The organism is Pseudoduganella sp. jia 9 (assembly GCF_055502615.1).
Window position 1 is genome coordinate 1 of the sequence record NZ_JBUPWE010000013.1, and the last position, 113876, is coordinate 113876.

99 protein-coding genes, 2 tRNA genes and 2 riboswitches (1 of these 103 running past the window's edge) are annotated in these 113876 nt (G+C 65.4%); of the genes, 34 read left to right on the forward strand and 67 right to left on the reverse strand.

The features are described from left to right. Nucleotides 1-3 precede the first annotated feature (3 nt). From ACY34H_RS17890 to guaB, 3 genes are all read right to left on the reverse strand, one after another. Complete coding sequence (locus ACY34H_RS17890) at nt 4-1215, reverse strand: ISL3 family transposase (RefSeq protein ID WP_464975433.1); 1212 nt, start codon at nt 1213-1215, stop codon at nt 4-6. A gap of 193 nt (nt 1216-1408) precedes the next feature. Continuing rightward, nucleotides 1409-3019 (reverse strand): glutamine-hydrolyzing GMP synthase, encoded by a 1611-nt coding sequence (gene guaA / locus ACY34H_RS17895; RefSeq protein WP_464978826.1) that lies wholly within the window; start codon nt 3017-3019, stop codon nt 1409-1411. A gap of 121 nt (nt 3020-3140) precedes the next feature. Further along, on the reverse strand, nt 3141-4601 hold the full coding sequence (gene guaB, locus ACY34H_RS17900; protein ID WP_131145311.1) for an IMP dehydrogenase: 1461 nt from the start codon (nt 4599-4601) through the stop codon (nt 3141-3143). A gap of 143 nt (nt 4602-4744) precedes the next feature. Between guaB and ACY34H_RS17905 the strand changes: the two genes are divergently transcribed. The 3 genes from ACY34H_RS17905 (at nt 4745) to ACY34H_RS17915 (ending at nt 6674) form a co-directional block, all read left to right on the forward strand. Then, nucleotides 4745-5260 (forward strand): DUF4124 domain-containing protein, encoded by a 516-nt coding sequence (locus ACY34H_RS17905; RefSeq protein ID WP_464978827.1) that lies wholly within the window; start codon nt 4745-4747, stop codon nt 5258-5260. Between the two features lie 103 nt (nt 5261-5363). Then, the gene (locus tag ACY34H_RS17910) at nt 5364-5696 is read left to right on the forward strand and encodes a helix-turn-helix domain-containing protein (protein ID WP_464978828.1); all 333 of its coding nucleotides are present in this window, start codon (nt 5364-5366) and stop codon (nt 5694-5696) included. A 96-nt stretch (nt 5697-5792) separates the two neighbouring features. Continuing rightward, nucleotides 5793-6674, forward strand: a complete 882-nt coding sequence (locus ACY34H_RS17915; protein WP_464978829.1) for a hypothetical protein — start codon at nt 5793-5795, stop codon at nt 6672-6674. On the opposite strand, the gene ACY34H_RS17920 is transcribed toward ACY34H_RS17915, so the two are convergent. Both ACY34H_RS17920 and ACY34H_RS17925 read right to left on the reverse strand, forming a co-directional pair. Continuing rightward, on the reverse strand, nt 6605-6907 hold the full coding sequence (locus ACY34H_RS17920; RefSeq protein ID WP_464979048.1) for an RnfH family protein: 303 nt from the start codon (nt 6905-6907) through the stop codon (nt 6605-6607). The genes ACY34H_RS17915 and ACY34H_RS17920 overlap by 70 nt on opposite strands. A 16-nt stretch (nt 6908-6923) precedes the next feature. Beyond that, entirely contained in the window at nt 6924-7355 is a 432-nt protein-coding gene (locus ACY34H_RS17925; RefSeq protein ID WP_137313368.1) for a type II toxin-antitoxin system RatA family toxin, read from the reverse strand. Nucleotides 7356-7467: 112 nt separating this feature from the next. Between ACY34H_RS17925 and smpB the strand changes: the two genes are divergently transcribed. The 4 genes from smpB (at nt 7468) to ACY34H_RS17945 (ending at nt 10011) form a co-directional block, all read left to right on the forward strand. Next, nucleotides 7468-7917 carry an SsrA-binding protein SmpB gene (gene smpB, locus ACY34H_RS17930; protein WP_130188867.1) on the forward strand — a complete coding sequence of 150 codons (450 nt, stop codon included), beginning with the start codon at nt 7468-7470 and terminating at the stop codon, nt 7915-7917. 247 nt (nt 7918-8164) lie between these two features. After that, nucleotides 8165-8842, forward strand: a complete 678-nt coding sequence (locus tag ACY34H_RS17935) for a hypothetical protein (RefSeq protein ID WP_464978830.1) — start codon at nt 8165-8167, stop codon at nt 8840-8842. Beyond that, on the forward strand, nt 8842-9387 hold the full coding sequence (locus ACY34H_RS17940; protein WP_464978831.1) for a FlgO family outer membrane protein: 546 nt from the start codon (nt 8842-8844) through the stop codon (nt 9385-9387). Before ACY34H_RS17935 ends, ACY34H_RS17940 begins: the two co-directional genes overlap by 1 nt. Nucleotides 9388-9435: 48 nt before the next feature. Then, entirely contained in the window at nt 9436-10011 is a 576-nt protein-coding gene (locus ACY34H_RS17945) for a DUF1349 domain-containing protein (RefSeq protein ID WP_464978832.1), read from the forward strand. Here ACY34H_RS17945 and ACY34H_RS17950 read toward each other — a convergent pair. The 6 genes from ACY34H_RS17950 to ppsA all read right to left on the reverse strand — a co-directional run bounded on the left by ACY34H_RS17950 (nt 10004) and on the right by ppsA (nt 16578). Then, nucleotides 10004-10834 carry an NAD-dependent protein deacetylase gene (locus tag ACY34H_RS17950; RefSeq protein ID WP_464978833.1) on the reverse strand — a complete coding sequence of 277 codons (831 nt, stop codon included), beginning with the start codon at nt 10832-10834 and terminating at the stop codon, nt 10004-10006. The genes ACY34H_RS17945 and ACY34H_RS17950 overlap by 8 nt on opposite strands. A 195-nt stretch (nt 10835-11029) precedes the next feature. Beyond that, on the reverse strand, nt 11030-12163 hold the full coding sequence (locus ACY34H_RS17955; RefSeq protein WP_464978834.1) for a hypothetical protein: 1134 nt from the start codon (nt 12161-12163) through the stop codon (nt 11030-11032). Nucleotides 12164-12171: 8 nt separating this feature from the next. Further along, the gene (locus tag ACY34H_RS17960) at nt 12172-12594 is read right to left on the reverse strand and encodes a DUF4259 domain-containing protein (RefSeq protein WP_464978835.1); all 423 of its coding nucleotides are present in this window, start codon (nt 12592-12594) and stop codon (nt 12172-12174) included. Nucleotides 12595-12622: 28 nt separating this feature from the next. After that, nucleotides 12623-13570, reverse strand: coding sequence for an SPFH domain-containing protein (locus ACY34H_RS17965; protein ID WP_464978836.1), 948 nt, complete (start codon nt 13568-13570; stop codon nt 12623-12625). 19 nt (nt 13571-13589) lie between these two features. Next, nucleotides 13590-14012: an NfeD family protein gene (locus ACY34H_RS17970; RefSeq protein WP_464978837.1), complete on the reverse strand. Its 423-nt coding sequence runs from the start codon at nt 14010-14012 to the stop codon at nt 13590-13592. Between the two features lie 112 nt (nt 14013-14124). After that, nucleotides 14125-16578, reverse strand: a complete 2454-nt coding sequence (ppsA, locus tag ACY34H_RS17975; protein WP_464978838.1) for a phosphoenolpyruvate synthase — start codon at nt 16576-16578, stop codon at nt 14125-14127. Between the two features lie 167 nt (nt 16579-16745). Here ppsA and ppsR point away from each other — a divergent pair, with 167 nt between their 5' ends. The 3 genes from ppsR to ACY34H_RS17990 all read left to right on the forward strand — a co-directional run bounded on the left by ppsR (nt 16746) and on the right by ACY34H_RS17990 (nt 19989). Beyond that, a complete protein-coding gene (ppsR, locus tag ACY34H_RS17980; RefSeq protein ID WP_464978839.1) occupies nt 16746-17585 on the forward strand; it encodes a posphoenolpyruvate synthetase regulatory kinase/phosphorylase PpsR in 840 nt (279 codons plus the stop codon). Between the two features lie 60 nt (nt 17586-17645). After that, nucleotides 17646-18296 carry a hypothetical protein gene (locus tag ACY34H_RS17985; RefSeq protein WP_464978840.1) on the forward strand — a complete coding sequence of 217 codons (651 nt, stop codon included), beginning with the start codon at nt 17646-17648 and terminating at the stop codon, nt 18294-18296. A gap of 97 nt (nt 18297-18393) precedes the next feature. Beyond that, nucleotides 18394-19989 (forward strand): hypothetical protein, encoded by a 1596-nt coding sequence (locus ACY34H_RS17990; protein WP_464978841.1) that lies wholly within the window; start codon nt 18394-18396, stop codon nt 19987-19989. Nucleotides 19990-20001: 12 nt separating this feature from the next. Here ACY34H_RS17990 and ACY34H_RS17995 read toward each other — a convergent pair whose 3' ends face one another. Next, nucleotides 20002-21069, reverse strand: a complete 1068-nt coding sequence (locus ACY34H_RS17995) for an SDR family oxidoreductase (protein ID WP_464978842.1) — start codon at nt 21067-21069, stop codon at nt 20002-20004. Between the two features lie 158 nt (nt 21070-21227). On the opposite strand from ACY34H_RS17995, the gene ACY34H_RS18000 reads away from it, so the two are divergent. The 4 genes from ACY34H_RS18000 (at nt 21228) to ACY34H_RS18015 (ending at nt 27118) form a co-directional block, all read left to right on the forward strand. Next, on the forward strand, nt 21228-22103 hold the full coding sequence (locus ACY34H_RS18000) for an RNA polymerase sigma-70 factor (RefSeq protein ID WP_464978843.1): 876 nt from the start codon (nt 21228-21230) through the stop codon (nt 22101-22103). 204 nt (nt 22104-22307) lie between these two features. After that, nucleotides 22308-23438: a mechanosensitive ion channel family protein gene (locus ACY34H_RS18005; protein ID WP_464978844.1), complete on the forward strand. Its 1131-nt coding sequence runs from the start codon at nt 22308-22310 to the stop codon at nt 23436-23438. 265 nt (nt 23439-23703) lie between these two features. Further along, on the forward strand, nt 23704-26034 hold the full coding sequence (ggpS, locus tag ACY34H_RS18010; RefSeq protein WP_464978845.1) for a glucosylglycerol-phosphate synthase: 2331 nt from the start codon (nt 23704-23706) through the stop codon (nt 26032-26034). A gap of 10 nt (nt 26035-26044) precedes the next feature. Beyond that, on the forward strand, nt 26045-27118 hold the full coding sequence (locus ACY34H_RS18015) for a mechanosensitive ion channel family protein (protein ID WP_464978846.1): 1074 nt from the start codon (nt 26045-26047) through the stop codon (nt 27116-27118). Between the two features lie 124 nt (nt 27119-27242). On the opposite strand, the gene ACY34H_RS18020 is transcribed toward ACY34H_RS18015, so the two are convergent. From ACY34H_RS18020 to rpsB, 17 genes are all read right to left on the reverse strand, one after another. After that, the gene (locus tag ACY34H_RS18020) at nt 27243-28436 is read right to left on the reverse strand and encodes an EAL domain-containing response regulator (RefSeq protein ID WP_464978847.1); all 1194 of its coding nucleotides are present in this window, start codon (nt 28434-28436) and stop codon (nt 27243-27245) included. Between the two features lie 10 nt (nt 28437-28446). Beyond that, a complete protein-coding gene (locus ACY34H_RS18025) occupies nt 28447-29241 on the reverse strand; it encodes a TrmH family RNA methyltransferase (protein ID WP_464978848.1) in 795 nt (264 codons plus the stop codon). Next, on the reverse strand, nt 29238-29849 hold the full coding sequence (gene rnhB / locus ACY34H_RS18030) for a ribonuclease HII (RefSeq protein WP_464979049.1): 612 nt from the start codon (nt 29847-29849) through the stop codon (nt 29238-29240). Before rnhB ends, ACY34H_RS18025 begins: the two co-directional genes overlap by 4 nt. Nucleotides 29850-29866: 17 nt before the next feature. Beyond that, nucleotides 29867-31039, reverse strand: coding sequence for a lipid-A-disaccharide synthase (gene lpxB, locus ACY34H_RS18035; protein ID WP_464978849.1), 1173 nt, complete (start codon nt 31037-31039; stop codon nt 29867-29869). Next, nucleotides 31023-31811, reverse strand: a complete 789-nt coding sequence (gene lpxA / locus ACY34H_RS18040) for an acyl-ACP--UDP-N-acetylglucosamine O-acyltransferase (RefSeq protein WP_464978850.1) — start codon at nt 31809-31811, stop codon at nt 31023-31025. Before lpxA ends, lpxB begins: the two co-directional genes overlap by 17 nt. A 27-nt stretch (nt 31812-31838) precedes the next feature. After that, complete coding sequence (fabZ, locus tag ACY34H_RS18045) at nt 31839-32309, reverse strand: 3-hydroxyacyl-ACP dehydratase FabZ (protein ID WP_464978851.1); 471 nt, start codon at nt 32307-32309, stop codon at nt 31839-31841. After that, nucleotides 32306-33376, reverse strand: coding sequence for a UDP-3-O-(3-hydroxymyristoyl)glucosamine N-acyltransferase (gene lpxD / locus ACY34H_RS18050; protein WP_464978852.1), 1071 nt, complete (start codon nt 33374-33376; stop codon nt 32306-32308). Before lpxD ends, fabZ begins: the two co-directional genes overlap by 4 nt. Before the next feature lie 75 nt (nt 33377-33451). After that, complete coding sequence (locus tag ACY34H_RS18055) at nt 33452-33985, reverse strand: OmpH/Skp family outer membrane protein (protein ID WP_464979050.1); 534 nt, start codon at nt 33983-33985, stop codon at nt 33452-33454. Between the two features lie 46 nt (nt 33986-34031). Beyond that, entirely contained in the window at nt 34032-36365 is a 2334-nt protein-coding gene (bamA, locus tag ACY34H_RS18060) for an outer membrane protein assembly factor BamA (protein WP_464978853.1), read from the reverse strand. A gap of 118 nt (nt 36366-36483) precedes the next feature. Continuing rightward, nucleotides 36484-37842 carry an RIP metalloprotease RseP gene (rseP, locus tag ACY34H_RS18065; protein ID WP_464978854.1) on the reverse strand — a complete coding sequence of 453 codons (1359 nt, stop codon included), beginning with the start codon at nt 37840-37842 and terminating at the stop codon, nt 36484-36486. 135 nt (nt 37843-37977) lie between these two features. Next, nucleotides 37978-39180: a 1-deoxy-D-xylulose-5-phosphate reductoisomerase gene (gene ispC / locus ACY34H_RS18070; protein ID WP_464978855.1), complete on the reverse strand. Its 1203-nt coding sequence runs from the start codon at nt 39178-39180 to the stop codon at nt 37978-37980. 53 nt (nt 39181-39233) lie between these two features. Continuing rightward, nucleotides 39234-40067, reverse strand: coding sequence for a phosphatidate cytidylyltransferase (locus ACY34H_RS18075; protein ID WP_464978856.1), 834 nt, complete (start codon nt 40065-40067; stop codon nt 39234-39236). 7 nt (nt 40068-40074) lie between these two features. Continuing rightward, entirely contained in the window at nt 40075-40818 is a 744-nt protein-coding gene (gene uppS / locus ACY34H_RS18080) for a polyprenyl diphosphate synthase (RefSeq protein WP_464978857.1), read from the reverse strand. A gap of 241 nt (nt 40819-41059) precedes the next feature. Then, entirely contained in the window at nt 41060-41620 is a 561-nt protein-coding gene (frr, locus tag ACY34H_RS18085; RefSeq protein WP_464978858.1) for a ribosome recycling factor, read from the reverse strand. A 185-nt stretch (nt 41621-41805) separates the two neighbouring features. Then, a complete protein-coding gene (gene pyrH / locus ACY34H_RS18090; RefSeq protein WP_464978859.1) occupies nt 41806-42522 on the reverse strand; it encodes a UMP kinase in 717 nt (238 codons plus the stop codon). Between the two features lie 184 nt (nt 42523-42706). Then, nucleotides 42707-43621, reverse strand: coding sequence for a translation elongation factor Ts (gene tsf, locus ACY34H_RS18095; RefSeq protein WP_464978860.1), 915 nt, complete (start codon nt 43619-43621; stop codon nt 42707-42709). Between the two features lie 179 nt (nt 43622-43800). Then, entirely contained in the window at nt 43801-44553 is a 753-nt protein-coding gene (gene rpsB / locus ACY34H_RS18100; RefSeq protein WP_130188838.1) for a 30S ribosomal protein S2, read from the reverse strand. A gap of 349 nt (nt 44554-44902) precedes the next feature. Between rpsB and ACY34H_RS18105 the strand changes: the two genes are divergently transcribed. The 8 genes from ACY34H_RS18105 to ACY34H_RS18140 all read left to right on the forward strand — a co-directional run bounded on the left by ACY34H_RS18105 (nt 44903) and on the right by ACY34H_RS18140 (nt 53518). Beyond that, the gene (locus tag ACY34H_RS18105; protein WP_464978861.1) at nt 44903-45226 is read left to right on the forward strand and encodes a hypothetical protein; all 324 of its coding nucleotides are present in this window, start codon (nt 44903-44905) and stop codon (nt 45224-45226) included. A gap of 182 nt (nt 45227-45408) precedes the next feature. Beyond that, complete coding sequence (locus tag ACY34H_RS18110; protein ID WP_464978862.1) at nt 45409-46131, forward strand: hypothetical protein; 723 nt, start codon at nt 45409-45411, stop codon at nt 46129-46131. A gap of 113 nt (nt 46132-46244) precedes the next feature. Beyond that, on the forward strand, nt 46245-46652 hold the full coding sequence (locus ACY34H_RS18115) for a CopG family transcriptional regulator (protein ID WP_464978863.1): 408 nt from the start codon (nt 46245-46247) through the stop codon (nt 46650-46652). Nucleotides 46653-46719: 67 nt separating this feature from the next. Next, nucleotides 46720-48114: an extracellular catalytic domain type 1 short-chain-length polyhydroxyalkanoate depolymerase gene (locus ACY34H_RS18120; RefSeq protein ID WP_464978864.1), complete on the forward strand. Its 1395-nt coding sequence runs from the start codon at nt 46720-46722 to the stop codon at nt 48112-48114. Nucleotides 48115-48347: 233 nt separating this feature from the next. Then, nucleotides 48348-49169, forward strand: coding sequence for a type I methionyl aminopeptidase (gene map, locus ACY34H_RS18125; RefSeq protein WP_464978865.1), 822 nt, complete (start codon nt 48348-48350; stop codon nt 49167-49169). A gap of 4 nt (nt 49170-49173) precedes the next feature. Further along, nucleotides 49174-51768, forward strand: coding sequence for a [protein-PII] uridylyltransferase (locus ACY34H_RS18130; protein ID WP_464978866.1), 2595 nt, complete (start codon nt 49174-49176; stop codon nt 51766-51768). Between the two features lie 6 nt (nt 51769-51774). Continuing rightward, entirely contained in the window at nt 51775-52524 is a 750-nt protein-coding gene (locus ACY34H_RS18135; RefSeq protein ID WP_174800397.1) for a pseudouridine synthase, read from the forward strand. Between the two features lie 85 nt (nt 52525-52609). Beyond that, a complete protein-coding gene (locus ACY34H_RS18140; protein ID WP_464978867.1) occupies nt 52610-53518 on the forward strand; it encodes a PilZ domain-containing protein in 909 nt (302 codons plus the stop codon). 74 nt (nt 53519-53592) lie between these two features. Here the strand turns inward: ACY34H_RS18140 and ACY34H_RS18145 are convergent, their stop codons facing one another. Both ACY34H_RS18145 and ACY34H_RS18150 read right to left on the reverse strand, forming a co-directional pair. Next, on the reverse strand, nt 53593-55026 hold the full coding sequence (locus tag ACY34H_RS18145) for a sensor histidine kinase (RefSeq protein ID WP_464978868.1): 1434 nt from the start codon (nt 55024-55026) through the stop codon (nt 53593-53595). Continuing rightward, nucleotides 55023-55703, reverse strand: coding sequence for a response regulator (locus ACY34H_RS18150; RefSeq protein WP_464978869.1), 681 nt, complete (start codon nt 55701-55703; stop codon nt 55023-55025). Before ACY34H_RS18150 ends, ACY34H_RS18145 begins: the two co-directional genes overlap by 4 nt. 111 nt (nt 55704-55814) lie before the next feature. Between ACY34H_RS18150 and ACY34H_RS18155 the strand changes: the two genes are divergently transcribed. Further along, nucleotides 55815-55949 carry a MipA/OmpV family protein gene (locus ACY34H_RS18155; RefSeq protein ID WP_464979051.1) on the forward strand — a complete coding sequence of 45 codons (135 nt, stop codon included), beginning with the start codon at nt 55815-55817 and terminating at the stop codon, nt 55947-55949. Between the two features lie 76 nt (nt 55950-56025). Here the strand turns inward: ACY34H_RS18155 and ACY34H_RS18160 are convergent, their stop codons facing one another. The 10 genes from ACY34H_RS18160 to ACY34H_RS18205 form a co-directional block, all read right to left on the reverse strand. Continuing rightward, nucleotides 56026-56856 carry an aldo/keto reductase gene (locus ACY34H_RS18160; RefSeq protein ID WP_464978870.1) on the reverse strand — a complete coding sequence of 277 codons (831 nt, stop codon included), beginning with the start codon at nt 56854-56856 and terminating at the stop codon, nt 56026-56028. Further along, entirely contained in the window at nt 56853-57560 is a 708-nt protein-coding gene (locus ACY34H_RS18165; RefSeq protein WP_464978871.1) for a hypothetical protein, read from the reverse strand. Before ACY34H_RS18165 ends, ACY34H_RS18160 begins: the two co-directional genes overlap by 4 nt. A 7-nt stretch (nt 57561-57567) precedes the next feature. Beyond that, a complete protein-coding gene (locus ACY34H_RS18170; protein ID WP_464978872.1) occupies nt 57568-59559 on the reverse strand; it encodes an OPT family oligopeptide transporter in 1992 nt (663 codons plus the stop codon). 171 nt (nt 59560-59730) lie between these two features. Further along, on the reverse strand, nt 59731-60267 hold the full coding sequence (gene def / locus ACY34H_RS18175) for a peptide deformylase (protein WP_464978873.1): 537 nt from the start codon (nt 60265-60267) through the stop codon (nt 59731-59733). Beyond that, nucleotides 60264-61148, reverse strand: a complete 885-nt coding sequence (gene galU, locus ACY34H_RS18180; RefSeq protein WP_464978874.1) for a UTP--glucose-1-phosphate uridylyltransferase GalU — start codon at nt 61146-61148, stop codon at nt 60264-60266. The genes def and galU overlap by 4 nt, the downstream gene beginning before the upstream one ends. 168 nt (nt 61149-61316) lie before the next feature. Beyond that, nucleotides 61317-63662 (reverse strand): NAD-dependent DNA ligase LigA, encoded by a 2346-nt coding sequence (gene ligA, locus ACY34H_RS18185; RefSeq protein WP_464978875.1) that lies wholly within the window; start codon nt 63660-63662, stop codon nt 61317-61319. A 19-nt stretch (nt 63663-63681) separates the two neighbouring features. Then, nucleotides 63682-65073: a cell division protein ZipA C-terminal FtsZ-binding domain-containing protein gene (locus tag ACY34H_RS18190; protein ID WP_464978876.1), complete on the reverse strand. Its 1392-nt coding sequence runs from the start codon at nt 65071-65073 to the stop codon at nt 63682-63684. After that, nucleotides 65070-68594, reverse strand: coding sequence for a chromosome segregation protein SMC (smc, locus tag ACY34H_RS18195; protein ID WP_464978877.1), 3525 nt, complete (start codon nt 68592-68594; stop codon nt 65070-65072). The genes ACY34H_RS18190 and smc overlap by 4 nt, the downstream gene beginning before the upstream one ends. A gap of 99 nt (nt 68595-68693) precedes the next feature. Further along, complete coding sequence (locus ACY34H_RS18200; RefSeq protein ID WP_464978878.1) at nt 68694-69341, reverse strand: phosphatase PAP2 family protein; 648 nt, start codon at nt 69339-69341, stop codon at nt 68694-68696. Between the two features lie 159 nt (nt 69342-69500). Beyond that, the gene (locus tag ACY34H_RS18205) at nt 69501-71591 is read right to left on the reverse strand and encodes a DUF1631 family protein (protein ID WP_464978879.1); all 2091 of its coding nucleotides are present in this window, start codon (nt 71589-71591) and stop codon (nt 69501-69503) included. A gap of 320 nt (nt 71592-71911) precedes the next feature. Between ACY34H_RS18205 and ACY34H_RS18210 the strand changes: the two genes are divergently transcribed. Beyond that, nucleotides 71912-72097, forward strand: a complete 186-nt coding sequence (locus ACY34H_RS18210; protein WP_464978880.1) for a hypothetical protein — start codon at nt 71912-71914, stop codon at nt 72095-72097. A 240-nt stretch (nt 72098-72337) separates the two neighbouring features. Here ACY34H_RS18210 and ACY34H_RS18215 read toward each other — a convergent pair whose 3' ends face one another. Next, nucleotides 72338-72898, reverse strand: a complete 561-nt coding sequence (locus tag ACY34H_RS18215; RefSeq protein ID WP_464978881.1) for an ATP-dependent Clp protease proteolytic subunit — start codon at nt 72896-72898, stop codon at nt 72338-72340. Between the two features lie 298 nt (nt 72899-73196). On the opposite strand from ACY34H_RS18215, the gene ACY34H_RS18220 reads away from it, so the two are divergent. From ACY34H_RS18220 to gcvP, 4 genes are all read left to right on the forward strand, one after another. Continuing rightward, entirely contained in the window at nt 73197-74378 is a 1182-nt protein-coding gene (locus ACY34H_RS18220) for an acyltransferase family protein (RefSeq protein ID WP_464978882.1), read from the forward strand. Nucleotides 74379-74630: 252 nt separating this feature from the next. Further along, nucleotides 74631-74717, forward strand: a riboswitch (glycine riboswitch). Between the two features lie 23 nt (nt 74718-74740). Continuing rightward, nucleotides 74741-74861: riboswitch (glycine riboswitch) on the forward strand. Between the two features lie 105 nt (nt 74862-74966). Next, nucleotides 74967-76088, forward strand: a complete 1122-nt coding sequence (gene gcvT / locus ACY34H_RS18225; protein WP_464978883.1) for a glycine cleavage system aminomethyltransferase GcvT — start codon at nt 74967-74969, stop codon at nt 76086-76088. 33 nt (nt 76089-76121) lie between these two features. Beyond that, nucleotides 76122-76505, forward strand: coding sequence for a glycine cleavage system protein GcvH (gene gcvH, locus ACY34H_RS18230; protein WP_464978884.1), 384 nt, complete (start codon nt 76122-76124; stop codon nt 76503-76505). 121 nt (nt 76506-76626) lie between these two features. Next, nucleotides 76627-79533: an aminomethyl-transferring glycine dehydrogenase gene (gcvP, locus tag ACY34H_RS18235; protein ID WP_464978885.1), complete on the forward strand. Its 2907-nt coding sequence runs from the start codon at nt 76627-76629 to the stop codon at nt 79531-79533. 83 nt (nt 79534-79616) lie between these two features. On the opposite strand, the gene ACY34H_RS18240 is transcribed toward gcvP, so the two are convergent. Both ACY34H_RS18240 and ACY34H_RS18245 read right to left on the reverse strand, forming a co-directional pair. Continuing rightward, complete coding sequence (locus tag ACY34H_RS18240) at nt 79617-80672, reverse strand: hypothetical protein (RefSeq protein WP_464978886.1); 1056 nt, start codon at nt 80670-80672, stop codon at nt 79617-79619. Between the two features lie 5 nt (nt 80673-80677). Further along, on the reverse strand, nt 80678-81355 hold the full coding sequence (locus ACY34H_RS18245) for a hypothetical protein (protein ID WP_464978887.1): 678 nt from the start codon (nt 81353-81355) through the stop codon (nt 80678-80680). 209 nt (nt 81356-81564) lie between these two features. Here ACY34H_RS18245 and ACY34H_RS18250 point away from each other — a divergent pair, with 209 nt between their 5' ends. The 3 genes from ACY34H_RS18250 (at nt 81565) to ACY34H_RS18260 (ending at nt 85506) form a co-directional block, all read left to right on the forward strand. Further along, nucleotides 81565-84438, forward strand: coding sequence for an nSTAND1 domain-containing NTPase (locus ACY34H_RS18250; RefSeq protein WP_464978888.1), 2874 nt, complete (start codon nt 81565-81567; stop codon nt 84436-84438). 27 nt (nt 84439-84465) lie between these two features. Then, nucleotides 84466-84840 (forward strand): hypothetical protein, encoded by a 375-nt coding sequence (locus ACY34H_RS18255; RefSeq protein ID WP_464978889.1) that lies wholly within the window; start codon nt 84466-84468, stop codon nt 84838-84840. 258 nt (nt 84841-85098) lie between these two features. Next, nucleotides 85099-85506, forward strand: a complete 408-nt coding sequence (locus ACY34H_RS18260; RefSeq protein WP_464978890.1) for a cupin domain-containing protein — start codon at nt 85099-85101, stop codon at nt 85504-85506. Between the two features lies 1 nt (nt 85507). Here ACY34H_RS18260 and ACY34H_RS18265 read toward each other — a convergent pair whose 3' ends face one another. Genes ACY34H_RS18265 through ACY34H_RS18275 form a run of 3 tightly spaced genes read right to left on the reverse strand, consistent with a single transcriptional unit; the run spans nt 85508 to nt 88151 of the window. Beyond that, on the reverse strand, nt 85508-86887 hold the full coding sequence (locus tag ACY34H_RS18265) for a hypothetical protein (RefSeq protein WP_464978891.1): 1380 nt from the start codon (nt 86885-86887) through the stop codon (nt 85508-85510). Beyond that, complete coding sequence (locus tag ACY34H_RS18270) at nt 86884-87759, reverse strand: ABC transporter ATP-binding protein (protein WP_464978892.1); 876 nt, start codon at nt 87757-87759, stop codon at nt 86884-86886. Before ACY34H_RS18270 ends, ACY34H_RS18265 begins: the two co-directional genes overlap by 4 nt. Continuing rightward, the gene (locus tag ACY34H_RS18275; RefSeq protein WP_464978893.1) at nt 87756-88151 is read right to left on the reverse strand and encodes a GntR family transcriptional regulator; all 396 of its coding nucleotides are present in this window, start codon (nt 88149-88151) and stop codon (nt 87756-87758) included. The genes ACY34H_RS18270 and ACY34H_RS18275 overlap by 4 nt, the downstream gene beginning before the upstream one ends. Nucleotides 88152-88290: 139 nt before the next feature. Between ACY34H_RS18275 and ACY34H_RS18280 the strand changes: the two genes are divergently transcribed. Further along, the gene (locus ACY34H_RS18280) at nt 88291-89577 is read left to right on the forward strand and encodes a glycosyltransferase (protein ID WP_464978894.1); all 1287 of its coding nucleotides are present in this window, start codon (nt 88291-88293) and stop codon (nt 89575-89577) included. Between the two features lie 24 nt (nt 89578-89601). Here the strand turns inward: ACY34H_RS18280 and ACY34H_RS18285 are convergent, their stop codons facing one another. The 7 genes from ACY34H_RS18285 to ACY34H_RS18315 all read right to left on the reverse strand — a co-directional run bounded on the left by ACY34H_RS18285 (nt 89602) and on the right by ACY34H_RS18315 (nt 99387). Further along, nucleotides 89602-91272 carry a peptide chain release factor 3 gene (locus tag ACY34H_RS18285; RefSeq protein ID WP_464978895.1) on the reverse strand — a complete coding sequence of 557 codons (1671 nt, stop codon included), beginning with the start codon at nt 91270-91272 and terminating at the stop codon, nt 89602-89604. Between the two features lie 182 nt (nt 91273-91454). Continuing rightward, nucleotides 91455-96095, reverse strand: a complete 4641-nt coding sequence (locus ACY34H_RS18290) for a PilC/PilY family type IV pilus protein (protein WP_464978896.1) — start codon at nt 96093-96095, stop codon at nt 91455-91457. Between the two features lie 2 nt (nt 96096-96097). Beyond that, entirely contained in the window at nt 96098-96697 is a 600-nt protein-coding gene (locus ACY34H_RS18295; RefSeq protein WP_464978897.1) for a pilus assembly PilX family protein, read from the reverse strand. Beyond that, nucleotides 96694-97848 (reverse strand): PilW family protein, encoded by a 1155-nt coding sequence (locus ACY34H_RS18300; protein WP_464978898.1) that lies wholly within the window; start codon nt 97846-97848, stop codon nt 96694-96696. The genes ACY34H_RS18295 and ACY34H_RS18300 overlap by 4 nt, the downstream gene beginning before the upstream one ends. Nucleotides 97849-97853: 5 nt before the next feature. Further along, complete coding sequence (locus tag ACY34H_RS18305; protein ID WP_464978899.1) at nt 97854-98312, reverse strand: type IV pilus modification PilV family protein; 459 nt, start codon at nt 98310-98312, stop codon at nt 97854-97856. 8 nt (nt 98313-98320) lie between these two features. Beyond that, nucleotides 98321-98977: a pilus assembly FimT family protein gene (locus tag ACY34H_RS18310; RefSeq protein ID WP_464978900.1), complete on the reverse strand. Its 657-nt coding sequence runs from the start codon at nt 98975-98977 to the stop codon at nt 98321-98323. Beyond that, the gene (locus ACY34H_RS18315; RefSeq protein ID WP_464978901.1) at nt 98965-99387 is read right to left on the reverse strand and encodes a type IV pilin protein; all 423 of its coding nucleotides are present in this window, start codon (nt 99385-99387) and stop codon (nt 98965-98967) included. The genes ACY34H_RS18310 and ACY34H_RS18315 overlap by 13 nt, the downstream gene beginning before the upstream one ends. A gap of 584 nt (nt 99388-99971) precedes the next feature. Here ACY34H_RS18315 and ACY34H_RS18320 point away from each other — a divergent pair. After that, complete coding sequence (locus ACY34H_RS18320) at nt 99972-100763, forward strand: Crp/Fnr family transcriptional regulator (protein WP_464978902.1); 792 nt, start codon at nt 99972-99974, stop codon at nt 100761-100763. Here ACY34H_RS18320 and ACY34H_RS18325 read toward each other — a convergent pair. The 12 genes from ACY34H_RS18325 to ACY34H_RS18380 all read right to left on the reverse strand — a co-directional run bounded on the left by ACY34H_RS18325 (nt 100660) and on the right by ACY34H_RS18380 (nt 111803). Further along, a complete protein-coding gene (locus tag ACY34H_RS18325) occupies nt 100660-102192 on the reverse strand; it encodes a sensor histidine kinase (RefSeq protein WP_464978903.1) in 1533 nt (510 codons plus the stop codon). The two genes, ACY34H_RS18320 and ACY34H_RS18325, sit on opposite strands and share 104 nt — an antisense overlap. Nucleotides 102193-102393: 201 nt before the next feature. Next, nucleotides 102394-103026, reverse strand: a complete 633-nt coding sequence (locus tag ACY34H_RS18330) for a response regulator (RefSeq protein WP_131145232.1) — start codon at nt 103024-103026, stop codon at nt 102394-102396. Nucleotides 103027-103222: 196 nt separating this feature from the next. Continuing rightward, nucleotides 103223-103609, reverse strand: a complete 387-nt coding sequence (locus ACY34H_RS18335; RefSeq protein WP_137313433.1) for a MerR family transcriptional regulator — start codon at nt 103607-103609, stop codon at nt 103223-103225. A gap of 12 nt (nt 103610-103621) precedes the next feature. Further along, on the reverse strand, nt 103622-103969 hold the full coding sequence (locus ACY34H_RS18340) for an integration host factor subunit alpha (protein ID WP_131149008.1): 348 nt from the start codon (nt 103967-103969) through the stop codon (nt 103622-103624). Between the two features lie 345 nt (nt 103970-104314). Continuing rightward, nucleotides 104315-106741 carry a phenylalanine--tRNA ligase subunit beta gene (gene pheT, locus ACY34H_RS18345; protein ID WP_464978904.1) on the reverse strand — a complete coding sequence of 809 codons (2427 nt, stop codon included), beginning with the start codon at nt 106739-106741 and terminating at the stop codon, nt 104315-104317. A gap of 13 nt (nt 106742-106754) precedes the next feature. Beyond that, the gene (gene pheS / locus ACY34H_RS18350) at nt 106755-107771 is read right to left on the reverse strand and encodes a phenylalanine--tRNA ligase subunit alpha (RefSeq protein ID WP_464978905.1); all 1017 of its coding nucleotides are present in this window, start codon (nt 107769-107771) and stop codon (nt 106755-106757) included. 112 nt (nt 107772-107883) lie between these two features. Continuing rightward, complete coding sequence (gene rplT, locus ACY34H_RS18355) at nt 107884-108246, reverse strand: 50S ribosomal protein L20 (protein ID WP_130188793.1); 363 nt, start codon at nt 108244-108246, stop codon at nt 107884-107886. A gap of 24 nt (nt 108247-108270) precedes the next feature. Continuing rightward, nucleotides 108271-108468 carry a 50S ribosomal protein L35 gene (rpmI, locus tag ACY34H_RS18360; protein ID WP_057262756.1) on the reverse strand — a complete coding sequence of 66 codons (198 nt, stop codon included), beginning with the start codon at nt 108466-108468 and terminating at the stop codon, nt 108271-108273. Between the two features lie 338 nt (nt 108469-108806). Next, nucleotides 108807-109286, reverse strand: coding sequence for a translation initiation factor IF-3 (gene infC / locus ACY34H_RS18365; RefSeq protein ID WP_221403833.1), 480 nt, complete (start codon nt 109284-109286; stop codon nt 108807-108809). Between the two features lie 115 nt (nt 109287-109401). Continuing rightward, nucleotides 109402-111309, reverse strand: coding sequence for a threonine--tRNA ligase (gene thrS / locus ACY34H_RS18370; RefSeq protein ID WP_464979052.1), 1908 nt, complete (start codon nt 111307-111309; stop codon nt 109402-109404). Nucleotides 111310-111549: 240 nt separating this feature from the next. Continuing rightward, nucleotides 111550-111626: transfer RNA gene (locus tag ACY34H_RS18375), tRNA-Val, on the reverse strand. A gap of 100 nt (nt 111627-111726) precedes the next feature. Then, a tRNA-Val gene (locus ACY34H_RS18380) sits at nt 111727-111803 on the reverse strand. Nucleotides 111804-111927: 124 nt separating this feature from the next. Between ACY34H_RS18380 and ACY34H_RS18385 the strand changes: the two genes are divergently transcribed. Then, nucleotides 111928-112881 carry a cation diffusion facilitator family transporter gene (locus ACY34H_RS18385; RefSeq protein WP_464978906.1) on the forward strand — a complete coding sequence of 318 codons (954 nt, stop codon included), beginning with the start codon at nt 111928-111930 and terminating at the stop codon, nt 112879-112881. Between the two features lie 18 nt (nt 112882-112899). Here the strand turns inward: ACY34H_RS18385 and ACY34H_RS18390 are convergent, their stop codons facing one another. Beyond that, nucleotides 112900-113876: the 3' portion of a RelA/SpoT family protein gene (locus ACY34H_RS18390; RefSeq protein WP_464978907.1), read on the reverse strand. 1267 nt of this gene lie beyond the right edge of the window; only the last 977 of its 2244 coding nucleotides appear in the window; its start codon lies off the right edge, out of view; the stop codon is at nt 112900-112902.

Below are 113876 nucleotides of genomic sequence, written 5' to 3' on the forward strand. Positions count from 1 at the left end.
GGTTCATCGCACTTTGCCGGGGAACGCATTCTTGATTTTCAAGAAGAAGTAGGATGCGTCCCGGAATCCGTAAGCCATGCGTTTGATCACTTTGATGCGATTGTTGACGCCTTCCAGGATGGATGAGTTCATCGGATAGATGGCCGAAGCCAAGATACCGCGCCGGTATTTGGCCAAGCGTTTAGCGAACTGGATCAGCGGTGCGATCTGGCTTTCCAGGGCGAGCTTGAGCCAGGTTTTCCATCGACGAGCACCTTCCCAGGCCGATGGCGCATACCAGATCTCTTTCAGTTCGGTCTTGAGCAGGTAGACCGTTGCCAAGGGCTGGTTGGCGGCGAGCAGTTCGTCAAGTTTGATCGCCTGGTCGGTTTTGAGATTGTCGCGATTACGCAGCAAAAGCCATCGGCTGCGCTTGATGACCTGACGGGCTTTTGGCTCTGCACGTAGTGCATTGGCTTGATCGACCCGTACCCGGTCAACGACTTCGCGGCCAAAACGGGCCACGACATGAAATAGGTCGTAGACCACCTCGGCATTGGGGCATTGCTGGCGCACTTCGAGATCCATAGCCGTGTTCATGTCCATCGCCACGGCTTCAATCCGCTGGCAGCCTTCCGGTCCCAGCATCTCGAAAAATGGCCGGATCGCTTCCCGGCTATTGCCTTCTCCAACCCACAATACGCGCATCCGTTCAGCATCGAGCGCGACAGTGGCATAGCGGTGTCCCTTGTGCAGGGCGAATTCGTCCATCACCAGGCGCCGTACACCCTCTGCTGAGAAGTCAGCATGCAAGTGCTTCAAGCGCCGATGATCGATCTCTTTGACGGTATGCCAGTGTAGGCCGGTCAGCCGGGCCACATGTGCTATCGGAAGCAGTTGCGCCAGCGCCTCGACCCACAGGCGCACACGATGCGTAATGCGTGAACGCCGGTCAAGCCAGACAATGTGCTCGGCAACCCGTGCATTACAGTGATGGCAGTCCAGTCGCCGCACTGGCACATCAAGCCAGACGCGTTTGTCCAGAATATCGCGGTCGCGCACCTTGCGTCTTCGGCGCTCATGCACCAAGGCGCAAGGCTGGCGGCACGACCCACACAAAGCATCACTTGTCGGACAGGGTTCGAGAACGATCAGCAGGGAACCGTCTTTCTGTTCTTGGACGGAGTCGAGAATATGGCCTTCCCAAAACGGGAGAGACGACATAGCATTGAGCATGGCGGTGGTTTGAAAGATTGACTTGTTTGGCGACTATCAATCTACCAACTTCAGACCCCCGCCACCACTTCCTGCTCAGATCGTCAATCCCGTCTTCCCCCATTCCCCGCGAAGAACCTAAAAAAAGCCCCTGAAATCAGGGGCTTAGTCTTGTTGAGTTGCCTGTCAATGCCTGAGCATTCAGGCTAGCTCATCATTCCCACTCAATCGTCGCCGGCGGCTTCCCGGAAATGTCATACACGACACGATTGAGACCCCGCACCTCATTGATGATGCGATTGGACACGCGGCCGAGCAGCTCGTGCGGCAGATGCGCCCAATGCGCCGTCATGAAGTCCTGCGTCTGCACGGCACGCAGCGCCACCACGTAGTCGTACGTCCGGCCATCGCCCATCACGCCCACCGACTTCACCGGCAGGAACACGGCAAACGCCTGCGACGTGGCTTCGTACCAGTTGCGCGGTGCGCCATCCTGGTCGAAGCCCGGCACCACGACCGCTTCGTACGGCGTGTTGCGCAGTTCCTCGATGAAGATCGCGTCGGCGCGGCGCAGCAGGTCGGCGTATTCCTTCTTCACTTCGCCGAGGATGCGCACGCCCAGGCCCGGGCCGGGGAACGGGTGGCGATAAACCATCTCGTACGGCAGGCCGAGCGCGACGCCCAGCTTGCGCACTTCGTCCTTGAACAGTTCGCGCAGCGGTTCCAGCAGCTGCAGCTTCATGTGTTCGGGCAGGCCCCCCACGTTGTGGTGGCTCTTGATCGTCTGGCCCTTCTTGCCCTTGCCGGCCGATTCGATGACGTCCGGGTAGATGGTGCCCTGCGCCAGCCATTTCGCGTTGGTCAGCTTGGCCGATTCGGCATTGAATACTTCGACGAATTCACGGCCGATGATCTTGCGCTTCTGTTCCGGGTCGGTCACGCCGGCCAAGTGGCCCATGAACTGGTCGACCGCGTCGATGCGGATGACTTTCACGCCCAGGTTCTTGGCGAACATGTCCATCACCATTTCGCCTTCGTTCAGGCGCAGCAGGCCATGGTCGACGAACACGCAGGTCAGCTGGTCGCCGATGGCGCGGTGGATCAGCGCGGCGGCCACCGACGAATCGACGCCGCCGGACAGGCCCAGGATCACTTCATCGGTGCCCACCTGGGCGCGGATCTTCTCGACGGCTTCGGAGATGTAGTCCGGCATGTTCCAGTCGGACTTGCAGCCGCAGATCTCGTGCACGAAGCGGCCCAGCATGGCCTTGCCCTGCACGGTGTGCGTCACTTCCGGGTGCCATTGCACGGCGAAGAACTTGCGCTCCTCATCGGCCATGCCGGCGATCGGGCAGCTCTCGGTCGAGGCCATCAGCTTGAAGCCCGGCGGCATGTCCAGCACCTTGTCGCCGTGGCTCATCCACACCTTCAGCATGCCGTGGCCTTCGTGCGTGACGAAGTCGTTGATGCCGTTCAGGAGCGACGTGTGGTTGCGGGCGCGCACCTCGGCGTAGCCGAATTCACGCACCAGGCCGTTTTCCACCTTGCCGCCCAGCTGCGCGGCCATCGTCTGCATGCCGTAGCAGATGCCCAGCACCGGCACGCCCAGTTCGAACACGGCCTGCGGCGCGCGCGGCGAATCGCCTTCCAGCGTGGAGTTGTGGCTGCCGGAGAGGATCACGCCGGAAGCGCCGTAGTTGCGGACGAATTCTTCCGACACGTCGTACGGATAGACCTCGGAGAACACGCCGGCGTCGCGCACGCGGCGCGCGATCAGCTGGGTCACCTGGGAACCGAAGTCGATGATGAGGATCTTGGAGTGCATGTTTTGGCTTTACTGAACTAGGGGGAACCGGGACTGAAAGGAGAGACGCTGAACGAAGCAGAAAGAAGCGGAAAGAAGCGAGACGCCGGCGCTGTCGAGCGCCGGCGTTTCAGGGAGACGCTTATTCCGAACGGTAGTTCGGCGCTTCCTTGGTGATCTGCACGTCGTGCACGTGCGATTCGCGCATGCCGGCGGACGTGATCTCGACGAATTCCGCTTTCTCGCGCAGTTCGTCGATGGTGGCGCAGCCGCAGTAGCCCATCGACTGGCGCACGCCGCCCACCAGCTGGAAGATGATCGCCAGTACCGAGCCTTTGTAGGCCACGCGGCCTTCGATGCCTTCGGGGACGAACTTGTCGGCCTTGGCGGAGGCTTCCTGGAAGTAGCGGTCTGCCGAGCCTTCGGCCATCGCACCCAGCGAACCCATGCCGCGGTAGGACTTGTACGAGCGGCCCTGGTACAGGATCACTTCGCCCGGCGCTTCCTCGGTGCCGGCGAACATGGAGCCCATCATCACGGTCGACGCGCCGGCGGCCAGCGCCTTGCTGATGTCGCCCGAGAAGCGGATACCGCCGTCGGCGATGCAGGGCACGCCCGTGCCTTCCAGCGCCTGCGCCACGTTCGAGATCGCGGTGATCTGCGGCACGCCCACGCCGGCCACGATACGGGTGGTGCAGATCGAGCCGGGGCCGATGCCGACTTTCACCGCATCCGCGCCGTATTCGACCAGCGCCTTGGCGGCGGCCGCGGTGGCGATGTTGCCGCCGATGACGTCCACATGCGGATACTTCGTCTTGATGTACTTCACGCGGTCGAGGATGCCCTGGGAGTGGCCATGCGCCGTATCCACCACCAGCACGTCGACGCCGGCTGCCACCAGCAGGTCGATGCGTTCCTCGTCCTTCGCGCCCACGCCCACCGCCGCGCCGACCAGCAGCTTGCCGTGCTGGTCCTTGGAGGCGTTCGGGTGTTCGGTGGACTTTTGAATGTCTTTTACCGTGATCAGGCCGCGCAGCTCGAACGCTTCGTTGACGACGATCACGCGCTCCAGGCGGTGCTTGTTCATCAGGCGCTTGGCCTCGGCCGTGTCAGCCGTTTCGCTGACGGTCACCAGCTTTTCGCGCGGCGTCATCTTGGCGCGCACTTCGGCGTCCAGCTCTTCCTCGAACCGCAGGTCGCGGTTGGTGATGATGCCCACCACCTGGGCGCCTTCGACCACCGGGAAGCCGCTGATGCCGTGCTGTTCGGTCAGCTTGATCACGTCGCGGATCTTCATGTCCGGCGGAATGGTGATCGGGTCGCGCAGCACGCCGGCTTCAAAACGTTTGACTTTCGCCACCTCGCGGGCCTGGTCGGCCGGGCGCAGGTTCTTGTGGATGATGCCGATGCCGCCCTCCTGCGCCATCGCGATCGCCAGGCGGCCTTCGGTGACGGTATCCATCGCGGCCGACAGCAGCGGGATATTCAGCGAAATGTTGCGGGTCAGCTTGGTGCGGAGGGACGTATTGGCAGGCAGAACGTTCGAGTACGCGGGAACGAGGAGCACGTCATCGAACGTGAGTGCTTTTTGAAGAAGACGCATGGTAGATTTCCTATCGGCGCAAAAGTGAATTATACAGAAGTTGGCGCAATAAGTCCTTGCATTATGGAAAAGGTTGGCGCTTTCCCGATTGACACACGCGGGCGATCGCGGTCCAATCGCATAAATTCTGCACGGAAACAATCATGACAAAACAAAGGCAATGGATTCTGGGTGCCCTGCTGGTGGCATGCTGCACAGGGGCGCAGGCGCAATGGGAGTGGAAGGACGCCAACAATGTGCGGCACCTGTCCGACCAGCCGCCGCCGCCGTCGGTGCCGCCGTCGCGCATCCTGAAAGCCCCACGCGGGCAGATGCCCGACCTCCGCAAGGAACTGGCCGGGCAGCCGCCGGGTGCGGCCGCCCCCGCGCCGGCAGCGCAGCAGACAGCCGCGCCGTCCGCCGCCGAGCGCAATGCCGAGTTCAACCGGCGCCGCGGCGAGGCGGCCCGGCAGGCCGAGCAAGCTGCCGTGCAGGCGAAGAACAAGGCGGCCAGCGCGGCGGCCTGCGACGACGCCCGGTCGAACCTGCGCCTGCTGGAATCGGGCATCCGCATCGCCACCGCCGACGGGAGTGGCGGGCAGGCGTTCCTGGACGACGCGCAGAAGGCCGAGCAGGTGCGGCGCAATCGCGACACGCTGGCCACACATTGCCCGCAATAAAGTTTGACCACGCACAAGATTGCCCATCAAAGCCGCGGCCGCCTCGACGATATAAGCCAGACTACGCGAAGCCTTATCCGTTGAACCGACCAGCGAGCAAACCATGAATGCTTTCACGAACGTGCAGATCATTAACGGCCCCAACGGGGAACCCGTGTATGTCGTCATTCCCTACTCCACCTACATGCAGACCCAGTCGCGCCACAAGGATTCCGACGTGCCCCACCAGGTGGTGGGCATGATCGCCGAAAACGCCTGGACGCCGGCGCGCGCGTGGCGCGAATACCTGGGCCTGACGCAACTGGAAGTAGCGACCCGCATGGGCATCAGCCAGCCCGCCTACGCGCAGCAGGAAGCGGGACTGCGGCCACGCCGCTCCACCCGCGAACGCATCGCGGTGGCGCTAAGCATCGCGCCGCGCATGCTGGATTTATAAGGTTGGCGTTTTTGTACAACGGGCGTCGAAGAGTCCGTGTGGGCCCGGGCGCACGTGCTAAGCTGGATGGATCCACCAGCCAGCAGCGAGGCCCCCATGAAGCGCCCGTCATTGCTATACGCCGCGTTGTCCGCCGCGGCGTTTCTTTCCGCCATCCCTGCCACCGCGCCCGCCGCTGAAGCCGGCGCGTCGCTCGGCCCGATCACCTTCATCCTCGTCGATCTCGACCCTGCCGATGGCATCGACCCGTCGATGACGTTTACCGGCACGTCGGGCAGCGCTGTCGCCCCCGCCGCAGCCAGCTACCTGGCGCTCGGCGACGATGTCACGGAAACGGCGGTGCCGACCTGGACGGATCCCGCCCCCATCGAGCATGCCGTCGAACGCAGTACCGCGCAGCGGAGTGCCATGGCGCAATTCAGCCTCACGGGCCGCGCATCGCCCACCGGCGCGATGCTGACGGCCGCGGCGCAAACGCAGGTGCTGGTGGCCGACCCCGGGCTGCGCGCCTTCAGCCGGATCGCGGGCGATACCGGCGAGACGGCGTTCACGCTGCCGGCCAATACGGCTGTCCTGTTCAGCGTGCCATACGATGTCAGCCTGTCGACCGAGCCGCCGCCTGGCGCCGGCGAGCGGCTGGAGGCGGGCGCAGCGGAGGTATGGCTGCGCGTGACCGGCCTTGGCGATGCTTATGACGAGATACGCTGGCTGAATCACGTGCCGGACGGCACGGGCTTCCTGGAGGTGGCGGTGGAAAACCGCGGCGGCTTCGAACAGGGCGGCACGTTCGCCTATGGCGCCGGCCTCCAGCTTGAATCCATCACGCCGGTGCCGGAGCCCGGCATGCTGCCGATGCTCGGCGCCGGGCTGGCATTGCTGGCGGCGGCCGCTGGCCGCCGGGCAGGTGCTCAGGTGGTCTGGTCGCGTTTGGCACGCCGCCGCCGCGCATCCTTCGGGTCGGCGATCAGCGGCCGGTAGATTTCAATACGGTCGCGCGGCTGCAGCACGGTATCGAGCGTTTTCTTCTTGCCGTAGATTCCCACCGGCATCGTGACGAGATTGATTTCCGGCGCTTCCTCGAGGATGCCGGAAAGCTCGATGGCCTGGCCGATCGTCGTGCCGGCCTCGACGTCGAGCGCACGCAGGATCGGCACGGCGTCCCGATCAGCCGCCGGGGCGTAGCTCAGCGACACCTTGATGCGCTCGGCCATGGTCTCAGCCCGAGTCTCAGCCATAGACCGTTTCGGCGCGCTTGCAGAAGGAATCAACCATGCTGTTGGCGATCATGCCGAACACGGGGCCGATCACCTGCTCGAGCAGGCGGCTCGAGAATTCATATTGCAGGTCCAGTTCCACCTTGCAGGCATCGTCGCGCAGCGGCTTGAAGGTCCAGGTGCCGTGCAGCGTCTTGAACGGGCCGTCGACCAGGTTCATCTTGATCGCGGTGGGCGGCGTGTTCACGTTCGACGTGGTGAAGCTTTGCTTGACACCATGGAAATTGATGCCCACCGACGCGACCACCGAGTTCTCGCCCCGCTCCCGCACTTCCACGCCGCCACACCAGGGCAGGAATTTGGGATAATCCTCCACCCGGTCCACCAGGTCGAACATTTGCCGTGCGCTGTATCCAAGGAATACCGATTTGTGTACTACCGCCATTTTTTAACCGTTTTTAATCGATTGATATCGTTTGATATCATGTTGGACAAATCGCGCCCCGGCGCGAATGAAGTCCGTAGTTTAACCGACCCGCGCAACCCACACATTTCACATGACCATTGCAGATAACCGCAAAGCCTTTCACGACTACTTCATCGAAGACCGCTACGAGGCGGGCATCGCGCTCGAAGGCTGGGAAGTGAAGGCGATCCGCGATGCGCGCGTCCAGATCAAGGAAGCTTACGTTACGATCCGCGATAACGAACTGTACCTGTTTGGCGCGCATATCAGCGCACTGCCCACCGCTTCCACCCATATCCACCCGCAAGCGGTGCGTACCCGCAAATTGTTGCTGCACCGCCAGGAAATCGACAAGCTGATCGGCAAAGTCGAGCGTTCCGGCTACACGCTGGTACCGCTGAACCTGCACTTCAAGGGCGGGCGCATCAAGTGCGAGATCGGCCTTGCCAAAGGCAAGAAGCAGCACGACAAGCGCGCCTCCGAGAAGGATCACGACGCCAAGCGCGAAGTGCAGGCGGCGATGAAGCAGAACCGGCGCTGACCCGGCGCCAGGCCCGTGCCGGCAGAACCGCCGACCTGTTGCGGCGGCCGGCCGCCGATGTCCCGCGCTGTTGCGAAGAAACCAGTGACAGGCTCCGATTTCCGGGAAACATTGCAAAATAACCGGAGCCTGTCACCGGTTTTCACCACGCTCCAGCGTCGCAATGCTGCCACGGCACGGTGCGCGCAATTTCCGTACAGCAATGGCGCGTGATACACTTTCCCGGCTAATCACTCCGGGTCGTTCCATGCTTGCCAAACTCGCCACCGCCACCGCCCTCGCCGCCGCCCTGGCCGGCTGCGCCGTTCCGTATTCCCCTGCTCCGCTGGCCACCAATTTCCCGACCGCGCGGCAGGAAAAACTGCAGGCAGCATCGCACTGGAACGCGGTGGCCGATCACATCGAGCAGCGCGTCGTGACGGAGATGCGGAAGCATCCGCAGCGCCCGTTCCATATCGCCGAGGACAAGGACGCCTCGCCGTTCAAGCGTGCCGTCACCAACCAGGTCATCACGTCGCTGGTCAAGGATGGCTTTGTCGTGGCGCGTGCGCCGGCCGGCGCGTGGAAGGTGGAGCTGGACATCCAGGCCGTCACCTTCACGCCGAACCGGCCGCAATACCGGTATTCCGGCGCGCACACCGCGATTGCCAATGGCGCCTGGGTACTCTCCGATATCGATCCCACCGTGGGGCTCATCGCGCTGGCCGGCGCCGGCGATGCCTACCACTGGTTCCATAGCCAGTTCGCCAAGGGGGCCGCGCCGAAGACGGAAATCATCGTCACGCTGTCGGTCGGCGACCAGTTCCGCTACCATGCCCGTTCCACGTCCGCCTACTACGTGGCCGATACCGACCGCGCGCTGTATGGCATCAAGGAAGAGGACACGCAATTGACCAAGGTATTCCAAGTGCAGGGAGGCCGCTGATGCGCGCCGCGGCCCTGGCCCTGTCGGCTGCCGTCGCCCTGCTGGCGGGCTGCGCCGCCACGCCGCCGAAGGAAGAAGCGAATTACGCCACGCTGTCGTCGAACCAGTTCGTCAGCGCCAACTACCAGGCGGCCGATGCGCTGCTGGCCCAGCTGAGCGGCAAGCTGGCGGCGGACAAGCCGCTGATCATGGCGACCATCGTCAACATCGATGCGCTGGACCAGACGTCCACGCTGGGCCGGCTGATCTCGGAACAGGTGTCCACCCGCATGGCGCAGGGCGGCATGAAGATGCTGGAAATGAAGCTGCGCAACTCGGTCTACCTGAAGCGCAACCAGGGCGAGCTGATGCTGACGCGCGAGATCGGCGAAGTAGCGCAGAACCATAATGCCCAGGCGGTCGTGGTCGGCTCGTATGCGGAAACCAGCGACATGGTGTTCATCAACGTCAAGGTTGTCCAGCCGCAAAGCAACTTCGTGCTGGCCGGGCACGACTACGTGCTGCAGAAGGAAGGCATCGTGCGGTCGATGCTGCTGCAGCGCTGACAGGCCATTGGCAGCTATAGTGGCGCTTTCGACAACGGGAGCCCACCCATGTTTGACCGCTGCACCTGGCTGAACGAGCCACCCGCTTACCGTATCGACGGCCGCACGCTGCATGCCGAGACCGGCGACCGGACTGATTTCTGGCGCATCACCAGCTATGGTTTCATTCGCGACAACGGCCACTTCTTCGGCCAGCCGGTGGCGGCGCCGTTCACCGCCCAGGTACGCGTGCACGCCGACTTTACCGAATTGTATGACCAGGCCGGCCTGATGGTGCGTATCGGCGAACGGCGGTGGCTGAAAGCGGGTGTCGAGTTCTCCGACGGGCAACCGATGTTGAGCACGGTGCTGACGAACGAATTGTCGGACTGGGCCACCATGCCGGCGCCGCCGCTGCCGGACGGCTTCTGGCTGCGCATCACCGTGGACGGTGGCGCCATCCGCGTGCAGTACTCGGCCGATGGCCTGGCATGGCCGTTGCTGCGGCTGGCGCCGTTTCCCGTCGCGCAGCAGTACCTCGTCGGGCCGATGTGCTGCACGCCGCAGCGCGCCGGGCTGGCCGTGCGCTTCAGCGGCTTCACGGTCGGCCCCGCGCTGGGCAAGGACCTGCACGACCTCACGTAACGGCGAACAGCCCCGCCACCGCCGGCAACACTTCCTGCGCCGGCAGTGCCAGCTTCAGCGAAATCAGCTCGTCGGCACGGGTCTTCCCCGCATTGACGGCGGCGATCGGCTTGCCGGCCGCGGCGGCCAGCTTGCAGAAGCGATACCCCGAGAACACCATCAGCGACGAGCCGACGACCAGCAAGGCGTCGGCCTCGTCCATCCATTGCAGCGCGTGGCGGGTGCGCTCGGCGGGAATGTTATCGCCGAAGAAAACCACGTCCGGCTGCAGCGTGCCGCCGCACGCCTCGCAATGCGGCACGACGAAGGTCTCGAGCGATTCCGGCTCGACCTGCGCATCGCCATCCGGCAACGGCTGGGCAAGCACGCTGCCCAGCGCGGGATTGTCGCGCAGCAGGCGCTGCTGCAGCTCGGCGCGCTGCTGGCGGCGCTCGCAGGCCAGGCAGCGCACCGTGTGGATATTGCCGTGCAACTCGATCAGGCGCGCGGTGCCGGCGCGCTGGTGCAGGCCGTCCACGTTCTGCGTGATCACCTGGCCAACCCGGCCCGCCGCCTCCAGCGACGCCAGTGCGCGATGCCCGGCATTCGGCTCGGCGCGTGCCAGCGTCGGCCAGCCCACCATGCTGCGCGCCCAGTAGCGGCGGCGCAGCGCATCACTGCCGCGAAACTCCGGCCCCTGCACCGGCGGCTTGCCGCGCCGCACGCCTTCCTCGTCGCGATAACCGGGAATGCCCGACGCGGTGGACAGCCCCGCCCCCGTCAGCACGAGCACGTTGCGGTGGCGGTCGAGAAACTCGGCCAGCTGGTCGATCGATTCGTTCATGGCGTTCCACACTCCGAAAGTCCCCATGTGAGGCCGATCCGCGCAACTCCAAGGCAACAAAGTGTTTCCAGAAACCGGGGTCAGACCCCGATTCCTGGAAATATTTCCTGGGATTGGGGTCAGACCCCGGTTTTCGGAAATGTTTCCTGAGATTGGGGTCTGACCCCGGTTTTTGGAAACTCGGTTTTCGGTAACTTATTGGTTCTCGCGGAAGCGCAGGGTGTTGATCAGCGTGTTGGTGGTGTCGATGTCGGCCAGCGCTTCGCCGGAGATGCGCAGCAGGCTGCGTTCGCGCAGGCGCAGCAGTTCGTCGATCAGCTGCGTGGCGGGCATGGCGGCGAGTGCGAGTTCGATCGGCTGGACGCCTTCGTAGCTGCCATGGGTGGCGGATAGCGATGCCAGCAGCTGCCGGGCGGCGGCTTCGTCGAGCCGGCGCGGCGGCGGGGCTTTTTCGGACGGTGGCGAATCCGACAACTGCTGCACCAGCGTGTCGAAGCGCATGGCCGCCAGTTGCGGCCGCGTCTGCGCGTAGAACTGGCGCGCCTTGCCCTGCAGGCCGCGCGGGTCGAACGCCAGCAGCGCATCCCTGCCCTGCGGCCCGCCGGCGCGCAGCATGAACGTGGCGGCGCGCGCGAAGGTGTCGGCATCCGGGCTGTCCAGCAGCGCGGCCACGGCCGGCACGCTGTCCGGCGAGCCCACCCACATCAGCACTTCCAGCACGCGGTTGACGACGGCCGGATCGTCCAGCAGCCCGCGCAGGTGCTGCTCGGCGCGCGCGCTGTACTGGCCGTACAGGTAGATGCAGACGGACGTGGCATCGACGGTGTAGCCGTGCTGCGGCACCAGCACGGTGACGTCGCCGCGCAGGAATACCTTGTCGATCAGCGGGAACAGCCGGGGATCGCGGTCGGCGGCGCTGGCGTGGAGGAAGCGGAACAGTTGCTCGCCCTGCGTGCGGGGAACGATGCCGGCCGGGTCGATCGCCAGCAGCGCCCGCATCGACAGCGCACGGTCCGCGGGGTCGCCGAGCGCGCGCAGGAAGTAGCCGACATCGAGCAGCACCAGCTGGCTCGGTTGCGGCTTCTTCAGTTCCGCCGCCAGTTCGCGCCGCAGCACCGGCAGCGCGGCCGTCCGGTGGTTGCCGAACCAGCGCCAGGCGGCATCGAGATCGCGCCGCTGCTGCTGTGCTTCCTGCCCGGCGTTCGCCGCCGGCATCGCGCGCATGCGCGCCAGGCGGTCCAGGGTTTCCTGTTCCGGCGTCGCCGCCGCCGATGACACTGCCGCCAGGGCCAGCATCGCTGCCGCCATGACTTTCTTCAATACCGCCATGAAACTCCCTATCTGCCCTGCAGCCGCGCCTTCTGGTCTTCCACGGCGGCACGCCATGCGTCGAAATGCTCGCTATCCTGCCACAACTCGCGCAACGCCGAGCGCTCGGAAAGCACCAGGTCGAGTGCGCGCCCGGCCTTTTCCAGCAGATCGGCGCGCGGCTTGTACTTGGCCTTGACGACGTCGACCCACTCGTCGATCGCGGCCGAATCGTCGTCCTGCGCGCCGCCGCGGCCTTCCAGGCGCAGCAGCGTTTCCACGGCAGCCAGCCCTTCCTCGCCGTACGGCGCTTCCAGGTAGTCGCCATTCTCGGGGGACAGCACGTTGTCCAGCGTGTCGCCGATGAAGTACAGGTCGTTCGACTCGTGCAGGTCTTCCGCCCAGTCCTGTGCAACGTCGTTGCCGAATGGTCCAATTGCCCAAGTGCCCATGGTTGCTCCTCCTTGTTACAGCAAATGTCTACGACGGCGTGCGCACCACGCGCGCCGTCGTCTGCGTCTTCACGACCTGCATCGCGGTGGCGATCAGGCTGCTCATATCGCCCAGGTTGGCCGGCACGATCAGCGTATTGTTGGTCTTCGCCAGTTCGCGGAACGCATCCACGTACTGCTCGGCCACCTTCAGGTTGACCGCCTCTTCGCCACCCGGCAGTTCGATCGCCGAGCCCACCTGCCGCAGCGCCGACGCGGTGGCTTCGGCGATCGCGACGATGGCGGAAGCCTCGCCCTGGGCGCGGTTGATGGCCGCCTGCTTCTCGCCTTCGGAGCGGGCAATCGCCGCCTCGCGCTCGCCGGTGGCGATATTGATCTGTTCCTGCTTGCGCCCTTCCGAGGCGGCGATCAGCGCCCGCTTGCCCCGCTCGGCCGTGATCTGCGCCTGCATCGCGTGCAGGATGTCGGCCGGCGGCGTCAGGTCCTTGATTTCGTAGCGCAGCACTTTCACACCCCAGTTGGCGGCCGATTCGTCGATCGCATTGACGACCGTGGTGTTGATGTGATCGCGCTCCTCGAATGTCTTGTCGAGTTCCATGCGGCCGATCACGGAGCGCAGCGTGGTCTGCGCCAGCTGGGTGATGGCGGCAACGTAGTTCGACGCGCCGTACGAGGCGCGCATCGGGTCGGTCACCTGGAAGTACAGGATGCCGTCCACCTGCAGCTGCGTATTGTCCTTCGTGATGCATACCTGCGAGGGCACGTCGAGCGGGATCTCCTTCAGGATATGCTTGTAGGCGATGCGGTCGACGAACGGCACCACGATGTTCAGGCCGGGCGCCAGCGTCGCATGGTACTTGCCGAGCCGCTCGACCACCCACGCGTGCTGCTGCGGCACCACGTTGATGGTCTTGAAGACGAATACCAGCGCGACGATCAGGACGACCAGCGCCACGCCGCCGAAAGTGATTTCCATGAGTTCTCCGTTGTTATAGTTATCGGGCCGCGACGATGAGCCGGCTGCCGCGTACTTCGACGATGCGGAACGTGCCCGCCTGCGCCGCCGTGCCGGGCGACAGTTCCACATCCCACAACGCCCCGCGGTACATCACGCGCGCCGTGTTGCCGTCCCACTGCGGCACCTGCACCGGCTGGCCGATGTCCTGGTTCACGCTGGGGTCGCGCGACGCATGGACCTTCGCCGGCTCGTTGCGCCGGCGGCGGCGCAGCAGCACCGTTGCGATCACGGCGACCAGCGCGGCAGCCAGCATCTGGCCCGGCAGGTCGATGCGCAGCGAGGCCACCAGCGCCCCGGCCAGCGCGCCCAGCGCGACCATCAGCAGGTAGAAGGTGCCGCTGAACAGTTCCAGCGCCACCAGCACGCCGGCCGCGATGAGCCACATGATCCAGTCAGCCATCTGTCGTCTCCTGTGAAAGTAAAAACCCCCGCGGCCCTGGGAAGGACGGCGAGGGTTGGCGTAACGATAGAGCAATTTCGGGCTGTTGGGTAGGCTTACCTACCCGCGGCGCTTACTTCCGCAGCTCAGCCAGCTTCTGCCACGTATCGATCACCGAGTCCGGGTTCAGCGACATCGATTCGATGCCCTGCTCCATCAGCCATTCGGCCAGGTCCGGGTGGTCGGAAGGACCCTGGCCGCAGATGCCGATGTACTTGCCCTGCTTGCGGCAAGCCGAGATGGCCATCGACAGCAGCGCCTTCACGGCCGGGTCGCGTTCGTCGAAATCGGCGGCCAGCAGTTCCATGCCGGAGTCGCGGTCCAGGCCCAGCGTCAGCTGGGTCAGATCGTTCGAACCGATGGAGAAGCCATCGAAATATTCGAGGAACTGGTCGGCCAGCACCGCGTTCGACGGCACTTCGCACATCATGATCAGGCGCAGGCCGTTCTCGCCGCGCTTCAAGCCGTTCTTGGCCAGCAGCTCGACGACCTTCTGCGCCTGGCCCAGCGTGCGCACGAACGGCACCATCAGTTCGACGTTGGTCAGGCCCATGTCCTCGCGCACGCGCTTCATGGCCAGGCATTCCATGGTGAACGACTCGGCGAAGTCGGCGGAAATGTAGCGGGATGCGCCGCGGAAGCCCAGCATCGGGTTTTCCTCGTCCGGCTCGTAGCGCGAGCCGCCGATCAGCTTCTTGTACTCGTTCGACTTGAAGTCGGACAGGCGCACGATGACCGGCTTCGGCCAGAACGCCGCGGCGATCGTCGCCACGCCTTCGGCCAGCTTGTCGACATAGAACGCCTTCGGCGAAGCGTGGCCGCGCGCCACCGATTCCACGGCCTTCTTCAGGTCCGGGTCGATGTTCGGGTATTCCAGGATCGCCTTCGGGTGCACGCCGATGTTGTTGTTGATGATGAACTCCAGGCGGGCCAGGCCCACGCCGGCGTTCGGCACCTGCTGGAAGTCGAAGGCCAGCTGCGGGTTACCCACGTTCAGCATGATTTTCACCGGCAGCTTCGGCAGCTCGCCGCGCGCGACTTCGGAGATTTCCGTTTCCAGCAGGCCGTCGTAGATCTTGCCTTCGTCGCCTTCGGCGCACGACACGGTGACGAACGTGCCATCCTTCAGCAGCTCGGTTGCATCGCCGCAGCCGACCACCGCCGGCACGCCCAGTTCGCGGGCGATGATCGCCGCGTGGCAGGTACGCCCACCCCGGTTCGTCACGATCGCCGAAGCGCGCTTCATGACGGGTTCCCAGTTCGGGTCGGTCATGTCCGCCACCAGCACGTCGCCGGGCTGCACGCGTTCCATCTCCGAGGGGTCGCTGATGACGCGCACCGGGCCCGCGCCGATCTTCTGGCCGATCGCGCGGCCCGAGGTCAGCACGGTGCCGGTCGACTTCAGCTTGAAGCGCTGCTGCGCATCGGTGGCCTTCTGCTGCGACTTCACCGTTTCCGGGCGCGCCTGCAGGATGTAAAGCTTGCCGTCGCGGCCGTCCTTGCCCCACTCGATGTCCATCGGGCGGCCGTAGTGGCGCTCGATGATCACCGCGTACTTCGCCAGTTCGACCACTTCGGCGTCCGTCAGCGAATAGCGGTTGCGCAGCTCGATCGGCACGTCCACCGTCTTGACGGAACGGCCGGCCCGGGCTTCGCTGGTGAATTCCATCTTGATCAGCTTCGAGCCGATGTTGCGGCGGATGACGGGCGACTTGCCCAGCTCCAGCATCGGCTTGTGCACGTAGAATTCATCGGGATTCACGGCGCCCTGCACCACGGTTTCGCCCAGGCCGTAGCTGGAGGTGATGAAGACCACGTCCTTGAAACCGGACTCGGTATCGATCGTGAACATCACGCCGGCGGCGCCGGTATCCGAGCGCACCATGCGCTGCACGCCCGCTGACAGCGCTACCTCGGCATGCGTGAAACCCTTGTGGACACGGTAGGAAATGGCGCGGTCGTTGTACAGCGATGCAAACACGTGCTTCATTGCGTCGAGCACGTTGTCGATGCCGACCACGTTCAGGAAGGACTCCTGCTGGCCCGCGAACGACGCATCCGGCAGGTCTTCCGCGGTGGCCGAGGAACGCACGGCGAACGACACTTCGGTTTCCGAACCGGCCACCAGGTTGTCGTAGAACGTGCGGATTTCCTGCTCCAGCCGCGGCTGGAACGGCGTGTCGACGATCCACTGGCGGATTTCCGCGCCGGCCTGCGCCAGCGAACGCACGTCGTCCACGTTCAGGTCGGACAGGCGGCTGGCGATGCGGTCGGCCAGCGGCGCGCCGCCATCGACGGAATGGGAAAGGAAGTCGCGGAAAGCCTGGGCCGTGGTGGCGAAGCCGCCGGGAACCCGCACGCCGGCGCCGGCCAGCTGGCTGATCATTTCGCCGAGCGAGGCGTTCTTGCCGCCGACGGATTCCACGTCGGTCATGCGCAGGTGCTCGAACGAGGCCACGTACGTGCCGGCTTCGTTAACCTGCTCCTGGTCGGGAATGACAAGTGCTGCGTTGGACAAGTTGGTCATGATGATACCTTACTGATGATGGGAATCTGTTGGTCTCTCCGCAGGCTTGCCGCGCGGCTGCCGACATCTGGTTGTTATTCTTTGCGTCGTACAGCACAATCTGACCGTTGCCGGCCATTTTACAGCCTGTGGCAAAAATATACAGTTCACAATCAAAAGCTATTTTCATGACATCCGAACAACGCCCGACCTCCGCCCGCACCGTGTTCTTTGTTTCCGACGGCACCGGCATCACCGCAGAAACCTTCGGCCACTCCGTGCTGACGCAGTTCGAAATGCGTTTTCGGCAGATCCGCCTGCCGTTCATCGACACGATCGACAAGGCCCACGCCGCGGCCCGCAAGATCAACGAGGCCGCCATTTCGGACGGCCAGCGCCCGATCATTTTCAGCACGCTCGTGCAGGCCGAACTGTCGTCGGTGATCCGGCAATGCAGCGGCCTGCACATGGACCTGTTCCAGAGCTTCGTCGCGCCGCTGGAAGAAGAACTGGGCATGAAATCCACGCACACCATCGGCCGATCGCACAACATCGTCGACAGCGAGGAATACCGCAACCGCATCGAGGCGATCAATTTCTCGCTGGCGCACGACGACGGCCAGTCGCACAAGAACCTGGCCGAGGCGGACGTGATCCTGGTCGGCGTTTCCCGTTCGGGCAAGACGCCGACGTCGCTGTACCTGGCGATGCAGTACGGGATCAAGGCCGCCAACTACCCGCTGATCCCGGACGATTTCGAGCGCGGCAAGCTGCCCTCGGCGCTGTACGCATACAAGCCGAAGATCTTCGGCCTGACGATCACGCCGGAGCGGCTGACGGAAATCCGCAACGAGCGGCGCGCCGGCAGCAAGTACGCATCGATCGAGAACTGCCGCTACGAAGTCAACGAGGCGGAAAGCATGATGAAGCGCGAAGGCATCCGCTGGCTGTCGTCGACTACCAAGTCGATCGAGGAAATCTCCACCACCATCCTCCAGGAGATCAAGCCGAATCGCCGGGAGTATTGAGCCGGCAGCTCGGCAATACGGGGCGTGTATGATGAATCATCTCCTCCTGGAGGTGTCATCATGTACCTGCCCAACCAGCTGCTCTCCGCGGCACTAAAGGAAGCCGGCCTCGACCCGGCCGTAATCGACGACGTGCTCGACCGCATGGACGATGCCCAGTTCGAGGCCGCCACCGGCCTGCTGCTCACCGTCCTCGACAGCGAGGAAGCCGCGGGCCACGTGACCGCGTTCGATCCCGCCACCCACGAACCGCGCCGCCTGCACAGCGTGCTGTACGGCGGCGCCGGCAACGAGGAAGGCCGGCTGGTCGCCTTCAACTTCACCGAAACGTTCAAGGAAAGTTTTTTCCCGATCGCCGGCCTGGTCGCCACCTTCCTGGTGACCGGCCACCTGCAGCTGGGTAACGTGCCGCAGGCGGCCACGGCGCTGAAGGCGTTCTGGACCAACCTGGTGGTGCTGAAGCCGCCGCAGGACGACGATGCGATCGCCGTCGCCCGCGCCGTGGGCACGCTGGCGATGCGCGCCACGCACGCCTACAGCGAGCTGGCGCCTTCCTCGGCCGACATCGCCGCCGAGACCGGCCGTTCCGGCGGCGAGCTGGCGGCCGCGCTGCGGCGCCTGTGCGACGTGAAGGTATTGGCCAACGCGGAGTGGGCGGGCCAGCATGGCGACTACGCGCATCCGGACAACCGCTGGCAGCTCACGACATAGCCCGCTTCTAAGCCCGCTTCCTAGCCCACTTCCTAGCCCACTTTCTAGCCCACTTTTTAGCCCGCTTTTCATCACGCAACCGCACAGGGAGGCCGCCATGGCGGAACGCCTGTTCTTCTCCGCCGATGCGTCGCACCGCATCGGGTCGTTCGACCACGGACTCGGCCTCATCGACGTGTCGATGACGGACGAAGCCATCGAACTGCTGCGCAAACCGGCCACGGTGAGCGCCTACCGCAACGAACCGCTGCGCCTGAAGCGGCGCCTGCTGGAACTGACCAACTACGCACACGAGCACCGCCACTACCTCGACACGTTCGGCACGCTGTCCGGTATCGGCGTCTACGCGGCGCGCCTCGGCTGCATCGGCCGCTTCACGGACGTGGCGCTGCAGTTGCTGGTCGACGGTGTCGCCTGGCGCCTGCCGCTGTCGGCCTGGGCACGCGAGCCGGATTGTCCGCCACCGGTGCGGCGCCTGCTGCGCTTCGTCCGCTCGCACCGCATCGGCGCCGATTTCTTCTTCGGCGCGTATCCCCGCTTCACCGTTGCCGGGCACCGCAAGGAGGCCTGGCTGGATCTGCCGGTGCATCACGGCACGCCGGCACAGGCCCCGCAGGAACAGCATCCGCAGGATCAGGGCTACCACGTGCCGGCATTTCCGTTCTCGATGGCGATCGCGCGCCAGGGAGCCGGCGGCGAGCCGTCGGTCCGGCCGTTCACGGTGGTGTACCCGATCGGCTACGAGGCGCTGCTGGAAGGTACCGCGCAGGCGATGGCGCGCGAACTGGTCGAGACCATGTTCCCATCGGTGCCGTATGACTTCCTGGTGGAGCACCGCCAGGTCGGCCAGCACGACGAGAACGAAGACGACGAACACCGCTTCCAGCGCATCGCCGATGCGCTGCCGCCGTACAACGTGACGGACCTGCTGGTATCGAAGTACCTGCGCGGCCACGGCATCGACAAGTTCCCGCGCGAGCTGCTGCTGAAGCTGACCGACGCGGGGCTGGCCAGCGGCGGCCTGCAGCTGCGCGACGTCGACGACACCACCACCATGGCCCATATCCTGTGCCCGGCTCGCGCCTTCGTCGACCAGCTCGCGGAAACGCCGGCGCAGCGGCTGGGCCGCGGCGAGACCGATTTCCCGCAGGCTTGCCAGGACGCCTACGCGGGCCTGCTGGCCGCGATGCGCAAGGGCGGCGACTGGCAGACCGTGGCCAGGCCGGATGCGATCTACAGTGCCGTGAGAGTATGGGAAAGTTTTCTCGCGCAGAACGTGACGGTGCCGCTGCTGCAGAAGCGCATCGATACCGGCCACGCCTCGTTCCAGGTGCAGGACCAGGCGGTGCAGGAAATCTTCGACATGGGCCGGCCCTGCGTGCAGGTCTTCAACGGGAAGATCGAATTTCGCCACGTGCCGCCACCCGTGCAGACGGCGTGGGCGCGGCAGATGATGCTGGGCGAAATCACCCAGCAACTGTTCAACGATGCGACCACCTTCCTGTGTCCGCGCGCGAACCGGCTGCTGCCGGGCATGGACAGCGTCGACTTCGCGCATGGGCACTGCAACCGCAACGAGCGCCGCGGCTGCGGCAGCTGGGCACCGGGGCGCGATGCCGAGGTGCCGGACTGCATGTTCCGCGAATGCCTGGCGGCCTACGGTTTCATCGCAGGGCCGGGCAACGGCGCCTGAAGGATCAAAGCGTCACGGCTGGCCGCTGCCGCCGGCCACGCCGTACACATGGCCGGTGGTGTAGCTGGAATCGTCGGATGCCAGCGTGACGTAGGCCAGCGCCAGCTCGGCCGGCTGGCCGGGGCGCTTCATCGGCGTGTCGCCGCCGAAGTTGACCAGCGCGTCCGGTTCCTGGCCGCCGCACACCTGCAACGGCGTCCAGATCGGACCGGGCGCCACGGCGTTGACGCGAATATTCTTTTCGGCCAGCTGCTTGGCCAGCGATTTCACGAACGCCACCTGCGCCGCCTTGGTTTGCGCATAGTCGAGCAGGTTCGGCGACGGGTCGTAGGCCTGCACCGACGCGGTGACGATGATCGCGCCGCCATTCGTCATGTGCGGCACGGCCGCCTTGCAGATCCAGAAGTTGGCGTACAGATTGGTTTTCAACGTCCAGTCGAACTGCTCGGTGGTCAGGTCGAGGATCGAATCGATGGATTGCTGCCGGGCCGCGTTGCTGACCAGGATATCGAGCCCGCCCAGCTGCTCGGCGGCCTTGTCGACCAGCGTCTTGCAGAACGCCTCGTCGCGGATGTCGCCCGGCAGCAGCACGGCCTTGCGGCCCGCCTTTTCGATCAGCACCTTGACTTCCTGGGCGTCCGGCTCCTCGAACGGCAGGTAGCTGATCGCCACATCGGCGCCTTCGCGCGCATACGCGATCGCGGCGGCGCGGCCCATGCCGGAATCGCCGCCCGTGATCAGCGCCTTGCGCCCCGCCAGGCGACCGCTGCCCCGGTAGGTGTCTTCGCCATGGTCGGGCCGCGGCGTCATCTTGCCGGCCAGCGCAGGCCACTCCTGCTGCTGGCGCTTGAACGGCGGCTTCGGGTATTTACGGTTGCGCAGGGCACCGCTGCCCTGCCCGCGCGCTCCGGTGTCGCTTCCCTGCTGGGCCATGGCGCCGCCCGCGGCGGCGGCGGTACCGGCTGCCGCAATGGTGGTGGCCACCGCGCCGACGAAGCGGCGCCGCGATGCCTTGATGTCCTGCTCCGTGCTGCCGTGTTGCAAATTGCCGTGCTCCATGCGCTGGTCGTTCGGATCCATCGAAAGACTCCTCGTCGTGTCGTGTGAGTTGGGTAAACTGCCGGAGTGACAATGTAGACAACAAAAAAAATCGCTGCCACACCTTTGCCGGCGGCAAGCTGTCACAGCCGGAGCCGTCGAAACGTCTGGTTGGAGCCGATCCCTCACACGAAGAAACCATGACCAATGACACCGTTGCCCAGTTCGACGCCCTGCGCCCCCGCCTGTTCGCGATCGCCTACCGCATGCTCGGCATCCGCGCCGATGCCGAGGACGTGGTGCAGGATGCCTGGCTGCGCTGGGCCGCCAGCGACCAGGGGGCGCTGCAGTCGGCCGAAGCCTGGCTGGTGACGGTCGCTACCCGGCTGTCGATCGACCGGCTGCGCAGCCGCAAGGCTGAACGCGAGGCCTACGTGGGCTGGTGGCTGCCGGAACCGCTGGTGGAGCTGGACGAGCACACGCCGGAGACGGCCGCCGAGCTGGCGAGCGAGGTGTCGGTGGCCATGCTGTGGGTGCTGGAACGGCTGGCGCCCGAGGAACGCGCCGCATTCCTGATGCGGCAGGTGTTCGACCAGGATTACAGCGACATCGCCGCCACGCTGGGCAAGAGCGAGGCGGCGTGCCGGCAGCTGGTGTCCCGCGCGCAGGCCCGCGTGCAGCAGGAAAAGCCGCGCTTCGCGGTACCGAAGGATGTGCACCGCGACCTGCTGGCGCGCTTCATGCAGGCCGCCGCCGGCGCCGACCGCGAAGCGATGAAGACTTTCCTTGCCGGCGACGTGCGGCTGGTGTCCGACGGCGGCGGCAAGGTGCCGTCGTTCGGCAAGATCCTGGTGGGCGCGGCGCGCATCGCCGGCGTCTACTGGTCCGTCGAACATGCACACCCCGGCAAGGTCGCGTACCGGATGGCGCGCGTCAACGGCGAACCCGGCATCGTCCGCTATGTCGACGGCGTGGTCGAGTCGGCGCAGGCCTTCATTGTCGACGGCGGCAGGATCGTGGCGATCTACGTGATCCGCAATCCGGACAAGCTGGCCGCGATCGCGCCGCTGGGTTGAAGGGGGAAAACCGCTGCCGGCCGCCGAATGTGCGCAGGCGAACCGACCGCGCGGGCAGGCAACGGTAGCATCGACTCATCAAAAGGGCGGGCGCCCGTTTGCCATCGCGCGCCCGTCTTCTCCTCGTACCGGCCGCCCGCGCGGCGCGGTGCTTTCCGGCGCAGGCCCTGCCCTGCCATTCATTCCGTCCGACAAGGAGAAGACATGGACTATGTAGTGCTGGGTAACGACCTCAATACCTGGATGATCGCCTTCGGCATCGCCGCCGCCGTCAGCATGGCACTGTACGCCGTCAACCGCTTCCTGGTGCGCCGCATCGGCGCCTTCGCCGAACATACCGCCACGCACCTGGACGACATGGCCGTGCGCGTGCTGAAGACCACCAGTACCGCGTTCATCGTGGCGATGGGTATCTATGCCGGCACCCAGTGGCTGCTGCTGTCGCCGAAGGCCGAAACGCTGCTGCGCAACCTGGCCGTGGCCATCCTGCTGCTGCAGATTGCCCGCTGGCTCGACGTGGGCGTGCGCGGCTGGATCGATTTCTACCGCAAGAAGCGCGGCGCGACCGACGTGGCCGCGACCACGTCCACCGCGGCGCTGACCTTCGTGGTGCGTGCCGCGCTGTGGGCCATCATCGTGCTGATGATCCTCGATAATTTCGGCGTCAACATCACCACGCTGGTCGCCAGCCTGGGGATCGGCGGCATCGCCGTGGCGCTGGCCGTGCAGAACATCCTCGGCGACCTGTTCTCGTCGCTGTCGATCCTGCTCGACAAGCCTTTCGTGGTGGGCGACTTCATCACCGTCGACGACCTGGCCGGCACCGTGCAGTACGTGGGCCTGAAGACCACGCGCATCCGCAGCCTGAACGGCGAGGAAATCGTGTTCTCGAACAGCGACCTGCTGAAGAGCCGCATCCACAACGTGCGCCGCATGGAAACGCGGCGCGTGGTGTTCTCCGTCGGCGTGACGTATGACGTGACCGAGGAGCAGCTGGAAAGCATCCCCGGCACGCTGAAGGAGATCGTGTCGGCTCAGCCGCAGGCGAAGTTCGACCGGGCCCACTTCAAGGGGTTCGGCGCCTCGTCGCTGGACTTCGAGGTGGTGTACGTGATGCAGACCCCGGACTACGGCGTGTTCATGGATACCCAGCAGGCCATCAACTTCGAGCTGTTCAAGCGCTTCAACCGGGCCGGCATCGAGTTCGCCTACCCGACGCAGACCGTCAAGCTGTCGAACCCCGAGGTGCTGCGCGGCGAGGCGGCCAACGAGACCTACGACGGCACCGAAGAGCGGCGCCGCCCGGCACCGGCGCCACTGCCGAAGTCGCATTGATCCGGCGCTTAATCCAGCGCGCTAATCCATTTCTACAAATGTATTGCTAGAAATATAGTACAATAACGCCGCATTCTCCGGGATGCGGCGTTTTTCATTGCAGCACCATCCCTGCCGCTTCCCTCCCTCTGGCAATGGCCGGCACACAGCCGCTGTTGCGTCCGTACGCGTGAGCGGTCCACCGAGACCGTGGCTAGCACACGTTAAATCCAGTTTGGCGCACCTGCTAAGCGCCCGACGCATCGCTAATTAAGGATGAATCGCCATGGCAATTCTGCATTCCTGCACTACCTCGTCCAGTACTTCGTCTGCCGCATCCTCGATCACCCCCGGTAACTTCCTGCTCGCCACCGACCTGGACGGCACCCTGCTGGCCGGCACGGCCGAGGGCCGCCGCCGCGTACGCGAACTGTTCACCGCCGCGCCGCGCAATGCCAGGCTGGCGTTCGTGACCGGCCGCGGCCTCGAATCGATCCTGCCGCTGCTGTCCGACCCGACGATCCCCGTGCCCGACTACATCATCGCCGACGTTGGCGCCACCGTCGTGCATGGCGCCGACCTGCAGCCGGTGGGCAACATCCAGCAGGAAATCGCCGCGCGCTGGCCCGGTTCGCAGGCCGTGCTGAAGGCGCTGGCCGGCTTCCCGCGCCTTCGCCGCCAGGGCGTGCCACAGGAGCGCCGCTGCTCGTTCGTGGCCAGCGAGGCCGACGTGACGCCGGCCCTGCGGGCCGCCGTCGAGGCGCTCGACTGCGACCTGCTGATGTCCGCCGGCGCCTACCTGGACGTGCTGCCGCGCGGCGTGGGCAAGGGCCCGGCGCTGCTGGCCCTTGCCGAAGCGACCGGCATCGCACCGTCGTCGATCGTGGTAGCCGGCGATACGCTGAACGACCTGTCGATGTTCGAGACCGGCCTGGCCGGCATCGTCGTCGGCGCCGCCGAACCGGCACTGGTGCAAAAGCTGCGCCGCCGTCCCAGCGCCTATATCGCTACAGGAGAAGGCTGCGACGGCATCCTGGAAGGCCTGGTGCACCACGGCGCCCTGCCCCGGCCTCGCGCGGGCCAGCCGTCGCAGGTGATCGGCGCGCATGGCGACGCCGACCTGGTGATGGTTTACCACCGCCTGCCGTTCGACGAGGTGACAGTGGACGGCGTGACCGAGCGGCGCCGCCCGAAAAGCCCGAACGGCATCATCCCGACGCTGCTGCGCTTCTTTGCCGGCAGCCGCAAGGGTTCCTGGGTGGCGTGGTCGCAGCAGGACAGCCGCGCGCCCGCCGGTTTCGAGACCCACGTGACGGTCGACGAAGCGGCCTACCCGCGCCTGCGCGCTGCGCGCATCGCGCTGACGGCGGAAGACGTCGACCTGTTCTACAAGAAGTTCTCGAAAGAGGCGTTCTGGCCGATCATCTTCTCGTTCCCCGACAAGGCCGAGTTCAACGCCGATCACTGGGAGCGCTTCCTGGAAGTAAACCGCCTGTTCGCCGAGCAGACCGCGCGCGAGGCCGCCGAGGGCGCCGTGGTCTGGGTGCACGACTACAACCTGTGGATGGTGCCGGCCTTCCTGCGCCCGCTGCGGCCGGACCTGCGCATCGCGTTCTTCCACCACACGGCCTTCCCGTCGAGCGACGTGTTCAACATCCTGCCATGGCGGCGCGACATCATTGGCAGCCTGCTGCAGTGCGATTACGTGGGCTTCCATATTCCCCGCTACGTCGAGAACTTCGTCGATGCGGTGCGCTCGTTCGCGCCGGTGGAGATGGGCCCGACGGTGCCGTGCGCGCCGCGCTTCCTCACCTACGGCTGCGCCCTGGGCGTGGACACGATGACGACGTCGATCGAAGCGGGCGGGCGAACCGTCACGCTGGGCGCGCACCCCGTCGGCACCGACGTGGCGCTGATCGAAGGCCTGGTCGCGCAGGCGCCCGTGGCGGAAAAGACCGCCGCCATCGAGGACTACCTGGGCGGCACGACGGGCATCGTGTCGATCGAGCGGCTCGACTACGTGAAAGGCTCGCTGGAAAAGCTGCAGGCCTTCGAACGGCTGCTGGAACGGCACCCGGAACACATCGGCAAGGTCACGCTGCTGAACATCATCACGCCCGCCGCGCCGGGCATGGAGATCTACGACAGCCTGCGCGTGGAAGTGGACCGCGTGGTCGGCCGCATCAACGGCCGCTTCTCGACGCTGAACTGGGTGCCGGTGCGCTACTTCTACCGCTCCCTGCCGTTCGATGAAGTGATCGCCCATTACGCCGCCTGCGGCGTGGCGTGGATCACCCCGCTGCGCGACGGCCTGAACCTGGTCGCCAAGGAGTACGTGGCGGCGCGCAAGGCGGCCGGCAAATCCGGCGTGCTGATCCTCTCCGAGTTCGCCGGCGCCGCCGTCGAACTGCACGGCGCCCTGCTGACCAATCCCTACGATGCCAACGCGATGACGGCCACCTTGCACCAGGCGCTGACGATGGGAGAAGAGGAACGCACGTACCGCACCGCGCGCATGGCGATGATCGCCACCGAGCATGACGTGACACGCTGGGGCGACGATTTCCTCAGCGCGGTGATGGACAGCGGCCCGGACGACGAACTGGCGGCGGCGTGAGGGGCGGGCGATGAATACCATCCTGCTCGGTAACGACCTCGCGGCATGGCTGGTGGCGGTCGGCATCGCCGCCACCGTGGCGGCCGTGCTATATGGCGTCAACGCGGTGGTGCTGCACCGCCTGCGCCGCATCGCGGTGCGCACCGAAACCTTCCTCGACGACGTGGCCGTGGCGGTGCTGGCCGCCAGCACCAAGACGTTCATGGTGGTGATGGGGCTGTACGCCGGCTCGCAATGGCTGGCGCTGACGCCCAAGCTGACCATGCTGCTGGCGCACGCGGCCATCGTCGTGCTGCTGCTGCAGGTGGCGCGCTGGGGCGACGTGGGCATCCGCAGCTGGCTGGCGCACTACCGCGCGCGGCGCAGCGCGCAGGACGCGGCCAGCACCACGTCCACCGCGGCGCTGGGCTTCGTGATGCGCACCGCGCTGTGGCTGATCATCCTGCTGATGATCCTCGATAACTTCGGCGTCAACATCACCACGCTGATCGCCAGTCTGGGCATCGGCGGTATCGCCGTGGCGCTGGCCATGCAGAACATCCTCGGCGACCTGTTCGCATCGCTGTCGATCGTGCTGGACAAGCCGTTCGTGGTCGGCGACTTCATCATCGTCAACGACATGCTGGGCACCGTCGAATACGTGGGTCTGAAGACCACGCGCGTGCGCAGCCTGGGCGGCGAGATGATCGTGTTCTCGAACACCGACCTGCTCAAATCGCGCATCCGCAATTACCAGCACATGCAGCAGCGGCGCGTGGTGTTCGGCTTCGGCGTCAGCTACGACACCAGCGCGGAACAGACGCTGGCGATCCCCGCCATCGTGCGCGACATCGTCGAATCGCTGCCCGACGTGACGTTCGACCGCGCCCACTTCAAGGGCTACAGCCCGTCGTCGCTGGACTTCGAGGTGGTGTTCTACGTGACGACGCCGGACTACAACCTCTACATGGACCGCCAGCAGGCCGTCAACGTGGCGCTGCTGCAGCGGCTGCGCGATGCCGGCATCGCGTTCGGGCATCCGCTGCAGATGGTGCGGGTGGCTGGCGGCGACATGTTCGCCGCGCTGGAGAAGCGCGCCGCCTGAAAAACAGGGACGAAAAAATAGGGCCGGCCCGGACTGCCGGACCGCATGTTTTACAGGAAACTTCCTGGAAAACAGGCGATCCGGCGATCCGGCCTGTCCCTGGTTTTGTGTCCTTGAGTTTCAGCTAGAAGAACTGGCGCCACTCGACGAGCCACCTGGGGAACTCGTCGACCGGCATCGGGCTGGCGATGTAGTAGCCCTGGGCGTAGGTGCAGCCGAGGCCTTGCAGGAAGTCCCAGTCCTGCTTGGTTTCGACGCCGACGGCGCAGGACATCCGGTCCAGGCTGCGCGCCAGGCCGAGGCAGGATTTCAGCACGGTGCCGATGGCGCGCTTGCGCGAGGCGCCGTCGACGAAGCTGCGGTCGATCTTCAGTTCCGAGAACGGAATCGAGGCCAGCAGCTGCAGGTTCGAGCGCCCGGTGCCGTAGTCGTCGATGGCCAGGCCGAAGCCCATCATGCGCAGCCGCAGCAGGCGTTCCAGGAAGTGCGGGTCCGTTTGCAGCACCGACGATTCGGTGATTTCAAAAGTGATGTAGCCGGGCAGGATGCGGTGCCGCTCCAGGCAGGCGCCGATCTGCGCGATGAACTGCTGGTGCGACAGGGTGCCGGGATCGACGTTGATGGAAAACGAGACCGGCATGCCCTGGTCGTGCAGCGTGCGGCACGCGGCCACCGATTTCTCGATCATGCTCCAGTCGAGGAAATCGATGCGGCCTGCTTCTTCCAGCGCCGGCATGAAGGCCGCGGGGCCCAGCACGCCATGCTGCGGGTGGCGCCAGCGGGCGAACATTTCCAGGCCCTTGACCTGGCCGGTTTCCAGTTCGATCTTGGGCTGGAAGAAGGGATCGAACTCGCGCGCCTGCAGGCCCTTTCCCACTTCGGCGAACGTGAACGACGCGTCCACCGGCGGCGCGGCGGCATCGGCGGGCCGCGTGTAGTTGGCGACCAGCGCCTCCAGCCGCGGCGCGGAGACCGGCTTGGCGACGGCGCCCAGCAGGTCGACGCCATACGCCAGCGCCATCGTCTCGACCGAGAACAGGATGTCGCTGCTTTGCGCGCCGACCACGATCAGCCCGGCGCGGCACCGGTCCTCGGCCAGGCGGCGGATCAGTTCCAGCCCGTCCATGCCGGCCAGGCCCAGGTCGATGACGACGATGTCGACGGCCGGCGCGGCGCCGCGCAACGCCAGCAGCGCCGCGTGCCCGTCGGGCGCGAACTGGATGTGCCGTGCGCCGGCGCTGCGCAACAGGCCGGCCAGCAGCTCGCGCTGTACCGGTTCGCTTTCCGCCACCAGGAACTGCAATGCAGCGATATCCATGCTCCCTCCGTCAGCCGGCTCGCGCCTGGCTTTGCCTGACCTGCTCGAAGAAACACACGGCCGCGCAGGCGGCCACGTTCAGCGATTCCACCTGGCCCAGGTGCGGGATCACGACCTGGTGCCGGGCCAGCCCCAGCAGCTCGTCGGACACGCCCTGCCCTTCGTGGCCGAATACCCAGGCCACCGGCCGCTTCAGGTCCACGTCATACAGCGTCTGCTTCGCGTAGCCGCTGGTGGCCAGCGTGGCGATCTTCGCCCCGGACAGCAGCGGCGCCAGCGCCACGTTCTCGTGAATCTCCAGCACGAAGTGCGCGCCCATCGCGGCGCGCAGCACCTTGGGCGACCAGCAGAACGCCGTGCCCGGGCTGCAATACACTTCACGGATGCCGGCCGCTGCAGCGCTGCGCAGGATCGACCCCACGTTGCCCGGATCCTGCACATTGTCCAGCAGGACGGCGTTGACGGCCAGCGCGGGCGGCACGGCCGGTCGCGGCATCTCGACCAGGAACAGGATGCCCACGCCATGCTCGACCTGCGACAGCGGCTCGTACAGCGCATCGGGCAAATGCAGCACGCGGCCGTGATGGGCCTCCAGCTTCGCCACCAGCGCCACGACTTCCGGATGACGCAGGCCGCTGTCGCTGACGATGCACTGTTCCGGCTGGCCGCGCAGCTGCAGCCAGGTTTCGCACAGGTGCACGCCATCGAGCAGCGTACGGCCGGCCTTGCGCAGCGCGTGCGCGCTGGTGGCCAGGTGCTTCAGTTCCTTGTATTGCGCGTTGTCGCGCGAACTAATCGTTTTCAAAACGTCAGCTCCAGCATTTCGCGCACGGGGGCGAACGAGCGCCGGTGCACCGGCGTCACGCCGTGCAGTTTCAGCGCTTCGAGGTGCTGGGCGGTGCCGTAGCCCTTGTGCTGGTCGAAGCCGTATTGCGGATATTTCCTGTGCAGCTTGCGCAGTGCATCGTCGCGCGCGGTCTTCGCCAGGATCGAGGCGGCGGAGATCGATTCGATCTTGTCGTCGCCGTCGATGATGGCAATGGTCTGGATCTTCATCACCGGGCACTTGTTGCCGTCGATGAGGGCCAGCGTGGGAATCGTCTCGAGCGCATGCACGGCCCGCTTCATCGCCAGCAGCGACGCCTGCAGGATGTTCAGCCGGTCGATCTCCGCTTCGGATGCCTTGGCGATCGCCCAGGCGATGCAGTCGCGCTTGATCAGCGGCGCCAGCTCTTCGCGCCTGGCTTCGGTCAGCTTCTTCGAGTCTCGCAGGCCGGAGATGGGCCGCTCGCGGTGCAGGATCACGGCCGCCGCGTAAACGGGGCCGGCCAGCGGGCCGCGGCCGGCCTCGTCGACGCCGCAGATGATCTCGTCGAGGGAATATGGCAGGTCGTCGAACAGGCCGCCCTGCATCGCGTTGTCCTTCTTCGTCACGTCGATCTTCCTATGACTTTCAATACGGCCGCCGCGCTCTCCTCGGCGGAGTTGCGCAGCAGGCTGTGGTGCATGTCAGTGAAGCGCCGGATCAGGTTCGCACGGTGCGCCTCGTCCGTCAATTGCTTCCATAGATTGTCGGCCAGCGCCTGGGCGCTGGCATGGTGCTGCAGCAGTTCAGGCACGAGGAACTCGCGCGCCAGGATGTTCGGCAGGCCGATCCATGGCTGGTAGCCCATGTGGCGCATGATCTCCCATGACGCCCGCATCATCCGGTAGGCGATGACCATCGGCTTCTTGTACAGCGCCACTTCCAGCGACGCGGTGCCGGAGGCAACCAGCACGGCATCGGCTGCGCAGATCGCCGCGTGGCTTTCGCCATCGAGCAGTTGCAGGGGCACGTCCTGCAGGCCGGCCTGCGCGACCAGCTGCGTGAAGTACGCCTTCTGCTTGTCGCCGGCCATCGGTACCACGAAATGCAGCGCCGGCTCGCGTTGCAGCAGCAGTTTCGCCGCGCCGATGAAGGCCGCGGTGTTGTACTTCAGTTCCCCAATCCGGCTGCCCGGCATGATGGCGACGACCCTGGCATCGTCGGCCAGGCCGAGGTGGCGGCGCGCCGCCGTCACGTCCGGCACCAGGGGGATCAGCTCGGCCAGCGGATGACCCACGTACGTGACGGGCACGCCGGCCTTCCGGTAGATCTCTTCCTCGAACGGGAAGATCACCAGCATGTGGGAGACGTTTTTGACGATCTTCTTGATCCGGCCGCCGCGCCAGGCCCAGATCTGCGGTCCGATGTAGTGCATGGTCGGAATGCCGGCCGCCTTCAGTTCGCCTTCGATGCCGAGGTTGAAGCCCGGGTAGTCGGCGCCGATGAACACGGCCGGGCGCTCGGCCAGCAACTGGTCGCGCAGGCGCGACTGGATGCGTTTCAGCTCGCGGTAGCGCGGGATGATCTCGAACAGCCCGCGCACCGTCATGGTTTCCAGCGGCACCTGCGATTCGAAACCCTGGGCGATCATCGCCGGGCCGCCGATGCCGTGGAAACGGGCCCCGGGCAGCTGCGGGCGCAGGCCCGCCAGCAGGCGCGCGGCCAGCATGTCGCCGGACGGCTCGCCGGCCACGATGGCGACCGACAGGCCGTGGTTCACGTCAGCGGACGATGCCACGGTTCGCGGTATCGAGGAAGGTGCGGAAGGCGCGGATATGCTCCGCCGCATCCGGCGTATTGCCTTCCTGCTCCAGCAGCGCCGCCTTGGCTTCCTCCAGCGTATGGCCCGAGCGGTACAGGATCTTGTACGACGTGCGCAGCGCATTGATCTGCTCGCGCGTGAAGCCGCGGCGCTTCAGGCCTTCGATGTTGATGCCGTGCGCCTGGGCCGGATTGCCGTTCAGCAGCACGAACGGCGGCACATCCTGCGTCAGGCTGGTGCTCATGCCGACAAAGGCATGCGCACCGATCTTGCAGAACTGGTGCACGTTGGCATAGCCGCTCATGATGACCCAGTCGCCGATCTCCACGTGGCCCGCCATCTGGGCGTTGTTCGAGAAGATCGTGTTGCTGCCGACCACGCAGTCGTGTGCCAGGTGCACGTAGGCCGAGATCCAGTTGTCGTTGCCCAGCTTCGTCACGCCCTTGTCCTGCACGGTACCGAGGTTGAACGTGCAGAATTCGCGGATCGTGTTACGGTCGCCCACTTCCAGCCGGGTCGGCTCGCCGTTCCATTTCTTGTCCTGCGGCGGCGCGCCGATCGACGAGAACTGGAAGAACTTGTTGTCGCTGCCGATCGTCGTGTGGCCTTCGATGACCACGTGCGGGCCGACCCAGGTGCGGTCGCCGATGACGACGTCGGGCCCGACAATCGAGTAGGCGCCGATCTCGACGCCCTCGCCCAGCTGGGCCTTCGGGTCGACCAGCGCGGTAGGATGAATGGTCGTCATGCTGCCTCCTTCTGTTTCCCCACCGTGTTACGCTGCGTCGGCGGTGTTACGGATGGTGCACATCAGGTCCGCCTCGACCGCGGTCTGGCCGTCGACGCTGCCCACCGCCTTGTATTTCCAGATGCCGCGCGACACGCGCACGATCTCGACATCCATCTTCAGCTGGTCGCCGGGGCCCACCGGGCGCTTGAAGCGCGCGTTGTCGATGCCCACGAAGTAGACCACCGAGTTCTCGTCGGGCTTGATGCCCATCGTCAGGAACGACAGGATGGCCGCGGTCTGCGCCATCGCTTCGATCATCAGTACGCCGGGCATGACCGGCTTGTGCGGGAAGTGGCCGTTGAAGAATTCTTCGTTGACGGTCACGTTCTTGATGGCGGTGATCGTCTTGTTCGCTTCCCAGTCCAGCACGCGGTCCACCAGCAGCAGCGGGTAGCGGTGCGGCAGCAGTTCCTTGATCTGGTTGATGCAGAGGGTCTTCTTTTCAGCAGTGGTCATGATTCGTCTTCTTGCTCAGTGGCTTGATTATTTATATTTTTGATCGATTTCTCGAGCGCGCGGATCTTCTCGCGCATGGCACCCAGGTTCCGCACGATGGCCGCGGATTTCTCCCATTCGCTGTTCTTCGCCAGCGGGTAGAAGCCGGTGTACTGCCCCGGCTCCATGATCGAGCGCGACACCATGCTGGCCGACGAGACGTGCACGTGATCGACGATCGTCAGGTGTCCCAGCACCATCGCCGCGCCGCCGAACGTGCAGTACTTGCCGATCTTCGCGCTGCCGGCCACGCCGACGCAGCCGGCCATGGCCGTGTGCGCGCCGATGTGGCAGTTGTGGCCGATCTGGATCTGGTTGTCGAGTTTTACGCCATCCTCGATGATCGTGTCGGCCAGGGCGCCGCGGTCCACCGTGGTGTTGGCGCCGATGTCGACGTCGTCGCCGATCACCACGCGGCCCACCTGCGGGATCTTGATGTAGACGCCGCCTTCGTTGGCGAAGCCGAAGCCATCGGTGCCGATCACGGCGCCCGAGTGCAGGATGCCACGGGCGCCGATCACGCAGCGCGCGTGAAACGTCACGTTGGCAAAGAGCTGCGTGCCTTCGCCGATGACGGCTTCGCGGCCGATGAAGCAGCCGGCACCGATCACGGCGCCGGCCTTGATCACGGCCCCGGCCTCGACGGTAACCTGCGGCCCGATGTGGGCACTGGCGTCGACCTGGGCGGTCGGGTCCACGTACGCGGTCGGGTGGATGCCAGGTGCCGGCACGTGCGCCGTCAGTGCGTCGAAGTACTGCGCGGCCCGCGCGAAGTACGCGTACGGGTTTTTCGTGACGATGCGCGCGCCGGCGTAGGTCTGCGCGACGAGCTCGTCATCGTTGGGGGACAGGATCAGCGCGGCGGCACGGCTCTGGCCGGCCTGGGCGCGGAATTTGCTGTTGGAGAGGAAACTGATGTGTGAAACGCCGGCATCCGTCAACGGCGCGATGCCCACCACCTGCAGGTTGGGGTCGCCGATCAACTCTCCGCCGAAGCGCTCGACCAGGTCTCCCAGTCGAATGCCCATGAACTATCCAATCAAAAGTGGAAAAGCCGGCCAGCCTGCCGCGAAACGGCAGAGACTGGCCGGCGATCCGGTGTTTTACTTGTCCAGCGCTGCCAGCACCTTGTCGGTGATGTCGATGCGCGGGTTGGCCCAGACGGCATCCTGCAGCACGATGTCGAAGCCTTCGGTCAGGGCGAGCTGCTTGATGATCCGCGTGGCCTTCTCGGCGATCGCCGCGCGCTCCTCGTTGGTGCGCTGGGACAGGTCCTCGCGGAACTCGCGCTGGCGGCGCTGGAAGTCCTTGTCCAGCTCCACCACTTCGCGCTGGCGCTTGATCCGGTCCTGCTCGCCCAGCGTGGGCTCGTCCTTCGTGTATTTCTCGGTGGCCGTCTTCAGCCGCGCGCCCAGCTCGTTGAGCGCCTTTTCGCGCGGCGAGAATTCTTCCTTCAGCTTGTCGCCAGCGAGCCTGGCGAGCTTGGACTCGTTATAGATGCGCTCGGGGCTGAGCCAGGCAATCCGGGAAGGCTGCGGCGCCTGCGCATGCGCGGTCCCCAGCGCCGTTCCCAGCACCAGCGAGCCCAGCGCCATGATGGCAAACAGCTTGCCAAACGTGGCCGATGCGGTCTTCAACATGTTTCTCCTCTACTCATTGCCCCACCGGCCGCCAGTGCCGGCATCAGAACCCTGTACCCATCTGGAACTGGAAGCGTTCCAGGCGGTCACCGTATATCGGATTAATAGGCTTAGCATAACTCAACTTCAGCGGCCCCACCGGGGAAATCCAGCTGACCCCCAGGCCGGTCGAGAAGCGCAGCTCGGACAGGCGCATCTTCGCCCCCTCGCGGTAGACCTGGCCGCCGTCGACGAAGGCGAACCAGCGCAGGCTGCGGTCCTTGCCCTGACCGGGGAACGGGAACTGCAGCTCGGCATTGCCGATCAGCCGCGAAGCGCCGCCCAGCGCATCGCCGTTGGTGTCGAGGTAACCCAGCGACGAGCTGTAGTAGCCGCGCACCGAGCCGATACCGCCGGCATAGAAGTTCTTGAACACCGGATACGGCCGGTCGCCGATGCCGTGGCCATAGTCGAACTCGCCCTTCAGCGCCAGCGTGGCCCACGACGTGATCGGGCGGTACCACTGCTGCTCGTACACTGCGCGGACGTATTTCGAATCGCCGATCAGGTCGATCTCCAGGTTGGCGCGCTGGTAGCGGCCGATGGTCGGCGTGACGGCGCTGTCGCGGCTGTCGCGGCCCCAGGCCACCGTCAGCGGCACCGAGTTCGACGACACTTCGCCCTGGCCGTTGGCCGGGCCGCCCAGGTCGCGCACGTATTGCTGGAAGTACGTCGGGCTGGTGGCGTCGGTCTTCACGGTGGCGCGCTCCAGGCCGATGCCGAAGAACACGGTATCGACTTCGGAGAACGGCACGCCCCAGCTGACGCGGCCGCCGGTCTGCTTGATCGAGTACATACCGGTGTTGACGGCCGGCGGATCGAAGGTACGCAGGTACAGCTCGTAGCTCTGCGACACGCCGTCGTCCGTGTAGTACGGGTTGGTCTGCGAGAAGGCGATCGTGCGGCTGTACTTGCTGGTGTTCAGCTCCAGGCCCACGGTATTGCCGGAGCCGGCGAAGTTAGCCTGCTGGATCGATGCCGACAGGCTGAATTTCTCGGCCTGCGAGAACGCGCCGCCGATCTGGAAGTTGCCGGTCGGCTTTTCCACCACCGTCAGGTTCACGTCGACCTGGTCGGAGGTCCCCTGCGCTTCGGGCGTGTCCACCGTCACGTCCTTGAAATAGCCCAGGCGGTCGACGCGGTCGCGCGACAGCTTGACCTTGTTGGCGTCGTACCAGCTCGATTCGAACTGGCGGAACTCGCGGCGGATCACTTCATCGCGCGTGGTGGTGTTGCCCTGGATGTTCATGTGGCGCACATAGGCGCGCTTGCCCGGATCGATGAAGAAGGTGAACGCGACTTCGCGCTTTTCACGGTCGACTTCCGGGTTGGCGTTCACGTTGGCGAAGGCAAAGCCGAAGTTGCCCAGGCGGTCGGTGATCAGCTTGTTGGTGGCGGTCAGGCGCGCACCGGAATAGGTCTCGCCCTTCCTCAGCAGCACCAGCGAGCGCAGCTCTTCCTCGCGGCCATACATCTCGCCTTCGAACTTGATGTCGGAGACGGTGTACTTCTCGCCTTCCGTGATGTTGATGGTGAGGTAGATGTCCTTCTTGTCCGGTGTTATCGAGACCTGGGTGGAATCGACGTTCATTTCCACGTAGCCGCGGTCCAGGTAGAACGACTTCAATGCTTCCAGGTCGCCGGTCAGCTTGGTCTTGGAATACTGGTCGGCCTTGGTGTACCAGCTGAACCAGCCGGACGTGTTCAGCTCGAGCTCCTTGCGCAGCTCCTTGTCGGAGAACACATTGTTGCCGACGATATTGATCTGCTTGATGCGGGCGATCTCGCCTTCGTCGACATTGAACATGATCGACACGCGGTTGCGCTCCATCGGCGTGACCGTGGTGGTGACTTTCACGCCATACAGGCCGCGCGACAGGTACTGGCGCTTCAGTTCCTGCTCGGCGCGGTCGGTGGTCGCCTTGTCGAAGGTCTTGGCTTCGCCCACGCCGATGTCCTTCAGCGCGTTGACCAGCATGTCCTTCTCGAATTCCTGGGTGCCGGTGAAGTCGACCTTGGCGATCGCCGGGCGTTCCTCGACGATGACCACCAGCACGTCGCCATCCTTTTCCAGCCGCACATCCTTGAAGATGCCGGTCGCGTACAGTGCCTTGATGGTGGTGACGGATTTGTCGTCGCTGAACGTTTCGCCCACGCGCACCGGCAGGTAGCTGAAGACGGTGCCGGCTTCGGTACGCTGGATGCCTTCGACGCGGATATCCTTGACGACGAAGGGTTGGACGGCGAAGGCGCTGCCGGAGCAGAAGGCCAGTACTGCGGCGCCGATCAGGGTGCGGCGAAAAGAAGGCAAGGCAAAGCGGTCAGAAATGAATTTCATTGGCATCATGTGAGGATCGGAAGCCGCTTCGCGATAATCCGGACAGCACCTTTCGACACCTCGCCCGCAATCATTCCGAACCAGCTTCCCAAATACGAGACTGCACGCGGCAGGCGGATCATAACAACCGCGCGACATCGTTGAATACAGCGAGCGCCATCAAGGTCACCAACAACCCGACACCCAGACGCTGTGCAATCTCCCCAAAACGCTCCGGCACCGGGCGCCCAGTCAAAACTTCCAGCGAATAATACAGCAAATGGCCGCCATCCAGAACCGGTATCGGGAGCAAATTCATCACTCCCAGGCTGATGCTGACGACCGCCACGAACGACAAATAGCTCGCCAGGCCGATGCGCGAACTCTGGCCGGCGTAATCGGCGATCGTGATGGGACCGGTCACGTTCTTCCACGAGACCTCGCCGATGATCATGCGGCCGATCATCCGGATCGTCAGCACGCTGGTGTCCCAGACCTTTCTCGCCGCCTTGGCCAGCGCGCCGAACGGGCCGTCCGCCACGACGATCATATCCGGCCGCCCCAGCAGCTCGACCTTGATCTTACCGACTGTTACACCGTCTTTACCCGCCACCGCTTCCGGCACCACCGGCAGCCGCAGCAGTTCGCCGGCGCGCCGCACGTCGAGCTGCACGGTGCGCGCCGCGGCCTGGCGGATCGCGGCGCTGAAGGCGCCGATATCGACCACCGGCCGGCCATCCATCGCCACCACCTGGTCGCCGCTGCGCAGGCCGGCGCGGGCACCGGCGCCGGCCGGATCGACCTTGCCCAGCAGGGGCGCGGGCAGCCAGATGTTGAAGCCGAGCGTACCGGTCACGTCGCCGTCGAGGTCGACGGCGCGCAGCGTGGCGGCCGGCAGCGTGAACGTGAAGCGGCCGCGGCCCGGCCGCTCCGCCTCGATGCGGGCACCCTCGCCATCCTTCGATTCGACCACCGCCTCGATCAGCTGCCAGCGTAGCTCGGACCAGCCCTGGACGGCCTTGCCGTTGACGGCGCGGATCACGTCATCGCGGTCCAGCCCCGCCTGGGCGGCGGGCGACTGCGCGGCCGGCGCGGCAATGCGCGTGGCCGGCTCTTCGATGCCGTGCATGTACAGGCCGGCGAACAGCACGATCGCCAGCAGGAAATTGGCGATCGGCCCGGCGGCCACGATGGCGATGCGTTTCCACACGTTCTGGCGCGTGAACTCGCGCGGCAGGTCTTCCGGCGCGATGTCCTTCACATCCTGGTCGCGCGCGTCGAGCATTTTCACATAGCCGCCCAGCGGCAGCGCGGAAACGGCCCACTCGGTCTGGTCCGGCCCGACACGGCGCGACCAGACCACGCGGCCCATGCCGACCGAGAAGCGCAGCACCTTCACGCCGCACCAGCGCGCCACCAGGTAGTGGCCCAGTTCGTGGATGACCACGAGCGTGCCCAGCGCAACGATGAAGGCGACGACCGTCTGCAGCAGGTTCATGGCGGTACTCTCGGGTGGCGTCCGGTTGAAAACGGGGTTGAAATGGTGACTGGAAGCGTGACTGTAAGCTTGAGTGAAAGCTTCATTTAAAGCGCGCGCCTGGCGACGTGGTCAAATTCCGGCGCGGGAAACGCGTCAGGCGTTGGCCGCCTTCAGCGGGCGGCCCAGCGCGGCAATCGCGCGTCCGGCCGCGGCACGCGCCGCCGCATCCTGCGCCATCACCGCTTCGATGGACGACGCCGGGCCGTGCGGCAGGGAATCCATCACGCCGGCGATCACGCGGTCGATCTGGCGGAAGCCGATGCGCTCGTCGAGGAAAGCCTGCACGGCCACTTCGTTGGCGGCGTTCAGCAGCGCCGGCGCGGTACCGCCCGCGTTCAGCGCATCGTAGGCCAGCGCCAGGCAAGGGAAACGCTGGAAGTCGGGCTTCTCGAACTGCAGCGTGCCCACCTGCGTGAGATCGAGCTGGGCAACGCCTGAGTCGATCCGTTCCGGATACGCCAGCGCATTGGCGATCGGCGTGCGCATGTCCGGATTGCCCAGTTCGGCGATCACCGAACCGTCGGCGTACGACACCATCGAATGGATCACCGACTGCGGGTGGATGACGACCTCGATCTGCGCCGCGGGCGCGCCGAACAGCCAGTGCGCTTCGATCACTTCCAGGCCCTTGTTCATCATCGTCGCGGAATCGACCGAGATCTTGCGGCCCATGACCCACTTCGGATGCTTGCATGCCTCGGCCGGCGTGACGCCATCGAGCGTTTCCACGGCGCGCTTCAGGAACGGCCCGCCGGACGCGGTCAGCAGGATCTTCGTGACGCCGGCGGCCGCCGGCACGCGGCGGTAATCGGCCGGCAGGCACTGGAAGATGGCGTTGTGTTCGGAGTCGATCGGCAGCAGCGTGGCGCCGGAGGCCGCCACGGCATCCATGAACAGCTGGCCGGACATGACCAGCGCTTCCTTGTTGGCCAGCATGACCTTCTTGCCGGCGCGCGCCGCGGCCAGCGTGGGCGCCAGGCCGGCGGCGCCGACGATCGCGGCCATCACGCCATCGACTTCGCCGACGCTGGCGATGTCGCACAGCGCCTGCTCCCCCCAGGCCACCTGCGTGTCCAGGTTCATCGCACGCAGCAGCGCGGCCAGCTGGTCCGCCGCCTCGGCGGTGCCGACGACGGCCACTTTCGGCTGGAACTGCCGGCATTGCGCGGCCAGCTCCTCCACCCGGCTGTGCGCGGACAGCCCGTAGACCGAGTAACGGCCGGGATGGCGTGCGATGACGTCGAGCGTGGAGACGCCGATGGAACCGGTGGCGCCGAGGATGGTGATGCTTTGCATAGTCGTTTCCTTTGAAACCCGCCGGCCCGGGGCCTGGCGGGTCTCGATTTCTTTTACAGCCAGCCGCCGATCAGCGCGGCGATCGGCAGCACCGGCACCAGCGCGTCGATACGGTCGAGCACGCCACCGTGGCCGGGCAGCAGGTTGCTGCTGTCCTTGAAGCCGGCGCGGCGCTTCAGCTGGGATTCAAACAGGTCGCCGACGATCGATGCGCCGACGATGACGGAGAGCGCGACCAGCGCAATGCCCCAGCCCAGTGCCGCCTGCACGCGCACGGCAAAGGTATCCTGCAGCCAGGGCTGGTAAGGCGCGGCCAGGATGGTCAGGATCGACAGTACCAGCACGGCGATCCAGCCGCCGACGGCGCCTTCGACCGATTTGCCGGGCGAAATCGAGGGCGCCAGCTTGCGCCGGCCGAACTTCTTGCCGGAGAAATAAGCGCCGATGTCGGCGATGAACACCAGCGCCATCACCGAGATCAGGTACAGCGGCGAGCGCTGGAACAGCACCAGGATCGCCACGAAGCACGATACCAGCGTGGCGCCGTACACCATGGCGAGCAGGGTATTGCCGAACCCTTCCATCGGCGGCAGGCCGACTTTCAGCGACGGGAAGAAGCGCAGCAGCCAGATGGCCGCGCCCAGCGCCAGCCAGAAGCGCGCCTGCTCCAGGCCAGCGTTGTAGTAGAACGTATAGATGAATGCCACCGCCCAGCAGAAGGCGACGAGGATCGGCATGCGCAGCTTGAACAGCCGGAATGCTTCCCACGCGGTGGCGACAAAGGCGACGGCAACCAGTGCCTGCACGGCCGGCAGCGAACCGGAGAACAGCACGGCCACCAGCACGACGAACAGGATGACGGCGGTAATGATCCGGGTCTTCAGCATGTGTCTGTTATTTTTTCAGTTGCTCACCGGTGCGGCCGAAGCGGCGCTCGCGGTGCTGGTAGGACGCAATGGCTTCGTCCAGCTTCTCGGCGGTGAAGTCGGGCCAGTAGGTATCCGTGAAATACAGCTCGGTGTAAGCCAGCTGCCACAGCAGGAAGTTCGAGATGCGCTCTTCGCCGCCGGTACGGATGAACAGGTCCGGCTCGGGCGCATAGGCCATCGCCAGGTGCGGCGCCAGCTGCGCTTCGGAGAAATCCGTGGCGCCCGGATGGGCCGCCACCATCTTGCCGATTGCCTGCATGATATCCCAGCGGCCGCCATAGTTGGCGCACACGGTCACGGTGAGGCGGGTGTTGTTGGCAGTCTTGCGCTCGGCGGCGGCGATCATGTCGCGCAGCTTGGCGTCGAAACGGGACAGGTCGCCGACGACTTTCAGGCGAATGTCATTGGCATGCATCTTCGCCACTTCGCGCTCGAGCGCCGTGACGAACAGGCGCATCAGCAGGGACACTTCCTCTTCCGGGCGGCGCCAGTTCTCGGAACTGAACGCGAACACCGTCAGGTATTCGACACCCCGGTTGACGCAGGCTTCCACGACGGTCCGAACCGCCTCCACGCCCTTGACGTGGCCTGCCACGCGGGGCAGGAAGCGCTTGGTGGCCCAACGGCCGTTGCCGTCCATGATGATCGCCACATGGCGCGGCACATTCGGCACTTCGGGCACCGCGGTCGTCGAACTCGTATATCTCATTAGTAACGCTTTAATGCCAAAAGATGAACTGTACAAAAAAAACCGGGGACAGGCACCTATTTTCAGGAAATATTTTCCTGATAACGGGCGCTTGCTCCCGGCTCATTCACTGCTCGGTCAGAAACAGGGGACAGGAAGGAGTGATCCCATGCATGGGATCACCGCTGTGCAGGCGAGGGGCGTGCCCCTCGAAACCCCTGCTCCGCCCCCGGCTGCTCACGAGTTCCCGGCGGCTTCAGGCTTACACCGTCAGCACTTCCTTCTCTTTCTCGGCAACGATCTTGTCGATGTCGGCAATCGCCTTGTCGGTCAGCTTCTGCACGTCGTCGGAGGCGCGGCGCTCTTCGTCTTCCGAGATGGCCTTGTCCTTCGTGAGCTTCTTCAGCTGTTCGTTGGCGTCGCGGCGGATGTTGCGGACGGCGATCTTCGCGTCCTCGGCTTCGCCCTTGCACAGCTTGACCATTTCCTTGCGGCGCTCTTCGGTCAGCGCCGGGGTCGGCACGCGGATCGTGTCGCCCTGGGCGGACGGGTTCAGGCCCAGGTCCGCATCGCGGATGGCCTTCTCGATCGCGGCACCCATTTTCTTTTCGAACGGCGTCACGCCGATCGTGCGGGCGTCGATCAGCGTCAGGTTGGCCACCTGGTTGATCGCCGTCGGGTTGCCGTAGTAATCGACCGTTACGTGGTCGAGGATACCCGTGTGGGCACGGCCGGTACGCACCTTGGCCAGATCGCTTTTCAGCGTTTCCAGCGATTTCGCCATCTTGTCCTGGGCGTTCTTCTTGATGTCAGCGGTAGACATGCTGCTCTCCTGTTACGGGTTTGATCTTATCAATTATGTGGCAAAGTCGTGGGTCAGTGCAAAACCGTCGCGAGCGGCAGCAGTTGCGGTCGAGGAGCGGAATCGTACTTTAGTACGATCGGTCCGCCGCTGCGGAGCACCGGAGACCGCAAATGCAACGCGCAGCAGGTTTGGCACGCCCCCCCTCATACGTGGACGAGGGTGCCTTCTTGCTCACCCATGATCACGCGCATCATCGCGCCTGGCTTGGTGATGGAGAAGACCTTGATCGGCAGTTTCTGGTCGCGGCACAGTGCGAACGCGGTGGCGTCCATCACCTGCAGCTGCTTGGCGATCGCTTCGTCGAAGCTGATGGTGTCGTACAGCGTGGCTTCCGGGTCCTTCTTCGGGTCGGCACTGTACACGCCGTCGACCTTGGTGGCCTTCAGCACGATCTCGGCCGACATTTCCGAACCGCGCAGCGCGGCGGCGGTATCGGTGGTGAAGAACGGGTTGCCGGTGCCGGCCGCGAAGATGACGACCTTGCCCTCTTCCAGGTACTGCAGCGCTTTCGGGCGCACATACGGCTCGACGACCTGCTCGATGCCGATCGCCGACATCACGCGGGCGACGACGCCCACGTGGCGCATCGCGTCGGCCAGGGCCAGCGCGTTCATCACGGTGGCCAGCATGCCCATGTAGTCGGCAGTGGCACGGTCCATGCCTTGGGCGCCGGGCGCGACGCCGCGGAAGATATTGCCGCCGCCGATCACGACTGCCAGTTCCACGCCCAGTTTCGCGACCTCGGCCACGTCGGCGACCATGCGCTCGATCGTGCCGCGATTGATGCCATACGGGTCATCGCCCATCAGGGCTTCACCGGACAATTTGAGGAGGACGCGCTTGTAGGCTGGTTTTGACATGAGCTGGGGCTCCTAAGTAAATGTATTCGGTGTCATTCCGGCGGCAATGATAGCTGTAAAGCTCCACGCGCCGGGGTGATACGCCAACCGTGCAGCCCATGCGGGGACGGCTGGAGGTGCGTTTTATCGGGCGCCTCCCGAGAGCCTAGGCTCTAAAAAAACGGGCCTTGCGGCCCGTTTTTGATTACGCTCCCTTGGAAGCAGCCATCTGGGCTGCAACTTCAGCGGCGAAATCGTCCACTTTCTTCTCGATGCCTTCGCCCACCACGTACATGGTGAAGCCTTTCACGGTCGCGTTGGCGGCCTTCAGCATCTGCTCGACGGACTGCTTGTCGTTCTTCACGAATGCCTGGTTCAGCAGCGACACTTCCTTCAGGTACTTCTGCACCGAACCTTCGAGGCGCTTGGCCACGATTTCCGGCGACTGGGCCGGCTTGCCGTCGGCGGCAGCCTTGGCTGCATCTTCGTCGGCCTTGGCCTGGGCAACCGAGCGCTCTTTCTCGATCATTTCAGCAGGCACCTGGTCGGCGGACAGCGACACCGGCTTCATTGCAGCGATGTGCATTGCCACGTCCTTGCCCACCTGGTCGTCGGCGCCTTCGAAGTCGACGATCACGCCGATCTTGGTGCCATGCAGGTACGAAGCCAGCTTGCCGGTCGTTTCAAAGCGCTGGAAGCGGCGGATCGACATGTTTTCGCCGATCTTGCCAACCAGGGCGGAGCGCACTTCTTCCAGCGTCTGGCCGGATTCGGTCGGCAGCGCCAGCAGGGCAGCCACGTCGGCCGGGTTCTTCTCGGCAGCCAGGCGTGCGGCGGTGTTCGCCAGTGCCAGGAAATCGTCGTTCTTGGCGACGAAGTCGGTTTCGGAGTTCACTTCGACCAGGGCGCCCACATTGCCCGAGATGAATGCCGCGACGACGCCTTCGGCGGTCACGCGTGCGGAAGCCTTGGCTGCCTTGCCGCCCAGCTTGACGCGCAGGATCTCTTCTGCCTTGTCCATGTCGCCGGCCGCTTCGGTCAGGGCCTTCTTGCATTCCATCATCGGTGCGTCGGTCTTCGCGCGCAGTTCGCCGACCATTGCTGCGGTAATCGCTGCCATATGTTTTCTCCTGTATTCGGTGGGGTTGCCGGGGCGGCGCCTTGCGGCAGCCTGCTCATCCGGCGTCTCGTTAAAAAAAAGGGGAGCCGGAAGCCACCCCTTTTTTCTAGGCCTAAAATAACAGCCTAATATGTAGTGCCGATGTCAGCCCGAGGGACGGACACCGGGACCAGCCTTGCTTACGCCTGCTCGTTGACTTCCACGAACTCGTCGCCTTCTGCCGTCTTGATCGACTCCAGCACTTCGGTCGACGCGTTGGCACGGCCTTCCAGGATCGCATCTGCCACGCCGCGGGCGTACAGGCTGATTGCCTTGGACGAGTCGTCGTTACCCGGGATGACGTGGGTCACGCCGGCTGGCGAGTGGTTGGTATCGACGATGCCGATGACCGGGATACCCAGCTTCTGGGCTTCGGTGATCGCGCCTTTGTGGTAGCCGACGTCGATCACGAAGATCGCGTCAGGCACGCCGCCCATATCCTTGATGCCGCCGATGGACTTCTGCAGCTTTTCCATTTCACGGCTGAACAGCAGTGCATCTTTCTTGGTCAGCTTTTCCACGGAACCGTCGGCGACTTGCGCTTCCATGTCCTTCAGGCGCTTGATCGAGGTCTTGATGGTCTTGAAGTTGGTCAGCATGCCGCCCAGCCAGCGCTGGTCGACGTAAGGAACACCTGCGCGCTGAGCTTCGGCGGCGACGATGTCGCGTGCCTGGCGCTTGGTGCCCACCATCAGGATCGTGCCACGGTTAGCGGACAGTTGGCGAACAGTCTTCATCGCCTCCTGGTACAGCTCCATGGTCTTTTCCAGGTTGATGATGTGAATCTTGTTGCGGTGGCCGAAGATGAACGGAGCCATCTTTGGGTTCCAGAATCGGGTTTGGTGACCGAAGTGGACGCCGGCTTCCAGCATTTCACGCATCGTTACAGACATTTTTTACTCCAGGGTTGGGTCTGGAACCTGCTCAGTCACCCTTGCGGGCACCCTTGCAGAGCGGGTTCGAGTTTATTAAAAAGTGGGGGTTTTACAACATTGCACGAAACGAGTCCGAGCAACCCGGCATTTTAGCGGAAGACACGGAAACAATCAAACGTTGTTCTTGTCCGCGGCCAAGGCCACTCCTCCCATCCGGGCTGTACCGCCATCGTTGCCAGGCCGGCCAACACAGCGCCGCTCCACCGTAGCAGGACCTCTCAACAGGCCGCTTTTCCGTATCGCGCGGCCTCCGGCGCCTCTGCGACGTATCCTGACGAAAACTCGACAACTGCCAGAGGAGAGCATCATGGAATCAAGCCAGCTTGAAAAACTGGAACAGGGACTGCGGCACGCGCTGCAACTGGTTGAGCGTGATGAATCGGGCGCGCAGGGCGCGATTCCGGAAAGCCACCCGGCCGCGCAGGCGGCGCAGGAATGCGAGCTGATGTTGCCGGAATCGCTGACGCTGGCCTCGCTGGCCGAAGCCATCCGCCACAAGATCGAGACCGTGCACGTGCTGCTGGACCGCGCCCGGGCCCATGAGCAACTGCCGCCGGATGCGCAACTGGCGGCCGACGAAGGCTATATGACGGCGACCGACGGCGTGCCGCCGGACGGCCCGCGTTCCTGACGCCGCCACTTGCCGCCTTGGCGGCAAGTGGCGCAGTGGGTGGTGCAACATGCATCGGCCAGCCCGCCGGCATTCCCGAAGCACGGCTGATTCCCATGCAGCTGTTACTGTCTTGGCCCGCCGCAAGGCCGCCCTCGTGGAATTCGATACCTTGCTCCTGAGCACAATTCTCAGGAGCAATCATGGCAGCCGATTTCCCGCAGCACGTCCTTCGCCACTGGCGCACCGCAGCCAGTCCCCTGGTACTGGCAACCGCCCTCTTCTTCGCTTCCGGCCAGCCGGCCGCCGCCGCCGAATTCCGCGACCGCAGCGTGATCGGCAACTGGAAGCTCGTCGCCGTCCTCGACCTGGCCTCGATCGCTTCGCTGGATGCGGCGGAAGCAAAAACACTGCTGGGGAAGACCCTGGCGATCAGCGCGACGGACGTGAAGGTGGACCAGGAAGTCTGTCACGCGCCCGAGTTCTGGGCGGAACGGGTCATGCCCGAATCGCACATGCAGGCAAAACTCCACTCCAGCGCGCAACGGTTGCGGCTGCCGAATCCCGTCACCATGATCGAGCTCGGCTGTACGGATGTGTATGTCCGGAATCCGGCACAGCTCGTGCTGCTGTGGGGCGGTGCGATGTTCGACGCCGTGCGGATCGCCCCCGGGCGCCGACAAAGGCCGGCTGAGGTGCTGGCCGGGTCACCGCAGGCCGGCAATGCCAGGTCCGCCAAACGCCCGGAAGCCGGCAGGCCTCAACAGGCAAGCAAGCTTCCAACGGCCGGCAAGGCCGTGAGCGCCGGCAAGGCCCGGGAAACCGGCAGTGTCCGGAAAACCGGCACGGCGCGGAAGAAGCGGACATCGCCGCATCGGCCAGCAGGCAATGGCGCGCCGGGCACGTTTGCCAACGAACTTTTCTAGGGATGACGCCGGTCCGCGTGCGAAATAATTTGTACTGTCGCGATCAGACCCCTTGAAAACCCGCTAGAATCATCCATATACCATCCACTTGGATGGCAATTGGAAGATAAATCATGCCCGACCTGAAACTCCGCCCCGCCGATTCGGAAAAAATCACGATCAATCTGTTCCCGGTCGACCTGGGGCAAATCGACCTGCTCGTGCAGCAGGGTTTTTATGCCAACCGGACAGACCTGATCCGCACGGCGATCCGCAACCAGCTGACCCAGCACGCGGACGTGGTGCGCCAGACGGTGGAGCGCAACCAGTTCGTGCTGGGCTTGCAGCAGTTTTCCAGCGCCGACCTGGAAGCCGCCCGCGCCGCCGGCGAGATGCTCAACATCCGCGTACTCGGCCTGGCAACCATCGCCCCGGATGTGACACCGGAACTGGCGGCGGCCACTATCCAGTCGATCACCGTGCTCGGCGCGCTGCACGCCAGTCCGGCCGTGAAGGCGGCGCTGGCCGGCCGCATCAGCTGAACCGCAGCAACCACAATATTTCGACAGCACCGCTGTCCCACACGCCTCATCCTATGGAAGGCACGATATGAAATTCGATTCCGCACTGATGGCCCGCCTGCAGGCAGCCACGCAAGACTTGATGAAAGACGGCCCGATGGCCGCCACCGCCGCGATCCAGCGCGCATTGGCCGGCGATGCCGCGCCAGCCGCCACGGCGACCGATGACTCCGTCCACGCGGCACCGCCGCCGGGCGCCACGATGAAGGACCTGAACGCGCCGCCGGAAAAAGCGCCCTCGCGCCCAGCTCCGCGCGCCCGGAAGGCCGCACCGAATCAGCCGCCGCCGCACGCAGCAAAAGACGACAAGCCGGTGAATCCCGGCGCGAAAGACGACAAGCCGGCGAATCCCGGCGCGACGACTGGCCTCGCCGACATCCTTGCCAAGGCAGGTATCACGCTGCCGGAAGGCTTTGCCGAAGGCTTCAAGGAGAAATTCAAGGGAGGAATGCAGGGCGGATTCCAGGGCCTGCCGGAAAACCTGCTGGACGGCCTGCCCGAAGCGCTGCGCGACCAGCTGAAAAACGGCAAGCTGCCCGGCGCCCGCAAGCGCCCGCCCCCTGCCCCGCTGCCGGACGGCGCCCGCTTCGACAGCGCCAGCTTCACGTGCCACGCCGGCACGCGCGGCTACAAGCTCTATGTGCCGAGCACGTACAAGGAAGGCCAGCCGGTGCCGCTCGTCGTCATGCTGCACGGCTGCACGCAGGACCCGGACGATTTCGCCGCCGGTACGCGCATGAACCAGGTTGCCGAGGAGACCGGCTGCCTGGTGGCGTATCCCTGCCAGTCGCAGCAGGCCAACAGCTCGAAGTGCTGGAACTGGTTCAGTGCCGCCGACCAGCAGCGCGAGCGTGGCGAACCGGCGATCATTGCCGGCATCGCCCGGCAGGTGATGGCCGATTTCGCGGTCGATCCGGCGCGGGTCAGCATTGCCGGGCTGTCGGCCGGCGGCGCGATGGCGGTCGTGGTGGGTGCGCTGTATCCGGAACTGTTCCATGCCGTCGGCGTGCATTCCGGGCTGCCGTTCGGCAGCGCGACGGATCTGCCGTCCGCCTTGCAGGCGATGCAGCAGGGCGCGAAAGGTCATGCAAAGCCGGTCGCCAGTCCGCCGCTGATCGTGTTCCATGGCGACAAGGACCACACCGTGAACCGCAAGAATGGCGACGATGTGCTGCAGCATGGCCTGGTGGCGCATGAAGCCGGCACGCCGGAGGTGGAGACGGCCAAGGCCGGCGGCGGGCGTAAATACACGCGCACGGTCCACAAGGGCAAGGATGGCCGGGTGCTGGCCGAGCATTGGGAGTTGCATGGCGCCGGCCACGCATGGGCCGGGGGCAGCGCCAGCGGCAGCTATACGGATCCGACGGGGCCGGATGCCAGCCGGGAGATGGTACGGTTCTTCGGTTCGGTAGTGCGGGGCTGATCGACCGAAAACCGGTGGCGAAGCAGGGGTTTCCTGGAGCACGCTCCAGGCCTGCGTAGCGGAGATGGCCTGCAAGCCATCTCTCCTTCCAGACACCATTTTCTGGAAAATCGCCCAGAAAAAAGTGTCAGACACCTGCGGCTCGCCGGCCAATGGCTATGCAGCGGCGATAACGACTCTCGGGGGCTACGTCGTCTATAATCGTGGTTTGTCGCCCGAAACAATCAAGAAACATGGCCATCACGATCAAGACCCCCGAAGACATCGAAGGCATGCGCCTCGCCGGCCGCCTCGGCGCCGAAGTCCTCGACTACATCACTCCTTTCGTCAAGCCCGGTGTCACCACCGGCGAGCTGGACCGCCTGTGCCACGAATACATGACGAACGTACAAGGCACCGTGCCGGCGCCGCTGAACTACCAGCCGCCCGGCTACCCGCCCTACCCGAAGGCGATCTGCACGTCCGTCAACGATGTGATCTGCCATGGCATCCCCGGCGACAAGGTACTGAAGGCCGGCGACGTGGTGAACCTGGATATCACGATCATCACGAAGGACGGCTATCACGGCGACAACAGCCGCATGTTCTACATCGGCCCGCCGTCGATCCTGGCCAAGCGCCTGACCGAGATCACCTATGAATGCATGTGGCTGGGCATTGCCCAGGTGCGCCCGGGCGGCCACTTCGGCGACATCGGCCACGCGATCCAGGTGCATGCCGAGAAGGCCGGCTACAGCGTGGTGCGCGAGTTCTGCGGCCACGGCATCGGCAAGGGCTTCCACGAAGAGCCGCAGGTGCTCCACTATGGCAAGCCGGGCACCGGCGAGGAACTGAAGCCGGGCATGATCTTCACGATCGAGCCGATGATCAACGCCGGCCGCCGCGAGATCCGCGAGATGGGCGACGGCTGGACGATCAAGACCAAGGACCGCAGCCTGTCCGCCCAGTGGGAACACATGGTGCTGGTGACGGAAACCGGCTACGAAGTGCTGACGCTGTCGGCCGGCTCGCCGCCGCCGCCGGCCTTCATCGGCGAAGCAAAAGCCGCGGCCTGACGCCATGTCCTCCATCGCGATGAACAGCGATCCCCGCGAGCAGTTGCGCAGTTCGCTCAAGCTGCGGCTGAAGTCCGACCGCCAGGTGGTGATTGCCACGTTCCGCGAGGACGGCAAGCCGGAAAAACTGCTGCGCAGCCTGCGCCAGAGCGTGGACGAGGTGCTGACGCAGGCGTGGCAGGCCGCGGGCCTGCCGGCCCGTACCGCGCTGGTGGCGGTGGGCGGCTATGGCCGCGGAGAGCTGTTCCCGTATTCCGACGTCGATGTGCTGATCCTGCTGGGCCAGAGCCCGGACGAGGATACCCGCCACCGTCTCGAGGAACTGGTGCAGCTGCTGTGGGACCTGGGCCTGGAGATCGGCTCGTCGATCCGCACGGTGGAGGAATGCCTGGCCGAATCCGAGGCCGACATCACGGTGCAGACCAGCCTTCTGGAAGCGCGCCTGGTGACCGGCGACGCGGACCTGTTCGCACGGCTGGAACGCGAGTACGACGCGGCGATGGACCCGCAGGCGTTCTTCCACGCCAAGACCAGCGAAATGCGCCAGCGGCACGCCAAGTATGAGGACACGGCGTTCTCGCTCGAACCGAATTGCAAGGAAAGCCCCGGCGGCCTGCGCGACCTGCAGGTGATCCTGTGGATGACCAAGGCCGCCGGGCTGGCCAGTTCGTGGCGCACGCTGGCCACGCGCGGCCTGATCACCCAGACCGAGGCGCGCCAGCTGATGGAGAAGGAACGCGCCTTCAAGGATATCCGCGTGCGGCTGCACCTGCATGCCGGCCGCCGCGAGGACCGCCTGGTGTTCGACGTGCAGACGGCGATCGCCGAAAGCCTCGGCCTGCAGACCACCGGCAGCGGCGTGCACATGCGCCGCGCCAGCGAATACCTGATGCAGCGCTACTACTGGGCCGCCAAGGTGGTGGTGCAGCTGAACACGATCATGCTGCAGAACATCGAAGCGATGCTGTTCCCGCAGGGCTGCGACACGCACCCGATCAACGAGCGCTTCAACGAAGTGAACGGCTTCATCGACATCAGCAGCGACGACGTGTTCGAGCACACGCCGTCGGCGATCCTCGAGGTGTTCGTGCTGATGACCGAACGCCCTTCCCTGAAAGGCATCACGGCCCGCGCCACGCGCGCGCTGTGGCACGAGCGTTTCAAGATCGACGCGGCGTTCCGCGCCGATCCCGTCAACCGCGCCTACTTCCTGCGCATCCTGCAAGCGCCGTGCGGCATCATCCATGCGCTGCGCCGGATGAACGAGCTGTCGATCCTGGGCCGCTACCTGCCGAACTTCCGCAAGATCGTCGGCCAGATGCAGCACGACCTGTTCCACGTCTACACGGTGGACCAGCACATCCTGATGGTGGTGCGCAACATGCGCCGCTTCACGATGACGGAACACGCCCACGAATATCCGTATTGCAGCCAGCTGATGGCGAACTATCCGCAGCACTGGCTGCTGTACGTAGCGGCGCTGTTCCACGATATCGCCAAGGGCCGCGGCGGCGACCACTCGAAACTGGGCGTGGCCGACGCGGTGCAGTTCTGCCAGGAGCACGGCATGAGCGCCGACGAAACGGAGCTGGTGGCCTTCCTCGTCGAGCACCACCTGCTGATGTCCACGGTGGCGCAGAAGCAGGACCTGTCGGACCCCGACGTGATCGAGGCGTTCGCGAAAGCCGTGCGCGACGAACGCCACCTCACCGGCCTGTACCTGCTGACGGTGTGCGACATCCGTGGCACCAGCCCGAAGGTGTGGAACGCCTGGAAGGCCAAGCTGCTCGAAGACCTGTACAAGATGACCTTGCGCGTGCTGGGCGGCGAACCGCATTCGGCCGACCGCGAGCTGAAGAACCGCCAGCAGGAGGCGCTGGCCACGCTGCGGCTGTACGGCCTGCCGCCCACGGCTCACGAGGCGCTGTGGAAGCAGCTGGACATGGCGTACTTCCTGCGCCACGACGCGTCCGACATCGCCTGGCAGACGCGCGCGCTGTACGACCGCCTGGACAGCGTGAAACCGGTAGTGAAATGCCGGCTGGCGCCGATCGGCGAAGGCCTGCAGATCGCCGTCTATATCAAAGACCAGCCGGACCTGTTCGCGCGCATCTGCGGTTATTTCGACCGCAAGAATTTCTCGATCCTGGATGCCAAGATCCACACCACCCGGCACGGCTACGCTCTCGACACGTTCCTCGTCACCGAGCAGAGCTTCGCCAAGAGCTACCGCGACATCATCAACCTGATCGAGCACGAGCTGTGCGACCTGCTGCAGGCGCAGGCGCCGATCCAGCCGCCGGTGCGCGGCCGCCTGTCGCGCCTGTCGCGCACGTTCCCGATCCAGCCGACCGTGGACCTGCGCCCGGACGAACGCGGCCAGTACTACCTGCTGTCGGTGACGGCGAACGACCGCACCGGCCTGCTGTACTCGATCGCCAACGTGCTGGCGAAATACCGCGTCAACCTGCACACCGCCAAGGTGATGACGCTGGGCGAGCGCGTGGAAGACGTGTTCATCGTCGACGGCCAGTCGCTGTCGAGCGCGCGCACGCAGATCCAGCTGGAAACCGATTTACTGGAAGCATTGAAAGTCTGAATTCTCATGTCTGAAGAGTTGTTGCGTTTATCGAAACGCATGTCCGAACTGGGCCTGTCGTCGCGCCGCGAAGCCGACGAATGGATCGCCAAAGGCTGGGTGCGCGTGGACGGCAAGGTCGTTTCCGAGCTGGGCACGAAGGTCTACCCGAGCCAGAAGATCACCGTCGAGCGGCAGGCCGCCGCCGAGCAGAGCAAGCGCGTGACGATCCTGATCAACAAGCCGATGGGCTATGTCAGCGGCCAGGCCGAGGATGGCTACACGCCCGCTGTCGCACTGATCAAGCCGGAAAACCGCTGGCCCGATGATCCCGCGCCGGAGCAGTTCCACCCCACGCAGTTGCGCAGCCTGGTGCCGGCCGGCCGGCTCGACATCGATTCCGTCGGCCTGCTCGTGCTCACCCAGGACGGCCGCGTGGCCAAGCACCTGATCGGCCACGATACCGACATCGACAAGGAATACCTGGTGCGCGTGGAGTACACGAAGCCGGGCAAGCTCCCCGATGCGGACCTGAAAAAGCTGAACCACGGCCTGTGGATGGACGGCAAGCCGCTGCTGCCGGCCAAGGTGCGCTGGCAGAATGAAGACCAGCTGTCCTTCACCCTCCGGGAAGGCAAGAAACGGCAGATCCGCCGCATGTGCGAGATGGTCGGCCTGAAGGTGGTGGGCCTGAAGCGCGTACGCATCGGCAAGGTGAAACTCGGCGAGCTGCCGGTCGGGCAATGGCGCTACCTTGCCCCGGATGAGCGGTTTTAACGACAGACCTAGCCGTACGGCAATATAGTTGTCTGCGATTAAAAGATTTGCTGGTATGCTTGCAGGCTACTAGCCGAGTACGCCCATGACTTTCATCCTCAAGAACCTCCGCGATCACCTGCCCTGGCTGCAGTCACCGGCCGTGCGCCGCTCCAATGCGCGATTGCGGCCGGCGTGGAATGCACTGCCGGAATCCGATGGCAGCGTGAAGGAATATGTACGTACCGAGGCAGCGGGCGACCTGATCACGGCCGGGCTGCTGCCCCGCCGCAGGCGGATGGGCCCGGCGGACATTGCCGAACGCATTCCGCTGGCCGCCGCGCCGCACGAGATCGCCGACGCCGCGGCCATCCGCGAATCGCTGCAAACGCTGTACGACCGCGGCGAACCCGTGACGATCTACCCCCAGGGCGGCGGCGCTCCCATGCTGGCGCGCATCCATGCGATCGATGCCGGCGAGCCGGCGTTCACCTTGCGGCTGGACGGCGGCGGCGTGCTGCCCGAAGGAACCTGCACCTTCGTCAGCCGCCTCGATTCGGCGCGCTTCCAGTTCGACCTCGCGGCCGGCTGGACACCGCTGCCCGGCCAGCCCTCGCTCGTGCCGGCGCCCTTCCCGTCGCACTGCCTGGTATTGAACCGCCGCGCCTCCAGGCGCCTGGAAACACCGGTGGCCGGCAACTACACCGCGTCGTTCGTCATGTTCGGTACGCCGTTCGAGATGCTGCTGTACGACGTGGCCGCCGGCGGCATCGGCATGCGCTGCGCCCCGCGCGATGCGCCCGGCCTGCACATCGGCCGCAAGCTCCAGCGCGTGCGGCTCGAGCTGAACGACACCGTCGTCATCTGCGACCTCGAAGTACGCCTGTCGCGCCGCTTCCGCTCGTTCCTGCTGGGCGAGCAGGTGCAGATCGGCTGCCGCTTCGTCGACCTGACCACGCAAATGCAGGAACTGGTCGACCGCGCAATCAAGCGCATGGCGCAGGGCCGGCGCTAAACCAGCGGAAAAAATAGGGACGGACCCTGTTTTTCAGGCAACATTTCCTGAAAAATGGGGACGTACCCCTTTTTTCAAGCAACATTTGCGGAGATATCCGGAACCCGCCGAAGCGACGCTCTGCCGTTTTCTTCCGATGCCACCAGCGGCAGATGGACCCTTGCCAGCAGTCCGCTGCCCGCCTGCTTCTCTCCCAACACGATCTGCCCCTGGTGCCGCACCACCGCGGCCAGCGCGATCGCCAGCCCCAGGCCGCTGCCGCCCTGCGTCTGCGCCGGATCGCGGTAGAAGCGGTCGAACACCCGTTCGCGCAGCGCGGGCGGGATGCCGGGGCCGTCGTCGGCCACGGTCAGCACGGCGCAGCCGCCTTCGCGCGCCAGCCGCACATCGACCGTGCCGCGCTCCGGGCTGTACTTGATGGCGTTGTCGACCAGGTTGTCGATCAGCGAGGTCAGGCTTTCACGCCAGCCATGCACCGCCAGGCCAGGTTCGGCCACCAGTTCCAGTTCCACGCCCCGCGCATCGGCGAGGCATGACAACGCCGCCATCCGGTCCTGCAGCAGGGTATCCAGCGCCACGGCTTCGGCCTGCTCGGCGCCGGCGGCGTCGCTGCGCATCAGGTTCAGCAACTGGCCGACCAGGCGCCCGGCACGCGTGACGCCGCTGACGATCCCGGCCAGCAGTTCGCGCTGCCGCGGCTCCACGGCCTGCGCCTGCAGCGCTTCCACGTTGACGCGCATGGCCGCCAGCGGCGTGCGCAGTTCGTGCGCGGCATCGGCGATGAAGGCGCGCTCGCGGGTGCTGGCCTCGTGCAGCCGGCGCATCAGGCCGTCGATATTCTCCACCATCGCGCGCAGCTCGCGGTGGCGCGGCCGGAACGACAGCGGCGCCAGGTCGCGCGGCCCGCGCGAACCCACTTCCCGCGCCACCGCATTCCACGGCCGCAGCGCGACACGGATCGACAGCCACGCCGGCAGCGCCAGGAAAGGGATGCTGATCAGCAGCGGCAGCAGGTAGTAGCCCTTCGAGTTGAGCGTCATGAAAATGTTCATCCGGTCGGCCGGCACGATCATGGTCATCCGCAAGCCGGTACGCGGCGAAACCCTGGTGCGGGCACGCCACTGCTTGCCGTCGAACGTCACCGGCTCGATGACGCCGGGCCGGCCGGTACGCAGGTTCGCCGGCACGTCGGCACTGCGGTACAGGATCTCGGCACCAAGTACCAGCAGGAGCCGCGACGCCAGCGCGGGTTCGACATCCTCGGACAGCGCCAGCTCGACATGCCGGAGCGCGATACTGCGTTGCACCGGCCGGTCCGCCAGCTGGTCGGCCACGATCAGCACCGCATCGAACAAGCGATCCTGCCTCAGGCTCTCGTCATCCCTGCCGCTCTCGTACACCACGAATCCCGCGGCCAGGCTCCACAGCAACGCCAGCAATGCCAGCTGGGCCAGCAGCAGCCGGCGCATCAGGCTCGGTGCGAACATATCGCGCAGGCCGCGGATCATCGGGCGCGCTCCTGGTCGATGTTCTGGTCGATCACGTAGCCCACGCCGCGCACCGTGCGGATATACCCCTCGCCGATCTTGCGGCGCAGGTTCGCCATGTGCACATCGAGCGAGTTGCTGGCATTGGCTTGCGCGCCGGGCAGCGCCTGTTCTTCCAGGCTGCGGCGCGTGACGACCCGGTCGGCGCGCATCATCAGTGTTTTCAGCAGCACGTACTCGCTGGCCGTCAGGTCCACGGGCCGGCCGTCCACGGCAACGCGGCGCGTGGGCACATGCAGGCACAGGCCGCGCAGCTCCAGCGATGCGCCGTCGAAGCCGTAGCTGCGCCGTGCCAGCGCCCTGACCCGCGACAGCAGTTCGGCCAGCTCGAATGGCTTGACCAGGTAATCGTCGGCCCCCGTATCGAGGCCTTGCAGGCGATCCGGCAGCGAATCGCGTGCCGACAGGATCAGTACCGGCAAACCGCTGCGGCTGCGGCGCAGCTTCGCCAGCAGGTGCAGGCCATCGCCATCGGGCAGGCCGAGATCCAGCAGCACCAGGTCGCAGCGGTCGCCCGACAGGTAATCGTCGGCACCGGCCATGTGGCGCACCCACACCACGTCCATGCCCTGGTCGGCCAGCGCGATGCGCACGCCGTTGCCGAGATCCAGGTCGTCTTCGATCAGCAGAATTTTCATGGCCGGTATTAAACCATCCGGATGTGAAGAAAGGCTAAAGATCGGCCTTCACGCAATCTTCAGGTCCGGCTCAGGTTTCCTTCATGTGAGCGCCGGACACTGCGAGCTCCGATATTCGGTGACGCGCGCTGGGCGGTAACGGGCACCGTCGGCATCACGGCGCTGACGCGCGACGCCGCCAACAGCCCGATCACGAAGCGCCCGCGCGCCGGCACCGGGGCGATCTATGCCACGTACAGCTATTGAACGCGGGGTGAAACGCGCGGTAACAGGCACCTATTGTTTGGAAATATTTCCGGATGATCGGAGCCTGTCACCGGTTTCAGAGGATATCCAGCGGCACAGACCGTACTGGCGGAGGGAACGCAGCGTCCAGCGCGGCCAGGTCGTCCGCCGCCAGCACGATGTCCAGCGCGGCACGGTTGGCGCGCACGTGTTCGGGCTGCACGGCTTTTGGAATGGCGGTCACGCCTTCCTGGGCGAACAGCCAGGCCAGCGCGATCTGGGCGGGGGTGGCGCCGTGCCGGGCGGCGACCTGGCGCAGCGCCGGATCGGCGAACAGCCGCTGCTGCTCGCGCCGGTCCGATTCAAGGGGCGAATAGGCCATCACGGGAATGCCGTGCCGGCGGCACCATGGCAGCAGGTCGAACTCGATGCCGCGCCGTCGCAGGTTGTACATCACCTGGTTGGCGGCGATGCGGTTGCCACCCGGTGCGCGCAGGGCTTCTTCCATGTCCGCCGTGTCGAAGTTGCTGACGCCGTACGCCAGGATCTTGCCGGCCGCGCGCAGCGCTTCGAATCCTTCCAGCGTCTCGGCCAGCGGCACGCCGCCGCGCCAGTGCAGCAGGTACAGGTCGATACGGTCGGTGCCCAGCCGCGCCAGGCTGCGCTCGCAGGCACGCTGCACCTCGGCGCGTCCGGCATTGTGGGGATAGACCTTGCTGACGATGACGACTTCGTCGCGCCGGCCGGCGATCGCCGCGCCCACCACCCGCTCGGCCCCTCCTTCGCCGTACATCTCGGCGGTGTCGATCAGCGTGATGCCGAGGTCCATGCCCAATTGCAGCGCGGCTACCTCGTCGTTCCTGCGGGCCGGATCTTCGCCCATGTACCACGTGCCCTGCCCCAGCCGGTGACCTGCGATTGGATTCATATGCCGAATGCTCCCGCGGAAAGTGTGTAGGTGAATGCAAACAGGAACAGCACGAAGAACAGCAGCAGGACCAGCGTGACGATGCCGGCGGTCCTGGCCGGTATGACCTTCGGCAGCCATGTGGCGAACGCGTCGAACCCGACCGACAGCAGCAGCACCGCCAGCGGTGCCTGCCAGTACAGCAGCGCGGCCACCAGGCCCTGCTCCAGCGCGTTCCAGCCGATGTAGCCCTTCAGCACGATGCCCGGCGCCACGAAAGTGAACGCGGCAGCCGCCACGTGCATGACGGCCTTGAACAGCAGGAAGGCGCGCGGCGACGGCGGCGCATCGCGCAGCACGTTGCCGAAGAAGTAGCGGACGCCGGATCGCGGCCCGGCGGCGGCCAGCACCGCCAGGCCCAGCGCGAACGGCACCAGGGCGCACAGCCAGAGCACCAGCATCGACGCCGGCGGCAGGTAGGAAGCATCGAGCAGGATCGCCAGCGGCGGCGGCTCGCCGAGCGCCGCGACGCGGAACATGGCCAGCAACTGCACCGCCAGCAGGGATGCCACGCACAGCTTCAGCACGAAGCCGGCGCGGGGAATGAACATCAGGCCTTCGGCCACTACGAGAAAGATCGCAGTGGCCAGCAGCAGGCGCCAGGGAAAAGTACCCAGCAGCGCGATGGCGGCGGCGCCGGCCTGCAGGATGTCCGCCAGCGCCATCGGCTCGTTAGCCCTCGATGCGGCGCGCCGAGTTGGCGGCCCAGCGGTACAGGCTCACGAGGATCGCGGCCGCCACGGCCAGCGCGATCAGCATGCCGGTCGATTCCTCGACGCCGGCACCGAAGGCCAGCGGTTCGGCCGTTCCGGACAGCACGATCATCGCGGCCAGCGCCACGTTGAACAGGCTCTCGCCGACGATGAAGCCGGACATCACCAGCACGCCCACGCGGGAAGCGGCTTCGCCGTAGGTCTTGCCACGCAGGGATTTCTCGAAGTAATAGCCGGCCACCGCGCCGACCACCACCGGCGCCGTGACGGCGGACGGCAGGTAGACGGCCAGGCCCACGCCCAGCGGCGGCAGGCTGTATTTGCCATGGCTCGATTTCTTCAGGAAGAAGTCGATCGCCACCAGCACCAGGCCGATGACAGCGCCCCAGCCGATCAGGTGCCACGGCAGGTCGCCGCCGATCACGCCGCGCGCCAGCGTGGAGATCAGGGTTGCCTGCGGCGCGGCCAGCGGCTGGTCGGAAATGGCGTTCTGGTTCGGCGCGCCGGCAAAGCCGTAGGCGTGATTGAGCAGGTCCAGCACCGGCGGCACCACGCAGGAACCGGCGAACACGCCGATGATCAGCGCCACCTGCTGCTTCCACGGCGTGGCACCGACCAGCTGGCCGGTCTTCAGGTCCTGCAGGTTGTCGTTGCCGATGACGGCCACCGCCAGCACGACGGTGGTGACGAACAGCGCGAACGCGATCAGCGCCTTCGCGGTGTCCGGGCCCAGTACTTCGCGGCCGACGAAGCCGATCGAGGTGGCGGCGCCGAGGATGGTGAGGATCGCGATGCCGGACACCGGCGAATTCGACGAGCCGATCAGGCCCGCCATGTAGCCGCACACTGCCGCGGCCAGCAGGCCGGCGACCAGGATATAGCCGATACCGACGATGACCAGCGGGGTGGCGATCGACGCCAGTACGCCGCCTTCCAGGAAGGCGGACAGCAGCCAGCCGGCCGGCACCATCGCGATCAGGGTGATGAGGCCGACGATGAAGATCGGCATGTCGCGTTCCACGCGCGGCACCTCGGCGCCGCCGTGCTTTGCCGCGCGCGAGGCGTCCAGCGCCGACTTCAGGCCGCCGAACACGGGCTTGGCCAGCGTGGCCAGCGTGACGATCGCCGCGGCACCGATCGTGCCCGCGCCCATCATGCGCACCTGCGTGCTCCACACGCCCAGCGCGTGGTCGGCGATCGACGTGCCGGCGGCCATCGGCGTGGCGGCCGTGAGGATCGGCACCAGGATGCCCCAGGCGATGACGAGGCCGGCCAGCATCGCGATGCCGACCGTGATGCCCATCAGGTGGCCGGCGCCGATCAGCGCCAGCGAGGTCGATGCCCCCAGCCCGGTGGCGGCGCTGCCGCTGCCGAAGCGGAAGTAGTACGCCACCTCGTGCGACACCAGCTTGGCGCCGGCCAGCGCGGCAAAGCCCGCCGATGTCAGCGTGCCCAGCACCACGGCCTTCAGGCCGGCCTTGCCTTCCTGCGCCCCGGCGCGCGACTGCGTGCCCACTTTCAGCACTTCGGCCGCGGCCACGCCTTCCGGATACGGCAGCTTCGACTGCGACACCAGCGCGCGGCGCAGCGGGATCGTGTACATCACGCCCAGCACGCCGCCGATCGCGCAGGCACCGAAGGTGGGCCAGAACGGGATCTCGGCCCACCAGCCGATCATCAGCAGGCCGGGCAGCACGAAGATCACCGACGCCAGCGTGCCGGCAGCCGAGGCGATCGTCTGCACGATATTGTTTTCCTGGATCGTCGCATCCTTGAAGGCGGACAGCAGCGCCATCGAGATGACGGCGGCGGGGATCGAGGTGGCGAACGTGAGGCCGACTTTCAGGCCGAGATAGACTTGCGCGGCCGTGAAGACCAGCGTGATCAGGATGCCGAGGAGGATCCCCCGGACCGAAAATTCTAGTGGATTGGACGAAGAGGGTTGGCTCATCCTGGTTTCTCCCGGTGGCCCGGATTTGTGATCCAGGATTTGTTATTGGGTGCTGAGTTAGGTACCAAATGCTGGGCGGGATATTACGACAGATTCACCGTCGCGCCAATGATCGTTGGCGCATATTGAAATGCAGTGCTTACCGGGGATGGGGGATGGGTTCTTCCCCGCTCAATCGTCGTCGTTCGGATCGAGCTCGGGGAACATCACGCTGGTAAAGCCGAACTTCGTGAAATCCACGATCCGCGCCGGGTACAGGATGCCGTGCAGGTGGTCCACCTCGTGCTGCACCACGCGGGCATGGAAGCCGTCGGCATCGCGCGAGATGGGCTTGCCGTGCTGGTCGAAGCCTTCGTAATGCAGCCGCGTGTAGCGCGGCACACTGCCGCGCAGGCCGGGCACCGACAGGCAGCCTTCGAAGCCCTCTTCCTTCTCTTCGCCCAGCGGGGTAAGCACGGGATTGATCAGCACCGTTTCCGGCACCTGCGGCGCGTTCGGGTAGCGCACGTTCGACTTGAAGCCGAAGATCACCACCTGCAGGTTGACGCCGATCTGCGGCGCGGCCAGGCCGGCGCCGTTCGCCGCGTGCATCGTGTCGAACATGTCGGCGATCAGCGCGTGCAGCGCCGGGGTATTGAAGTCGCGCACCGGGTCGGCCTGCCGCAACAGGCGCGGGTCGCCCATCTTGAGGATGTCGCGGACGGTCACAGCGTCTCGCGCGTCTGCGCCACGTATTCGGCGAACTCGGCGCCCGTTTCCGGGTGCTTCAGGCCCATCGCCAAAGTAGCCTTCAGGTAGCCCAGCTTCGAGCCGCAGTCGTAGCGCTGGCCTTCGTAGCGGTAGGCCAGCACGCGTTCGTGCCTGAGCAGCGCGGCGATGCCATCGGTCAGCTGGATCTCGCCGCCGGCGCCCTTGCCCACCTGTTCGAGGAACTCGAAGATGCGTGCCGACAGCACATAGCGTCCGACCACGGCCAGCGTCGACGGTGCCTTGTCCGGGCTGGGTTTCTCGACGATGCCGGACACCAGCTCCAGCCGCTCGCGGTACGGCGATGCGCTGACGATGCCGTACTGGCGGGTGTTCTCGCGGGGGACTTCCTGCACCGCCAGCAGGCTGGCGCGCTCGAATTCGTAGCGTTCGGTCATCTGCGCCAGCACCGGGCGGACGCCCTCCGGCGTATCCATGAAGTCGTCGGCGAGCAGCACGGCGAACGGCTCGTTGCCGACGATCGGGCGGGCGCACAGCACCGCGTGGCCCAGGCCCAGCGGCGCGGACTGGCGGATGTAGATGCAATTGACATTCTTCGGGATCACGTTCTGCACCAGTTGCAGCAGTTGCTGCTTCTGTGCCGCCTCCAGTTCCGCTTCCAGCTCGTACGCCGTGTCGAAATGATCCTCGATCGCGCGCTTGTTGCGGCCCGTGATGAACACCATGTCCGTGATGCCGGCGGCCACCGCCTCCTCGACCGCGTACTGGATCAGCGGCTTGTCGACGATCGGCAGCATTTCCTTCGGCTGCGCCTTGGTCGCGGGCAGGAAGCGGCTGCCGAGGCCGGCGACGGGGAAAACGGCTTTACGGATCTGGTTCATCCAGTTTTTCTCTCAAAAAAATGTTTCCCAAAACCGGGGTCTGACCCCGGTTTTGGGTAATTGTTTGCCCAGCATTGCCAGCAGGTTGCTGCGTCCAGGATCGTAACGCCCACTTCCTCGGCTTTTGCATGTTTCCAAAAACTGGGGTCAGACCCCGGTTCTGGGTAACTATTTCCCCAGCAGTGTCAGCAGGGCGGCCTCGTCCAGCACCGTGACACCGAGTTCCTCCGCTTTCGCGAGCTTGCTGCCCGCGTCCGCGCCGGCCACCACATACGAGGTCTTTTTCGAGACGGAGCCGGAAACCTTGCCGCCGGCCGCCTCGATCATCGCGCCCGCGGCATCGCGGGACAGGGTCGGCAGCGTGCCGGTCAGGACGAAGGTCTTGCCGGACATCGGTCCCTCTTCCGCTTCCGCCGCGGTCTCCGGCAGTTGCGCCAGCAGTTCGGCGCGCAGCGCGGCAAGCGCCATCAGCGTGTCCCGGTTCGCCTGCGACGCCATCCACTCCTCGAGCGACGCGGCGACGGTGGCGGGCAGGCCGAACACATTGAATACCTTCAGGAAGGCCAGCGCTTCGAGCGTCATGCCATCGGCCAGCAACTGCCTGGCGCGCGGTTCCGTCAGCTTCGGGATGCCCAGCGCGGCCAGCAGCGCCACTTCGTCGAGCTTCTCGCGCAGCTGCGCTTTCGGCGCGTGCTCGCCCTGCGGCGCGACACCGGCGGCCAGCAGCGCGTCGATTGCCGCCTGGTTCTTCTCTTCGGCGAAGAAGTCGGCGATCGATTCGGCCACGGTTCCGCCGATGTCCGGCAGCACGCGCAGCAGTGCGGCCGGCGCGCGGCGCACCAGGGCAAAGCTGCCGAGCCACTCGGCCAGTGTCTTGCCGGTCGATTCGCCGACATGCCGGATGCCCAGCGCGAACAGCAGCCGTTCCAGCGGCGGCTTCTTGCTGGCCTCGATCGCGGCAAGCAGGTTGTCGGCCCAGCGGGTGGCGACCTTGCCTTGCTTGACGGTCTCCGGCGTGGTGCCGTCGCGTTCGTCCGCGGCCAGCTTCATGCGCAGCAGGTCGTCCAGCGTCAGCCTGTAGAGGTCCGCCACGCCGTGCACCAGGCTGCATTCGACCAGGCTGTCGATGTAGCGGTCGCCCAGCCCTTCGATGTCCATCATGCGGCGGCCGGCGAAGTGGCGGATCGCTTCCTTGCGCTGCGCCGCGCACGTGAGGCCGCCGGAGCAACGGGCGATCGCCTCGCCTTCCTCGCGCACCACGTGGGAGCCGCACACCGGGCAGGTGTTCGGCAGCACGTAGGCCGCCGGTTCGGGCACCGGGCGCTTGTCCAGCACCACCGCCAGCACTTCGGGGATCACGTCGCCGGCACGGCGCACGATGACGGTATCGCCCACGCGCACGTCCTTGCGGCGCACTTCGTCTTCGTTGTGCAGCGTGGCGTTGGTGACAGTGACGCCGCCGACGAACACCGGCACGAGCCGCGCGACCGGCGTGATGGCGCCGGTGCGGCCGACCTGCACTTCGATCGCCTGCACGGTGGTCAGCGCTTCCTCGGCGGCGAATTTATGCGCCAGCGCGAAGCGCGGCGCGCGCGACCGGAAGCCCAGGGTACGCTGGTCCTCGACCCGGTTGACCTTGTAGACGACGCCGTCGATCTCGTACGCCATCGCCGGGCGCGCCCTGCCGACCCGCGAGTAAAAGGCCAGCAGGCCGTCCTTGCCCTGCACGACGGCGCGCTCCCGGTTCACCGGCAGGCCCAGCTCCGCATACCAGTCGAGCAGGCCGGAGTGGGTTTCCGGCATGTCCGCGCCAACGAGTTCGCCGATGCCGTAGGCGAAGAAGCGCAGCTTGCGCTGCGCCGTGATGCGCGAGTCGAGCTGGCGCAGCGCGCCGGCGGCGGCATTGCGCGGATTGACGAACTCCTTCTGGCCCGCAGCGCGCTGGCGCTCGTTCATGGCGGCGAAATCGGCCTTGAACATCAGCACTTCGCCGCGCACCTCCAGCACCGCGGGCAGGTCGTTGCCCTGCAGGCGCAGCGGGATCGACTTGATGGTGCGGATGTTCGCCGATACGTCCTCGCCGGTATAGCCGTCGCCGCGCGTGGCGGCCTGCACGAACACGCCGTTCTCGTAGCGCAGGTTGATGGCCAGGCCATCGAACTTCAGCTCGGCCGCGTAATCGATCTGCGGGGCATCGAGGCCCTCGCGCACGCGGCGGTCGAAGTTTTCGATGTCCTCGTCCGTGAAGCCATTGTTCAGCGACAGCATCGGCACCACGTGCGTGACGGCGGCGAACTGCCCCAGCGGGGGCGCGCCGACACGCTGCGTGGGCGAATCCGGCAGCGCCAGCTCGGGGTGGTCCTGTTCGAGCTGCTGCAGCTCGGCGAACAGCTTGTCGTACTCGGCGTCCGGAATGGTGGGCGCGTCGAGCACGTGGTAGGCGTGCAGGTGCCGGTTCAGTTCCGCCGTCAGCCATGCGGCCCGCTCGGCGGGGCTTTGCAGTTCTTCGCTCATGTTGCCTGAATACCTGGAATCAGTTGAACAGCCGCATCGCGCGCGTGGAACCAGCTGGAATGTCGGAACTTTCCATGTCGGCGTAGAACTCCTTCACCTGGCCGGCGATCTCCGCGATCGACGCATCGGACAGCGGCTGGTTGTAGTCGTCGACGATGATCGCGTCCAGGCGCTGCACCAGCGACCTGGCGCAGGAGATCATGGCGCCGAAGCCGTCGCGGGCCGGGACCACGCAGGGCACGTCCAGCAGCAGCGTCAGGCGGCCGGTGGTTTCCTCGGCCGGCGAGACGTTGGTCGACAGCGTGAACAGCTGGCCGCCCTCGCCGTCCGGCATCACGAAGCGGCCGTCCGGGCGCAGGTCGAAGCCCTGCTTTTCCAGCGCGCCGACCAATGTGGTCACATCCCACGGCGCGCCGTTGGCGGCCAGGTTCACGCCCAGCTGGGCATCGTGCGCGGCCACGAAGCGATGCAGGTTGCGCGCCTCGGCCATCACTTCCATCATGTCGGGGATCTGCGGCTCGGCGCCGATCTCGTCGGCCACGGTGCGCAGGCGCGTCACCAGCTCGGAGTATTCCAGTTCGTTCAAGGCCGTGGTGCGGCTGGCCAGCTGCACGCCGCCCTGCAGCTTCGTGTAGACGACGCCATGACGGATCGCTTCCCAGTCGCCGGACACCGCCAGGCCCACGAAATGCACCGGCTTGTTGCCGACCAGGCGCAGCTTGTGCAGCGCCGGCAGCAATTTCTCGCCGCGCATCGGTGCCGCCATGTCCAGCGGCAGCAGGCAGTCGATCAGCGGATCGACCAGCGCCGCCGTGGCAAGTTCGGACGGCGCCACCGCCGCCGGCATCACCGGTTCGGCAACCGGCGCGGGGGCCGGCGCAGGAGCGGGTGCAGGGGTGGGGGCAGATGCAGATGCAGGTGCAGGTTCAGGTGCATCCACGGGTGCCGCGGCTGCCGCCGGTGCGGCGCCAACGGGAGCCGCCGGCTGGACCGAGTCTTCCGGCACGCCGGCCGACGGCTCGACACGCTGCACGTCGTCGGCCACCACGCTCGGCGCCACCGGGTCCTCGTGCGGCGGCTTGCCGTAGGCGCCCGAACCGGCATCGACCATCGGCACGTCGCCCAGCGTGAAGCTCGGTTCCGCCCGCGCACCGGCCGGCGCATGGACCGGCGCCTGCACGGGCACATCGGCATGCACGTGTACCGGCGCATGCGCGCGATCGAGCGAGGGCTCGAGGCCGGCGGCATCGAAGGCCGGCTCCTCGGTGCGCATCAGCACATCGTCGTGTTCGGACGCGAAGGCCCGCTCGACGCTCTTCTTGGCCTTGTGCTCCTGCCACTTGTTATAGATGAATACACCGGCAACGAATACGCCGGCGGCCGCGATCAAGCTGGTCTGAAAATCTGTCATGCTGCTTTTGCCTCGGTAGCGAAATTGGCGGCGGCTTCCATATCCACCGCCACGATGCGCGATACGCCCTGCTCCTGCATCGTCACACCGATCAGTTGAGTGGCCATCTCCATCGCGATCTTGTTATGCGAGATGAAGAGGAATTGGGTCTGGTCGGACATGCGCTTCACCATCCTGCAGAAACGTTCCGTGTTGGCGTCGTCCAGCGGTGCATCGACTTCGTCGAGCAGGCAGAACGGCGCCGGATTCAGGCGGAACATCGAAAACACGAGCGCCGTTGCCGTCAGCGCCTTTTCGCCGCCCGACAGCAGGTGGATCGTCGCGTTCTTCTTGCCCGGCGGTTGCGCCATCACCTGCACGCCGGAGTCGAGGATCTCGTCGCCCATCATGATCAGTTTAGCCTGTCCGCCGCCGAACAGGATGGGGAACAGTTCGGAAAAGTGTCCGTTGACCTTGTCGAACGTTTCCTGCAACAGGTCGCGCGTTTCCTTGTCGATCTTCTGGATCGCGTCTTCCAGCGTGCCGATCGCTTCCAGCAAGTCGCGGTTCTGCGCGTCCAGGAAATTCTTGCGCTCGGATGCCTGGGCCAGTTCGTCGAGCGCGGCCAGGTTGACGGCGCCCAGCGCGGCGATCGCGTTGGTCAGCCGCGTCACCTCCGCCTGCAGGTACTGCGCCTTCATGTCCGGCTGCAGCCTGGCGGCCAGCGCGGATTCGTCCGCCTGCACTTCGGCCAGCTGCTGGGCGAACTGCTCCTGGTTCAGCCGCGCCGCCTGTTCCTTCAGCTGCATCTCGGTGATGCGGTCGCGCTGCGGCTGCAGGCTGCGTTCGCCCGTCATGCGCGCCTCTTCGGCGTGACGCAACTGCTGGCTGACCTGGTCCAGCTCATGGCGCGCATCGGCCAGCGCGCGTTCCTGCTGCGTGCGGCGGTCCAGCAGTTCCTGCAGGCCCTCGTGCGCGCTGCCGGACTCCAGGCCGGCCAGTTCCAGCTCGCCGGCGCGCAGGCTCTCGGCCACCTGGGCGGCCTGCGTGGTGGCGGTGGCGATGTTGCGGCGCAGTTCGTCGATGCGGCTACGCGCGGATTTTTCCGCGAACTCCGCTTCCTGCGCGCGGCGTTCCAGGTCGCGCAGCGCCTCGCGGGCGTCGGCCAGGCGGCTCTCGACGCGCAGGAAGCCTTCCTGCCCTTCCTCGTGCGCACCCTGCAGTTCGGCCAGTTCCAGGTCGAGCTGCTCGAACTTTTCTTCCGATTCCAGCCTGGCCTGCGCCTGCTCCGCTTCCTGCGCGGCGATTTCGGCGAGATCGCCCTCGATCTGCGTGCTGCGCTGGGCGAAGCGCGCCTCGATCTCGGACAGTTTCACCACGTCCAGCTGCAAGGCATGCACGGACGAGGTCAGCGCGCCGTTTTTCTGGCGCAGCTCGGCCAGCAGGCGCGCATGGTTCGTCAGCGCCGCGTCGGCACGCACCGCGCGGGTGCGCGCTTCCTCGGCCAGCATGGCCTGGGCGCGCAGTTGCTTGGCGATGTTGTCGATCTCCTGCTGGCGGCCCAGCATGCCTTCCTGCTCCGAGTCGGCGGCATGGAAACGCACGCTCGACTGGGTGATCACGTGGCCCTGGCGCGTGACGAAGCAGCTTCCCGCCGGCAGGTGCGCACGGCTGGAAAACGCCTGCGCCGTATCCTCGGCCACGAATACGCCGTGCAGCCAGTCCTGCAGCACGCCGCGCAGGCCGGGATCGTTCAGCTTCAACAGGTCGAGCAGCGGCTTGAAGCCCAGCGGCGCGGCCGCCGGCGGCGCGCTGGTGACGGGCGCAAACAAGGCCAGCTTGGCTGGCGGCGCGTCGCCCATGAAGTGCTTTGCCCAGTCCAGGTTCGACACCTGCAAGGCGCCGGTGCGCTCGCGCAGCACCGATTCCACTGCCGCTTCCCAGCCCGGTTCGATGGCCAACTGCTGCCACAGCCGCGGCAGCTCCTCCAGGCCGTGCTTCTTCAGCCAGGGCATGACCTTGCCCTGTGTCTGCACCCGCTCCTGCAACTGGCGCAGCGCGTTGCCACGCGCTTCCAGTTGCGCGCTGGTCGCCGTTTCGGCCTGCACGGCGGCCTGCGCAGAGCGGCGTTCCTCTTCCAGGCGCGGCTGCTGTTCCAGCGCTTCTTCCAGCTGCATGCCCACTTCTTCCAGCGCCTGCTGCTTTTCCTCGAGCTGATAGCGCAGGTTTTCCAGGTGCGCAGCATCCGGCATCGCCAGGCCGTTCTTTTCCTGCTGCAGGCGTTCGCGCCGCGTCGCCAGGCCGGACAGGATGTTCGATGCATTGCGCTGGTGCGCCGATTCCAGCTCCAGCTGCTGCTGCACCTGCATGATGCGGGCGCGCGATTCGCCTGCCTTTTCCTGCCCTGCGCGCCACTCCGCTTCCAGCAGCGGCAGCAGTTCCGCCTTCTGCTCGGCCAGCATGCGCGATTCCTCGACCTTGGCGGCCAGCTCCTCGAGGTTGAATTCCGCTTCCTCGACCTGGCCGCGGTACTCCCCGGCCTGGCGTTCCCACTGGTCGCGCTGGGCGGTCAGGGTGGCCAGCTGCTGCTGCAGCCGCGTGCGCGATTCCACCACATACTTGATCTGCGCTTCGAGGCTGCCGATGTCGGCATTGGTCTGGTACAGGGCGCCCTGCGCGGTGTGCAGGCGGTCGCCGACGGCAAAGTGGGCCTGCCGCATCTGTTCCAGCGTCAGCTCCACGTTGCGCAGCTGCGCGGTATCGCGTTCCAGGTCGGTCTGCGCCTGCAGCATCTCGGCGAACCAGCGCGCCTGCTCGGCCTGCGCCTCGTTGCGGCGCAGCAGCCACAGCAGCTTCTGCTTTTCATCCTGCTCGGCCTGCAGCTGGTGGAACCGGAGGGCGATGGCGGCCTGGCCTTCGAGCTTTTCCAGGTTGCCGGTCAGTTCGCGCAGGATGTCTTCCACGCGCAGCAGGTTGTCGCGTGTGTCGTGCAGGCGGTTTTCCGTTTCGCGGCGGCGCTCCTTGTACTTCGAGACGCCGGCGGCTTCCTCGAGGAACACGCGCAGCTCTTCCGGCCGCGATTCGATGATGCGGGAGATCATGCCCTGGCCGATGATGGCGTACGCGCGCGGCCCGAGGCCGGTGCCGAGGAAGATGTCCTGGATGTCGCGCCGGCGCACCGGCTGGCTGTTGATGTAGTAGGTGGACGTGCCGTCGCGCGTGAGCGTGCGCTTGACGGCGATCTCGGCATACTGGCCCCACTGGCCTGAAGCCTTGCCGTCGTGGTTGTCGAACACCAGTTCGACCGACGCGCGGCCGGCCGGCTTGCGGTGCGTGGAACCGTTGAAGATCACGTCCTGCATCGATTCGCCGCGCAGCTCGGAGGCTTTCGATTCGCCCAGCACCCAGCGCACCGCGTCGATGATGTTCGACTTGCCGCAGCCGTTCGGCCCTACCACGCCTACCAGCTGCCCCGGCACCTGGAAATTGGTAGGATCGACGAACGACTTAAATCCCGACAATTTAATGGATGATAGACGCACGAAGGAAAATGAACTTTGCCCGGCAGGCTGGTTGCAAAGGCGCTTATCATACCATCGCGCGCAACGGCTCTGGACAAAATCGCACTATTGCGTTCGCTGCTAAATGGCCTGCCTCATGTGCAGCACGCGCTTGCGGTCCGGCTCCAGCTTCCACTTGTGCTGGACCGGTTCGTTACCGGACAGGTGAACGGCCACCTCGCGCACCCACTGCTCGGCCGGCACCGGCTTGGTGAACGGCATCACTGCCACCAGCGGCAGGCACAGCGCAACCAGGATGCGCCCGACGACGGCCGGCTGCTCGCTGCGCGCGGTTGCGATGAAGGCGGCGGCCACCGCCAGGCCCACGGCGCCGCCAAGCAGCACCTCGGACATCGAATGGGCCAGCACCGGAACGCGCGAAAGGCTGATCAGCCCGGCCAGCAGCACGCCCACGGCCAGCGCCACATGACGGACGGCCGGCCGCGCCTTCAAAAACATCAAGTAGAAAACCACGGGATAAACGGCGCAGGCGCGCATCGCGTGGCCGGACAGGCCGGCAAACTTCCATTCCGGGATGCCGATGCCCCAGCCGTACCAGGCCACCTTGGTGGCGACGACGAGCAGCATGCCGATCCCGAACAGCAGGCACCAGGACAGCGACAGGCGCCATGTGCGCCCGGCCAGCAGCCAGACGGCCACGGCGATGCCGAGCGGCCCCGTCACACTCATGCCTCCCAGCGCCGACAGCGCCATCCACAACATCGTCATCGATTCGTTTCCTCTTGTTTAGCCGCACCGTTTATACCACAAACAATTGCCTTATTGCAATTTTTGTGGCAATTGCAGTGCCTGCAGCGGAGCCGGCAGAGTAGAGGCTCCACATTAGATTCTTCTTAAACTTGCCAGTTCGATCATGCCGGGTGGCGATCAGGCGGCGGCCGTATCCCTGTCGGCGGCGGGATCGTTGACCGCCAGCGCCCGCGACAGCGCTCGCACCACGACGCCGTCGGTATGCAGCACCGTCGCCGCTCCCGCGTGCAGCCGTTGCGCCAGCGCTTCGGCCGGCAGCGAGAACGCTTCTTCGCGCGCGCCATTGGAGAAGATGTACAGCGTGCGAAGAGGACTGATCCATGCCAGCTTCACCCTGCGCGGCCCGCCTTCCTCCGCGAATTCGAACCAGGTGCCGCGCGCCAGGCCGGCCAGTTCCTCTTCCGGCGCCGGCGACGACGCCGACGGGACCGGCCGTTCCGCTTCGGCCGCCCGTGCCAGGCGGCGTTCGGCGGCCAGTTGCGCGGCCTGCATGGATAGTTCGATGCGCCGCTCGGCCGACATGTCCAGCGGCGCGCGCACGATGGACGCGTGGCAGTCGGCCAGTTCGGCGAAAAAGCGCAGCCGCTCGGCATCCTGCCACCGGATGACATCGAGCCACCGGTTCAGCGTGGCGAGCAGCCCGGGCAGCCTGGCGATCAGCTGCCTGCGTTCGTCGCCAGCCAGTGTCGGCCGAACGCTCCACAGCAGGTCGTCCATCGCCTGCGTGGCGTGGCGCACGGCGCCGGGCTTGTCGTCATCGATGCTGTATGCGACCGTCAGCACGTCGGTCCACTTGTTTTCCAGGAAGGCCTCGACCACGGCCACCACTTCGCCGGTACCGACGCGCAGCGCCACGGCGTCGCGGGCGGCGCGGCGGGCCGTGGCCGTCCTCTCCTGCTTCAGCGCGGCGGCCACCGGCACCGCGAGCGCGGCGGCGGCATCCGCCTCCTCCTGCTTCAACGCCGCTTCCAGCTCGCGCACCGCCCGGGTGAAAGCCGCCACGCCCGCCTCGTCGTCGCCGGCGGCAAGGTCGACGCTGCGGCGCATGGCCTGGAACTGGCGGTCGTCGCGCCGGCCCGCGCCGCGCAGCGTGCGCTCCCAGCCCATGCGCGACAGCAGTTCGAGCAGCTTGCGCGCCGGATGCGCCGCGTCAAAGAAGAAATCCTTGTCGGCCAGCGCCGCCTTCAGCAACGGCAGTTGCAGCAGCTGCAGCAGCTCGCGGCTTTCCGATGAAATCGCCTGGTCCGCCGACACGGTATCGAACACGGCGCCCAGCAGGTCGATCGCGCCCTCGTCGGCGCGCGACAGCATGCCTTGCGGGGCATTGCGCTTGAGCGACGACAGCGGAACGGCGCTTGTCCCATCGCCATGTGGCACGCCCGCCAGCCAGTGCAGCAGATGGGGAGGCAGCGCGCCGCCCGGGCCCTGCGCGGATTCACACGCCGGGTGCAATGGCGCATCCTCCGCTCCGGCCTGCCCGAAAAACGCCCGCAACTGGCTGGCCAGCCGGGCTTCGCGCCGGGCGTCGTGTGCCTGTTCCCGGATACCCTGCCGTGCCCACGGCCGGCCTGGCGGCAGCGACAGCACGCCATGCCGTTCCAGTGCACCGTTCAGCGCAGCGTAAATGCCGCCCAGGTCGTGGAAGCAGTCCACCTGCACCAGTCCCAGCACGGCGGCCGCACTGCCCTCCTCGCCGTCGAAGCCGGCCCACGCCTGGTGCAGCGCGGCGAGGAACACTTCCGGCCGGAACGGGTTGCTGCGCAGGGCATGGCGTTCGAACAGCTGCGCGAGGCGGGCATTCAGCATGGCCAGCGCATCGGCATGTGCGACATCGAACGGCCGGGCGCTGGCGGCGAGGGCCACGCGCTGGTCCATCTCTTCGTAAGGCACCAGTGCCAGCGGCTGCTCCACGTCGCGCGGCTGCGGCGCCAGCTGGGCCAACTCATCGCGCAGTGCCCGCTCCAGCGCGCCGGTCACGAGCGGCAGCAGCGCATGGCCGCGGTCGTGCAGCAGGCCGGCGGCGCGCATGCGGTGGCGCGCGTCCGCCGGTGGCTGGCCCGGCTCCATCAGGCGCGTCGCGAGCTGCGCGCGGAATGCGGCGAAGCCGGCGCCAGCCTGCCGCAGCGCGATGCCGATCGCTTCTTCCAGCACCGCGTGCCGCGGGCTGACGGCCCTCGGTGGCATCGGGGATGGGGTGGAAGTGGACATGGTCGCGGCCGGGTGATCGAAGCCACCATTCTGCCACACACTTTCCACAAAGCAATAGCAGCCCGGAAAGTATCGCTGCATTTGTGGCGTACCGCCACGGCAGAGCTCGCAAGTCCTTGTATTGTCGAGCTTTATTCTTGTGCTGCAAGGCCTTGTCCTACAGGGGCAGACGGCTAATTCCGATATCCGAGGGCTGATCAAAAACGCATCATTTCGCTACCGGAGTCGCATCCGGGAAACCCCAGCGCACCGAAGTGCAAACGGTTTCGCCCATGCGCGTTCGGCCCCGTGTTCCCCTCTCCAATCGAAAGGAAAGCAAAATGGCTTCGAATCAGAAAAGTGGTGGCAACAAGCAGGGTTCTTCCTCTTCGGGCAGCTCGAAGCAGTCCGGCAACCAGGGTTCCCGCTCAGGCGGCACCCAGGGCGGCACGCCGGAGCAGCACGCCGAGGCCGGCCGTCAAAGCCACAAGAACGACAGCAAGAAGTCCAGCTCGCGCGGCAAGTAAGGACGCCAATCAGGGCGCAAACCAGGACGCCAGCAAGGGCGCGGGTACGAGCGCAGGCGCGCGGCGGCCAGACTACCGGCATCCGCAACGGGATGCCTCCCCATGAGAAGGGCTTGGAAAGGTAGCGCCGTTCCAAGCTCTTTTCTCGTGCCTGCCCGATTCGGCCCCCGGGTTCAGTCCCGTAGTGCCGCTTTGTGCCCCTGCCCTGTGACCCTGCCCTGTTTTGCGCTGCTGGCCTGGTCAGATATTGGTGACCCGCTTGCCTTTCGGCGGCCGGAAGTTGCGCACCTCGTTGACCAGCCCGACTTTCGCCGCATCGCTCGCGGTCAGGTGCAGGTCGGCGTGGGCATGCACGAGCCAGTGTTCTTCCGACAGTTGCACATGTTGGCGCAGGATCGATTCGGTACGCGCATCGTCGGCCTGCAAACCTTCGACAATGATGCGCAGCGCATCCGGCCGGGCGCCGGAGGGCGCGCTGGCATGCGACTTGTGCACCATGAACCGCCCGGTCTCGCTGGCATAGCGCTCCTCGCCCGCCAGGAACAGGATCACAGCGATCGATGCCACGGCGCCGCCGTTGTACATCACGACCTTGATCGGCAGGTTCGACAGGTAGTTGTACAGGCACAGCCCGTCGCTGACATACCCGCCGTTCGACTGCAGCAGGATGTGGGCAGTCTCCACGCCATCTTCCGTCATGTCCGCCACCGCCTCGAACACGCGGTGCACCATATCGCTGTTCACATCTCCCGACAGCGTGAACCACGCCGCGCCATCCAGCTTTTGCTTATCCTCGCTCATGTTTTTTTACCCTCAAAGAACGGTGTTCGCCATTCTAGCGCACCACCCTTTTTCGGGCCGCACGACCGGGCGCGGGTGGTGTTGCAAGGCGTTGCTGCTAGTCACATGACTCTGCGATAGCGCAAGATTGTCCATAGTTTCCATAAGCAAATTCGACTGGTACAGCGTGGTGCATAACGGTCGCCGCCTGGCGTGGCAATCCATGATGTAGTTCCCAGGGCACGTTCCACGACAACGAGAAGCACGTCCCCCGCCCCGGTGCGCCAACGCAAATTCACCAAGGCTTTCCGGTTGTAACTTGGGTGACTCACTTCCCTCCCGGCGGGCCGCCATGAACAAGTCAACCTCCCTCTATCTGGATGTCATGCGCCTTGCCGCGGCGCTGCTGCTGTTCATCGTTCATGCCAACTACCTGATACCGGATGGCCTGCCGGGCCTCTGGTACCTGTCCGGTCTCGGCGCCGAGGCGGGAACGGTGTTTTTCGTGCTGTCCGGATTCGTCATTGCGCATGTCGTGGCGACGCGTGAATTCCGGGCGGCCGACTATCTGGCCGCGCGGTTTTCGCGGCTGTACAGCGTGGTGCTGCCGGCGCTGTTGGCCACGGTGGTGCTGGACCTTGCCGGCGCGGCGCTCGATCCTGATGAATATGCCGCATCGATGAAGAACGGTGCGTGGAGCATCGCCGCCAGCCTGGTGTTTGCCAATGAGCTCTGGTTTTCCGCGCTCCGGCCGCTGTCGAATACGCCGTTCTGGTCGCTGGGATATGAATTCTGGTACTACATGATCTATGCCGCGGCACAGTATGTGCCTGGTCGCGGCCGAAAGATCGCTGCCGTATCGCTGGTTTGCCTGATCTGCGGGCCGAAGATCCTGCTCCTGATGCCGGTGTGGCTGCTTGGCGTGGCGGCTTACGCGCTCAGCGGCAAATTCCGGCTGACGCGCCCAGCTGCCGCGATGCTTGCCATCGCCAGCGCGGGCGGGCTGCTGCTGCTGGTACTGACGGGGGTCAAAGCGCAATGGCATGCATACACCATTGCCGCGCTGGAGGAACCGGCGCGGATGCTGGGTCCATCCAGCCATGTGCTGTACAGGCTTGTTTTTGGGCTCCTGGTATCGCTCCACGTGCTCGCCATGATCACGCTGGCACCGACGTTCGACGCGGTGTGGCGGGTCAGCGGGCGTGCAGTACGCGCCGCATCGGCATATACCTTTGCCATCTACCTGCTCCACTTCCCGATCCTGAAGTTCCTGGCAGTGGCCAGTGCGACAGCGGGTCTGGGCACCCTGCGCTTTCCCGTCATCTTCGTGCTGTCGTTCCTGTCGATCGCCGTGCTCAACGGGGCGTGCGACCGGCTCAAGCCGGTGTTGAAGAAGCGGCTGCAGGACGGGTTCGTCAAGCTGGCCAGCGTTCGCGCTGCCACGGCGGAACCGGGTCTGCGGAAAGCCGCAACGAAAAGTGCCGGGAAAGTGCGGCAGTAGCGTCGAAGCGCGGTTGCAGCGCCATGCCGGTGCGCGCGGTTGAATGCTTCAGCTCAGGCCCGGCGCTGATGGCCCTGCCAGGACGTCTCCATTCATATGACCAAGACAAACTGTCCGTGCAAGCGTCGGCCAAGCTTTCCTGCTGGCCGGCCTGGCGATATGCGGTGCCTTGTCCCGCCCGCTGCCACCATGGAGGCAGGACGCTCACGCACCTGCCAGATTGACACCCCCTTCTACTTAACTTATAGTCCCGATCCTCGACCGGGAGAGCGCAGCGCCAGCTGCCGCCGAAGGGGCATCACCCAAAAACTCTCAGGCATCAAGGACCGGTCAGGGGTCGCCAGCGCCAGCAATGTGCGCGCGGCCGAAACTCTGGAGAGCGGCACGCTTGCACGGTAACCGGTAAGCTTGCCCACCGAAGGGGCGTGCGGGATCGATGCGTCGAACCGCTATCTCTCAGGTACCGAGGACAGAGGGGTAACGAACAACAGTGGAAAAGCGCTGCCCGCTTCTTCCGTGCCAATGCATGCCGATGCGTGCCATTGCCTGGCTGTTGTGCTGTTAACCCCAACCGAAGTCCGAGGCCCCATGACGCTCAAAGCCACTCCCCTCAACGCAGCCCACCGCGCCCTCGGCGCCCGCATGGTCGATTTCGGCGGCTGGGACATGCCCGTCAACTACGGTTCGCAAATCGAGGAACACCACGCCGTGCGCAGCGACGCCGGCATGTTCGATGTGGCCCACATGTGCGTCGTCGATATCGAAGGCACTGATGTACGTGGCTTCCTGCGCCGCCTGCTGGCGAACAATGTCGACAAGCTCCAGGTCTCCGGCAAGGCACTGTACTCGTGCATGCTGAATCCCGAAGGCGGCGTCATCGACGACCTGATCGTTTATTTCTTCACCGAAAACTGGTTCCGCCTGGTCGTCAACGCCGGCACCGCCGAGAAGGACGTGGCGTGGATGCAGGCGAAGAGCGACGAGTGGCAGGCCGGCCTGACCATCACGCAACGTCGTGACAACCCCGCGAATGCCATGGCCCTGATCGCCGTGCAGGGCCCGAACGCCCGCGCCAGGGTGTGGGAACTGATCCCCCAGGCGAAGGAAGCCACGGCCGAGATGAAGCCATTCAATGTGGCCATCGTCAAGGACACCGCGTTCGGCGAAGCGATGGTGGCGCGCACCGGCTACACCGGCGAAGACGGCTTTGAAATCGGCGTGGCCGCCACGCAGGCCGAGGCGCTGTGGAATGCGCTGGCTGCCGCCGGCGTGAAGCCGGCCGGCCTCGGCGCGCGCGACACGCTGCGCCTGGAAGCCGGCATGAACCTGTATGGCCAGGACATGGACGACGGCGTGAACCCGCTGGACGCCGGCCTGGCATGGACGATCGACCTGGTCTCCGAGCGCGACTTCGTCGGCAAGGCCGCACTGCAGGCCAAGGGCCAGAACGCCCAGTTCGTCGGCCTGATCCTGCGCGAAAAAGGCGGCGTGCTGCGCGCGCACCAGAAAGTCATCGCCGCGGACGGCGCCACGGGCGAGATCACTTCCGGCACCTTCAGCCCCACGATGCAGCAGGCGATCGCGCTGGCGCGCGTGCCGACGGGCGTGCAGCTGGGCGATACCGTGCACGTGGAAATCCGCGACAAGAAGCTGGCCGCCACCGTCGTGAAGCTGCCATTCGTGCGGAACGGTAAAATCCTCGTCGCCTGACCCCTGAATAACATAACCAATCTGGAGCAACACATGAGCAACATTCCCGCAGAGCTGAAGTACACCGAGTCCCACGAGTGGATCCGCAAGGAAGACGACGGCACGATCACGGTCGGCATCACCGAGTTCGCGCAGGACGCGCTGGGCGACATCGTGTTCGTCGAACTGCCGAAAGTCGGCAACAGCTACACGGCGGGCGACGATGCCGCCGTGGTGGAATCCGTGAAAGCCGCTTCCGACATCTATGCTCCGGTGTCGGGCGAAGTCGTCGCCGTCAACGACGCGGTGGCCGGCTCGCCGGAAGCGATCAACGCCAACGCCTATGACGCGTGGCTGTTCAAGATGAAGCCGGCCGATGCCGCCGCGATCGACGGCCTGCTCGACGCCGACGCTTACGGCAAGAACACCGCTTCGTAAATTCCGCAGTACCAGGGCCGGTCCAGCGCCGGCCCTGCATTGCCCCCCGCATTGGCCCCCCGCATTGGCCCCCAATATTGGCCCCTTATTCGGCCCCCTTCACTGGCCCAAGAGATCCTTCATGACCCGTACCAGCCTGACCACCCGCCTTACGTCCCTTGAAGCGCGCGATGCCTTCATCGCCCGCCACATCGGCCCGGACGCCGCCGAACAGCAGCAAATGCTCGACACGCTCGGCTATGCCTCGCGCGCCGCGCTGATCGACGCGATCGTTCCGGAAAACATCCGCAACCGCGCCGCCCTGCCCCTGGGCCAGTTCGCCGAGCCGCTGCCGGAACAGGCCGCGCTGGCGAAGCTGAAGGCCATCGCCGGCCAGAACAAGGTCGTCAAGTCGCTGATCGGCCAGGGTTACCACGGCACGTTCACGCCAGGCGTGGTGCTGCGCAACATCTTTGAAAACCCGGCCTGGTACACGGCTTACACGCCGTACCAGCCGGAGATTTCGCAGGGCCGCCTGGAAGCGATCCTGAACTTCCAGCAGGCGATTACCGACCTGACCGGCATGGGCATCGCCAACGCGTCGATGCTCGACGAAGGCACCTCGGCCGCCGAGGCGATGACGCTGCTGCAGCGTGTCGGCAAGTCGAAATCGAAGCTGTTCTACGTGGCCAGCGACGTGCTGCCGCAAACGCTGGAAGTGATCCGCACCCGCGCCGAGCCGCTGGGCATCGAGGTACGCACCTTCGACCCGGCCGAACTGGCTGGCGTGACCGACGCATTCGGCGTGCTGCTGCAATACCCGGGCGTGGATGGCGCCGTGCGCGATTACCGCGCCGACGTCGAGAAAGTGAAGGCCACCGGCGCGATGATCGTCGTGGCCGCGGACCTGCTGGCCCTCACCCTGCTCACGCCGCCGGGCGAATGGGGCGCGGATGTGGTGGTCGGCAACAGCCAGCGCTTCGGCGTGCCGCTGGGCTTCGGCGGCCCGCATGCCGGCTACATGGCCACCCGCGACGAATACAAGCGCTCGATGCCGGGCCGCCTGGTCGGCGTGACCGTCGACCAGCAGGGCAACATGGCGTACCGCCTGGCGCTGCAGACGCGCGAACAGCACATCCGCCGCGAGAAGGCCACCTCGAACATCTGCACGGCGCAGGTGCTGCTGGCCGTGATCGCGTCGATGTACGCCGTCTACCACGGCCCGCAAGGCCTGGCGCAGATCGCCACCCGCGTGCACCGCTACACCGGCATCCTGGCCGGCAACCTGCGCACGCTGGGCTACAAGGTAACGAACCAGACGTACTTCGACACGCTGACGATCGCCACCGACCGCGCCGAGGCACTGCATGCCGCCGCCGTCGCCAACGGCATCAACCTGCGCCGCATCGATGCGAACCACGTCGGCGTGTCGCTGGATGAAACGGTCGACCGCGACACGCTGGCCGCGCTGTGGTCCGTGTTCGCGACGGGCGTGGCCGATGCGCCCGCCGCGCCGGACTTCGCCGCGATCGCGGAACCGGCGGACGACGCCTTCCCGGCCGAACTGGCACGCGCCACCGAATACCTGACGCACCCGGTCTTCAACCGCTACCACAGCGAAACCGAGATGCTGCGCTACCTGCGCTCGCTGGCCGACAAGGACCTGGCACTGGACCGCACGATGATCCCGCTGGGTTCGTGCACGATGAAGCTGAACGCCACCAGCGAGATGATCCCGGTCACCTGGCCCGAGTTCTCGAACATTCACCCGTTCGCGCCGGAAGACCAGACCGTGGGCTACCGCGAAATGATCGGCCAGCTGGAAGAGATGCTGTGCGCCGTGACCGGCTACGCGGCCGTGTCGCTGCAGCCTAACGCCGGCTCGCAGGGCGAATACGCCGGTCTCCTGGTGATCCAGAAGTACCACCAGTCGCGCGGCGAAGGCCATCGCAACATCTGCCTGATCCCGTCGTCGGCCCACGGCACCAACCCGGCATCGGCCAGCATGGTCAACATGCAGGTGGTGGTCACCGCCTGCGACGAGAACGGCAACGTCGACCTGGCCGACCTGAAGGCCAAGGCCGAGCAGCACAGCAAGAACCTGGCGTGCGTGATGGTGACGTATCCGTCCACCCACGGCGTGTTCGAGGAAGGCATCAAGGAACTGTGCGAGATCGTGCATTCGCACGGCGGCCAGGTCTACATCGACGGCGCCAACATGAATGCGCTGGTCGGCGTGGCCGCGCCGGGCGCGTTCGGCGGCGACGTATCGCACCTGAACCTGCACAAGACCTTCTGCATCCCGCACGGCGGCGGCGGACCGGGCGTGGGCCCGATCGGCGTCGGCGCGCATCTGGCCGAGTTCCTGCCGAACCAGCGTTCCACCGGCTACCAGCGCAACGAGAACGGCATCGGCGCCGTGTCGGCGGCCGCCTACGGCTCCGCCTCGATCCTGCCGATCTCGTGGATGTACATCGCGATGATGGGCGCCGAAGGCCTGACCGCCGCGACGGAAACGGCGATCCTGAACGCCAACTACATCGCCCGCCGCCTTGCGCCGCACTATCCGGTGCTGTACTCGGGCCACGACGGCCTGGTGGCGCACGAGTGCATCCTGGACCTGCGCCCGCTGACCGATGCCACCGGCATCAGCAACGAGGACGTGGCCAAGCGGCTGATGGACTATGGTTTCCATGCGCCGACCATGAGCTTCCCGGTGCCGGGCACGCTGATGATCGAGCCGACCGAATCGGAAGCCAAGGCCGAGCTGGACCGCTTCATCGACGCGATGATCGCCATCCGCGGCGAGATCGCCAAGGTGGAGAGCGGCGAATTCGACAAGGCCAACAACCCGTTGAAATTCGCGCCGCACACTGCCGCGGTGCTCACCGCCGACGAGTGGGACCGCCAGTACAGCCGCTCGACGGCCGCCTACCCGCTGCCGTCGCTGCGCAAGCAGAAGTATTGGCCGCCGGTCGGCCGCGCCGACAACGTGTACGGCGACCGCAACCTGATGTGCGGCTGCGCACCGATCAGCGCCTACGAGTAAGCGTTCGCGCCTGTTCTATAGCGCCTGCTCCATAGCGCCTGCTCTGTATAGAACGCCGTCCGCCGCAAGGCGGGCGGCGTTTTTCATTGGGCCGACCAGTCGGTGGCCACGATCTCGCTGCCGTACAGCTGCCCGTCCATGGTGAAGCGCTGCATTTCCAGCCTGCCGTCCTCGATCGCGGCGGCGTAGATGAACTGGCCGGCCGCGGTCAGCACCGCGCGCCGCCGGGTCAGGCGGAACGGCGGGTTCCAGGCGCCGCACCGCGGCCGCGCCAGCATCCACAGCGCACCATCGGCATCGGCGTAGGCAAGGTAGTCGGCACCGTCCCGGGCATATCCCCACAGCAGCCGGGCGCCGGCGACGTGCGCCACCGGCTGGGGCGGATTGTTCCCGCCCCGGTAGACGACGATGCGCTCGCCCGCCGCATACAGGTCCGGCACGTTCGGCAACGATCCCGGCGCCAGCAGCACGCTGTCCACCTGCGGCGGCAGATTCGGGTAATCGAGCGTGACGTTCCAGCCGAACGGATCGCATAGCGGCGTGAAGCGCAGCGTGCTGCCCTTGCCATGAGGATGCAGCACCCAGATGCCCGGCTGCCGGTAACTGCCGATCGCGCACGCCCGCGCGGGCGGCAGGTCGAGCATGCGCAGCGTGCTGGCCGGCGCGGCCGCGTTGCAATACCAGATGGCCGGCCCCGCGTGGATCAGCAGCAGCGGTGGCGCCCCGGCCTGCAATGGGCCGAACGCCAGATGGCTGATCCGGACGTCGGCTGGCAGGCCGGGGATCGCCGGCAGGTGCCGCATCGTCTCCAGCCAGCCGGCTTCGTCCTGGCGCACGGGCAGGCCAGTGGCGATCCGCAGCGTGCACGCGCCGGCGCCGTCGCGGATGGCCAGCGCGATGCCGAGCGTGCCGTCCGGGGCTTGCCGCACGTCCGCGCAGTGCACAGTCGCGCGCGCCGCCGCCATGCCGGGCAATGCGGCCGAAAGATCGGTGTCGGACCATGCGCCGGCCCCCGTTTGCTGCAACAGACGCAGGCGGCCGGCGCCGTCGACGCCAAGAATCACCGGCTGGTCGCCGTCGCGCACAACGAACAGCGGGCGCCGTTCGGACACCCCCGAATGCAAAATCAGGTTCACCATGGCGTTCAGTGGTAGAGGACATGCGCCGCATGCCGCGCCAGCGGCGGCTCGACCGCCGCGGCCAGCCGGCTCACCAGCTGGTCCCGCACCGCGCCGAGACCGGCACCGCCCTGCTCCCACTCGCGCGCCAGCCGCCGCACGTCCAGCAGCCGGGCCAGCGGGTCGGCACTGATATAGGGGCCGGTGCGGCCGGCATCCGTGTGCGGCGCCATCCGGTTCACGCGGGTGACCACGTTGACGCGCCCCGCCGCTGTAACCACCAGTTGCAGCCGCAGCGACCAGCGCAGCGTGAGCCTGGCCCAGCCGGCGCCCAGGTCGCAGTCGCCGTCCTGGACGGCATCGCGCTCGTAGCGGGTCTGCAGGGCCGTCAGGTCGACGGTGAGGCGCGGCACGCCGGCCATGTCCGGCTGCTCGGAAACGATCACGTCATACCGGTGTTCCAGTTCCGACAGGCGCCGGTGCGCCACGGACCCGTCCGTTTGCCATGACAGCAAAACATGATCGCGCCAGGTCCAGCCCCGGCTCGTGGCGACGAAGCGGGGCTCGTCCTCGGGCCGGCACTCCGTCCCCGCCGCCCTGCCGGAGCATTCCCGCTCGCCGGCCAGCGCGTCGACGATGGCTTCCGGCGGCAGCAGCAGGCCAACCGGCCATGCCTGGAGCCGGCGCTCCAGCGCGTCGATCAACAGCGGTTTTAAGTACCGCTGGGGAAATTCCGTAAGCTCGATGTAAGAGTTAGATTTTGACATCTATTTGATTTGGAGAAATGTTAAGATGGACGCCGATCAGTTAGCAAGACTGTAGTCACCCTGCTTCACGGGCGCCTTCCGGAAACCTTCCGGAACAATCAAGTAGCTGATTCATAAAGAAAAATAATTTCAGGGGTGGCAATCGGATGCAGCACCGCGGGTTTCGCTTCGGCGACTGGCAAGTGGAGGTGGCAGGCAATTCCCTGCGCATGGGCGACACGCGCGTGGCGCTGGAGCCACGCGCGATGGATGTATTGCGCTACCTTTGCCGCCATCCGCACGCCGTGATCCCGCCCGAGGAATTGCTGGAAAAATGCTGGGGCACGTCCGAGCTGGGCGACAACCCGGTGCACAAGGCGATCGCGCAATTGCGCAAGGCGCTGGGCGATTCCAGCACCGATCCACGCTATATCGAAACGGTACGCAAGCGCGGCTACCGGGCCATCGCCGACGTGGTGGAAGAGGAAGAAGCTTCCGGCGGCTGGGACCAGGGTTCGCCGTTCCGGGGCCTGGCAGCGTTCGAGGAAAACCACGCGGCGATCTTCTTCGGCCGGGTGCAGGCCGCCACGCGGCTGCGCCAGACCGTGCTCGACCAGGTCAACGGCGGCTGCGCGATCGCACTGGTGCTGGGGGCCTCCGGTTCGGGCAAGACCTCGCTGGTGCGCGCCGGCCTGCTGCCGCAACTAATGGTTACAAACGCCGGCCTCGTCGCCCTCGACTGCACGCTGCACATGGATTGCGCGGACCTGGGCGACAGCGGCCTGCACGGCGCGCTGGCCGCCGTGCTGCTCGATGCCGAATGCGACGGCGCCCTGCTGTTCGACGGCATCGATGCCGCCTCGCTCGGCCGGCGTCTGCGCGACGAGCCGGCTGTCGTCGCCGCGCACCTGGCGCCGAACGGGCCGGCGCGGGTGGCCGTGTTCGTCGACCGGCTCGAAGCAGTGTTCCGCGCCGCGGACAGCGCCGCCGACCGCGCGGCATTCTTCCAGACGCTGGAGCGGCTGGCACGCGCCAACGTATTGATCGTGCTGGCATGCCGCAACGATTTCTATCCCGAACTGATGGCCGTGCCGGAAATGATGGCGCTGAAGACGCGCGGCGGGCATTTCGACGTGGAACCGCCCGACGGCGCGGCCATCGCGCAAATGGTGCGCGAACCGGCGCGCGCCGCCAGGCTGGCGTTCGAACGCGATGCCGACAGCGGCGCCAGCCTGGCCGACGTGCTGTGCGACGCCGCCCGCGCCAGCCCGGACGCGCTGCCGCTGCTGCAATACTGCCTCGACGAGCTGTACCGCCAGCGCGGCGACGACGGTCTGCTGCGCTTCGACGTGTTCCGCCAGCTGGGCGGCATCGAAGGCGCGCTGGGCGTGCGCGCCGAGCAGGTCGTGGCGGCGCTACCGGCCGATCAGCAGGCGGCGCTGCCGCGCGTGCTGTCGCTGCTGGTGGCTGTGGGTGACGAACAGAATGCCGTCACGGCGCGGCGCCCGGCGTGGGCCGCGCTGGAGTCCGAACCAGAGCGTGAGCTGGTGCGTGCGCTGGTCGAGGCGCGATTGTTCGTCAGCGAATTGAGCGGCGAGGTGCCAAGCTTCGGCGTGGCGCACGAGGCCCTGCTGCGGCGCTGGCCGCGCGTGGCCGGCTGGATCGAGCGGCACCGGCACGACCTGCAATTGCGCACCCGCGTGACGGCGCAGGCCGAACGGTGGGCCGCCGGCGGCAAGCCGAAGGATTTACTGCTGCCGCGCGGCAGCCAGGTGAACGGCGGGCGCGGGCTGCTGGCGGCAACCGAAGTGACGCTGACGCCGGTCGCGCGCGAGTTCGTGCAGCGGTCCGTGAACCGGGTAAAGCTGGGGCAGCAGATCGTCATGGCCGTGATGGTAGTGGTCGTGCTGCTGGCTGTGCTGGCTACCGTGCTGGGGCTGCGCGCCCGCGCCGCGCAGCATGAGGCGGAGCGGCATCGGCTCGAGGCGGAGAATCTGCTGGGATTCATGCTGGGGGATTTCGCGGACAAGCTGCGGCCGTTGGGGAAGCTGGATCTGCTGGATAGTGTGAGTGGGAAGGCGCTGGCGTATTTGGCGGAGGCGGGTCAAGGCGATAGCTTGAAGGCGAAGATGCAGCGGGCGAGTACGCTGAACATGATTGCCGAGGTGAGCATGGCTCGGGGGCAGCCGGACCGGGCATTCAAGGCCTTGCAGACGGCGCATGCGCTGATGGCGCCGTACGCGGTTGGCACGGAGGATCAGGAACTGTCCGAAACGTTCGCCATGAGCGCGGCATACCTCGGCCAGATACATCTCGACCGCAACGAATTCGACGCCGCGGAGCAATATTTCCAGCAGTGTCTCGCTCTGACCAGAAGGGTCGCGGAGCGCCAGGACGACGCCGCCCACTGGGATGAACTAGCCACGGTGTACAGCAGTCTTGGCGGGGTGGCGAGCGCACGCGAGCAGCACGACAAGGCAGCGCATTACTTCGCGACATCCGTGAACTTGAGCCGGCGCGCCGTCGCTGCCGATCCGTCCGTCCGCGCATATACCGGCGGGCTGGCGAATAACCTTTCGTGGCTGGGCGATGCAATGCTGCGCTCCGGACGCCACCGCGACGCAGCACGCCATTTCGCCGAGGAAAGTGCGTTGCTCAAAGGCCTTCGCCATGCTGCACCGGAAGAATCGCGATGGGCCAGCCGCCTGGTCTATGCGCTCTGGCACCAGGCGAATGCTTTATTCAGCGATGGAAAGCGGACAGCGGCGCTGGCCTTGTATCAGCAAGCGCAGGCAATTGCGGCCGACCTGATCCGCCGCGACCCGACGAATCAGCGTTGGCAAGTGGACATGGTCAGGTTGCAAACACGCGCGATCGAAGCGCAGCCAATGACAGCGGCATCGAAGAATGTGCTGGAGCGGCTGCATCGCAAAGCTATTGCGATGAGCACGGCAGAACCTGGGAATCCGGAACTGCGCGAACTCGTCGAACAGCTCCGGGAAAGTGTGGCGGACTCCCGGGCGCTGATCACATCCCGCTGATTCCAATAACAACGAAAGGCAATCCATATGTCCAACGAAACCATTGCGTTTAAAAACGTCGAAGTCACCGCCATCCCGCGAGTAGACAAAGCGACCGGTGAGACCTCCATCCAGGTCACGTTGACGCCCTCGACGCTGACGGTGACCGAGCCGAACACGATTATCAATTATCAGCTGATCGACCCCACTCCTGCCGAACTGCGGTTCACTGGAGTAACGATTGCTCCGCCGAACGAGCAATTGAGCCCCCCGGCAATCAGCACCGATGGCCGCAACCTGACGCTGAACGATGTCAACACCGTGGCCGAGGACTTCGTTGTGACGTTCGAGTTCAATACCGGACTCAAGTCCGAGCCGACGATGGCGCGCCTGCCGGATCTGGAGAACCGTCCGAAGCGTTGATCCGCGCGCATTCGTTGCGCTGACGCGATTTTCTTCCGCTGCTTGTCAGCCAGAAGAGCACGCGATCGCCGCACGAGTCAAACAGGTCGCCTGGACCGGGCGCGGAGAGCCGCCCAGGGCGCCAGCAATGGCTGCGCAGGAGACCGCATTTTCCTGCAGCGATCATTTCCTCTCTCCGGCGCACGCGGTACCATGGCTTGCGCCGATGGCGCGCGCCGGCCCTTGGTCGGCGCCAATCGAGACTGGGGAGAGTTCCGCATGAAACCGACTCACAGCACGCCCGCCCTCGTGGCCGCGCTCCTGATCTGCTTCACGGCCGCCAGCGCCGCCTGCGCGCAAACCGCAGGCGGCATCAAGCGCACCGTCATCACCCGCGGCGACATCTCGGTGCCCAACCGCGAAGCCGTTGTCGCCCACGTCGAACTGGCCCCCGGCGCCACCGCTGGCCGCCACACGCATCCGGGCGACGAAATCACCTACTTCCTCGATGGCGAAGGAGAATTGCTGATCGATGGCGCGCCGCCCCGGCGTGTGAAAGCCGGCGAGGCGATCATCATCCCCGCCGGCGTCGTGCACGACGCGCGCAATCCGGGCAGCACGACGACGAAGCTGGTCGGCGTCTATGTGGTCGAGAAGGGCCAGCCGCTGGCCACGCCCGCGAAGTAGCTCAACCAGCCAGCCGCCCGGCCGGGAAGGCCGGCGCGGCACTCAGCGCGCGGGGCCAGCGCCAGGCCAGCGCAATGGCGGTGCCGGCCAGCAGCACGGCGACGCCGGCGATGATGGCTGGCAGTGGAATTCCGCCGTATTCAACCAGGCCGCCGAGCGGCGCCATCACCAGCATCACCAAACCGGCCGCCCATTGCGCCGTCTTCCAACCTGGATGGCGTGCATGGTCGCGCAACAGCAGTGGGGTAAAGGCCAGCGCCACGACCGTGCAGCACAGCCATGCGCGCCAGGGGCCGGTGGTCGCCAGCACGACGGCGATGCTGGCCGCGAGGTAGACGCCCCAGACGATACCGAAGCGGCCCATTAGCGCCAGCGCCATTTGCCGGTTCAGGTCGCGCACGGGTGGCGCGATCGGGGCCAGCCGCAGGATGCCCTGCTCGACCCGTGAATTCTTGATCGCGGAAAGCAGCCCATCGATGTGCACGACGACCGTCAGCAGCATCGACGTCAGCACCAGCGGAACGAAGGGCCGCATCGCATCTGCCCCCGAGAAGACACGCCAGACCAGCGTGGCGCCGGCCAGGGTCGAGATGATCACCACCGAACTGCTCCAGTGCGCACGACCACCCAGCGCATCGAGCAGGCGCGCCGCCGGCCGGCCCGGCGCGGTCAGCCGTGCACGATAAAAGCTGTCCAGCCCCCGGAACAGGCCAATGCCCGATACCGTGGCCATGCCCGCCCTGCCTTTGCGCGCATTGCGGTCCATGCATGTCCGGATCCAGTAATGCGCATCGCCGCCGCGCAGGAACAGCGCGCGCAGTGCCAGGGCCCCCGGCGCGGTGAGCACCAGCAGGCCGGCCAGCGTGACCGCCGTTTCGTCGACGCCGGCAAGCGCGGCATCGATCCCGGCTGGCGAGAAGCCGGGCGCCCCGCAGGCGAACCACACGACCGTCGGCACGAACCCCAGCCACCAGTAGCGGCAGCACAGCGCGAAATACAGCAGCGCAGCAGCGCAGGTCAGCAATGCATAGCCGTAGTGACCAGTGGCCGCGCCGAGCAGCGCGGCCACCGGCAGGCTGGCCACAAGCCACAGCACGGCGGTCAGCGACAGCAGATGGCGGCGCATCTGCGGCACCAGGCATGCCGCAGCGGGGGTGTTGAGCCGCATCGCCGTCTGCAGGTACGTGCCCCACCAGATGACGACGGCGATCGACAGCGACGCGGCAGCCGCGCCAAAGCCGACATGCCGCGGCACCAGGCCGAACTGCATCGCGGCCAGCGGCACGAGCGATACCCCCAGCAGCAGCCACGTGATCCACATGCTTCCCCGCGCGCGCTGGCGCAGCACGACCTGCAGCAGCAACTGGCGCCAGGCGTTCATCGCGTCACCTCTTCGAACAGGTCTTCCAGCGAAACCGGGTCGAGGCGCACGCCGGGCGACGCCAGCAGGCGGATCGATTCCTGGGCGGACAGCCGCGCCACGATGCTGAAGGCGCCGTTACCGTGCCGCACGCGGCCCAGTTCCTGGTCCAGCCGCAGCGTGGCCAGCGCCTTCGGATCGCCGCTGACGCGGCGGGTGCCTTCCAGCAGGTCGTCGAGCGGCGCCTGCAGCGCGATGCGGCCGTCCTTCAGGAACGCCACATCGACCGCGATGCGTTCCAGGTCGGACAGGATATGCGTCGAGAACAGCACCGTGGTGCCGCGCTCGATCACGTCGTCGACCAGTTCGCGCAGGAAGTCGCGGCGGCCCACCGGGTCGAGGCTGGCCACGGGTTCGTCCAGCACCAGCAAGTCCGGATCCGGCGCCAGCGCGCGGATGATCGACAGCCGCTGCTGCTGCCCGCCGGACAGGCTGGCGATGCGCTGCCTGCGCGTGACCGGATCGAAGCCCCAGCGCGCCAGCAGGTTCTCCACCTTGTAGTCGTTCCAGCGCGGGTACAGCGTGCGGAAATAGGCCAGCAGCTGGTCGGGCGTGAGCCAGTCGAACAGGTCGGACTTCTGCGGCACGTAGCCGATGCGGGCGCGCGTCGCCGCCGACAGGTCGCCGGCCGGCTCGCCGAACAGCATGATGTTGCCGCCGTCCACCTCGCGCAGGCCCAGCATGCATTCGATCAGCGTCGACTTGCCGGCGCCGTTGCGGCCCAGCAGGCCGATCACCGCGCCGCTGCCGATCTGCCAGTCGATGCCGGCCAGTACGCCGCGGCCGCCGAACGAGCGCGCCACGCCTTCCATTGCCACCACGGATGTGTTCATTTTTCTTCCTTCAGCACTTGTTTGAACAGTTCGAGAATCGTGTGATCGTCCAGCTCCAGCTGGCGCGCTTCGCGGGCCGCGCGCTCCAGCGCGGGCCGCAGCAGTGCTTCGCGCTCGGCGCGGCCGTTGCCGTTTCGGCGCTGCGCCACCTGCATGCCCTGCCCGCGGATGCGCTCCAGCGCGCCTTCCATCTCCAGCAGGTTCCAGGCCTTCGACACCGTCATCGGATTGACGGCCAGCGCGCCGGCCACTTCGCGCACCGAGGGCAGCGTGTCGCCCGGCGCGAGTACGCCGGCGGCGGCAAGCCGCTTCACCTGCTCGATGAGCTGGCGGTAGATCGGCTCGGGCGAGCCGGTGGTGATGGAAAACAGCTGGGCGGTATGTTCGGTCATGGCAGTGTCGCGGTCGCCGTATATGTGTATTAAGTGAGTAATACAGTATACGGCAGATGCACGCATGTCAAGCGCCGCCTGCAGCCGCGTGCGAACCCGGCCATAATCGGTTTTCCGCGCATTTTCAACAGGGGAAACCATGAAGATCGGCCTGCAGACCTGGGGCAGCCACGGCGATATCCGGCCTTTCCTGGCCCTGGCGGAGGGCCTGCAGCGCGCCGGCCACCGTGTCACCCTCGTCATCACCAGCGTGGACAGCGATGCCTACGCGCGCCATGTGTCGCCGGCCGGCGTCGAGATCCGCGTCGTCGCATCGCCCTCCCTGCCTGCCGAAGAAGCATGGAAGATCGGCGACACGGTACTCGCCACGCGCAACCCGCTGCGCCAGCTGATGCACATCCTGCAGCTGTGCTTCACGCCTGTCGAGGAAGCGATGTACCTGGCGGCGCAGCGGCTGTGCGAAGAGTGCGACGTGGCGATCGGCCATTTTTTGATGTACCCGCTGCGGATCGCGGCCGAACGGGCGGGTCGGCCCTGCATCACCGTGATGCTGGCCCACGGCGCAGTACCCGGCGCGCACTACCATCCGATGCACATCCCGGGCACCGGCAAGGCAGGCAACCGCCTGCTGTGGCGGCTGTCGCGCTGGGCCATCGACCGCGCGCTGCTGCCGGATGTAAACCGCCTGCGCGCGCGGGCCGCCCTGCCACCGGTAAGCGACATGATCGACGATGTGTGGCTGTCACCCGTGCTGACGCTGGTGGCCGCCAGCCCGCTGCTCGCCGTGCCGCAACCCGACTGGCCGGACACGGTCCACGTCAGCGGCTTCCTCGACATGCCCAATATCGGTGCCGAGGGCACCGTGCCGCCGAACCTGGCGGCATTCATCGCCGCCGGCGCGCCACCGGTCTACATGACGCTGGGCAGCTGGATGCCGCCCGATCGCGCATGGCAGGAGCGCACGCTGCGGCTGCTTACCGATGCGGCCCGGCTGGCCGGCTGCCGGGCCATCATCCAGGCCCCCGATCCGGCGGGCTGCGGTTTTGCGTCGAGCAGCGATGTGCTGTACGTGTCGGCGGCACCGCACCAGGCGATCTTTCCCCTTTGCTGCGCCGTGCTGCATCACGGCGGCGCCGGCACCACGCAGTCGGCCACGCTGGCAGGCAAGCCTTCGGTGGTGGTGGCGCACATCGGCGAACAGGAAAACTGGGGACAGGAGCTGCGCCGGCTCGGCATTGCCGGCAAGCCGCTGCTGCGCAGCAGCGTGACGGCCGCCGCCATGGCGAAACAGATCCGGCGGCTGCGCGACACGCCCGCGATGACGCAGGCCGCGGTATCGGCTGCGGCCGCGATGCGCAAGGAAGATGGGGTGGCGGCGGCCGTCGAACTGGTCGGCCGCGCGCTGGAAGGCGGCATCGCGCGTTGACGATGCCGCCGGCCAGCCGGTCGCTCAGGAGAGCTTGGTGGCGTGCTCGCGCGTGGAATGGAACGTCAGCTTCGGCCAGCGTTCCTGCGTGAGGCGCAGGTTGACGCCGGAGGTGGCAAGGTAGGCCAGGTTGCCGGCGGCGTCGTAGGCCACGTTGTGGCCGAGTGCCGCCTCGAAGTCCGACAGCGCCTTCTTGTCGTCCGACGAGACCCAGCGCGCGCTGCTGATGCTGGTGCCTTCGAACACGGCATCCACGCCGTATTCGTTCATCAGCCGGGAAGCCACCACCTCGAACTGCAGCACGCCCACGGCGCCCAGTACCAGCTCGCCGCCCTGCACCGGTTTGAACACCTGGACGGCGCCCTCCTCGCCCAGCTGCTGCAAGCCTTTGTGCAGCTGCTTGATCTTCAGCGGGTTGCGGATGCGCACCTGGCGGAAGAAGTCCGGCGCGAAGTACGGAATGCCGGTGAACTGCAGCATCTCGCCTTCCGAGAAGCTGTCGCCGATCTGCATGTTGCCGTGGTTCGGCAGGCCGATGATGTCGCCTGCGTAAGCCTCTTCGACCTGTTCGCGCGACGACGCCATGAACGTCACCACCGACGACACTTTTACTTCGCGGCCGAGGCGCAGGTGCTTCACTTTCATGCCGCGCTCGAAGCGACCGGAGCAAACGCGCAGGAAGGCGATGCGGTCGCGGTGCGCCGGGTCCATATTGGCCTGGATCTTGAACACGAAGCCGGAGAACGGCTGCTCGTTCGGCTCGACGGAACGCACGGTGGCGTCGCGCTCGCGCGGCGGCGGTGCCCAGTCGACCAGTGCGGAAAGGATCTCGCGCACGCCGAAGTTGTTGATCGCGGAACCGAAGAACACCGGGGTCTGGATGCCGGCCAGGAACTGCTCCAGGTCGAACGGGTGCGAGGCGCCATGGACGAGTTCTACCTCCATCCGCAACTGGTCCATCTCCAGCGGGAACATCTCCTGCAGCTTCGGATTGTCGATGCCCTTGATGATTTCCACGGTCTGGTTGGCGCTTTCCGAACCGGCGCGGAACAGCAGCACCTCGTCGCGCAGCAGGTGGTACACGCCGCGGAAGTTCTTGCCCATGCCGATCGGCCACGTCACCGGCGCGCACTGGATCTTCAGCACCGATTCCAGTTCGTCGAGCAGTTCGAGCGGATCGCGGGTTTCGCGGTCCATCTTGTTCATGAACGTGACGATCGGCGTGTTGCGCATGCGGCAGACGTCGAGCAGCTTGATGGTCTGCGCCTCGACACCCTTGGCCGCATCGATCACCATCAGCGCCGAGTCGACGGCCGTCAGCACGCGGTAGGTGTCTTCGGAAAAGTCCTGGTGGCCCGGCGTGTCGAGCAGGTTGATGATGTGGTCGCGGAACTCGAACTGCATCACCGACGAGGCAACGGAAATACCGCGCTGCTTCTCGATCTCCATCCAGTCGGACGTGGCGTGGCGCGCGCTCTTGCGGGCCTTGACGGTACCGGCCATCTGGATCGCGCCCGAGAACAGCAGCAGCTTCTCGGTCAGCGTCGTTTTACCGGCGTCGGGGTGGGAAATGATGCCGAACGTGCGGCGGCGCTGCACTTCGCGCGCGATCAGCGCGGCGGGCTTGGCGCTGCCGCCTTCCTGCTCGGTGGCGGCCTCGATGGCTGGGGTGTTGACTTGGGATTCTTCGGACATGATGGCAACCAACGGTTCGGCTCGACGGAAAACCGTGGATTTTACCGTTTTTTGACCCGGGCCGGGAGCCTGCCACACCGAAAACCGGGGACGGACCCCTGTTTTGAAGAAATTTCTTCTAAACAGGGGTCCGTCCCCGGTTTTTCCTCAAAACATGGGTACGTCCCCGGTTTTGGTGGTGCCTAGTCGCCTTTCACGCGCCGCCAGCCGACGGGGTGGGCGCCTTCGGAGTCGAGTTCGACGATCGGCCGGGTCAGCGTTTCGCCTTTCGCGGTGGTGGCGATCATCTTCAGCTGGCCGCTGGGCAGGCGCACGATGATGAAGCCGACCGCGGCCGACGTGTTCGACAGCGTGCCGCCCACGATCAGCCCGTTGACGCCGACGCCGCGGCAGACGTCCACCGCGTAGGCGTTGCTGGTGCCGCCCACCGAGCAAGAGGACGACGAGGTCGGCAGGTTGGTCACCACGTTGGCCACGCCGCTGACGATCTTCGGGTCGATGTTCATCCGCTCTCCCGGGTTCAGGCGCCAGTCGAAGAACCAGCCGCTCTTCAGGTTCAGGTCGGCAGCGTCGTCGGTGATCTGGTAGGACCTGGTGTTGGTGCCGGTACCGGCCGTGGCGAGCGTCTGCTGCTCCATCGCCGCGCCACGCACGTTGACGTAGGCGCCGGTGTCCTTCAGCGCATACAGGCTTTGCACGTCGGCGTTGGTGGTGTCGGGCACGTCGAGCAGGCGGCCGGTGCCGAACAGCGCCACGCGCTGCGGCACGCTGCTGCCGTTCACGGCGCACAGCGTCACGTCGGGGCGCGTCGTGATCGGCTGGCCCGCGCCGGCGTCGCCCATCTTCAGTACGCCCACGCTGCCGTCGGTTGCCGTCAGGTCGAAGCGCCACATCCGGCCGTCGTTGTCGCCGCCGTAGATGTAGGTGACCAGCGGGTCGCCGTTCGGATCGGCGGTGATCGCGGTGATCTTGGCCAGGCCCGACGGCGTGGTGGTGTCGCCGCTGTTCGTGCTCACCGTCTTCAGCACCGCGCCGGTGGCGATATCGACGATGAACAGGTAGCCCTTGCCGTCGCCGGTGTCGATGCCGTCCACGCCGGGCACGTTGTTGTAGCCGGAGGTGAGGAACACCACCCAGCGCTCGGCGCCCGAGCCATCCTTCCACGTGCCGAATTGCGGGTTGCCGAACGACAGTCCCAGGTTCGGTACGGCGTTGGCGCACACGCTGGCATCGGCGCACAGTTCCCACAGCTGCCGGGGCTGGCGCGGGTTGGTGATGTCCAGCGCGTAGTAGCCGCGGCCGCCCGCGTTCAGGCCGGCCACCAGCACGGTGCGCCAGGCGCCGCCGATGAACACGTCCGCCACTTCCGGCGAGCCGTCGGTGGTGAACTGGTGGTTCGTCGCATACGTGGTGCTCGACAGCGCGGGCAGTTTCTTCATCGTGATGCGCGGCACATAGGCCCACACTTCCTCGCCGTCCGCGGCGGAGAACGCGTGCAGCATGCCGTCGTTCGCGGCCGTGAACACGGTGGCCACCGGGCGCGCGGCGGTCTGCGCGTCGCGGAAGGCGGAGTAGTCGTTGTCCGTGTAGGCCTTGCGCGGGTCGCGCACGTACGCCGGCTTCGACGAGGCGATATCGCCCAGCACGATCGGGATCGACGGCGTGTCGCCGCTCATCGAATAGGCGCGGAAGATGCGGTCGTTGGCATGCTGCTGCTGGCCGCGCAGCCAGTTCACCATGTTGTCGCCGCTGTTGACGAGCGCCCGGTCGGCCAGCGACAGCAGCGTGCACTGCGGCAGGTTCGGGCACTGGCCGTTGAACCAGGCCTTTTCCTGCGCGGTCATGCCGTCGTAGCGGAACGGCTTCAGCCCGCCGCTGCCCTGCATGTAGATGGCGCGCGTGTCGCTCGACGCGGCAACCTTTTCGCCGACGGTATCGGTGGTCGTCCACACAGTGGTGGGGCTGACGATGCCGGTGGTCGGGTCGATCTTGCGGTCCGACAGTTCGCCGTACCATTTCACGGTGGTGAAGGTATCGGAGAAGATGTCGTTGTCCTGCAGCGAGATATTCGGCGTGGAGGTGGCGGCGGCCGACGCGGCGCCCAGCGTCACCTGCATGTTGGCCAGCGCCGACGACAGGCCTTCGACCACCTCGCGCGGTTCGTTGGCGCTGAAGTACTTTCCGTGGCCGTTGATGGCCGCGTGCCACAGGTCGTCTACCCGTTCCTGCACGGTGTTGCCGGTGTTGGTGACGTCCGGATTCGGCCACACGTACGGGCCGTTGTTGTTCCACGGGCAGCCGGTCTGCACGCGCGTGATCAGGTTGTAGAAGTCGCCGCCGGCCTTCGGCGCGGTATCGTAGTTCGGTTCGTAGGTCATCACGCCATCCATGCCCAGGCCCAGCGTGTAGGTGTTCATGTGCAGGTGGGTGTTTTCGCCCTCGGCGGCCGGCACCTGGCCCGGCTTCGTCATGTCCGGCTCCAGGTCGGGGCGCAGCGATACGGTGGTGGTAGACGAACCGCCGTTGTACCAGTGCAGCGCCACGTCCGAGATCGAGGGCTGCGACTGGCCGCGTGCATCCACGCAGCCGCGCCCCCAGGTGCAGAAGCGCGACGGATTTTCCGCGTTGTCGTTGTTGACGACGTTGTTCGTCGAGCTGCCGTTCCAGTAGCCGTCGGTGGTCAAAATCAGGAAGTTCTGCTGGCAGGGGAACTGCACCACCTGTTGTCCGGAGCTGTAGTCGTACGGCTCCAGGTTGGCGAACATGCGGCCCACGTTGTCCATCGCCGTGCGGATCGGCGTGGAACCGCTGCTGGTAGTGTTGTACAGCGTGGAGTACCAGGTGCTGCGCGCCGTGCCCGTGAAATCGGCCGGCTTCATGTCGATCGCACCGCCCGCGCCGGCCTGCGACAGCCGCACGAAGCCGACGCGGTAGTTGGCATTGATGGCGGCAAAGGCGATGCCGACCGAGGTCTTCATCATCTGCAGCCGGTTCTTGTAGTACGCATACCAGTTGGCGAAGTTGGTCATTTCCTCGTCGTAGGTGCAGACCGAGGTCTGCGCCACGCAGTCGCTGCGCGCGACCGCCTTCGGGTAGGTGCGGCCGGGAACGATATTAACGCGCGAGAATGCGCTCGGCAGCGACGACAGCGCCGTGGTGGTGACCGGGATGCCCTCGACGATGCTGGTGGCGGCGACCGTGTCGAACGTCACGTTGTTTTCGCCCGAGACGCTGCCGGTCAGCGCGGCGCCGTTCGACGTGGCATTGACGTTGACGACGCAGACCGTGGTCGCCGCTTCGTTGGCGCATACGCCGGTGGTGGCGTCGCCGCCCAGGTAGGCGCGGTGCGTGTTGCGCGTGGCGGAAGCATTGATGGCCTGGACGATTGCCGCCGCCACCTGCGCCTGCGACATGTTGCGCAACGAGACCGAACCGGTCATGGTCGTGTTGCCGAGCCGGAGGTTGCTGATGTTGCCCGAGCTGCGCATCGAACCGCGCCCGCCGATGCGCAGCAGCGCCGTCGGCGGCTGGCCGGTGGTGGCCGGCGTGGTCTGCACCGATGGCGCATCCACTTCCAGGCCCCAGCCCTGCCGCGTGTTGGTGACGGAATCCGCGCGGGTGGTGCTGCAGTTCGTCAGCGACTTGGTATTGCCGATGCAGACGATCGGCAATACGGCCACCACGTTGTCGGACGTGAGGGTAATGCCCAGCGACGAGCAGCTCGGCACGGTGGAAGAACCGGTGGGCGTGCGCACGCAGGCCCAGTAGGAATTCGTGCCGAGGCCGGTGCGCGCGATGATGCTGGCCGCGACCTGCGTGGCCAGTGCCTGGCGCCGCGCGGCGGTATTGGTACCGTTCGGCGCGCTGACGGCACCGTTGCTGATCGTGATCGGCGCATTGGGCGCGGCGGGATTGATGACGGTAACGGAGGCGATCTGCATTGCCGACGTGGAGACGGTGGACTCCAGCGTGATGGTGCCGTGCGCGATCGTGGTGGTCGGCGGCGTCGAGTATTTCGGATAGACGTAGCTGCCCACGCGCTTGGCCTGGCAGGTAGTCAGCGCCCGGTTGCTGCACCAGCGCACGGTGGCCGGCACCGGGTAGCCCTCCGGCGCGCCAGCCCCTGCCGCCACCGCCGTGCAGGTGGTCAGCCGCTCGTCGCGGCAATATTCGGAGACGGCGATGTTGAAGTAGTAGGGGCCGCCGCTGATGGCGGCTGGCTCGTAGTACGCGTTGTCCGGATACGTGTAGGTGGCGGAATTGAGGCGGCAGTCGTTCTCGTCGCTGGCATTGCACCACTTCAGGTCGGGGAACTGGGTCAGCAGGTTGATCGCGCTGTCCGCGTTCCCGTACAGGTTGGTGTTGCTGCGGCCGAAGCCGTCGCTGGGCACGTTCGTCCAGTTGCTCGTCTGTACCGCCGTCATGTCCGGGTAATACGTGCCGTCCCACTGGATCGGCGCCTGGTAGCGGATGCGCGGGTTGTAGTACTGGCGGTTGAAGTCCGGGCTCATGAACGGCGGATGGCCGACATTGCACGCCGTGATGCCGGCCGCCAGCGTCAGGCGCGAGCGGCACAGGTTGTCGTTCACGTAGTCCGGCGTATAGGTCTGGTCCATCGAGCCGGAGTTATCGAACAGCAGCATCAGGTTCGGCTTGACGGTGCCGGTGCCCGCGATGTTCAGCAGCGGTACCTGGGCGATATTGGTGGTGGCGGCCGGCGCCGGGCCGGCCGCGCAGGCCAGCAGCAACAGCATCAACCACTGTGCCAGCACCTGCGGCAGGACGGCAAGACTGGTCGGGAAATGCATTGTCGAAGTCTTCATCGCTACGGCCCCATCATCACGACGGCCTGGTTCATGACATTGCCGCCGCGCGGGCCGGCGATCCGCGCGGTGATCAGGTAGTGCAACTGCGGCTTGCCGTTATAGGTCGGCGCATCGGACGACAGGCTGTCGCCGGCACGCGTCTTCGCCTGCAGATTCTGCCGCGCCGCCGTCAGCGTACAGTTATTGGCGGGATTGACGGCATTGTAGGCACCGGCAAACTGGCACATGCGGTGGATGACGTATTCAACCTGGTGGCGGCGCTTGGCATCCGAAACAGTCACCGAGCCCTGCCAGAACGCCGGGTTCGACACGCCCTGCCCTGCTGCCGGATTGATCGTGGCGACGTAGCCGGCGGCGGGCACGTCGTTGTACAGCACGTTCTTGTTCGGCAGGCTGCTCAGCCAGTCGAACGCCGCGTGGATGCCCAGGTCGGCGGCTTTCGACAGCGCGTCTTCATGGGCCAGGTTCGACGTGGTCAGCGCCGTCGAGTTGGTGGAGCGCAGCAGGTAGATGCTGCTGACCATCATGACGACGAGCATGATCAGCATGACCGGCAGCGCCACGCCGCGCTGGCGTCCGATGAGTTTCGGCCGCATCATGGCCGCCACCCCGAATTGCGAATCGGCACGATCGTCTCGAACACGCGGTAACGGTAACAGGTCCAGCTGACGGTGTCGTTCGGTATGCCAAGCGCCACCTGTGCGGGCGACGCGGCGACGCCGGCCGGCACGGCGGTACCGAACACGGTCAGCGGCGCGGTGGTGGCGGTGCAGGTGCTTTGCTGTGCGGCAGGCCGCTCGGGCACCGCGCCGCGGGCGACGATGGCGATGCGCAGCGCGGCAATGCGCTGCCAGTCGCCCGGGGCGCCCGTGCTGCCGTCGCCATCCGCATCGATCATCGCGCTGCTCCAGCGCCCCACTTTCATGCCATCCTTCGGTACGAATGCGCTGCCGGCGCGGGTGTCGAAACCATACTGGGCCTTCAGCGCGACCACGTTGCCGACCACGGCCTGCGCTTGCGCGCCGGTGCCGGCCAGGTCGGTGGCGCGCAGTTGCAGCACGCCATTGGCGACCGACCAGGTGTGGAACGACAGTTTCGCGGCCGGGCCCAGGTTGAACACGCGGGCCTGGCCGCCGTTGTACTGCAGGCCCAGGTTGCCGGTATTGAAACGCCAGCCGCTGCCGGCGGCAATCTGCAGGATGCTGGCGGCGGGCACCGCCGATAATTGCGCCAGCGCGCAGTCAGGGCCGGACGGTTCGGGAGCCACCACGACCACGTCACCCTGGTTGAAGCCGAACGGCGCGACACTATCCACGCCGATCGTCGCGCCGCCGATGTAGTTCTGCCAGACGCGCGTCGAGCCGACGCCGGCCAGGCCGCTGCCGGAATACAGCGTGAGCGTATCGGAGCCGGTGCCGCCGTCGGCGATCACGGCCGGCGCCAGCGGCGTGATCGCGGCGCCGTCGCGCGCGGCCGATGCCAATGCAAAACCTCCGGTATCCGTCATGCGGGTATTGCAGCCGCTGACCAGGTCGTCGTTCAGGCCCCAGCCGGCCTGGGAGGCATCGGTATTGATCGAGAACAGCGCCAGCATGCCGTTCTGCATGGCGTCCGACCCGCCGACGGAGGCTGCCTTGCTTTGCTCGCCATTGACCATCAGCCGGGTGGCGAACATGACAGCCAGCAGGCCGACGACGACGGCCACCATCAGCTCGACGATCGAGAAGCCGTGCGGTTTCCGCGTTTTCATCGGCGTCATCGGATGTATGCCGTCACGAGATGGCTGCTGTCGTCGTCGCCCTGCTTGCGGCGCCAGCGGATCTCGATGTCCACGCGGGTGCGCTGCGCTTCCGCCACCACCGTGATCCGGCAGCGCGCGCCGGGGATCGCGGCCGCGGTTTCGGCGGCCCACGGTGCCAGCGCCGCCGGTGCCGTGGCGCCCAGGGCGACCTGGTAGGCGGCCAGATTGGCCGTGTCGTTGTGCATGATGCCGACCAGGCGGTCGGCGGCCAGCGTGGCTTCGGCCCGCATCGCCGAATCGGCCAGCGCCGAGTAGGAACGCGCCTGCAAACCGATCGTTCCCAGCAGGCCGAGCGCCAGGATCACGATGGCGATCAGCGCTTCGAGCAGGGCGATGCCATGTTGCCTGCGCCGATGCGGAGCGGGCAGCTGAACAATGCGCGGGCTCATGTTCGGGCTCATGTTCGGGCTCATGTGCGGGCTCATTGCGGACATGCCCGCGAATCGGGGGCGGTGGCGGCCGGGTCGCACTTGGACGCCATGCCGGCCAGCGTGACGGCCACCGCGGCGGCCCGTACGTCGGCCGCCAGCGAGGTCGACGGATCGAGACGCAGCAGCGCCAGCCGCTCCGGGATCGTCGTATCGACCCAGCCCAGTTCGGTGAAATACACCGCGCCCGCCCCTTCCGGCGCCATGGTTGGAATCAGGATGTCCGATGGCGGCAGCGATGCTGCCGCGCGGAACACGGAGCGGAAGCCGGCGGCGCCTTCGGGATCGCCCGTTGCCGCGGCGGCGGCCGTCGACCAGTTGCCGGTGTTGTCGGTGCACGGCGTACCCGGTGCGGGGAAGCACAGGTCGACCTGCCAGTCGAACTGCCCGTTCGCACCCGGCGCCAGCACGAAGCGGCTGCGCGCATTGTGCACTACCGCCTGGCGGCGCGCCATCGACAGGCCTTCCAGGTAGAACTCCGCTGCCGCCCTGGCCTTGTTGGCCACGATCCAGTGTGTCATGCCGGGAATGCCGACGGCCAGCAGGATGCCGAGGATGGCGACACCGACCATCACTTCGATCAGCGTGTAGCCGTGCGGCCGCAGCTGGAAGCCCGGCTGCCGTGCCAGTAGCGACCTCAGCTGGAACACTGGCCGCCTTTCTGGTCGACCCAGCAGGAGGTGCTCGTGCCCCAGGCCGGAGTGGCCGTGGTGGCGCGGGTACCGTTCTGGTCGATGGTATAGGTAAAACCGGTCATCCTGGCGCGGCCGGTGGCCGTGATCGTGTAGGTCGACGGCGTTGCGTTGCTTAGGGCATAGGTGAAGTTGGGCGTCGCAGCAGGGAACGCGTTGGACTCGTCGTAGTCGGCGTAGCTGCGGGTGTTGCTCCAGAACTGCTCGGCATTCGCCTGGGCGGCACCCAGCGCGGTGAATGCCTCGGTGGTCCGCGAGCGAGTCACATGGTCGGTATAGGCGGGAATGGCCACGCCCGACAGGATGCCGATGATCACGATCGTGATCAGCACTTCGATCAGCGTAATACCTTGCTGGACGTATTTCATCTGGGCCTCGTTGATGCACGTATTGACGTGCGGCAATTTTACGCCAGAAATTATCGTTTCTTAAGGAAATGAAGAGGCACGAACCGCGCAGCGAAGCGTCCTGTTGTGGAAACGCAGCAGTGGAGACCGCTGGCGTCAGCGAAAGCTTGCCGTGCTTTCAAGCCTCTGTAGGAAGGTGCCTCACCCAAGAGGAATCGGCGCAAGAGGAACCCGGCGCGACCAGGTCAACGGGCGCATCCGCAATGTTGCCGAAAGCAATGTTCGCTGCCGTACCCATAGCCTGGAACTGGCGCAAAACGAGGCTGGGCCTTGCTCTCCGGGCGGCTAACCATCTGGCCACGCCAATCGTGCGCTATTGGCAAGACGAGTATGTTATGGAAATCCGAAGTTTCCGTAGGACTAGACTGACACCTGATCATCTTACCAACCTACACCCGGGCGGAAACCCGTCTTATGTTCGTTACCTACATAGGAACTTAAAGTACTACCAACGCGATCGGCGCCGTGCGGTATCTAACCGAAGGCCGCAATCCATCTTTGAAGCAGCCGACGCGACTTCCTGTACTTAAGCTTGTGAGGACAATATGAACAACACTCAACTTGGCGTTTCCGAAAAAACCACGATGCCGCTCGCCGGCACGCGGGAAGCCACCCGGCCGGTGATCAGCTACAGTGGAACGCAGCAGAACGAGTTGCTGGCCGCACTGCCGCGCGACGTGCTGGAGTCGTTGTTCGAGCACCTGGAACTGGTGCAGCTGCCGTTCGGCAAAGAACTGTTCGAATATGGCAGCAAGCTGGAGAACGTGTATTTCCCCACGACCGCCATCGTTTCGCTGCTGTACGTGATGGAAGACGGCGCCACGACGGAAATCGCCGTGGTAGGCCACGAAGGCGTGGTCGGCGTGTCGATGTTCCCCGGCGAGCGGGCCATGTGCAGCGCGGTCGTGCAGAGCGCCGGCTACGGTTATCGCCTGAAGGCGCAGGCATTGCGCGATGCGTTCAACCAGGGCGGCGCCCTGCCCCAGCTGCTGATGCGCTACAACACGGCGCTGTTTGCGCAGATGGCGCAGAACGCCGTGGGCGGCCGCCACAGCTCGATCGAGCAGAAGCTGTGCCGCTGGCTGCTGGATCGCCTGGACCGCTCACCGAGCAATGAACTGAAAGTAACGCAGGAAATGATTTCGATCATGCTGGGCGTGCGCCGCGAAAGCATCACGGCCGCCGCCGGCAAGCTCCAGGAAGACGGACTGATCACCTACCGCCGCGGCAACATCACTGTACTGGATCGTGCGGGGCTGGAACGTTATGCGGGCGAGTGCTACAAGGTGGCAAAGACGGAATATGATCGCCTGCTCGTTGACGTAGCGGGCTGCTGACCGCCGGTTTCACCTCGTTGTCCTGCGCGCCGGGATCGACCGGGCCGCGCAGCGGAATACGCACTTCGATACAGGTACCCTTGTCGCCGCGCCCGCGGCGGATCGTCAGCGTACCGCCCAGCAGCAGTGCGCGTTCCCGCATGCCGAGGATGCCATGCGACATCGGCTTGGCCAGCGTGTCCGATGCGATGCCAATGCCGTCATCGATGATCCTCAGTACGATTCCCTCTTCCGTTCGCTGCAGCGTGACCGACACGCGGCTTGCCTTTGCATACTTGCGGATATTGGTCAGCGATTCCTGCACGATGCGGAACAGCGCAATCGACAGGCTCGTGTCGCCCTCCCGCACGATGCCGTCGATCTCGGGGCCGATCTCGGTATCGCACGGCAGCTTGGTCATGCGCGAGAAATCGTCGGTGTAGCTGTCGATGGCGGCGCACAGGCCCAGGTTGTCCAGCAGGCTCGGCCGCAAGTTCTCGACGATGCGGCGTTTCAACTCCACCGTTTCCACCAGCGTACTGCGCGCCCGCTTCAACTGGGCCGCCAGCTCCGGATGGGTCTTCTGCAATTGCAGCGTGACGGCGCCAATATCCATGCCGATCGATGTCAGGCTTGCCCCCATCTCGTCATGCAACTCGCGCGACAGGCGGGACTTTTCATCCTCGCTGACGCTGATCAGGTGCCGTGACAGCACCGATAGCTGTTCGGTACGCTGCGCCACCATGGCTTCGAGGTTTTCATTCGACTGCTGCAGCGCGTATTCGACCGCCGCCTGCCGAAGGTAGCTGCGGCTCACCAGCCGGTAGAACATCACCAGCACGACGATCGCGACCGCATTGATGAGGACGCCCAGCACGAGCGCATTGTGGTATTCCTTGTAGAACCTGGCGCTGCGTGCTTCCAGCGTTTCGCTCTGTTCCTGGATCATGATCACGGTTTGCAGGCGAATCTCGTCCAGGCCGCCTTTTTCGTCGCCATAGCGCGAAATATTGACGATCTCGTCGAGGCCACCGTGGTGGTATACCTCGATCGCCTGGCTCAGCATCGACAGCTTGCGCCGGATCAGCGTGTTCAACTGCGCCAGATTCTTCAACTGGGCTGGATTATCGGCGAGCAGCGTTTGCAACTGCCGCACTTCCGCCTCGGTCTTGTCCAGTACACTGCGGGTCGGACCGAGGTAGATCTCGTTGCCGGAAATGAAATAGCCGCGCATGCTGCTTTCCGCGTCCTGCACCAGCACGTCGAGGTACTGGAGCCGCTCGGCAACGCGCGAGCTTTGCAGCACCTGCGCATTGGCGCTTTTCAGGGCCTGCAGGTTATGGAAAAGGAACAGGCCATTGACGATAAGGATCAGCGCGCACGTGACGCACAGAACGGTCTTGTAAAGTGGCAGCCGGTCATGCGGCGCTGCCTTCGCGGTGAAATACATCCTGAAGCATCCTTCGCTGGCGCGGACGGCGGTCGGGTCATTATAGCCCGGCCGCTGTTTTAGTGCCTCTCGGAAATGCTTCGGAGCGGGAATATTGCCCGCAGGAACAACACTGGCATCATCGCCGCCCCAAAACAAAACCGCCAGAACCGGTCCTGGTGGATCGGCGCTGGCGGTCTGGCCTGGCGACGCGCAGTGCGGTCAATCCAGCAGGTTGTTCTTCATTGCATAGTAGGTCAGGTCACTATTCGACTGCAAGCCCATCTTCTCCATGATGCGCGTGCGGTAGGTACTGACCGTCTTGATGCTGAGCGATAGCGCGGTGCCGATATCGGAAACCGTGGCGCCGCGCGCGAGCCGCAGGAAAACCTGGAATTCGCGGTCCGACAACTCCGTGTGCAGCGCCGTGTTCGGATCCCGGTCGAAGCTCTGCGCCAGCAGCTCGCCCACTTGCGAGCTGACATAGCGCCGCCCCTGGAACACGGTGCGCACGGCGGTAATCAGTTCATCGGCTTCGCATTCCTTGTTCAGGTAGCCGTTGGCACCCATCTTGAACAGGTTGAGGGCATATTGCTGTGCTGGATAGCCGGACAGGATCAGCACCGGGAGATCCGGCTGGCCCTGGCGGATGGTACGCAGCGTGTCGATACCGCTCTGGTCAGGCATGGCGATATCGAGCAGCAGGACGTCGCAAATTTCGCGGCGCGCAATATCGAGTGCCTCGCGCCCGGTGCTGCCTTCCGCAACCACGGAAAATTCTTCGGATTGCGAAAAGATCTGTTTGAAGCCTGCTCGTACTATCTGGTGATCGTCACAAATGGCAACGCGTATCATTGTTTCCCTCGTATATCCCTGGCTTGGGAAATTGGCCGTGGATCGCTCGCCGAGCGTCTGTATTTTTCACTAACAGAATTATAACGTTGATATTGTAACACCAATCATTTAACGTTCTGACCCGTTGTCGCGCCTACATATGGGGATGCACGTAGCAAAAAAAAAGACGCCAGAGCGCGCCCTGTAGCGCGGCGCCTTACTTCAACAGACCAAGAATCGCCAGCAATTCGTTGCGGATCATTTCCCGGTCGAGCGGAGGTGGCGGTGGGGGCGTATCGTTATCATACGCTTCCTGGGCGGCGACGCCACGGCTGTCCAGTTTATTGCGCGCGCCGCTGATCGTGAAACCTTGCTCGTAGAGCAATTCACGGATGCGGCGGATCAGCAGCACTTCATGATGTTGATAATAGCGGCGGTTGCCGCGGCGCTTCACAGGCTTGAGCTGGGTAAATTCCTGTTCCCAATAGCGCAGCACGTGCGGCTTCACACCGCACAGCTCGCTGACCTCGCCGATCGTGAAGTAACGCTTTGCCGGGATAGGCGGCAAACTGACCAGTTCGGTCTTGCTGAGGCGATCGTTCATGCCGATCCTTTATCAGGCTGCCCGTGCCAGCGCGGCACTTTCTTCCACCATGCCCTTGAGCTTCTGGCTGGCGTGGAAGGTCACGACGCGGCGCGCCGTGATGGGGATTTCTTCGCCCGTTTTCGGGTTGCGTCCTGGCCGCTGCGGCTTGTCGCGCAGCTGGAAATTACCAAAACCGGACAATTTGACCGCTTCGCCCCGCTCGAGCGCATTGCGGATCTCGTCGAAGAAGGTTTCGACCATATCCTTTGCCTCGCGTTTGTTCAGGCCCACCTGCTCGAACAACAGTTCGGCCAGCTCGGCTTTCGTGAGCGTAGGCAAGCTCTTTTCAGCTTCCTTGCGTACCTTTGCAACCTGCATGGCGCTGTGCAACTCGGCATCCAGCGCAGATTGCAAAACCGCGGTGTCGTTGTTGTTAATTTTGCTGCCCTGCCTTTACAAAGTACGGGGTCCGGCAATGCCGGACCCGCTGATGTGAACCGAATATTGACTATTCTGAATGAATGCTGCAGCGCACGGAAGTGCTGCACGGTACTTACTGTCGAGCTTAAGCCCGGTCTAAGTCATTGGCAAAGCCGTGTAAATAAATTATCACAGTAAATTTATTACAACAACTTTGCCAAGACCCGGATATGTGCCGCTGGGCGGTGTGCGCGGCGCTTGTTTATTTCGCCGCACCTGCCTGACCCTTTCGCACATCCCTCTTTACTTTCGCACCTGCGCGCCAAGTTTTTGTGTCGCAGCATCAACCAGCGAACCCATCAATGCATCGACGATTTCGTCCTGCAGGGTTGTTTGAGTATCTTGCAAGCTAAAGCGGAAAGCAAGCGATTTCTCGTCCGACGCAAGGCCGACGCCACGGTATTCATCAAACAAAACAATGGCTTGCACAATGCGCGCATGCTCGCTGGCGGCGACCGTGGCGGCGAAGACGTCCAGCAATTGCTGGGCCGCGACGGTTTGCGGGACAACCATTGCCAGGTCGCGATTGGTGCCGGGGAACTTGGAAATCTCGGTATATTTCGGCACCGAACGTTGTTGCAAAGCAACCACATCGACCTCGAAGACCACCGGTGCCTTCGGCAGATCATACTGCTGCAGCCAGCGCGGGTGCAGCTCGCCGATGAAGCCGATTACCTTGCCGTCCAGCGACACGGAAGCTGCGCGCCCCGGATGCAGGGCCGGGTGATCCAGCTTGGCAAAGCGCAGCTGGGCGGGCGCGAACAGCGCTTCCAGGTCGGCCTTGACGTCGAAGAAGTCGGCATCCTTGGCCGGCAGCCCCCATTGCTCGTCCGCCTGCCCGCCATAGGCAATGGCGCCGATGCGCTGCGGCTGGTCGTAGCCCGCCACCGTCAGCGGTCCATCCTGCACGCCGGCATCGCGCCGGTAAACGGCACCCACCTCGAAGACACGCACACGCGGCGCCTTGCGGTTGACGTTGTAGCGCACGTTCGCGACCAGGCTGCCGATCAGCGACGAACGCATGACGGACAGCTGGCTGGCGATCGGATTCTGCAGCCTGATCGGGTCGGCGTTGCCATTGAAGTCCAGCTCCCACTGGGCTTCCACGAAACTCATGTTGACCACTTCCTGGTAGCCCAGGCCGGCCAGCTGGTGACGCACGGCGAACACCGAGCGCTGGCTTTCCGGCGCGATGCGCATCGTGTTCTCGGCCACCGGCGGCTTGGCCGGGATGTTCTCGAAGCCGTATACGCGTGCCACTTCCTCGATCAGGTCTTCCTCGATCTCGATATCGAAGCGGTAGCTGGGCGCCGTGACACTGAACACGCCGTGATCCACCGTGAACGGCAGCGCCAGGCGCGTGAAGATATCGGCGATGACTTCATCGGTCAGCGGCACGCCGATGACCTTCTGGGCACGCGCGGTGCGCAGCTGGACCGGCTTGCGCTCCGGCAGGTTGACAACCTGGTCGTCGATCGGCCCCACCCTGGTCTCGGGCGTGCCGCAGATTTCCAGGATCAGCGCGGTGATGCGCTCGATGTGCGCGGGGATCGTCGCGTAGTCGACACCGCGCTCGAAGCGGTGCGCCGCGTCGGTGGAAAAGTTGTACTTGCGGGCACGGCCCTGGATCGCGTTCGGCCACCAGAACGCTGCTTCCACGTACACATTGACCGTGTCGAGCGACACGGCGGTGGCGTCGCCGCCCATGATGCCGGCCAGCGATTCCACCTGTTCAGCGTCGGCCACGACGCCGACCCATTCATCGACGGAAACAGTGTTACCGTTCAGCAGCTTCAGGGATTCCCCGGCCTTGCCCCAGCGCACTTCGAGGCCGCCATGGATCTTGTCCAGGTCGAACACGTGCGATGGGCGGCCCAGTTCGAGCATGACGTAGTTCGAGATGTCGACCAGTGCCGACAGCGAACGCTGGCCGCTGCGCTCGAGGCGCTGCTTCATCCAGTCAGGCGTTGCCGCCTTCGCGTTCAGGTTGCGGATCACGCGGCCGGCAAAGCGGCCGCACAGGTCCGGCGCGGCGATGCTGACCGGCAGCTTTTCGTCCAGTGTGACGGTCGCAGCGGCGCTCGCCGGCGCATTCAGCGGGGTGCCCGTCAGCGCCGACACTTCGCGCGCCACGCCCAGCACGGACAGGCAGTCGGCCTTGTTCGGCGTCAGCTTGATCGTGAATTTCAAGTCGTCCAGCGCATAGTAGTCGCGGAAGTTCGTGCCCACCGGCGCATCGTCCGGCAACTCGAGCAGGCCGCCGTGGTCTTCCGACAGTTTCAGTTCGCGCGCCGAGCACAGCATGCCCTGCGATTCGACACCGCGCAGTTTCCCGACCTTGATTTCAAACGGCTTGCCGTCCGCGCCGGGCGGCAGCACGGCGCCGGCCGTGGCGCAAGCGACGCGCAGGCCTTCGCGCACGTTCGGCGCGCCGCACACGATGTTGAGCAGCGTGCCGGTGCCCACGTCGACCTGGCACACATTCAGGCGGTCGGCATTCGGGTGCTTCTGCACTTCGCGCACGTGGCCGACGACGACGTTGGTGAACGGCGGCGCGACGGGTTCCACTTCTTCCACTTCGAGGCCGGACATCGTCAGCAGGTGGGACAGCTCATCCGAACTCATCTTCGGATCGACCATCGTGCGGAGCCAGTTTTCAGAGAATTGCATGATCAGCTTCTTCTTAGTTGAATTGTTTCAGGAAGCGCAGGTCGCCTTCGTAGAACAGGCGCAGGTCGTTGACGCCGTAGCGCAGCATCGTCAGGCGCTCGAGGCCGGAGCCGAACGCGAAGCCGATGTATTTTTCCGGGTCCAGCCCGAAATTGCGCACGACGCTCGGGTGCACCTGGCCCGAGCCGGACACTTCCAGCCAGCGGCCCTTCAGCGGGCCGGAACCGAAGGCGATGTCAATTTCGGCCGACGGTTCGGTAAACGGGAAGTACGACGGCCGGAACCTGACTTGCAGGTCGTCCGTTTCAAAGAAGGCCTTCACGAAGTTCAGGTACACGCCCTTCAGGTCGGCAAAGCTGATGTTCTCGGCGATCCACAGGCCTTCGACCTGGTGGAACATCGGCGAGTGGGTGGCGTCGCTGTCGACGCGGTAGGTGCGCCCCGGGGCAATCACCTTGATCGGCGGCTGGTGGCTGCGCGCATAGCGCACCTGCATCGGGCTGGTATGCGTGCGCAGCAGCAGCGGCTTGCCGGTGCTGTCGTTGCCTTCGATGTAGAAGGTGTCCTGCATCGAGCGGGCCGGATGGTTTTCCGGGCTGTTCAGGGCCGTGAAGTTGGTCCAGTCTGTTTCGATCTCGGGGCCGGCGGCCACCTCGAAGCCGATCGATCGGAAGATCGCCTCGACCCGTTCCCACGTGCGCATCACCGGGTGCAGTCCACCGGGAGCGCGGCCGCGGCCAGGCAAGGTCACGTCGATCGCTTCGGCATTCAGGCGCTGCTGCAGCTGGGCTTCGGCCAGCGCGTCGCGGCGCGCGGTCAGCGCGGCTTCGATCTGCTGCTTGGCAGCGTTGATCAGCGCGCCTTGCGCTTTCTTTTCCTCGGGCGCGAGCTTGCCGAGGCCTTTCATCAGTTCGGTAATCTGGCCAGTCTTGCCAAGGTACTTGGCTTTGGCGTTTTCAAGTGCGGCAGCGTCCGCGGCGGCGAGGAAGTCAGCCTGCGCGACGGAAACGATTTGTTCGAGGGAGTTCATCCGACTGATTTTCCTATGCTGGAAATGTAAAACGGGGCACCGGTCGTTATCCCGTGCCCCGCTCTTCGCGCCGCCCATCGGGCGGCACGCAACATCGATTGCCAATGCTTAATTAGGCAGCAGCGATCTTTGCTTTCACGGCGTTGACAATCGCGGCAAACGCCGGCTTGTCCATCACAGCCATATCGGCCAGGACTTTACGGTCCAGTTCGATAGCGGCTTTCTTCAGGCCATTCATGAAGACGCTGTAGGTCAGGCCGTGTTCGCGCGAAGCCGCGTTGATACGGGTGATCCACAGTGCGCGGAAGACGCGCTTCTTGTTACGACGGTCGCGGTAGGCGTACTGGCCAGCGCGCATGACTGCTTGCTTGGCAATACGGTAAACCTTGCTGCGACGACCGCGGTAACCCTTGGCCTGGTTTAATACTTTCTTATGACGGGCACGCGCGGTAACCCCACGTTTTACTCGAGGCATAGTAGCTCCTTAATGAGTGTGAGATTAAGCGGACGGCATCATGCGCAGGACGCTGGTGACGTCGGACGCATTGATGTTACGGGTGCCACGCAGCTGACGCTTGTTTTTGGTGGTCTTCTTGGTCAGGATGTGACGCTTGAACGCCATACCCGACTTGACGGTACCACCCGGACGCACGCGAAAACGCTTCTTCGCGGAGCTTTTGGTCTTCATTTTTGGCATAACACATCTGTCCTCGCGGACAGCTCCAAATAACAGGATCGCAGGTGGCAACAACACGTTGCGCTTGGGTGCCTGCTTTCACTTGTTGATGCAGCGGCGGCTGGGCCACTACATGTTGCGGATTTGATCCCGCAAATTCTTGTTGCCGTGCTAGGGAGCACAAAGGCTCAAACCGGTGTCCGACACTGCGTGTCCGACACCAACCCGCGGCAGCCGGCAATTATACCCGCTTTTTGCAACTGCGCACCAGCACTGCCGCTGCGTAATTGGAAAAACGCCTGTGGCCTCCGCCTTAAAAACCCGAGGCATGGTTGGAATCCGCCTCGGGAACCGCAGGCTTACCGAGGCGGATTTTTTTTCTTGGGGGCAATGACCATGATCATCTGGCGGCCTTCCATCTTCGGGAACTGTTCGACCTGGCCATGCTCTTCCAGGTCGGACTTCAACCGTTCCAGCATGCGCATGCCGATGTCCTGGTGGGCCATTTCGCGCCCGCGGAAACGAAGGGTGATCTTCGTCTTGTCGCCTTCTTCCAGGAACTTGATCAGGTTGCGCAGCTTGATGTTGTAGTCGCCATCGTCAGTACCGGGACGGAATTTGACTTCCTTCACGGAGATGACTTTCTGCTTCAATTTGGCTTCGTGCGCTTTTTTCTGCTCGGAATACTTGAACTTACCGTAATCCATCAGACGGCAAACCGGTGGCTGCGCGGTCGGCGCAATTTCCACGAGGTCCACGTTCGCTTCTTCCGCCAGGCGGAAGGCTTCGGCCAGGCTCACGATGCCCAGCGGCTCATTATTGACACCGGAAAGACGCATTTCCGGTGCCGTGATTTCGCCATTGATGCGATGCTGCGACTTGTCAGTAGCTATTGCAGTTTCCTTTAAAAATTTTGTATGGTGGCCGGTTACGAGGACTTAACGATCGTCCCCGTCAGGCTTTGCTGGCAACATCCTGCTGGAGTCGCTCAACCAGGGCATCGATGGACATTACACCCAGATCGACATTGCCCCGCGCGCGCACGGCCACGGTATTGGCATCCCGCTCTTTATCCCCGATGACGAGGATGTAAGGCATTTTTTGGACGGAATGTTCGCGTATTTTATACGTGATCTTCTCGTTGCGCAAATCAGCCGTGACGCGGAAGCCCAGCTTGCGCAGCCTGGCAGCCAGTTCGGTGGCGTATGCCGCCTGCCCTTCCGAAATATTCAGGATGGACACCTGCACCGGCGCCAGCCACATCGGCAGTGCCCCCGCGTAGTTTTCGATCAGGATGCCGATGAAGCGCTCCATCGAACCGACGATCGCGCGGTGCAGCATGACCGGCGTCTTCTTCGTGTTGTCTTCCGCGACATATTGCGCGCCGAGACGTTCCGGCATGAAGAAGTCGACCTGCATCGTGCCGACCTGCCACGGGCGGCCCAGCGAATCCTTCAGGTGGTATTCGATCTTCGGACCGTAGAACGCACCCTCGCCCGGCAGCTCCGTCCACGTCACGCCGCAGGCGCGCAGGCCCTGGCGCAGCGCCTCTTCGGCGTCGTTCCATACTTCATCGGTGCCGATGCGGTTATCCGGGCGCAGCGCCAGCTTCACCTCGATATTGGTGAAATCGAAGTCATCGTAGACTTCCATCGCCTGCTGGTGGAAGGCCACCACTTCCGGCTCGATCTGCTCGTGCGTGCAGAAGATGTGGCCGTCGTCCTGCGTGAAACCGCGCACGCGCATGATGCCGTGCAGCGCGCCCGACGGCTCGTTGCGGTGGCACTGGCCGAACTCGCCATAGCGCAGCGGCAGGTCGCGGTAAGAGCGCAGGTCGCTGTTGAAGATCTGCACGTGGCCCGGGCAGTTCATTGGCTTCAGCGCGTACTGGCGGTTTTCCGATTCCGTGACGAACATGTTTTCACGGTAGTTGTCCCAATGCCCGGTCTTGGCCCACAGGCTGGCATCCAGGATCTGCGGCGCCTTCACTTCCTGGTAGCCGTTGTCCTGGTATTTCTTGCGCATGTATTGCTCGACCTGCTGCCAGATCGTCCAGCCCTTCGGATGCCAGAACACCAGGCCCGGCGCCTCGTCCTGGAAGTGGAAGAAGTCCAGCTGCTTGCCGAGTTTCCGGTGATCGCGCTTCTCCGCCTCCTCCAGCATGTGCAGGTACTGCTCCTGCTCTTCCTTCTTGGCCCAGGCCGTACCGTACACGCGCTGCAGCATCTCGTTCTTCGAGTCGCCGCGCCAGTAGGCGCCGGCCAGCTTCATCAGCTTGAACACTTTCAGCTTGCCGGTCGACGGCACGTGCGGGCCGCGGCACAGGTCGGTGAACTTGCCTTCGCTGTACAGCGACACGTCTTCATTGGCCGGGATCGAGCTGATGATTTCAGCCTTGTACTCTTCGCCGATCGACTTGAAATACGCCACCGCTTCGTCGCGCGGCAGCACCTTGCGGGTCACCGGCTCGTCTTTCTTGGCCAGCTCGGCCATCTTCTTTTCGATCGCCACCAGGTCGTCCGGCGTGAACGGGCGCTTGTACGAGAAGTCGTAGTAGAAGCCGTTTTCGATCGTCGGGCCGATGGTCACCTGCGCGTCCGGGAACAGCTCCTTGACGGCGTAGGCCAGCAAGTGGGCCGTCGAGTGACGGATCACGTCCAGGCCTTCGGGATCCTTGTCGGTCACGATCGCCACGTCGGCATCCTGCTCGATCAGGAACGAGGTATCGACGACCTTGCCGTCGACCTTGCCTGCCAGCGCGGCCTTGGCCAGGCTGTTGCTGATATTGGAGGCCACCTGGGCCACGGTTACCGGCGCATCGAACTGGCGCACGGACCCATCGGGAAGTCGGACTGATACCATCATTGATCTCCAATCGGCACGGGGCCGCGTATTAAATGAGCTGAACTCAACTGAAATGAAGGGGAAATGCGAAAAACCCGGACGAAAAAAAACGCGGACTAGCCGCGTTATCTTTCAATTTGAAAAAGCCAAAGAAAGCCGATCGACTAGCGTCACTCACCAAACCTTAGCGGTTGTAGTTCGCGGTGTCATAACCGGATTGCCTTTCTCGCTCTTACATTGACTGTTACTGAAGTATTCTGGTGGGCGGTGAGGAATTCGAATCCCCGACCCCTTGGATGTCGACCAAGTATTCTAACCAGCTGAACTAACCGCCCTCTTGCACTACCTGACTACCACTACCTGACTACCATTTGCTGCTCTACTGCCTTGAAGTTGATGAGGTTGCTTCACACCGTGAAGCAAGCCTTCGCATTCTGGTGGGCGGTGAGGAATTCGAATCCCCGACCCCTTGGATGTCGACCAAGTATTCTAACCAGCTGAACTAACCGCCCAATGCCGAGCATTATAGAGAGCCGCCGCCGATAAGACAAGGGCCAGAATGAAATTGCCCCGCAAGCGCTCCCGGCCATAACTCCCCACTGCCAGCAGGGACGCAATCATGCGCGGCCGGAACGCATGCTATATTTTTGCCACACCCTCGACCGTATCGCGATGAACGCCACCAGCCACCTGCATGCCCACCTGAAGGGCGACGCCAAGTACAAGCACCAGCGCGCCGACCGCAGCCTGTCGATCCTGGCCTGGGCCGTCGGCCTGACGCTGACCTTTGCCGGCGTCGAAGTCGTGGCCGGCTTCATGGCCAACTCCCTCGCGCTGATCGCCGACGCCGGCCACATGCTGACCGATGCCGCCTCGCTGGGCCTGGCACTGCTGGCGCAACTGATCGCCAAACGGCCGCCCTCCTCGCGCTACTCGTTCGGCTTCGGCCGCGCCGAGGCGCTGGCTGCCTTCGTCAACGGCCTGGTCATGCTGCTGGTGATCGGCTGGATCGTCTACGAGGCGGCGCACCGCTTCGCCCAGCCGCAGGCCGTGCAGGGCGGCGCCGTGGCCGGCGTGGCCGCGATCGGCCTGGTGGTCAACGTGCTGGTCGCGCTGGTGCTGTCGCGCGACCGGGAAAGCATGAACACCCGCGCGGCGCTGGTGCACGTGATGGGTGACATGCTCGGTTCCGTGGCCGCGCTGGCCGCCGGCATCGTGATCTACTACACCGGCTGGATGCAGATCGATCCGCTGCTGTCGCTGCTGGTGTCGCTGCTGCTGCTGAAATCCACCGCGGGCATCCTGCGGGAATCGGGCCACCACCTGATGGAGGGCGTGCCGGACGATATCGATTATGAAAAGGTGGGCGACGACCTGGAAGGCGTCGAAGGCGTCAGTTCGGTGCACGACCTGCATGTGTGGGACATGGCGCCGGGCCAGCCGGCGCTGATCGGCCACGTCGAAGTGCCCGACCTGCAGCACTGGCCCGCCACGCTGAAGGCCATCCGCGCCATGCTGCTGGAAAAGCACGGCATCGATCACGTCACGCTGCAGGCCGAACTGGCCGGCAGGCAGGGGCGGCCGCAGTAGCGGCGCCGCCATTTCACATCAGGCGCGGCGCGCCTCCAGCACGCCCGTGACTTCCGAGATCGCGGCCAATGCCTTGTGCACCTGCGCCGTCGAGCCGATTTCCGCGGTAAAGGTCATGCGTGCCTGGCCTTTCGCGCTTTGCGTGTTCACGCCGATCACATTGATCTTCTCGCGCGAGAACACTTCGGAAATGTCGCGCAGCAGGCCCTGGCGATCGCCCGCCAGCACGAACAGGTCGACCGGGTAGACGGTATCGCCGCGCCCGTCACCCCATTCGGTGACGATGACGCGTTCGGGCGCCTTCATCCGCATCTCGGCAAAATTCTTGCACGACAGGCGATGGATCGACACGCCCTTGCCGCGCGTGACGAAACCCACGATCGGGTCCGGCGGCGCCGGCTTGCAGCACCTGGCCAGCTGCGTCATCAGGCCCTCCGTACCCACCACCAGCACGCCGGACTTGGCGCCCTGTTCGGTCGACGATGCGCGGCTCTTGTTCAGCACCACGGCATCCTCGGGCGGCGCCGGCTCGACATTGTCGTGCAGCGCATGCTCGACGTGGCGCAGCGAGAATTCGTCCTTGCCCACCGAGAGGAACAGGTCGTCCACCTTGCCGAAGCCCAGCTTCTGGGCCAGTGCTTCCAGGTTCACGGCAGTCTTGCCTTCGCGCTGCAGCGATTTTTCCACCAGCGACCGGCCGTGCGACAGCGTTTCCTGCACATCGATCGCATGGAACCACGCGCGCACCTTGGCGCGCGTGCGGTTGCTGACGGCATAGCCGGGGCTCAGCCAGTCGCGCGACGGGCCGGCCGTGCCGGGCGCGCCCTTGGCGGTGATGATCTCGCAGGTCTGGCCGCTCTTGAGCGGCGTATTGAGCGGCACCATCACGCCATCCACGCGCGCGCCGCGGCAGCGGTGGCCGACGTCGCTGTGCAGGTGGTAGGCGAAATCGATCGGCGTCGCGCCGACCGGCAGTTCCAGCACCCGGGCCTGGG

What these genes read in the sequence shown, in the direction of transcription:
- ACY34H_RS17890 (WP_464975433.1), bottom strand. Translation starts at nt 1,215, where the DNA reads ATGCTCAATGCTATGTCGTCTCTCCCGTTTTGGGAAGGCCATATTCTC.
- guaA (WP_464978826.1), bottom strand. Translation starts at nt 3,019, where the DNA reads ATGCACTCCAAGATCCTCATCATCGACTTCGGTTCCCAGGTGACCCAG.
- guaB (WP_131145311.1), bottom strand. Translation starts at nt 4,601, where the DNA reads ATGCGTCTTCTTCAAAAAGCACTCACGTTCGATGACGTGCTCCTCGTT.
- ACY34H_RS17905 (WP_464978827.1), top strand. Translation starts at nt 4,745, where the DNA reads ATGACAAAACAAAGGCAATGGATTCTGGGTGCCCTGCTGGTGGCATGC.
- ACY34H_RS17910 (WP_464978828.1), top strand. Translation starts at nt 5,364, where the DNA reads ATGAATGCTTTCACGAACGTGCAGATCATTAACGGCCCCAACGGGGAA.
- ACY34H_RS17915 (WP_464978829.1), top strand. Translation starts at nt 5,793, where the DNA reads ATGAAGCGCCCGTCATTGCTATACGCCGCGTTGTCCGCCGCGGCGTTT.
- ACY34H_RS17920 (WP_464979048.1), bottom strand. Translation starts at nt 6,907, where the DNA reads ATGGCCGAGCGCATCAAGGTGTCGCTGAGCTACGCCCCGGCGGCTGAT.
- ACY34H_RS17925 (WP_137313368.1), bottom strand. Translation starts at nt 7,355, where the DNA reads ATGGCGGTAGTACACAAATCGGTATTCCTTGGATACAGCGCACGGCAA.
- smpB (WP_130188867.1), top strand. Translation starts at nt 7,468, where the DNA reads ATGACCATTGCAGATAACCGCAAAGCCTTTCACGACTACTTCATCGAA.
- ACY34H_RS17935 (WP_464978830.1), top strand. Translation starts at nt 8,165, where the DNA reads ATGCTTGCCAAACTCGCCACCGCCACCGCCCTCGCCGCCGCCCTGGCC.
- ACY34H_RS17940 (WP_464978831.1), top strand. Translation starts at nt 8,842, where the DNA reads ATGCGCGCCGCGGCCCTGGCCCTGTCGGCTGCCGTCGCCCTGCTGGCG.
- ACY34H_RS17945 (WP_464978832.1), top strand. Translation starts at nt 9,436, where the DNA reads ATGTTTGACCGCTGCACCTGGCTGAACGAGCCACCCGCTTACCGTATC.
- ACY34H_RS17950 (WP_464978833.1), bottom strand. Translation starts at nt 10,834, where the DNA reads ATGAACGAATCGATCGACCAGCTGGCCGAGTTTCTCGACCGCCACCGC.
- ACY34H_RS17955 (WP_464978834.1), bottom strand. Translation starts at nt 12,163, where the DNA reads ATGGCGGTATTGAAGAAAGTCATGGCGGCAGCGATGCTGGCCCTGGCG.
- ACY34H_RS17960 (WP_464978835.1), bottom strand. Translation starts at nt 12,594, where the DNA reads ATGGGCACTTGGGCAATTGGACCATTCGGCAACGACGTTGCACAGGAC.
- ACY34H_RS17965 (WP_464978836.1), bottom strand. Translation starts at nt 13,570, where the DNA reads ATGGAAATCACTTTCGGCGGCGTGGCGCTGGTCGTCCTGATCGTCGCG.
- ACY34H_RS17970 (WP_464978837.1), bottom strand. Translation starts at nt 14,012, where the DNA reads ATGGCTGACTGGATCATGTGGCTCATCGCGGCCGGCGTGCTGGTGGCG.
- ppsA (WP_464978838.1), bottom strand. Translation starts at nt 16,578, where the DNA reads ATGACCAACTTGTCCAACGCAGCACTTGTCATTCCCGACCAGGAGCAG.
- ppsR (WP_464978839.1), top strand. Translation starts at nt 16,746, where the DNA reads ATGACATCCGAACAACGCCCGACCTCCGCCCGCACCGTGTTCTTTGTT.
- ACY34H_RS17985 (WP_464978840.1), top strand. Translation starts at nt 17,646, where the DNA reads ATGTACCTGCCCAACCAGCTGCTCTCCGCGGCACTAAAGGAAGCCGGC.
- ACY34H_RS17990 (WP_464978841.1), top strand. Translation starts at nt 18,394, where the DNA reads ATGGCGGAACGCCTGTTCTTCTCCGCCGATGCGTCGCACCGCATCGGG.
- ACY34H_RS17995 (WP_464978842.1), bottom strand. Translation starts at nt 21,069, where the DNA reads ATGGATCCGAACGACCAGCGCATGGAGCACGGCAATTTGCAACACGGC.
- ACY34H_RS18000 (WP_464978843.1), top strand. Translation starts at nt 21,228, where the DNA reads ATGACCAATGACACCGTTGCCCAGTTCGACGCCCTGCGCCCCCGCCTG.
- ACY34H_RS18005 (WP_464978844.1), top strand. Translation starts at nt 22,308, where the DNA reads ATGGACTATGTAGTGCTGGGTAACGACCTCAATACCTGGATGATCGCC.
- ggpS (WP_464978845.1), top strand. Translation starts at nt 23,704, where the DNA reads ATGGCAATTCTGCATTCCTGCACTACCTCGTCCAGTACTTCGTCTGCC.
- ACY34H_RS18015 (WP_464978846.1), top strand. Translation starts at nt 26,045, where the DNA reads ATGAATACCATCCTGCTCGGTAACGACCTCGCGGCATGGCTGGTGGCG.
- ACY34H_RS18020 (WP_464978847.1), bottom strand. Translation starts at nt 28,436, where the DNA reads ATGGATATCGCTGCATTGCAGTTCCTGGTGGCGGAAAGCGAACCGGTA.
- rnhB (WP_464979049.1), bottom strand. Translation starts at nt 29,849, where the DNA reads ATGCAGGGCGGCCTGTTCGACGACCTGCCATATTCCCTCGACGAGATC.
- lpxA (WP_464978850.1), bottom strand. Translation starts at nt 31,811, where the DNA reads ATGACGACCATTCATCCTACCGCGCTGGTCGACCCGAAGGCCCAGCTG.
- fabZ (WP_464978851.1), bottom strand. Translation starts at nt 32,309, where the DNA reads ATGACCACTGCTGAAAAGAAGACCCTCTGCATCAACCAGATCAAGGAA.
- lpxD (WP_464978852.1), bottom strand. Translation starts at nt 33,376, where the DNA reads ATGGGCATTCGACTGGGAGACCTGGTCGAGCGCTTCGGCGGAGAGTTG.
- bamA (WP_464978853.1), bottom strand. Translation starts at nt 36,365, where the DNA reads ATGAAATTCATTTCTGACCGCTTTGCCTTGCCTTCTTTTCGCCGCACC.
- rseP (WP_464978854.1), bottom strand. Translation starts at nt 37,842, where the DNA reads ATGAACCTGCTGCAGACGGTCGTCGCCTTCATCGTTGCGCTGGGCACG.
- ispC (WP_464978855.1), bottom strand. Translation starts at nt 39,180, where the DNA reads ATGCAAAGCATCACCATCCTCGGCGCCACCGGTTCCATCGGCGTCTCC.
- ACY34H_RS18075 (WP_464978856.1), bottom strand. Translation starts at nt 40,067, where the DNA reads ATGCTGAAGACCCGGATCATTACCGCCGTCATCCTGTTCGTCGTGCTG.
- uppS (WP_464978857.1), bottom strand. Translation starts at nt 40,818, where the DNA reads ATGAGATATACGAGTTCGACGACCGCGGTGCCCGAAGTGCCGAATGTG.
- frr (WP_464978858.1), bottom strand. Translation starts at nt 41,620, where the DNA reads ATGTCTACCGCTGACATCAAGAAGAACGCCCAGGACAAGATGGCGAAA.
- pyrH (WP_464978859.1), bottom strand. Translation starts at nt 42,522, where the DNA reads ATGTCAAAACCAGCCTACAAGCGCGTCCTCCTCAAATTGTCCGGTGAA.
- tsf (WP_464978860.1), bottom strand. Translation starts at nt 43,621, where the DNA reads ATGGCAGCGATTACCGCAGCAATGGTCGGCGAACTGCGCGCGAAGACC.
- rpsB (WP_130188838.1), bottom strand. Translation starts at nt 44,553, where the DNA reads ATGTCTGTAACGATGCGTGAAATGCTGGAAGCCGGCGTCCACTTCGGT.
- ACY34H_RS18105 (WP_464978861.1), top strand. Translation starts at nt 44,903, where the DNA reads ATGGAATCAAGCCAGCTTGAAAAACTGGAACAGGGACTGCGGCACGCG.
- ACY34H_RS18110 (WP_464978862.1), top strand. Translation starts at nt 45,409, where the DNA reads ATGGCAGCCGATTTCCCGCAGCACGTCCTTCGCCACTGGCGCACCGCA.
- ACY34H_RS18115 (WP_464978863.1), top strand. Translation starts at nt 46,245, where the DNA reads ATGCCCGACCTGAAACTCCGCCCCGCCGATTCGGAAAAAATCACGATC.
- ACY34H_RS18120 (WP_464978864.1), top strand. Translation starts at nt 46,720, where the DNA reads ATGAAATTCGATTCCGCACTGATGGCCCGCCTGCAGGCAGCCACGCAA.
- map (WP_464978865.1), top strand. Translation starts at nt 48,348, where the DNA reads ATGGCCATCACGATCAAGACCCCCGAAGACATCGAAGGCATGCGCCTC.
- ACY34H_RS18130 (WP_464978866.1), top strand. Translation starts at nt 49,174, where the DNA reads ATGTCCTCCATCGCGATGAACAGCGATCCCCGCGAGCAGTTGCGCAGT.
- ACY34H_RS18135 (WP_174800397.1), top strand. Translation starts at nt 51,775, where the DNA reads ATGTCTGAAGAGTTGTTGCGTTTATCGAAACGCATGTCCGAACTGGGC.
- ACY34H_RS18140 (WP_464978867.1), top strand. Translation starts at nt 52,610, where the DNA reads ATGACTTTCATCCTCAAGAACCTCCGCGATCACCTGCCCTGGCTGCAG.
- ACY34H_RS18145 (WP_464978868.1), bottom strand. Translation starts at nt 55,026, where the DNA reads ATGATCCGCGGCCTGCGCGATATGTTCGCACCGAGCCTGATGCGCCGG.
- ACY34H_RS18150 (WP_464978869.1), bottom strand. Translation starts at nt 55,703, where the DNA reads ATGAAAATTCTGCTGATCGAAGACGACCTGGATCTCGGCAACGGCGTG.
- ACY34H_RS18160 (WP_464978870.1), bottom strand. Translation starts at nt 56,856, where the DNA reads ATGAATCCAATCGCAGGTCACCGGCTGGGGCAGGGCACGTGGTACATG.
- ACY34H_RS18165 (WP_464978871.1), bottom strand. Translation starts at nt 57,560, where the DNA reads ATGGCGCTGGCGGACATCCTGCAGGCCGGCGCCGCCGCCATCGCGCTG.
- ACY34H_RS18170 (WP_464978872.1), bottom strand. Translation starts at nt 59,559, where the DNA reads ATGAGCCAACCCTCTTCGTCCAATCCACTAGAATTTTCGGTCCGGGGG.
- galU (WP_464978874.1), bottom strand. Translation starts at nt 61,148, where the DNA reads ATGAACCAGATCCGTAAAGCCGTTTTCCCCGTCGCCGGCCTCGGCAGC.
- ligA (WP_464978875.1), bottom strand. Translation starts at nt 63,662, where the DNA reads ATGAGCGAAGAACTGCAAAGCCCCGCCGAGCGGGCCGCATGGCTGACG.
- ACY34H_RS18190 (WP_464978876.1), bottom strand. Translation starts at nt 65,073, where the DNA reads ATGACAGATTTTCAGACCAGCTTGATCGCGGCCGCCGGCGTATTCGTT.
- ACY34H_RS18200 (WP_464978878.1), bottom strand. Translation starts at nt 69,341, where the DNA reads ATGACGATGTTGTGGATGGCGCTGTCGGCGCTGGGAGGCATGAGTGTG.
- ACY34H_RS18205 (WP_464978879.1), bottom strand. Translation starts at nt 71,591, where the DNA reads ATGTCCACTTCCACCCCATCCCCGATGCCACCGAGGGCCGTCAGCCCG.
- ACY34H_RS18210 (WP_464978880.1), top strand. Translation starts at nt 71,912, where the DNA reads ATGGCTTCGAATCAGAAAAGTGGTGGCAACAAGCAGGGTTCTTCCTCT.
- ACY34H_RS18215 (WP_464978881.1), bottom strand. Translation starts at nt 72,898, where the DNA reads ATGAGCGAGGATAAGCAAAAGCTGGATGGCGCGGCGTGGTTCACGCTG.
- gcvT (WP_464978883.1), top strand. Translation starts at nt 74,967, where the DNA reads ATGACGCTCAAAGCCACTCCCCTCAACGCAGCCCACCGCGCCCTCGGC.
- gcvH (WP_464978884.1), top strand. Translation starts at nt 76,122, where the DNA reads ATGAGCAACATTCCCGCAGAGCTGAAGTACACCGAGTCCCACGAGTGG.
- gcvP (WP_464978885.1), top strand. Translation starts at nt 76,627, where the DNA reads ATGACCCGTACCAGCCTGACCACCCGCCTTACGTCCCTTGAAGCGCGC.
- ACY34H_RS18240 (WP_464978886.1), bottom strand. Translation starts at nt 80,672, where the DNA reads ATGGTGAACCTGATTTTGCATTCGGGGGTGTCCGAACGGCGCCCGCTG.
- ACY34H_RS18250 (WP_464978888.1), top strand. Translation starts at nt 81,565, where the DNA reads ATGCAGCACCGCGGGTTTCGCTTCGGCGACTGGCAAGTGGAGGTGGCA.
- ACY34H_RS18255 (WP_464978889.1), top strand. Translation starts at nt 84,466, where the DNA reads ATGTCCAACGAAACCATTGCGTTTAAAAACGTCGAAGTCACCGCCATC.
- ACY34H_RS18260 (WP_464978890.1), top strand. Translation starts at nt 85,099, where the DNA reads ATGAAACCGACTCACAGCACGCCCGCCCTCGTGGCCGCGCTCCTGATC.
- ACY34H_RS18265 (WP_464978891.1), bottom strand. Translation starts at nt 86,887, where the DNA reads ATGAACGCCTGGCGCCAGTTGCTGCTGCAGGTCGTGCTGCGCCAGCGC.
- ACY34H_RS18270 (WP_464978892.1), bottom strand. Translation starts at nt 87,759, where the DNA reads ATGAACACATCCGTGGTGGCAATGGAAGGCGTGGCGCGCTCGTTCGGC.
- ACY34H_RS18275 (WP_464978893.1), bottom strand. Translation starts at nt 88,151, where the DNA reads ATGACCGAACATACCGCCCAGCTGTTTTCCATCACCACCGGCTCGCCC.
- ACY34H_RS18280 (WP_464978894.1), top strand. Translation starts at nt 88,291, where the DNA reads ATGAAGATCGGCCTGCAGACCTGGGGCAGCCACGGCGATATCCGGCCT.
- ACY34H_RS18285 (WP_464978895.1), bottom strand. Translation starts at nt 91,272, where the DNA reads ATGTCCGAAGAATCCCAAGTCAACACCCCAGCCATCGAGGCCGCCACC.
- ACY34H_RS18290 (WP_464978896.1), bottom strand. Translation starts at nt 96,095, where the DNA reads ATGAAGACTTCGACAATGCATTTCCCGACCAGTCTTGCCGTCCTGCCG.
- ACY34H_RS18295 (WP_464978897.1), bottom strand. Translation starts at nt 96,697, where the DNA reads ATGATGCGGCCGAAACTCATCGGACGCCAGCGCGGCGTGGCGCTGCCG.
- ACY34H_RS18300 (WP_464978898.1), bottom strand. Translation starts at nt 97,848, where the DNA reads ATGAAAACGCGGAAACCGCACGGCTTCTCGATCGTCGAGCTGATGGTG.
- ACY34H_RS18305 (WP_464978899.1), bottom strand. Translation starts at nt 98,312, where the DNA reads ATGAGCCCGAACATGAGCCCGAACATGAGCCCGCGCATTGTTCAGCTG.
- ACY34H_RS18315 (WP_464978901.1), bottom strand. Translation starts at nt 99,387, where the DNA reads ATGAAATACGTCCAGCAAGGTATTACGCTGATCGAAGTGCTGATCACG.
- ACY34H_RS18320 (WP_464978902.1), top strand. Translation starts at nt 99,972, where the DNA reads ATGAACAACACTCAACTTGGCGTTTCCGAAAAAACCACGATGCCGCTC.
- ACY34H_RS18325 (WP_464978903.1), bottom strand. Translation starts at nt 102,192, where the DNA reads ATGTATTTCACCGCGAAGGCAGCGCCGCATGACCGGCTGCCACTTTAC.
- ACY34H_RS18330 (WP_131145232.1), bottom strand. Translation starts at nt 103,026, where the DNA reads ATGATACGCGTTGCCATTTGTGACGATCACCAGATAGTACGAGCAGGC.
- ACY34H_RS18335 (WP_137313433.1), bottom strand. Translation starts at nt 103,609, where the DNA reads ATGAACGATCGCCTCAGCAAGACCGAACTGGTCAGTTTGCCGCCTATC.
- ACY34H_RS18340 (WP_131149008.1), bottom strand. Translation starts at nt 103,969, where the DNA reads ATGCAGGTTGCAAAGGTACGCAAGGAAGCTGAAAAGAGCTTGCCTACG.
- pheT (WP_464978904.1), bottom strand. Translation starts at nt 106,741, where the DNA reads ATGCAATTCTCTGAAAACTGGCTCCGCACGATGGTCGATCCGAAGATG.
- pheS (WP_464978905.1), bottom strand. Translation starts at nt 107,771, where the DNA reads ATGAACTCCCTCGAACAAATCGTTTCCGTCGCGCAGGCTGACTTCCTC.
- rplT (WP_130188793.1), bottom strand. Translation starts at nt 108,246, where the DNA reads ATGCCTCGAGTAAAACGTGGGGTTACCGCGCGTGCCCGTCATAAGAAA.
- rpmI (WP_057262756.1), bottom strand. Translation starts at nt 108,468, where the DNA reads ATGCCAAAAATGAAGACCAAAAGCTCCGCGAAGAAGCGTTTTCGCGTG.
- infC (WP_221403833.1), bottom strand. Translation starts at nt 109,286, where the DNA reads ATGCGTCTTTCCGGTGTCAATAATGAGCCGCTGGGCATCGTGAGCCTG.
- thrS (WP_464979052.1), bottom strand. Translation starts at nt 111,309, where the DNA reads ATGGTATCAGTCCGACTTCCCGATGGGTCCGTGCGCCAGTTCGATGCG.
- ACY34H_RS18385 (WP_464978906.1), top strand. Translation starts at nt 111,928, where the DNA reads ATGCTATATTTTTGCCACACCCTCGACCGTATCGCGATGAACGCCACC.